Here is a 115,343-nt window from a genome sequence, read left to right on the forward strand (position 1 = left end):
CGAGGCGAGCGCGTCCCGGTCCTCGCGCGTCTCGATCCGCGAAAACCGCGGGGCGAGCGGGCGCGCGCCGACCTTGCGGAGCGCCACACCGGCGGGCTCGAACAGCCGGACCGCCTCGGCTATCTGCGCGTCGATCCAGGCGTCGTCGCGCACCGGCTTCCCCGCCTCCTCCTCCGTCACCGCGATCGAGAGGGGAAACGCCGGGAGAGGCGGGGGCACGCGCCCCGCCGCGCGGGCCAGGCCCGGGGCGAACACGCCGGCGGAGAACAGGCCGGCTGCGGCGATCACGGCGCGGCGGGACATCATGGACAAGGCCCTATACCACCACCGGCCGACGATCGCGAATGCGCGGGTGAACCGCCGTCGGGGAGAAGGCATCGTAAGGTGGCGTCCGCAAGGTCAATCTTGCTGGTTCCCGCGCCTGTCGATCGAGGCCGCGCGACCGGACATGTCGGAGGAGCCCCGCCGTCGCCTGGCAAGGGTGGCACCGTGCTCGCGCGCCGAAAGGCCGTCGGCTGCCGTGAAAGCTATCGGCCGAGCGATCTCGGGTAACGGCAGGATGGCGCTCTCCCTCCGTCGAAAGGAACCTTGGGTTTGGCAGACAAGGACCCAGAAAGGAGAGCGCCGATCAAGAGAACCATCGGATTGGACGTGAATGCCAGCAGCATCGCCAGAGGCTCGCGCGGTACTGCACCCGCCCGGCCTTCGACGGCCACCGCCGTGAAGCCGTAGGCGTCGCCGAAGCGCGCGTGGGTGGGTGGCAACGAGCTGTGAACCGCCACGGATTGCGCTGTTGCGCACCGCTTCCTCGGTGCCTCAGGAGGGGCCGTGTGTCGAAGCCGAGCGTCTCCGCGAAGGTGCTCGCGGACATCGCCGCGGCCCTGGCGCCCCCGCGGAGCGGCACCGACGCGGAGGCGCCATGAGCGACGCGGCCGACTGCGTCCCGCCGCCACGCTCGGGAAATTGCCTGTCGCTCACGACGCGGCCCAGATCACGCGCACATCGCAGCGCTGCCGTGCGACCGATAGGCTCGTTGCAAGAGCTGTGCCCGCGGAGCTCGTGCCGACATCGCCAGAAGCGGCCCTCCCAGCAGTCGATCCAGATGTTTTACCGGTATGCCCTGTGGCACACTGAGCGCCTGCGAGGGCGAAAGGTGGGTGGTCGTGCTGCAATTCCGCTCCCGCCCTCGTTCGACTCCAAGGACGGGCGGATCCCGAGACGGCGGGACCGTCTGCCGCCCTTGACGGCACCGATTCGGTACGGAGCTATCATGGCCCCCATTGCGAAGATGAGCGACGTCGACAAGGTCGGCGTCGTATTCCGAGAAGCGGCGAAGCACCTACCGCGTACGGTCGGCAATGCGCTGCTCGACATCATCAGCCCCGCCAACCTTGCCATCACGGTCGCGCTGTTCGTCGCGTTCGCGGCTGGTCAAGCGCTCGGGTATGGTTGGATCGTCGACATCGTCGCGATCGGCGGAGGGCTGCTGCTCGCGGGCGCGTCCGCCCTCGATGGGGTGAAGTACCTCGTGGAGGCTGTGGCCAAAACTGCCTCCGCAAAGAGCCAGCTCGATCTCCAGGACGCCGGGAAGGCGCTCGCCCAGGCGGTGCTCGCGCTCGGCGTAGGCACGCTGATCGCGTTGCTCACCAAGAAAGCGGTCGTCAAGACGAGGATGGCGGGTACCGCGACCGTCATGGCCAGGGGTCGCTATCCCACCTACAGCGAGCTCCGTGGAACCGTCCGGACGTCGGAGCTCAAGGGTGAATTTGAAGCTCACCACCTCTGGGAAAAGCAGTTTGCTGCCCTCATCGGTGTGGCCGAGGAGGACATCATCGCCGCCCCGGTGCTGCGCCGGTACCACAGAGCGGTCAACGGGATCGTCAAGACCCGAGGGCAGCCTCTCGGTATCCCGTACGGTGTCATCGACTCCAACATCGACGTGATGATCACCAACTACATTGAGCAGCGCCTCAGGGTGTCACGCGCCAGCGCCACCATCCAGCAGGTGTGGGTGGCCCATCGTGAGGTCTATTTGCGCCTGGGCCAGGGCAGCTGGGCGGACGCGATCTACGACCTGTACGTAAAGCCGCGCGGGATCCCATACTGGGGTGGCGCAAGGTGAAGTCCGAGCGCAAACGTGCCCGTCCTGCACTTCCAGTGCTGGCTGCAAAAACGCCTCGACCGAACGGAACAGTACCGTGATGCTCGGCCATGGCACGCCGCTGGAGGACGAGTGAGCCGGGTTCTCACCTGGGAGCGACGTTTCTCCGCCACGTGCGGCGGGTTCGACGTCATCGCGCGGTGCGCATCGCCGCGGATGGCGGTCCACGTCACACCGGCCTCGCGGAGGTCGTGGAACGTGATCGGCTTCCGCGTCGCGTCGTCCGCGAAGAACTCGGGCCGGGAGCGCCCGCGAACGCCAGGCAGCGGCGCAGCCTCGCTGCCAAGGACTGGCTGCACACCATCCGGCCCGGGCCGCTCGCTCCGTGCGAGGGAGACCCGCGCGAAACTCGTGACCGTGAGCACGTTCCAGATAGGCTCTCGTTCGCTCGCGTGGTACTCGGCTGGAGCAGGGTCCTGCGCGATGCGAACAGCGGCGCGCTCCGGAGGTCATCGATGTTGAACACAGCGCTTGGAAGGTTCCGTCTCGTCGCCGTGGGCGAGGGAGCGTCGTTTCTCCTCATCGGAGGCGCGATGCCGCTCCAGTACTTCACAGGCTTTCCGGCAGCCGTCCGCGTGGTCGGTATGGCGCACCATCGAGGCTAGCGGGAGCATCGATGGCACTCCCCTCGACGCGAATGGACTTCCGCATCGACCTCTCGCACGTCGATCGCGGCCGCGAGGCGAGCGAGCGGGTGATCGTCGCCCGCCACCCGTCGGAGAGCGCCGAGCACGTCATGCTGCGGGTGCTCGCGTATTGCCTCTTTCACGAGGAGGGCCTCGCCTTCGGCCCAGGGCTCTGCGACGCCGAGGGGGCGGACCTCTGGACGCGCGATCCCGCGGGCCGCGTCCTCACCTGGATCGAGTGCGGCGCGGCGCCGTTCGAGAAGCTCAAGAGAGTCGTGCAGCACAACCCGGGCGTGGCCGTTCACGCGCTCTTTTCGGACGCGCGCCGGCGCGACGAGCTCGTGTCCGGCGCGCGCGAGGCCGCCTCGCGCGCGAGCAAGGTCACCGGCGCGATCTCGCTCTCCACCGTCGACCACCGCCTCGTCGCCGCGCTCGCGGAGAACACGGGTTTGCGGCGCAAATGGGCGGTCACGATCGTGGGCGATCACCTCTACATCGAGGCCGACGGCAGCACGCTCGACGGCGAGGTCGTCCGCTCGCGGCTCGAAGCGCCGTGATGGCGTCGAGGGGGTGCTCCCCCGTCGCCACGCCGATCGGCGCGATCGCCCTGGCGATCGCGGCGTGACCGAGGATGTCAGTCCGGCCCGGCCGGGGAGATCGACGATGAGCTCCTCGACGCGGCCGCGCGCGCCGGGAAACGCGAGCTCCGTGCGCGCCGGCGGTCACATTCCGGGGGGCTGCCTTGTCCTGGGAGCGGACCCCACCCGGAGAGGACATGAAGAGACTGCTCAGAATCGATGCGAGCGCCCGTACGCAAGGGTCGATCTCGCGGAGCGTGGCGGACTATTTCCAGGTACGCTGGACAGAATCGAATCCGGGCGGCCGCGTCATCGTCCGCGACCTCGCCCGGTATCCGGTGCCGCACCTCGACGCCGCGACCATCGCTGCGTTTCTCGCGCCCCCGCCGCCTTCCGGGGGACCGCCGCCCGAGGGCCTCGTGCTGTCCGACGCCTTGATCGATGAGCTGAGCTCGGCCGATCACCTGCTGATCAGCAGCCCGCTGTACAACCTCACGCTGCCATCGACCCTCAAGGCCTACTTCGATCACGTCATCCGCAATCACCGGACGTTCGCACAGGTAGAAGGACGCTACGTGGGGCTCCTCACCGGCAAGTCGGCGTCCGTCGTGACGGCGCGCGGCGGCGTCGCCTCGCCCGCCGCCGAGGACGAGCTTCAGACCCGCACGCTGCGGGCGATACTGGCCTTCATCGGCGTCACGAAGGTCGACCTGATCTCGCTGGATGGGATGAGCGGAGACGAGGCCTCTCGGTCGCGTCGCATCGCGCGCGCGCGGGCCGAGATCGACCATCTCTTCGCCTCTCCTGGAGAGCCGGTGTGTCTCGGGCCGTTCACCGAGGAAGATCGCCGGGAGATCGGCGGGCTGCGGGCCGCGCAGGCCGCTGCCATCCAGCGGGGCGACGCGGAGGCCTACGCGGCGCTTTGCACCGACGACATCCAGCTCCTGATCCCGGGGCACGAGGTCGTCTCCGGCCTCGAGCGGTTCCTCGCGTGCGAAGCGGAGCTCTTCCGGAGCGCGAGCTTCGCGTCGTTCAGGAAGACGCCGGAGCGGATCGAGCGGAGCGGCGACCTGGCCGTCGAGGTGGGCCGGCAAGAGGTGGCCATGCGGCGCGGCGGGACCGCGGGCGTCTTCGCCGCGCGGCAGAAGTACACGCATGTCTTCCGGCGGACGGCGCAGGGCTGGCGCTTCGCCGTGCTGATGTCCAACGCCATCGAGTAACCGGCATGGATCACCGAACACGTCTCTTCGAGAGCCACCGCCCCCTCCTCGAGGGGCTCGCTTACCGGATGCTCGGCACGCGCGCCGACGCCCTCGACATCGTGCAGGAGACGTTCTTGAAGTGGAGCCAGACGGACATCGACCAGATCCGCGACGCGCGCGCGTGGCTCGTCACGGTGTGCAGCCGCATCGCGCTGAACACGCTGCAATCGGCGCGTTCCCGGAGAGAGACGTACGTGGGCACCTGGCTGCCGGAGCCGTTGATGGAGGAGTCGCGGAGCCCTGACGAGGAGCCGCAGATCGACGAGACCGTCTCGGTGGCGTTGATGCACGCCCTCGAGCGGCTGACGCCGAACGAGCGCGCCGCGTTCCTGCTGCACGACGTGTTCGGCTACAGCTTCGACGAGATCTCCGCGCTGCTCGGCAAAGAGAGCGCGGCGTGCCGGAAGCTCGCCTCCCGTGCCCGCGCGCGGGTCCGCGACGCGCGGCCGAAGTTCGCGGCGTCGTCCACCGAGCACCAGCGCCTCCTGACCGCGTTCCTGAATGCCGCCCGCGCAGGCCGGATCGACGAGCTCCGCAGCCTGCTCGCGGAGGGCGTGGAGCTCCACGCGGACGGGGGCGGCAAGGCCGAGACGGTGACCCATGTGCTCCGCGGCGCGGACGCGGTGAGCACCTTCTTCGCCCGCGTCTGGAGCGCCTCGGCGCATCCCGATGGCCGCTACCGCTTCGTGGTGCGGTGGTTCAACGGTTCCCCGGGGCTCCTGGTCCACGACGGCGATCGGCTGATCGCCGCCGTGAGCGTGATCATCGACGAGGGCGTGATTCGAGGGGTCTATGCCCACCGCAACCCGGAGAAGCTCGCAGCCTTCCTCGCTGAGGCTGGCTGAGCGGCGTGGGCCCGGCGAGGGAAAGCACAACAGCCAACCGGGGGCGCACCATGAGCCCCGAGAAGCGCATCGCCGACCCCGACGAGATCGCGCGGTTCGTCACGTACCTGGCCCGGCCCGAGTCGACCTACATCAACGGCGTGAGCCTGACGATCGACGGCGCCTTCTCGGCGTGAGCTGCCAGCGCTGCTCGCAGAGACCCGCCTCGCTTGCTCGGTGAGCCGAAGCCACGCTACGACCGGCTCAGGAACACATCGCATGCGGGGGATCGCCGGAACGTGGACGCAGGTGCCCGAGGTCATGGATTCGAACAGGGCTATTCCGGCCACGGCCCGCGGGCGAGCCCCGCGCGCGCGCTCGCTCGGCGCCGCCGCCCGCGCGCGCGCACTGCTCGTCCCCGTGTGCGCTGCGCTCGCGGCCCTGTTCGTGGCCTGCGGCGGCGGCCAGACGCAGGGGGAGGCGTTCGATCCGCGCTGGAAGGACGACGGCGGCGCGGGCATCAGGGCTTTCCAGCAGCGGTTCGCGGGCAGGCGCATCCCCCTCGGCGCCGACGTGGCGGTCGGCGTCGTCGCCGGCGCGGGGGCGCCCGAGCTCGTCGGGGTGCCGCTCGACGGCGGCCCGGCGTGGACCTTCGCGCACCCGCTCGACGCGCGCCCGGCCGTCGCGGGGAGCGTCGTCGTCGGGCTCGGCCGGGGCGAGCTGTTCGCCCTCGACGCGCGCACCGGGACGCTGCTCTGGACGCGCCGCGCCGGCGGCAGGCTCCGCGGCGCGGGCGACGACGGCGAGACCACCGTGGTGTCCCTCGTGTCGACCACCGGCACCAGGAGCGTCGTGCTCGCGGTGAGCCGTGAGGGGCTCGTGCTGCGCCAGATCGAGGACTCCGCCGCCATCGGCGTGCCCGCGGTCGTGGGGCGCTACGCGTTCCTGCCTTGGCAGGGGCGTTACGTCACGGTGTTCGACCTGCAGACCGGCGGCGAGGTGGCGCGGGCGCTGCTCCGCACCGAGGTGAGCCACGCCTTCCTGCTCGGCGGGGTGGTCTTCTTCGGCGGCGAGGCGGCGACGCGGTTCGACGCCTCGATCGGGCTCGGCGCGGCCGGGCGCGCGTCGACCGCGCGGCTGCCGGCGCGCGAGCTGCCCGGCGCGCCGGTCTGGATGACCGCCGGGACCGAGGTGCTCGCGCCGGCCGCCTCGACCGAGGACAGGGCGCGGCTCTACGCCCGCCCCCGGCCGGCCGGCCCGCCGGGCATCGAGGGGGAGCGCTACGTGGCGACGTACTACCGGGCCGCGGTGGGCCTCGACGCGCGCTCCGGCGCGCTCGCCTGGGCGCACGCCGGCGAGGCCGACTTCCTCGGCGGCGCCGCCTACGCGGGCGGCTTCGCGCTGTGCGACGGGCGCGGCGGGATCACGTTCCTCGAAGCGCAACGCGGGGCCGTGGCGGGGCGCGCGTCGCTCGGCCGGCCGATCCAGGCGTGTGTGGTGCAGGCCGACGGGCTCACCGCCGCTGTGGCCTCCGCGAAGCCCCTGGAGGCCGCGGCGGCGGTCGGCGCGAGCCCCGTGGAGGCGGCGCCGGCCGCCGCACGCCGCCCCGTTGCGACCGACCCTCGGTGAAGCCGCCCTCGGGGACGCGGTGGCGGCCCGGGCCCTTCACGAAGCGAAAGGGAGGCTGCTCGGGCTGCCGGTGGTACCGGAGGGTGAGCAAGCATGGGCCTCTTGCCATCTCATGAGATTGCGCGGCCAGCAGCACCTCACGGCGGCCGACCTCCGCTGCCCTGTCTCCTGCCCCGAGCTCGATCTCCCAGCGGAACTCCCGCGGCGTGTGCGGTTGAGCGGCCACGGATGGCGGGTGTGGGAGCCAGCAGGATCGACCTTGCGGACGCCACGTTCCTCCCATCATGCCCTGGCCCTCCGCGCGTGTGCCACCCGCTGCCATTCGCTGTGCCATTCGCATGTGCCATGCGCGCCGACAAGCTCGCAATTTCGAGCACATGCCGGTTGGAACGATGCGTGCAAACAGCGCTCCGAGCGCAGGCAAGTCACGACCAGATTCACAGCGGCTGGAGCACTCGATGCGTCAGGACCTCGTCGGACCTGGGCGCTGCTGTTTCCAGTGGCGGCGCTCGTGTTGGGTGGCTGCGGAAAGACAGGGAGAGTCTCGCACCTGGGAGACCGATCACGTTGAAACCCAGAGACATTTTACAGGGAGGCGGGGAGGAAGAAAAATGAACTTCTTTTTCTTGCCGTCTCTCGCTCCCCGCCTCCCCGTCTCCCTGTAAAATTGCTGCTTTTCTCGTGGAATCAACCCGTCTATCGCACTGGCGCGATGACGATTTCTTCCGGATCTGGCCGCGGGTGAGCCTGCGAGCTCTGGCGACAAGGCTGCAAGGGGGAATGGTCGAGTCGGCAGGACGGGGCTTGCGAGCGCACCCTTCTCGACTCGTTGGATCGAACGAGCCAGAAGGGCTCGTCACCCATTGGAGAGGGTGTCGAAAGCCTGCTGGGAGAGTTGGAATGCGACACGGAGGGTGTCGAAAGCCTGCTGAGAGAGTTGAAGTTTGGCCCGGAGGATGTCAATAGCGTCTCAGCAGGATTGAAGCTCGGTCCGAGGCGTCAGGCGACTGCCGCGCTGAATGATTCATGTGGCGCTGCATCGCCCGCGCATCTGCGCGGCTCGTCGTCGCCGCAGGTGCGCCTGCACGGCGGCAGTGATCTGCCGCGGATCCCGCGCCGTTGCAGCGCCGGCGACCGGACTCGTGAGCGGCGGTCATTTCATCCATCGCGACAACGCAAACATGTATAAGAACAGGAGTAGATCGATGAAGCTGGCAGTTGACACGACTGGTTGTCAGAGAAGCTCCGCGCGCCTCGGCGGGCGACGTCCGCAGGAAGGAAGGGGTGGGCGCTCGCTCGCCCTCCTCGGGGGACTCGCGGCGTCGTTCCTGGCGGGGTGCGTCAGCGGCGATCCCGAAGCCGGGTGGGCCGACGAAGACGTGGAAGGCGTGGAGGAGCTGGGGGCGACGGATCAGGCCCTCGTCAACAGCCGGCGCATGGGGGTCAACACGGACGTGGTCTGGATTGGCAACTGCAGCGGCGCGATCTTCTCGAGAGACGCGATCATCACGGCGGCCCACTGCTTTGGGCTGCAACCCGGCGCGGTGGTCCAGCAGAACGTGCAAGTGAAGTTTCAGTCGACCACCGACGGTGCATGGAGCTGCGTCGTGGGGACGCCCGCGAACGATTGTACGGCCTCCGCGACGGTTCGTATCCACCCGGACTGGGACTCCAGCAATTGGGTGCGCGATCATGATGTGGCCACGATCCGCTTCAGCAAGAGCTTCACCACGGGTGTCACCGGCCCGGCTTGGATGGAGGCGCCGAGTAATTTTTCAACGATGAACGGCTACATCTATGGATACGGCGCGACCGTGCAAGGAGGCCCAGCAGGCAGGCTCCTGATGTCCTACCTCCAGAGGGGGCATATCGTCTCCGGCGATGGCTTCCATTTCAGCGGCGAGACGATAGGGCTCGACGGGGACCGAGGCTCTGGCGCGTGTCCGGGGGACTCCGGCGGCCCCATCGTCTCTGACGCGAGCATGTCGGAGTACGGGGTGCCGCGTCACCAGTACGCCCTGGTCAGCTGGGGCGACTGCGCCGGGGTCACCGCCGGGCCGCGTGTGGCGCCGAACGCGGCGTTCATCAAGGGGGCGGTACCCAGCAGCCGCTGTCGGACCCAGAGCTTCCCCATCGTACAGACCGGCGGCCTGACCCTGTCCAAGAACGTGTTCGATTGCTTCTGAACCCGTGGACTGTCCCATGAGGTCCTCCGCATCGCAGCGGAGCACGTCGAGCCGCCCAGCGGCGAAGCTTCGGCCGCGTCCAGGCTCAGGCGCCGCCACGGCCGGCCGCTCCTCTGGTCCGCCTTTGATCCGCAGTCCTTGCCAAGGCGCGATGCTCGACGCGCAGGTCGAGCGCGATCTGGACCGCCTGCCCCCCGACGCATAGGGTTCGCCTGTGGTTGATGAGGGACCGAGGATGGCTCCCTTCGACATCCCGGCCGACTTGATCCACCGTCGGAGGTGCACGTAGTCTCGACCGCACCCCTCGGGTGCAGTACCTCGCGGCGAGCTGGAAGCGCTCTCTACCAGCGACAGCAAAGAGTCGAATCGCCATGTCCGACGAGATTGACGCGGTGCGCTATGCAGGAAAATGGCGTCTACACTTCGAAAAAAAGGCGGATCACAACAAGGCCGAGGCGTTGATCTGCTTCACCGCCGTTGTTGCATGCACGTTGGTGGCGCCGGTCTTCGTCATGCTCGGCGAGGGGTTCTGGCTGAGCAAGCTGGCGCCGTCGCTGCTCTCGCTGCTGGCGGCGGGGATGACGACATGGCTCCAGCTGAGGAAGCCTCAGCAGCTTTGGGCGCTGTACCGCACGTGTCAGCGGCGTATCGAAGATCTGCAGGCGGCGCATTCGTTCGGATTCGCAGGCTTCGAGAGGGCGGCCGACCGCGATCGCCTGCTCGCCAAGCGGGTCGCCGAGATCGTGATGTTCTCGCATGAGCAATGGGTCCCCTTGGTGCCAAGCCCGGAGAACATCGGTGCGCTCACGGAGTCGAGGCTTCGAAGAGCTCCGGACGCAGAGGATGGCAATGCGTAGATAGATCGTGGCGGTCGCGCCACCTCGTCGCGCCCGACGAGGTCCGGCTTCGAGCCGAGCCGGGGCTTGCGCCGAGGAGCTCCTGCGCTGGCTCTCCTCCGCGCGCCCTGTCTATTGCGGTGCCTCTCGCTCCGGCTGCACCATGCCTTGCGTGGCGAAGGCGCGGCACGACACGGCGGAGGCGCGGGACGAGGGTCGGGGAGGCGCGGACGCAGGCGCGGAGGTCGACGTCGGGCCGATCGACGTGCTCGTGGTCGTGGCGCTCCAGGACGAGCTCGAGGGGGTGCTCGCGCAGGGCGATGGCGGCGCCGCGGGGTGGCGCGAGCTGCGGGACCTCGGCGGCTTTCGTTACTACCGGCGCGCCTTTCCGAGCGCCCATGGCGGGTCGCTCGCGGTGGCCGCGGCGTGGATCGGCGAGGCGGGCCAGCGCACGGCGGCGATCCGGGGACAGCAGCTCGTCTCCGAGCTCGATCCTGCGTGCCTCGCGATGTGCGGCATCTGCGCGGGCGACCCCCGCAAGGTGGCGCTCGGCGACGTGATCGTGGCCGACCGGCTCTACAGCTTCGACGAGGGCAAACGCGTCGCGCCGCCGGGCAAGGAGGCGGAGCTCCTCCACGACCTGCGCACCTTCGATCTCGCGGCCACGTGGAAGATGGACGCCGCCTTCCTCGCGCGCGAGCTCGACCTCGCGGCGCTCTCCCGCGAGCGCCCGCCCTCCCGGGAGGCCCAGCAGCGGTGGCTGCTCGACGCGCTCCACGCGCACGAGGCGGAGGGCGGGCCCTCGCCGGTCTCGCACCCCGACCGGAGGCGCGCCTGTCCTGGGTGGACCGCGCGGCTCAAGGAGGCCGTGAAGGACGGGGTCGCCGCGATGAAGGGCGGCGCGCTGCGCCTCACCGAGGCAGGGCGGGAGAAGGCGCTGGAGGAGCGGCTGCTCCACCCGGACGGTCCGCCGGCCGATCCGCCGCTCTGCGTGCACGTAGGCGCCGTCGCCACGCTCACGGCGGTGGTGCAGGATCCGGGCGTCTGGGGCGACCTCCAGCGCGTGGTGCGGGGCACGCTGGGCCTGGAGATGGAGGGCGCGGCGATCGGCGACCTCGCGGGCCGCTGCCAGAAGCGGTCGATCTTCGTGAAGGCGGTGAGCGATCACGCCGACCTCGCCAAGGACGACGGCTTCCGCGCGTTCGCGTGCCGCGCCTCGGCGGCGGTGCTGGTCGCGTTCCTGCAGAAGCACCTCGAGCCGGCGCCGCGGCCGGAGCGCGAGCTGCCGGGGCGGCGCGGGCCGGCCGGAGAGGTGGATTGCACCTCGGGGGACGGCGAGCGCGGCGAGCGCGCGTTCGAGGAGCGGCACGACGGCTTCCTCCAGCGCATCGAGCGCGTGGCGCTGCTGCGCACGCCCGGCGCGACCGTCACGAGGCACCGGACGCAGCCGCCGTTCGCGGGCGTGCTCGAGGTGGCGGCGCGGGACGGATCGCTCGTCGATCTGCGGGTGATCGGCGCGCTCGATCAGTCGATCACGGCGGAGCTCGTCGCGCGCTACGTGACCGAGGTGGAGCGCCCGTTCCGGGAGCAGGATCCGCTGCTCCGATCGACGCTGATCCACGCGGGCCCGCAGGCGCCGCCGGCGCTGATCGAGCGCGCATGGCGCCGCGGCGTCGTGCTCAAGAGCTTCTCGGAGTACCAGGGGCTCATCGACTTCGGCCGGTACCTCGTGCGGCAGACGGACCGGCTCGAGGCGGACCCGATCTACCCGCCGTGGCTCTACGTCGAGCAGCCGGCCGTGGTGAGCCTCGGCGACCGCGAGAAGAGCGCCACGGAGAGCGCGCTCGCGTCGCTGTGGGAGCTGCTCGACGCGCCCCGCCGGCGCTTCGTGCTGGTGCTCGGCGACTTCGGCGCGGGCAAGACGTTCCTCTTGCACGAGCTCGCGCGGAGGATGGTGAGGGAGGGGCACCCGCTCGTGCCGGTGCTCATCGAGATGAGCCGGCTCGAGAAGCAGCGCTCGCTGAACGTGCTCGTGGCGCAGCACTTCGCGCTCGCGGACGAGCCGATCGACCCGCGCGCCTTCGGCTACATGCTGGCCGAGGGGCGGATCGCGCTGCTCTTCGACGGCTTCGACGAGCTCGCCCTGCGCCTGACGTACGACCGGGCGCTCGAGCACTTCGAGACCGTGATGCAGGCGGCCGAGGGGATCGCGAAGGTCGTGGTGACCAGCCGGACGCAGCACTTCCTCGATGACCGGCAGATCGAGCAGGAGCTCGCCCGGCGGGCGGAGCAGGTGCAGGGCTACCGGCTCGTGCAGCTGGAGGGGTTCGGGGAGCCGCAGATCCGGCGGTTCCTGGGCAACCTGATCCCTGAGCCCGCGGAGGCCGAGGCCCGGTACCGGCTGCTCCACGAGGTCAGCGATCTGCTCGGGCTCTCGGAGAACCCGCGCATGCTCGGGTTCATCGCGAAGATCGAGGAGAGAAAGCTCCTCGAAGCCAAGGAGGGGACGGGCGAGATCACCACGGCCAAGCTGTACGAGCTGCTCGTGGAGCAGTGGCTCGACCACGAGCACCGGCGCGCCAACCCGCGGGGAGCGCCGCGCGGCATCTCGCGCGAGGCGCTCCGGGGCGCGATGACCGAGCTCGCGCGGCTGCTGTGGGACCGGCGGGCGCGCGCGGTCGGGATCGCCGAGCTGCCGGAGAGCCTCGTGAAGGGCGTGCAGCCGAAGGACGGGCCGCCGCTGGAGCGGGCGATAATCGAGTTCCTGATCGGCTCGGGATCGCTGCTCGTGCGGGACGCGGAGGGGGCCTTCTCGTTCGTCCACCGCTCGGTCCTGGAGTGGCTCGTGGCCGAGGCGGCGGCGCGGGAGGTGAAGGACACAGGGGACAGCGCGGCGCTCGCGGCCGACGAGATGAGCGAGCTGATGGTGGACTTCTTCGTGTCGCTCGCGGGGCGCGAGCAGGCGGCGGCGTGGGCGGCGCGGGTGCTGCACGGGGCGGCCAAGGGGCACGCGAAGGACAACGGGCTGCGGATCGTGCGCTTGCTGGAGAAGAGCGAGCAGGGGGCGGCGGTCGTCGGGGAGGACGAGATCGAGGTGGTCGAGGGCGTGAACCTGGCCGGCCAGGACCTGAGCGGGCAGAACCTCAACCGCGCGGATCTTCGAAGCGCCAATCTGGCGAGAGCCAACCTCACGAACGCCGCGCTGGTCGAGGCCAGGCTGGCCGGCGCCTCGCTCCTCTCGGCGCGGCTTGGGCGGGCGGATCTGCGCAACGCTTCGCTGATGGGCGCCGATCTCCGGGGCGCGGACCTGTCGTTTGCTCGCCTCGTGGACGCGGATTTGACCGGCGCCGATCTCGCCGGGGCGACGCTGCGGGGCGCCAAGCTGGTCGGCGCCCGAGGGGTGGCCGTCGCGTCGCTCGTGGCGGAAGGGGCGGCGCCACCTCGGCCTTCCGGGGCCGACCTGATGTGGATACCGGCGTCATCGTGCAATGCGGTGGCCTGGAATCCCTCGGGAGATCTCCTCGCGACGGGCCATGGCGACGGCTCGGTCCGGCTCTGGGATGTGGTCTCCGGGCGAGCCATTCGGGGGATAGCTGGACACCTCGGTCCGGTGAACAGCGTGGCGTTCAGCCCTGATGGCCGGACGCTGGCCTCAGGGTCGGATGACTCGAGCGTGATGTTGTGGAAGGTCGAGAGCGGGCGAGTCCTCCGCGTCTTCGATGGCCATGGCGTCGGGGTGAGGAGCGTCGTGTTCAGCCCTGACGGCCGGACGCTGGCCTCGGGGGCGGGGCGCGCAATGCGCCTGTGGAAGGTCGAGAGCGGGCACGTCCTCCGCGTCTTCGAGGGTCATGGCAACTGGGTGAACAGCGTCGTGTTCAGCCCTGATGGCCGGACGCTTGCTTCGGCGTCGGATGACATGACCGTGAGGCTGTGGGAGGTCGAGAGCGGGCGAGCCCTGCGTGTCTTCGAGGGCCATGGCCTGATGGTGACGAGCGTGGCGTTCAGGCCTGATGGCCGGACGCTCGCTTCGGGGTCGCGTGACATGACCGTGAGGTTGTGGGAGGTCGAGAGCGGGCAGGTCCTCCGCGTCATCGAGGGCCATGGCGCCCGGGTGAACAGCGTTGTATTCAGTCCTGACGGCCTAACGCTGGCCTCGGGGTCGAATGATACATCCGTGAGGTTGTGGGAGGTCGACAGCGGGCAGGTCCTCCGCGTCTTCGAGAGCCACGGCCATGACGTGATGAGCGTGGCGTTCAGCCCTGATGGCCGAACGCTGGCGCTGGAGCCGAATGACACGACCGTGAGGTTGTGGGAGGTCGAGAGCGGTCGAGTCCTTCGCACCTTGGGCGGTCATGGCAAGGCGGTGACGAGTGTGGCGTTCAGCCCCGGCGGCCGGACGCTGGCCTCGGGGTCGCATGACACGAACGTGAGGTTGTGGGAGGTCGAGAGCGGGCGAGTCCTCCGCGTCTTCGAGAGCCACAGCCATCACGTGATGAGCGTGGCGTTCAGCCCTGACGGCCGGACGCTGGCCTCGGGGTCGCATGACACGACCGTGAGGTTGTGGGAGGTCGAGAGCGGGCGAGCCCTCAGCACCCTGGGCGGTCATCTCAAGGCGGTGACGAGCGTTGTATTCAGCCCTGATGGCCGGATGCTGGCCTCGGGGTCGAATGACACGACCGTGAGGCTGTGGGAGGTCGAGAGCGGGCGAGCCCTCCGCGTCTTCGAGGGCCATGGCAAGGCGGCGACGAGCGTGGTGTTCAGCCCTGACGGCCGGACGCTGGCCTCGGGGTCGAATGACACGACCACGAAATTGTGGGAGGTCGAGAGCGGTCGAGTCCTCCGCACCTTCGGGGGTCATGGCAAGGTGGTGACGAGCGTGGTGTTCAGCCCCGATGGCCGGACGCTGGCCTCGGGGTCGAATGACACGACCGTGAGGTTGTGGGAGGTCGAGAGCGGGCGAGCCCTCCTTGTCTTCGAGGACCATGGCAAGGGGGCGACGAGCGTGGCGTTCAGCCCTGACGGCCGAACGTTGGCCTCGGGTTCGTACGATACGATGGTGAGGTTGTGGGAGGCCGGAAGCGGTCGATTCCTCGGCGCTCTCAGGGGCCACACGGCCCCTGTGGTGAGCGTCTCCTTCAGCCCCGACGGCACGCTCCTCGCTTCTGCCTCGAGCGACGGCACCCTCCGCCTCTGGCGGGTCGCCACCGGCCGATGTCTCGCGATCCTCCTGCCCTGCGCCGAGGGATGGGCCGCCTTCACCCCCGACGGTCGTTACAGGTTCGGCGGCGACATCGCTGGCTCCTTCTGGCACGTAATCGGCCTCTGCCGCTTCGAGCCCGGGGAGCTCGAACCCTACCTGCCGAGCCCCCTCCGCCTCCCCGACGGCGAGCCCCTCATCGCGCTCCCGCCCGCCGGAACGCCGCCCGGGAGCGGCATGGCATAGGCGCACCCCCGGTAACCGCCGAGCGGCGGCGTAGGAGTCGACCGAGCCTCGAGAATCGCCGGTGTCCGCCGTGCGGGGACCGCGAGCGGTGCTATGGTGCGCCGCACCCCGCGGGCCCCGGCATGCTCCGAGCGTGACGGCGCCTCTCGGGGCGCTTCATGTCTTACGCAGGGAGATCCGATTCATGCGACAGTCCTATATTACTCTTGCAAAAGTGGTGTGTGCCGCGGGGGCGGCCCTCGCCGCATCGGCCTGTGGAGGCGACGAGGGCGCTTATTCCGATCGGGCTCCCGACATCGAGCGCTCCGACATGGGAGCGCTGCTGGAGGACGCCGTCGACTCCCCGCCGTCCGGCGCGGGCTCGTCGGGTGACGAAGGATCCCCCGGAGGCAGCGCGAGCGGGACCTGCCAGCTGCCCGACGGTCCGCGCTCGTTCGATGAGCTCAAGGGCCCGCCCGGGAGCCTGGCGGCCGATTGCGTTCCCACGTGGACCGAGGAGCAGCTGAGCTCCGGGTTCGCCGCGATCCGCGACAGCCGGCTGCTCGCCATGCCGGAGCAACCCGAGTTTCAGCGGCGGATCCCCTGGCTCGCGGCCGACAACGGCTGCGAGGAGCGGGCCGAGGCAGCGGTCTACTTCTTCCACCAATGGGACTATCCGACGCCCTACTTCGCCAGGGTCAAGGCGAAGCCGCGCAAGCGGCTGGTCTTCCAGACGGCCAACGAGCCGTCCGGAAGCGTCACGTGGTCCGGCCACGTCGCGCCCGTCGTCCGGGTCGGTGGACAGCTCATGATCCTGGACGTCGCCATCGAGCCGTCGCGGCCCCTCCCGATCGCGGAGTGGCTCTCTCGGTTCAGCGTCGCCGACGACATCGACGTCGCGTTGTGCCGCGACCACGCCCTGGGGGAGGGGTGCTTCGACGCTGTGCCCGTGGAGCCGCCGCCGCCCAACCTGAACCCCTATGGCAGCATGTACACGCGGCTCCTGACCGAATGGCGAGTTCAGGAGATCCTCGGGCGCGATCCGTACCGGGTCCTCGGCGACTGCCCGCCGTGGGGCCCCTGCGCCGAGCCGGAGCCCACGCCCGATCCGGACCTCCCACCGACCGTCCGGCGCTTTGCGTCGGACCAGTTCGACAGCTCCGTCTGGTATCCCATCTACATCATCGGGGACAACTTCGTCGAAGGCTGGACGACCGTGCGCATCACCGGAAACGGCATCGACGAGCTCGCGCCCATCGACGCCTGCAACATCCGCAGGATCCTGATCACCCAGGAGTATCCGCCCGGCGACTATCAGGTGACGGTGTCGAACGGAGAGCTCGCGAGTCAGCCGATGTTCCTTCGCATTCAATGACTCGGATGGCCAGGCGCGTGTCGTCGGGGCGTTGATCGTCATCGCGCCAGAGGATCCTCCTCGGCCCTGGCCGCGTGCGGGGTGCCGCGGGGCGGCGCGGCCTCAGAGCTCGCCGACCTGGCTGTGCTCGTAGAAATCGACCAGCGCCTGCCCGCCGCGGCCGAGGCCCGCCTGGGCATTGATGTAGGGCACCGCGTCTCGGATCGCCTTCATGGTCAGCTCGATGTTCTTCTGCGTCCCGACCACGAGGGCGGTGTGGTGCTCCACCGCCCGCTCGGGCTGCGTCAAATAGCGAAAGAGCTCCTGGATGCGCGGGATCTGGATGCGGCCGCGCGTGCCGAAGGTGTCGACGCCTTCCTCGCTGACCCGGCCCACCCCGCCGTAGAGGAACACGCTGCCTTCGCGCGCGTTGGTGCAAGGCCTCAGAAAGGCGCAGGTGCCCGCCTTGAGCTCGCCGTCGACCGCGCCCCAGGTGTTCTCCGCGCCGATGTCGGCCTGGGTGGCCAGGATCTCCTGGCGGGTGATGCGGGCGCCGGGGCGCATCACGCTCTTGGCCCAGACGCCGCAGTGGAAGAGATCCACCTCCTCGCGCTCGTCATCGTACATGTTGTTCCAGTCGCCGAGCAGCGGCACGAGCCCGGAAGCACACTGCAGCATGTACATCCCCATCCAGCCCGCGATGTCGGTCTCGCAGGCGGCGGGGATGAGCTTGTCCGAGAGCATGCTCATGCAGGTGCAGGGCATCACGCCCACCTCTCCGCCGATCTGGTACTTCTGCATCTCCGTCCAGCAGCGCACCGCGATGCCGTCGAGATCATTCTCTTTCACGAAGCGATCGAAGACGACGCCCATCCGGGCGATCGCCTCCAGCGAGGCGCGCGGAACGTCAGCCGCCGCCATGTAGCCGGAGACGGCTTCCAGCTGAGCGGACAGCTCGCGCGGCGAGACCTGACGCATCTGTCGATCGAGCGCGATGAGCTCCAGGCCGACCGTGCTCAGGCCCATGTGCCCCAGGAGCTCGGTGGAGACGTTGGTGACCGTCTGGAATGCGTCGGGCCCCGAGCCCACCAGCCCGAGGCGCACGCCGCGGCCCCGGCGACGGAACTTCGATGCCAGGACGCAGCTCGCGTAGAAGGCGTGGAGATCGTCCGCGAAGGCGGCCGAGCTCACGGCCTCGCAATGCCTGGACGTGAGGGTGTACGGGTAGCCGATGTGGCGGAGCGCGTTGGCGGCCGAAAAGCGCCCGCACGCCCCGTCCCGCCGGCCCTTCTGTCCCATGCGTCCCAGGCCGCGCACGTCAGGCTCGGTGTGCAGCAGCACCGGCACGTCGAGGTCGGCCAGCCGCAGAAAGTCCCGGATCCCGTTTTCGTCGGAGAAGTTGTACATCGAGCAGATGACGCCGATGGCCCCGCCGCCGTCGGGAGCGCGGCGGTACTGCTGGGCGACGCCCGCGGCCGCGCGCGCGTCGGCGTAGGTCTCGACGTTGCCGAGATCGACGTAGCGCACGCGCTGTCCGAGCACATGGCCCACGGCGGATTGGGTGGCTTTCGCTCCCTCCTCCGCGAACGCCGTCGGGAAGAAGCCCCGGTTGCCCATGAAGCCCAAGATCACCGGTTCACTCTGTGCCATTGCTGTCTCCTGGAGCAGGCGGGCTTGAGCCAGAATGGCCTTGCCGCTCCAGCCCGTCGGTGAACGTCAAGGTCGTCGTCGCATCGGCGCCCACGTACGCCTCACCCGGGCGGAGCTCGAACGAGACCCCCGTCAGCGCTTTGACACCGCTGAACGATTGTTCGATCTGGTGGATTCGTAGAAGGACGCTGCCATGGCCCCCTCGCGCGCGAGGGACCGCAAACACCGGCCGCGTATTCCGCTTCAATACTATGCATGTCCGTGCTAGCGTCAACAGCTAATCCGAATTAGCTAAACGGAGCGCGCGCTTGAACGATCCCCCCGACCCCGACCCGCCGCACGTGCCCGGCCAGCGTCCGGTCCGTATGAAGGACATCGCCGAACAGCTGGGGTTGTCCCAGACGACGGTGTCTCACGTCCTGACGGGCAAGCACGCGAAGTTTCGCATCAGCGCCGCCACGGTGGAGCGGGTCTGGACGCTGGCCCAGAAGCTGGGTTACCGGACCAACGCCATGGCCCAGGCGTTCCGGGAGCAAAAATCGTACGCGATCTCGCTCGCCGTCGAGGACCTGGCGAACCCGTTCTGGGCCGGGATAGCCGTCGGCGCCGAGCGCGAGGCCGAGCTCCACGGCTACGCCCTCGTGGTGAGCCACCTGGCCGGCAATGCGGGGCGCCAGCGTCGCGCGCTGCAGCTCGTGCACGAGTCCCGGGTGGATGGGCTCATCGTGTCCCCGGTTTCCGGAGGGGATTGCGATCTCATCGAGGCGCACAAGCAGGGACTTCCCTTCGTGCAGATCGACCGGGCGGTCCCGGACCTCGACGTGGCGTGCGTGCGCACCGATCACGCCGCCGGTTCGGTGCTGGCGCTCCGCCACCTGCTGAGGCACAAGGGGCGGTCGCTCGTCTACATCGGCGGCCCGCTCGACATCCCGACCTACCGAGTTCGTCTCGACGGGTTCCAGGCGGAGTTGACGCGGAGCGGCGCCACGGCGGCGGCCATCGAGGAGTTGAAGGAGGCCACCCCGGAAGCGGCCGAGACGCGCATGGTCGAGCTTCTCCAGCGGCTGCGTCGACCGCTGGCCGTCTATGCGGCAAATTTCTGGAGCACTGTCGGGACCCTGCGGGCCATACGCGCCGCCGGCCTCTCCGTGCCCGACGAGGTCGACGTCGTCGGATTCGACGACATCCTGATGGCCGATCTCCTGCGCTATCCCGTCGCGACCGTCGATCAGGACGTCGGCGCGATAGGACGCGAAGCGGTCCGGCTGCTCCTTGAAATGCTGACGGGCGCCAAGGTCGCGCGAGAGGTCCTGCTCCCCCCTCGCCTCACCGCGCGAACCTCGGACGTGCCGCGCGGCGAGAGGCGAGCTCGCGCGCGGAGAGCCGTATGAGATTTCGCTGCGCGTGGTCCCTCGGCGACATCCTCCCTGACGTAGAGGGGGAATCCCGGAGGCGACCAAGGAACATCCCTGCCAGGAAGACGCCCATTGGCCACTCGAGGGCGAGGCACCAAAGCGGCACGAAGCGTGCTCCGATGGGGACGATGCCCCTCTCCTCGCCTCTTCGAAGTCTCCGGAAACACTCTGGGATCGCGCTGGTCATCGGCCTCGGCCGAGGAAATCGCGACGCTGGACGCGTGTCAGAGTGTGCCAATGTCGGCGTTGGTCAGATCCCGATGTCGCGAGTACGCCGCTTCATCTCTCTCGCGTTGCCCTTCGTTCTCCTCGCGTGCGGGACGGCGGGCAGGCCGGCGGCGGATGCGGAGAGCGCGTCGAGCGGAGATGCGTCGACCGGGGGCGCGGGCGCTGGTGGAACGGCGTCCGGTGGAGCAGGTGGCGGTGCTGGTGCGGGTGGCGCAGCGAGCGGCGGCGCGACCGGGAGCGGCGGAGCGGAGCCCGACCCCGATGGGGCCGGCGAGGAGTTTCTTCTGAGCTTCCCGCGGCGCAACTTCTTTGGCCTCGGTCAACCGCTCGCGGCGACCCAAAACGGCTCGGTCATCACGGTCGGAGCTCGAGCTCCCGCGGAGCTCCTCCCGGGTTCGATCGACGAGCCCTTTGTTGCGGAGTACTCGGCGACCGGAGAAGTTCTCCACGCGCTCGCGCTGCCCGGAGCCGCTGAGCCGGAGTTGATGGCGATCGACGCGGAAGGCTCGATCTTCCTCGTCGGCCAGCTCTACATGGACATGACCTTCGGCGAGTTCACCCTCACGACCGTCGAGGAAGGGTTTTATCTGGTCAAGGTGAACCCCGACTTCTCGATCGCCCTCGCGGCCGGAGTCACTCTCGAAGGCAGCTCTCCTCTGAGCGCGATGGCGGTCGACGCGGACGGCGACGTCGTCGTTGGCCTCGGCGTGTACAACGACGACGCATCCGTACAAAAACCTCAGATCATGAAGTTTTCTGGGTCGACCCTCGAAGAGATCTGGAGCACGACGTTCGAGCACGACATCAGCCAGGGATACACGATCGCCCTCACGTTCGATGGTGGCGGTGAGATCCTCGCCGGCGGCGCGTTTACCGGAGTGCTCACCATCGGAGAGACAGAGCTCGAAAAGGCGGGAGGGCAGGACGATCCAGCTGTCTACAACGGCTGGCTCGCCTGGCTCGACCCGGAGAGCGGCGATCCTCTGCGCGCGCTCCGCTTTGGCGGGGCGAGCTTCGACTATGTGAAAGACCTGAAGTCGACCGCCTCTGGACACCTCCGCCTCCTCGCCTCACACACGTCGACGTCGACCTTCCTCGATCATACGGACACCTTCGACGAGGAAAGATCGGAGTCGGTCCTCTATGATTTCGAGGGCGGCGAGACGGTGCATTGGGCGAGCCGGCTCGGCGGACCAGACTATCTCGGCAACGCGCTGGCCCTCGGCGGCGATGGTCGAAGCTACGTGGCCGGTCGCTTCGGCTGGCTCGGCACGGAAGAAGATGCAAAAGGAGGGCACCTCACGCGCTTCGCGGCAGACGGGACGAAGGGCGAGAGCGTCGATTTCGCGACCGGTAACCCGAACGGCCTGACGCAAGTCGCCGTCGATACGAAAGGCGGCGTTTGGGTCAGCGGGGCCTGGCAAACGGCCTTCGAATTTGCGGGGAAGAGCTACGCTCCGCCGGCCGATGGCGGACAGTTCATCCTCCGGAAGAAGGGATTCTAGAACACCAATGACGTTGATCGAGCGAGGAATGAGCCGCCAAGGCGCCAAGCACAAACACAATCTTGGCGTCCTTGGCGCGCTTGGCGGTTCAGATTCCTGCTCTTTTCTGGGGTTTCAACGCGTTTGTCGCTCGTGCGCCAGGCCAAGCCTGGGTGAGGAGGATGCGATGAGCTGAAACCTCGCGAAGAAACCCAGCGGGTGAGAGTCCCGCCCGGCAAGGTTGGCCCAGCAGCCGGAAGTGAGTCTTGCGTGGTGCCGGGCGACCGGCGTCGCGAAGCGTAGACAGCGAGCGTGCGGGCCGTGGGATAGAGCCTCGAAAGAACGGAGGTCGTGGGGCCGACGTCGTGAGCGTAGCGGAAGGCAACATCGTCGCGTCAAGAGCGAGCCTGGGTAGCCCCCGCTCGCTCTGGCGGGATCCCTGACCGACGCCGCTAGCGAGGCTTCGTGTCCTTGTCCTCCGGGTCGACCGCGATGCGGAACCCCGGGTCTTCCGGCGTGGGCCCGGCGGGCCGCGTCTCGGGCCCCTCGGCCTCCCCGCGGTGCTCGGAGCGCTCGTCCCGCGGGGGCGCCTGCGCCGGGCCCTTGCTCAGCTCGGCGCCGATCCGGCCGACCACGTTCGTCGCGGCCCGGACGAGCTCGCGCCCGGCGTCGTCGATCGCCCTGCCGACGTTCGTGCTGTCGAGGTCCTTGCGCAGGTCCACGGCCGTCTTGCGCGCCGCGCGCCAGAGCAGGCTCAGCCCCTGCTTGAGATCCTCCCTGGGGTCGTCTCGATCGGGGTCCGAGCTCATCGCGCCTCCTTGGCTTCGGTTTCGCCGAGGAGGCTTATGTTCCCGCCGCGCCTGCGCCGCAAGCGGCGCGCAGACCTCAGGCGGCCGTCTTCGGCTTGCTCGTGGGATCGACGTCCGGCGGGCGCCTCGGCTTGCTCCGAGGCTCGGCCTCGCCGGGCGCCTTCCCCGGCGCCTGCGCGGCGGCCGCGGCGCGCTTCCCGGCGGACGGCGCGCCGTCCTGCCCCGGGGCCGCCGGCGCGCCGCCTGCGCCGCCCGTCACGGCCGGCCTGCGCTGCGGCGCGGGCGCCCCCGCCGCGGGCTTCGCCGCCGCGGCCCTGGCCGCCGCGGCCGTCGCCGCGGGCCGCGCCGTCGCGGGCGCCGCGTGCCTCGCCGCGGCGGGCGCCTCTGCCGCGTGCCTCGCCGTGGCCGCCGCCTCCACGGCCTGCTTCGCCGCGCCGGCCGCCTCCGCCGCCTGCTTCGCCGGAGCGCCCGCCTCCGCCGCGGGCGGATGCGCGCTGTTCGACCGCACCGCCGGCGACCACGCGGTGGAGCGGTTGCGGCCCGACCGCTTCGACACGTAGAGCGACTCGTCCGCGGCCTTGAAGAGCTCCTCCCACGTGCTGCCCGCCTCGGGGTAGGTGGCGATCCCGATCGAGCAGGTCACCTGGCACTGCACCGGCCCGCTGCTCCCGGCCGCGTGGAACGTCGTCCGGCCGAGCTCCTCGCGCACGCGCTCCGCGAGCAGCATCGCGCCGCGCGCGTCCGTCTCCTCGCAGATCACGACGAACTCCTCCCCGCCGAAGCGCGCGACCGCGTCGGTCGTCCGCTTCGCGCGCCGGAGGACGTCGCCGAGCCCCTTGATGATCACGTCGCCCACGTCGTGGCCGTACGTGTCGTTCACCTTCTTGAAGTGGTCGATGTCCGTGACGAGCACCGAGAGCCGCCGCGAGAACCGCCGCGCCGCGGTGATCTTCTGGTCCGCCACCTCGAGCATCGCGCGCTTGTTGAGCAGCCCGGTGAGCCCGTCCATCGTCGCGAGCTCCTCGAGGCGCCGCACCATGCGCGCGTTCGAGAGCGACACGGCCATGTGGCTGGCGAGGACCTCGAGCGTGCTGCGCACCGAGTCGGTGAAGGCCGCGCGCCGCCGCGAGCCGAGCACCAGCGTGCCGAGCGGCCGGTCGTGCACGACGAGCGGGAGCACGATGATCGACGGCATCGACGGCGGCGTGACGCGGCGGGTGAAGACGACCTGCCGCTTCTCGTCGTACTCGCCGCGGTACGGCAGCGGGTGCCGGTTCTGCAGCACCATCGAGACGAGCCCCGCGTTGTGGCGGAAGCGCTGCCCGGTGAGCTCGGCGACCCCGTCGCCGCTGACGGCGCGGATCTCGTGGACCTTCTGCGCCTCGTCGTACAGCGTGACGGCCGCGAAATCGACGGACGTGATCTCGCGGGCGCTCGTGACGCCGGCCTCGATGACGCCGGCCTCGGTCGTGGCGGCGCCGAGCCCCTCGGCGGCGCGGTAGAGCTTGCCCTGCTCGATCTTCGCGCGCTCGAGCTGGACGAAGACGCGCTCGTTCTGGATGGCCCGCACGGCGTAGCGGCACGCCTCGTCGATGAGCTCGAGCTCGCGCGGCGAGAACGGCCGGTCCTCGACGCGATCGACGACGAGCACGCCGCGGAGCTGGCCGTGCTCGAACACCGGCAGCGCGCACACGGCGCGCACCGGGGAGGGGCCGACGTAGTAGGGCAGCTTGTAGCCGGGCTTGAGGCCCCCGAGGACGACCGGCGCGCGCTGGGTGATCGCCGCGCCGAAGACGCCGTCGCCGGAGAGGAACGGGCCCTCGGAGAGGTTCGGGGCGTCGCTCGCGAGCTCGCTGATGCGCAGGTGTGTGCCGGCGTCGTTCTGCCAGAGGAGCACGGCCGTGTAGAGGTCGAGCGACTCGCGCAGCAGGCGCAGGGCGAAGAGCACCGACTGGTGGATCTCCTCGACGCCGGAGCGGGCGAGCCGCTCGTCGTCGCCCTTCTGGGACGCGCCCGCGCCGCGCGCCTGGGCCGGGGCCGAGAGCAGGCGGTAGCTGCGCGCGTCGTCGCGGAGCCGCTCGATCTCGGCCTGGAGGCGGGTGTGGGAGGCCTTCCTGACGCGGCCGAGCTCCGCGCGGAGAATGGTGGCGTTCAGCAGCGAGAAGACGGCCATGAAGCCGATGTGCGGCGCGGCCGCGCGCGCGACGTCGAGGAGGCTCGGCGCGCCGCTCCCGCCGCTCGCGGCCGCGGCCGAGCGGACGGCGATCTCGAGGGCGGCGGCGGCGATCGCGACGAGGAGCGACGCCCCGGGGCGGGCGAACGCGCTCACGAGGGCGATGACGACGTAGAGGGCGGCTTGGGCGTCGCCGTCGAGCGAGCCGTCGAGGCGGAGGACGGCGGCGAACGTAGCGACGAGGAGCAGGGCGCCCACCTCGAGGTCGAGCAGGGCGCTCGCCTCGATGGCGGCGGCGCGCCGCCGCGCCCGCTGGACGAGCGCCACGAGCAGCACGAGCAGCGCGGTCGCGGCCGCGAGCGGCGGGAGCGGCGCGGCCGCGTCGAGGACCACGAGCGCCCCGAGGGCCAGCGCGCAGGCGAGCGGCGCCGCGTTGCGCGCGATACGGCGGGCGGTGAGCACGGCGAGCACCAGGTTGGCCATCGGCTCGGATGCCGGTACCAGAGGTCGATCCCCCGGGCCCAGTTCTCTGCCGGCGGAGGGAAGAGGCCGGCTGGTGGGGGAGAAGGGGGGAGCGTGGAGGTAGGGGTGTGTGACCTGGAGTCATGGAGGGGGGAAAGTTGAGGGGCCTGGCTCGGATACGTTGAGGCGGGGCAACGATGCTTGTCGCCACCTGCGCGGCTCGACGATCGCCGGCGGGCACCGTGAACGACCTTGCGGGCGCAACGGAGCTACTCCACGGGACCATGGACGGCTCATGCGATCCACCACCTCCGGGAAAAGCGGCGCTATATCAACTGCTTGTCCACGAATCAAAGGCTCCGCCTTCACTCCACGGCCACAGACTGCGGCGCGACCCTCGCTGCGATCTTTCGCGCGTGTTAGCATCGCCCGCATGGTGAGGGTGCTATCCGTCGCTCATCTGGAGCGCTGCATATGGGGTCTATTGTGCTTGCGGAAAATGGGAGCTGCTTGAGTCCGGGCCGTAAGAGGTGGAGGGGTTGTGGTTTACTATCCAGATTTGAGTCCATGCAATTACTTTGGCCGCTGGCAAGAGGTCCTGCGGGCGGTCGGGTGGCATGAGTCAGGGCATTCGTTTGCAACAGGGCCTGTGTCAAAGGAGGTTTTTGGGGCGCTGATGCGTCTTCTCTCCAACCCATGGCAGCCTGTTGCCTTGGCGGGGCATCAGCCATGCTCCTACTGCCGCTTCACTGGAGGGGCAGCCTCGCTTCGGTTTGAAGACGTGGAGGTCTCTGTCGGGGCGAATAATCTGTTTGTTCCTGCGCGTGATGAGGCTGTGGTGTACGTCGCTCCGAGCTTGATCGCGCACTACATTGATGCTCACGACTATTGTCCGCCCGCGGTCTTCCAGGAGGCTGTTCTTGATTGTCCCGAGATGAGGTCTTTTGCGTATTTGAAGAAGATAAAGGAAAAGGGTTTGTCGGTCACGCGGCCAGCAGGTTGATATGTCGGAGCGCAGCCGCGAGGATGGGGCCACGCCTGCGCAGGGAGATGGCGGGACACGTGGCGTCGAGCGTGTGGTTTGGAGCTCGAAGTTGAAGCGCTGAAGCGGCCGGTGCTGGCTCGACCAGGCCCAGCCGGGGCCGGGCTTCGAGAAGTTCGAGTCCGACATCACCGGAACGTCTCGTTGAAAAGAGAGAACACGCATGGGTATGGAGCCGAAGTTCGATTTTTACGAGGTCGTATCCATTCTCCCCTGCGACGCGATCCCGGGGCGGCTGTGGGGCACGTGCGGGGTCGTCGTGGGGCGATCCGGCGGCGATGGCGTTGAATGGGAGTACGCCATCCAGGCCTTTGCCGACGAGAACTGCTGCTGGCAGCTGGAGGAGCGGTGCCTGCGGACGGAGGGACGGAAGATGTCCAGAGATGACCTGTACACGGGCGAGGTGATGGGCGTGCGCGTCGATCCAGCGACCGGGAGGGGGTCGCCCCGGACATGAGCGACGTCGGGCCACCTCGCTGACCACATCCGCTGCCTCGGTGCGGCGCGCTCGCCCCGCGCTTCCTGGACAGCCACGCTGTATCCACCATGTCTGCGCGCTCCAGAGGGATCGTCGCGGGGGACGGCCGGGATGCGGACGCAAGTGCCCGAACTTGTTGCCCAGCCTCGGCTGTGTTCAGCGCTCCTCCGTCTCCTCTCTGCCCCGGCGACGCCGGCGCCGCCGGCGCCGAGGCAGAGCAGCGGACGTGGGACGGTGCCCAGTCACCCGCCGTCGTAGGGCCCCAGAAACACCGGCCCCGGCGCGAGCAGCTGAGTGCCGTTCATCAACCAGACCGCCGCCTGGTTCGTTCCTGTGGCATACCAGAGCACGTCCGCCATGCCGTCGAAATTGCTGTCAGCGGCGGGGCATGCTTTCCAGCCGCGGCCGGGCGGCCCCGGGATCACCGGTCCTGCCGAGATTACCAGGGTGCTGCCCTCCATCAGCCAGACGGCCATGAGGTTCTGCTCCGTGTCGTTCCAGAGCACGTCCGCCATGCCGTCGGCGTTGTAGTCCCGCGCGGTGACGACGTGAAAGCCGCCGCCGAGCCCGGGGATGACCGGCCCCGGCGCGAGCAGCTGAACGCCGTCCATCAGCCAGACGGCTATCAGGCTCTGCTCCGTGTTCTCCCAGAGCACGTCTGCCATGCCATCGCGGTCGAAGTCCCTCGCGCCGCGCGCCACCCAGCCCTGGCCGAGCGGCCCCGGGATGATCGGCCCCGGCGCGAGCAGCTGCGGTCCATCCATCATCCATGTCGTCAGCAGGTTCTGATCTTTGTTGTTCCAGATCACATCCCCCATGCCGTCGCGGTTCAGATCGGACACCCCGACCACCTTCCAGCCCTGGCCGAGCGGCCCCGGGATGATCGGCCCCGGCGAGAGCAGCTGGCTCCCTTCCATCAGCCATATGGCCACCAGGTTCTGGTCGATGTTGCGCCAGAGCACATCCGCCATGCCGTCGGAGTTGACGTCGCCCGCGTTGACCGCCTCCCAGCCCTGGCCGATCGGCCCCGGGATCACCGGCCCCGGCGCGACCAGCTGGGTCCCCTCCATCAGCCAGATCGCCGCCAGGCTCTTCTCGGGATGCTCCCAGAGCACATCCACCATCTCGTCGCGGCTGAAGTCATTCATACGAACGGCCTTCCACCCGTACCCGCTCGCCCGCTGCGTCGCGCGCCCCAGGGACGACGCCGCCGGCTCGGCGGACCAGCGGTCGTGGTCCGGCTCGATGCCCGGCGTGCAGGCCGGCATGGGGTGAATCGCAGCGATCGTGCACAGCGCAGCCCCTGTAGCCGCAGACCTCCTCACACTCGCCTCGCTTGCGGCTCGGGCGCGGGCGCAGGCGCCGGCACGGGAGATCCGATCCGGTCCGCGACCCTGAGCACGCCGAGCACGTGCGCGGGCCGATAGCAAGCGCAAGGCCATCGAGGCCATGGTGTGCGCGCGATCTCGGCGTGGTCACCACATGGTGCCTCACCAGGCCACTCCCCGCTTCTCGCATCGAGGATGGCTCTACCGGGGACGTACACCCGGGAGGATCCTGCCCACGTGCTTGCCTGTCGCGGAGAGCGTCAGTTGAGGCCAGCGGCGACGCTGGCGAGGCCGACCGTGAGATGGACGGCGGTGACGCCGACGAGGGTGCGGTGGCGCGCGTAGAAGAGGCCGAAGAGGACGCTCGCGGCGAAGGTGATGACCGCGAAGGCCAGCGAGACATACAGGTGGAACACGCCGAAGAGCACCGAGGTGACGACGATGGGCGCGAGGCGCCCGGCGTCGGGCAGGAGCCGCTCGAGAGAGGTCTGGATCACGCCGCGCGCGATGAACTCCTGGAGCAGGCAGTGCGGCCCATAACTCGCGAGGAAGATCGCGAACTCGAGCTGCGAATACCCCGCGACCGAGCCCCAGTCGAGCCACGGCTCGCCCCGCAGTGCCGGCCCCGCGCGGAGCGCGAGGCACGCGGCGAAGGCCATGGCGCCGATGACGAGCGCTTCGCGGAGGCTATGCCGCGCGCCCGAGAGCGTCACGCCGAGCCGCGCGAGCGGCAGCGGCTGCCGCCGGACGAACCACCCGATCGGCGCGAGGAGCAGCAGCAAGAAACCCCACGAATAGCCCATCTGGAGCAGCGGCGGCAGATCGGGGCGGATGAGATCCCGGACGAGCTGCGCGACGCCGAAGAGGGCGATGACGACGAAGAAGAACGCCGCGAGCTCCCGGCGCAGCTCCAGGGCGTCCCGACCGCCGCGGCGGAGGAGCTCGATCTCGAGCCGGAGCAGGTCGTGATCGGCGTCGCTCGCCGCAGCCAGCCCAGCGCGCTCGGTCGAGCGGTCGCGCCGGCCGGTCGACGGGCGCGCCTCGCGGGCGGAGGAGCCGGCGAGGAAAGGAACATGGTGCGGGTCGATCACGTCGGAGGAGGATTCGAGCAAGCTCATAAGACTATCCCATTGAACCAGCCATGATGTCACGTCTCCGGGCGAGCGATCAAGCGCGTAGGAGGTCCGCCGTTCTCGCGAGTTTTCGCGAGCCTTGCGCCTCGCGAGCTTTGCGAGCTTTGCCATGCGCGCGCATGCCGCTATCAGAGAGGTCGTTCCTCCGAGCCCGGCGCGCTGCCACGGACGAGCGGGCGCCGAGCTGGGCGAGGACGGTACGACTGGGGGCAGACCACACCGTGCGGCTCGGGATCCGGCTTCAGCTCTTGTTCGCGCTCGGCGCGCTGCTCCTCCTGGCGTTCGTGCCGCTCTTCTTCGCCGTGGCGAGCCTCACGCGGGCCACCATGAGCGGCGCGCGCGCGTCGAGCGCCCGCGCGATCGGCCGCGCCATCGCCGGGCACGTGGCCGCGGCGCGGACGACCCGCTCCGCCCCGGAGCTCTCGCTCCTGCTCGAGGCGCAGCTCGGCCCGGACGGGGCGTCGGCGATCGGCGTCTACGACGCGGCCGGGGCGCTCTCGGGCCGCGCCGGCGAGCCGGAGGTCGTGGCGGCGCTGCCCGCCTCGGTGGAGGCCGGCACGGAGGTGCTGAAGACGGTGCGGACGGCGCGCGGCGACGCGCTCCTGGTGGTCGTCCCGGAGCCCGCGCGCGAGGCAGCGTCTCTCGCGGAGCCGGCGCCCGCGGCGTCGGCGGGCTCCGTGGCCGTGCTGGTGCCGACCGACCCGTCGACGGTCGCCGCCGCGCCGCTCGTGCGGATCGTGGCGCTCTACACGGGCATCGTGGCGCTGGCGCTGCTCGTGTTCGCGTACATCTCCATGACCCACCTCGTGGTGCGGCCGATCGACGCCGTCTCGGAGGCCGCGCGCCGCGTGGCCGGCGGGGCGCGCGACCTGGAGGTGCCGCGGGCCGGCGCGCGGGAGCTCGCGGAGCTCGGCGCGAGCCTCGCGCTGATGACGGGCCGCCTCCGCGCCGACGAGGAGTCGCTGCGGGCGAAGATCGCCGAGATCGAGCGCTACGCGGCGGACCTGAAGAGCGCGCAGGAGCGGCTTGTCCGCTCGGAGCGGCTCGCCTCCGTGGGGCGCCTGGCGGCGGGGCTCGCGCACGAGATCGGCAACCCGCTCGCGGCGATCCTCGGCCTGCAGGATCTGCTGCTCGCCGGGGGCCTCACGCCGGCCGAGGAGCGCGATTTCGTCGAGCGGATGAAGCGGGAGACGGAGCGGATCCACAAGATCCTGCGCGATCTGCTCGACTTCGCCCGGCCCGCGGCGCGGGGCGCGGCCGAGGCCGGCGACGGTGGAGAGGCAGGGCACCTCCCCTCGGGGTCGGTCGCGGAGGCGATCGGCGACGTCGTCTCGCTCGTCACGCCGCAGAAGGCGTTCCGCGCGATCGAGCTCGAGCGGGACGTCGCGCCCGACGTGCCGGCCGTGCCGCTCGCGCACGGGCAGCTCGTGCAGGTGCTCCTGAACCTGCTCCTGAACGCGGCCGACGCGGTGCCGCGCGCCGGGGGGCGCGTGGCGGTGCGCGCGTCGCGGGGCGCGGGCGGGGGCGCGCGGATCGAGGTCGAGGACAACGGGCCGGGGATCGCGGAGGAGGTCCGAGAGACGCTGTTCGAGCCGTTCATCACGACCAAGGAGGTCGGCGAGGGGACGGGGCTCGGGCTCGCGGTGTGCCGGGGGCTCGTGGAGGCGGCCGGCGGGACGATCGGGGTCGAGCGAGGCGCGGAAGGCGGGGCGCGGTTCGTTGTGCTGCTGCCGGGCGCGGCCGACAGGCATGGGTGATGGGAGGGCCAACGCGCGATCCCACGCGCGATCCCACACGACCGGAGCGATCGGCAGTGGCCCTCGCTTCCCCCGTCTCGCGCCGAGCCCCCGCCCTGCCCGGGTCGGGAGCGCTCTACTCCTCGACGGCGCCCGGAACCCACCACGAGGCGACGGCGAGCTCTCCGTTGAAGGGCGGTAGCACGACGCGCTCGTCGTCCTGCGCGGTCGCCGTGAGCGCCGGCCTCCCACCGACCGTCTCGAAGACCTCGACCAGACGGCGCATCGGGTCCACGATCCAGCTCCAGCCGACGCCGGAGCGCGCGTAGAGCGGCAGCTTCACCGCCACGTCGTCGCGGGCGGTCCGCGGCGACAGGACCTCGCAGCACCAGTCGGGGAGGATCGCCAGCGGGTTCTCGTCCGGCAGCTCGGGCACCCGCTCGACCCGGAAGCCGCACAGGTCAGGCACGGCGAGCCGGCCGCCGGGGAAAGCGATCTCCGTCTCGGGCTCGATCCACCAGCCGACGCCGCCGACGTTCGCGTCGAACGGGACGAGGCCGTGCAGGCAGAGCCTGGCCGCGCGGCGGTGGCGCTTCCCGGGCCGCGACATCGTGCGGAGGACGCCGGGCTCCAGGATCTCGCCCGTCAGGTGCTCGGGCAGGGCGCGGATGCTCTGGTAGAGCTCCTCGAAGGTCGGGGGGGTCGTGGCGGGTTGACCCATGCCGACGAGCGTATCCGATCGCGCGCGGCGCGCGAGCGGCGATCGGGCCGCGTCAGTTCACGTCCCGCCCCGCGGACGGCCAGGGGCGCTCGCCACCGAGCTGATCGAGCTCCTTCCGGAGCTCGTCGGTCGGCGCGAGCACCTGCATCCGCTCGAGCACGCTGCGCAGCCGCGACGCGTCCGAGCGGCTCGAGTAGATCGACCGCAGGTTGTTCAGCAAGCGCACCAGGATCTGCCGCTTCTGCGCGGGCACGAGCAGCCGCGGCTCCGGATCGCGCGTGGCGCCCGTGGCGCGGGTGTGCAGGGCGCGCAGGTCGTCCCGGCCGAGCAGGCGGCCCTCGAACGGGTCGATGAGCAGCACGCCGCCGCGGACCGGCGTCCTCACGAGGAAATGGCCCGGGAACGAGACGCCCTGGGCCTCGAGGCCCGCGCGCCAGCACACCTCGAGGAGGACGACCGCCAGCGTGATGGGGATGCCCGTCCGGCGATCCAGGACCTCGTGCAGGTAGCTGTTCTTCGGGTCGTAGTAGTCCCCGGAGTTCCCGTGGAACCCGAGGTCGCCGTAGAACCAGCGGAGCAGCTGCTCGATGGGGCCGCTGCCCGGCGTCGCCTCCGCGGCGCGCAGGGGGCGATCGACCGCGCGCCGCGCCTCGCCGCCGAGGCGGTCGAGCACGCCGAGGTAGTGCGGGATGTCGAGGCCCGGGTACGCGGCGTCGTCGATGAGGAGCGCCGCCTCGGCGAGGTCGAGCTCATCCTCCGGTCTCCCGGCGATATGCGCAAACAGCGTCAGACTCACCGGCGCGGCCATCGGACCGAGCGTAGCGCCACCCGGCGGAGATGGTCTAGGGCCGCCCGCCGGAAGTCCGGCCATGGCGGGCCGGACTTCTGCGCCGCTCCTCGGCGGCCTCACGCGGGCGGCCCTGACTTTGTTTCCTCGGGGCTGCGCCCCGCCCCGGCGCCGGCTTCGCGTGGTTCCGTGATTCAGAAATTCCGCCAGGGACTGGAACGTCGCCGTCTGCGCCGATCGTGTATTCTGAGATCGGAGAGCACCATGATTTCCGCGCGTTCAGCAGGAACCTGCGTATGGATCGGCGTCGGGCTCGCGTCATGCTTCCTGGGCTGCAACGCCCTCTTCGGCATCGATGAGCCGACGCTCGACATGACAGGCTCGGCCGCCGGGACCGGAGGCGGCGGCGCGGCCGGGACCGGAGGCGGCGCGGCCGGGACCGGAGGCGGCGCGGCCGGGACCGGAGGCGGCGCAGCAGGGACCGGAGGCGGCGGCGCAGATTCGAACGGCCACGTGACCGCCACGGGCACCGGGGGCGGGCCGCCGGGAGGCCCGGGCCTCGACGAGACCTTCGGAGATGCCGGGATGGTGACGACGGATCTCGACGGCAAACCGGCCAAAGCCTTCTCGATCGTGACGCTCCAGCCTCTGCCCTCGGGCAACGTCGCCGTCACCGGGCATTATGAGTATCTCTTCCCGGAGCCATTCGACGACGCCGATGCCTTCGTCGCGATCCTCACCCCCGAAGGAGCGCTCGACCCCGCGTTCGCCCCGGCATTCGATGGCCAGGAAGGATTTCATAACGGGCGGGGTGTCCTCCCGATCGACCGCGGCACCAGCCATGATCGGATCCTCGGAGCCTACCTCGACGAGGACCACGAGAACATCATCGTGCGCCTCGGGCACAACGACAGAGAGACAGCAACCCCGATCACGCGGCTCTGGGTCGCGCATGTGGCGCCCTCCGGCTCGACGCTGATCCCGTCCGGGAACGGAGGGAGCGGCGACGTCTGGAGCTCGTTCATCTTTCCGAGCAGCGCCGGCAACCAGCTGCATCGCGTGTTGACCCCCACGCGAGACGCCGACGGGCTTTATTTCGGCGACGTCAGGCCCGGGTCGGAGCCCACGTTCGAGAACATCAGCATTCCCTTTTTTATCTACGAGTCGTTCGCTGCCACGGCGCGCGACGGGTTCGTTTATGTCGTCAGCTCCCATAGCGCCGACGTCATCCGCTTCATCGAGGGGGGCGATGGCGTATCCCGCGATACCGGCTTCGGAGCGGACAGCGGCTACGCCTCCGTTGACCTGGACGCGCTCGGGCTGGGAACAGCACAGAAGGCCTTCGCGATCGTCACCGATCCGCGGCGGAATGCCTATGTCGGGTTCGTCTCGACCAACCCCGAGTCACCGGCGTCGGCCATCGTGAAAATCAAGGCCGACGGCAGCGGACTGGACTCCTCCTTCGGCGCGTCGGGTGTGCTGAAGAGCGAGGCGTCGAGCAACGCCGCGTGGTCGTGCCTCCTCCTCGACCGGAGAGGCCGCCTCGTCGTCGCCGGCGACCAGGCCGCAGGGCCGGTCGCCCTCCGCTTCTCGGCGGACGGAGCGCACGACGGCACGCTCGCGCTCTCCCTCCCGTTCTCGCCGAAGCGCTGCGCGCTCGACGCCGCGGGGCGCCTGCTCCTGGCCGGTAGCGTCGTGGATTCGAGCGACCCCGCTGGCAGGCAGGTGCTCGCCCTGGCTCGGCTCCGCCTGGAGTGATCGCGCCGCCGGAGGGCTGGCGTCGCGGCGCGGCTTCGTGGAGAGGTTGCGCGGCGCGCCCGCGCTACGCCGCGCCGTCGTCCCGCGCGCCGTCGTCGAGCCACGCGTCGACGCGGACCCCGACCAGGTTGCGCTTCTCCATCGCCGCCAGGATGCGCGGGAGCGCCAGGGGCCCCGCGGGCGCGTGGTCGTCGCGCTCGGCCGCGTCGTGGAGCAGCACGATCGCCCCGTCGCGGAGCCCCGGGATGATCCGCGCCGCCACCCGCCCGGGGTCCGCCCCGGCGAGCCCGTCGAACCCCCGCGCCGACCAGCCGATGACGTCGAGGTCGAGCGCGTCCACCACGCGGGCGATGCGCGGGCTCGTGTGGCCGACCGGCGGCCTGAAGAGGGTGGGGCGGGCGCCGGTGATCCGCTCGATGACGTCGAGCCCCTGCCGGAGGTCCTGCTCGACCCGGCGCGCCGAGCGCAGCGAGAAGAGCCGGTCGTGCGCGTGGCTGTGCAGGGCGATGGCGTGGCCCCGCGCCGCGATCTCGCGGACGAGCTCGGGGTGGGCCTCGGCCTTGCGGCCGATGACGAAGAACGTCGCCTTCACGCCCGCCTCGTCGAGGAGCGCGAGGACCGCCGGCGTGTGCTCCGGGCTCGGCCCGTCGTCGAAGGTCAGCGCCACGCCCCGCGCGCCGGGCGGGCCGCGCTTCACGACGTCGACGAACATGCCGAGCCCGAGGAAGAAGACCCCGCACAGGACGAGCGCGAGGTAGCCGGCGATGGCCGCGCCCGCGACCGCGATGGGCACCGGCGCGACGAGCAGCGAGCGCGCGACCAGCGCGAGCGCGCCGAGCGACGCCGCGTAGAGGAGGGCCCGCGCGAACGGCACCGGCTACTTCTTCGCGCGCTTCTTCTCGGGCTCGACCTCGAGGTCGTCGTCGAGCTCGTCCGCCGCGGCGGAGGCGGCGATGCGCTTGTTGTTGCCCCCGGCCGCCGCCTTCACCGCCGGCTTCGCGCCCGGCTTCTCCTCGTCCGAGGGGTCGTTGTCGGCCTCGTAGAAGCCGCCGAGCAGCGCGGCGATCGCGGCGAGCGACGTGATCGCCAGGCCGCCGAACGTCCCGGTGCCCCCCGCGGCCTCGCCGAGCGACAGGTTCGCGCCCCCGAGCTCGCCGAGCGGCACCGGCACCGGCACCGTGAGCCACCTGCGCGCGGCGTACATCAGGCCAGCGCCGAGCAGCGCCCCGACGAAGGCCTTCATCCCCGCCTCGATCTTCGCGTCCTTCGCCCAGATGGGCTTGCCCGCGACCAGCCCCACGAGGACCCCGGCGAGCGCCGCGGCCAGGTAGGCGACGATCGCCATGGGCGCGGCGAAGCCGAGCTTCGCCAGCGCGAAGCCCAGCAGGCCCCCCACGATGAGCCCCTTCACAACCCCGAGGATCAGGCGACCCAGCATCGGATCCATCCTTGGCACGACGCGGGGCGCCGTTCAACATGGCGCAGCGCCATGGCGCCGTTGACCGTGGCGCCGCGTGGCAGCGTGGGGCCGCGTGGTCGTGTGTGGCCGCGTGGCCGTGTGTGGCCGCGTGGCCGTGTGTGGCCGCGCTTCCAGCGCTCCCCGCGCACGCGGTACAGTCGCGCCGTTCCGCGCCGCGGGGCACGGGGAGCGCGACCGCGCCGCGCTCCCCGTGGTAGACGGCCCCCCACCGCCCGGGTAGCCCGCTCCTCCTCGACAACGCGCTCGGCCCCGCCGCGCGCCGCGCCCCTCGCCGCACCCTGACCCGGGCTCCGACCGGCCGTGCTCTTCAATACCCTCCGTTACGCCGAGTTCTTCGCCGCCGTCTTCGTCGGATCGTGGGCGCTCGTGCGGTACGCCGGCGCCTGGCCGCGCCTCGTGTTCCTGCTGCTCGTGAGCTACGGGTTCTACGCGGCCTGGGACTGGCGCTACCTGCCGCTCATCTTCGCCTCGTCCACGGTCGACTTCCTGCTCGCCCGCGCGATCGCCCGCGAGGAGCGGCCCCGGGCGCGGCGCGCGATGCTCATCGCCACCGTGGCGCTGAACCTCGGGTTCCTGGGGTTCTTCAAGTACTGGAACTTCGCGCTCGAGAACGCCGCGGCGCTCCGCGCCTTGCTCACGGGCGAGCCGGCGAGCGTGGGCCACGCGTTCCGGGTGCTCCTGCCGCCGGTCGGCATCTCGTTCTTCACGTTCGAGTCGATGAGCTACGTCGTCGACGTGTACCGGCGCGAGCTCCCGCCCCACAAGAGCTACCTCCGCTACCTGCTCTTCGTCGCCTTCTTCCCGCACCTCGTCGCCGGGCCGATCGTCCGCCCGCGGGACCTGCTCCCGCAGTTCGAGCGCGCCCCGAGCCTCACCCTCGAGGAGGGCGGGGAGGGCCTGTTCCTCATCGCGATCGGCCTCGTGAAGAAGGTCGTCCTCTCCGACCAGCTCGCGCTCAACCTCGTCGATCGCGTGTTCGAGCGCCCGGAGAACTACTCGGCCCTGGAGGTCCTCGCGGGCGTCTACGGCTACGCCGCGCAGATCTACTGCGATTTCTCGGGCTACACCGACATCGCGATCGGCTCGGCGCTCCTGCTCGGCGTGCGGTTCCCGAAGAACTTCGACGCGCCGTACAAGGCGCACAACCTCGCCGATTTCTGGCGCCGCTGGCACATCTCGCTCTCCACCTGGCTCCGCGACTACCTGTACATCCCGCTCGGCGGCAACCGCGGCTCCGAGCTGGCGACGTACCGCAACCTGATGATCACGATGCTGCTCGGCGGCCTCTGGCACGGGGCATCGTGGAACTTCGTCTTCTGGGGCTTCCTCCACGGCCTCGGCCTCGCCGTGACGCGCGCCTTCCAGCGCGCCGTCCAGCGCCGGCGATCGGCCGGCGAGGGCGAGCGCGGCGGGGCGACCGCGAGCTCGCCCCTCTCCCGCGTCCCCCTCCGCGCGCTGTGCGTGCTGCTGACGTTCCACTACGTCTGCTTCGCGTGGATCTTCTTCCGCGTGCCGACGTTCTCGCAGGCCGTGCTCATCCTGCGGCAGATCGGCACGCTGACGACCTTCCACCCGAACCTCCCGCCCGTGCTCGTCGCGCTCCTCGGGGTCGCGCTCCTGTCCCATTACGTGCCGGAACGCCTCTACGAGCGCGCCCGCGGCGCCTTCATCGCGGCGCCTGCGCCGGTGCAGGGCGCGCTGCTGTTCCTCGTCGCGATCGGGCTCCACGAGGCGGCGAGCGCGGCCGCGGTGCCGTTCGTATACTTCCAGTTCTGAGAGCGGCGGTCACCCGCTTCGGATACGGGCCCATCTCGGCGTTTTCGGTGCTCAGCGCACTGGAGTGCGCTTCCGCGCCGAAAACGCCGATCTGGACCCGTCTCCTGTGCGGGTGACCGCCGCTCTGCGGCGCGTGTGCGGAGCGTGCGCGACGGGGCGGAGCGTGCGCGACGGGGCGGAGGGAGCGGGCGGGCCAGGCCGCGCGAGAGGCGGAGGGCGCCGGGATCGAGGGCGAGCGCGGTGGGCTCGCCGGCTCGCCGCGGTTTATTTCTCGGGATTTCGAGCCGAACGGTGCATTACGCTCCCGCCGTGCGCCCGCCCCCTCTCGCCACCCTCGCTCCCCTCTCCGCCTTTCTCGCCGGCGCGCTCTCGCTGGCGTGCAGCGTGTCCAACGTGCCAGCGAACGCGATGCCGATGGTCCGGGCGCGCGCCACCTCCGACCTCGACTGCGCCGACAAGGACGTCCGCATCGAGGAGCAGCTCGGCGGTCATTTCAAGGCCGTCGGCTGCGGTCGCAAGGCGTACTACCGGGCCGCCTGCGAGGCGCTCCGCTGCGTGGTGAGCGGCGAGGGCGAGGCGATGGTCCCGTGGCGAGATCGCCCGGATCCGGCCGAGGTCGATCGGCAGCGGGACCGGCTGCCGTTCGAGTAGGCCGGCGGACAGCGGCTTTTCTGGCCTTTTTCGGGCACGCGCGGCCGGGCCTGAGGTAGCCTGCGCCGTCCCGGGGATCTGCCGCGGGTTCGGCCATGGCCTACATCACCACCGAGAGCTGTACGTGACCGACACGGAGCAGGCCGACACCGACGCCCGGCCCGAGCCGGATCCGGGCTCGCCGCCGGACGCGCAGGCCGACGCCGAGCCGCAGCGCCCGCCGAAGATGCGCGGGAAGCGGCGCGACGAGAAGGCGGCGCCGCCCCCCGGCGACGCCGCGCCGGCGCGCCCTCGCGATCCCGAGATCGAGCGCCTCGAGGAGGCGTTCGAGCGCGGTGACTACGCGCTGGTCCGCGCTGAGGCGGGGCGGCTCGCGAAGGAGGCCGAGCGCGACGAGATCCGCCGCGCGGCGCGGGCGCTGCTGCGCCGGATCGACCCCGACCCGCTCGCCGTCGTCCTGCTCGTCGCGGCCATGGCGCTGCTCGCGTTCCTCGCGCTCTGGTACTGGTCCCACGGCCACGCGGCCCCGTGACGACCGTGACGACCGAGGAGGCAGCGCGGTGAACGCCGAGCTCGGACGTCCCTCAGGCCGCCTCCCCGCGCGGCGGCTCGCCGCGCTTGCGCTCGCGCTCGCGCTGATCGCCTGCGGGGGCGCCCCCGGCCCGGATCGGCCCGCGGCGTGGAACGCGGCGCCCGATGGGCAGCGGGGCGCCGCCTCGGGCACGCGGGCCGAGCGCTACTTCCCGCTCGTCGACGGGCACATCTACCACTACGCGACCCTGAGCGATGGCGGCGAGCAGGGCCTCCTCGTCGCGCGCGTGCACCGCGCGGACGCGCGCCGCGGCGAGCTCCGGTTCCCCTCGGGCGTGAAGCGCTTCGAGTTCACCGGCGAGGGCGTGATCCGCGGCGACACGGGCGTCTTCGTGCTCAAGGAGCCGATCGCGCCCGGGACCACCTGGACCGGCGAGCACGGCGGCCGCGCGCGGATCGCCGCGGTCGACGTGGCGATCGAGGTGCCCGCGGGGCGGTTCACGGGGTGCGTGCAGACCGTGGAGGAGCGCCTCGGCGACAGGCCCGCGCGCTACGTGTCGACGTTCTGCCCGGACGTCGGCGTGGTGGTGATCGAGGCCGCGGGCGGCGCGAGCCACGAGCGGGCCGAGCTCAAGAGCTACGCGCCGCCCGTCGACGTGGGACCCGACGGCGTGCGGCGCGCCCCGGCCGATCCGCCCCCCGGCGCCGCGAGCGCGCCCTGAGCGCGCAGCGCGCGCTCCGCGGTGGAGGCCGCCCGCGTGCGCCCCCCCACGCCGCGCGCGCTCGCCCGGCGGCGCATCCCGTTGCTTTTTGCGCAGGCGCGCAATCCGTGCGACCCGTGCCAGGCCCTTCCGTTTTCTGGGGGGCGGGAAGTAGACTCCCGGCGCCGCTCGTGGCGCGGGCGCACCGCTTGCTGCGAACACGCCGCGCGAACCCCGCGGCGCCTCTCGAATCACCAAGGACATGAATTACTGGGATTACATCCACGTCGAGGAGCTGCTCGCCCTCCAGGGTGGATTCGACGACGACGAGCAGAAGGTCGGCAACGACGAGGCCCTGTTCATCGTCGTCCATCAGATCTACGAGCTCTGGTTCAAGCTCATCCTCCGGGAGCTCACCTCGGCGCGCGAGCTCTTCCGCCAGAACCCCGTGCCCGATCAGAAGCTCGCCTCCGCGGCGCGCTCGTTCCGGCGGGTCGTCACCATCTTCGAGCAGGCGATCGAGCACTTCCGGGTCATGGAGACGCTCACGACCCGCGACTATCTCGATTTCCGCGATCGCCTCATCCCCGCGAGCGGCTTCCAGTCGGCGCAGCTGCGCGAGATCGAGCTCCTGCTGGGCCTCGACGACGCGCTCCGGATCCCGCTCGGCCGGGAGGGCAGCTACAAGGAGGCGCTCAAGACCGCGGACGGCGCGCCCTCGGCGGCCACGCGCCGGGTGGAGGCGAGGCTCGCGAGCGGGCCGAGCCTCAAGCACTTCCTGGACGAGTGGCTCTCGCGGACGCCGATCGACGGATCGAGCGAGCCGGAGGGCGTCGTGGGCTTCCTGCGCAGCTACACGCGCTCGATGCGCCAGGAGAACGAGCGCCGCGTCCAGATGGCGATCGACAAGGCGCTCACCCCGCCGGACGTCGAGCGGCTCCGCGCGCGCTACGAGGCGGAGAGCGCGGCCGCCGAGGCGTTCCTGCTCGCCGAGGACGATCCGGCGGCCGACGCGGCCACGCGCGAGAAGCGCCGGGCGGTCCGCGCGGCGATCGTCTTCATCGAGAGCTACCGCGAGCTGCCCCGGCTCGCGTGGCCGCGCGAGGTGCTCGACCGCATCCTGGAGATGGAGCAGGCCATGCTCATCTGGCGGCAGCGCCACGCGCGGATGGTCGAGCGGGTGATCGGCCGGCGCACCGGCACGGGCGGCTCCGCGGGCGTCGATTACCTCGACCAGACCGCGCTGCGCTACCGCGTCTTCGGCGATCTCTGGACGGTGCGCTCCCTTCTCTTGCGTAAGCCGAGCGTCCCTGAGATCGAGCACGCATCGGATTACGGATTCCGTGTCGAGGACTCTCCGTGAAATCACTTCGCGATCACTTCTTGCGTCTTGATGCCCGTTCGCTCGGGTTGTTTCGCATCACCTTCGGGCTGGTCCTTATCGCCGACCTCTTCGGGCGGTGGCGATGGGTGCGGGACTTCTACTCGAACGAGGGCGTCCTCCCGAACCACAACCACCTCTTCAACCTCCGGGGCAAACAGCAGGTCTTCAGCCTGTTCCACGCCATCTCGACGGAGGGAGAGGCCCACTTCGCCTTCTCGCTGGCGCTCGTCGTCTACGCCCTGTTCCTCATCGGCCACCGGACGCGCGTCTTCCATGTGCTCTCGCTGCTCGTGCTGGTGAGCCTGACGTCGAGGAACGTCCTGCTGGAGAACGCCGGCAACTACGCGGCGATCGCGATCCTCGCGCTCACGGCGTTTTTGCCGTGCGGGAGCCGCTTGTCGCTCGACAGCCTCCGCGCCTCGCTCGCGCTGCGGGACGAGAAGCGCGACACGGAGCTGAACGACAGGTCGAGGGCCTCGGAGGCCGAGATCGCGGCCGAGCGCCTGCCCGGGTGGTCGCCGACGTCGCTCGCCGCGCTGGCCGTGCTGCTGCAGCTCGCCCTCATCTACCTCTGTACGGCGCTCCAGCAGCGCGGCGAGGCGTGGCGCGACGGGACGGCGTTCTACTATGCGCTCCACGCCGAGCGCCTGGCGAGCGACGCGGGCGTCTGGCTCCGCGACGTCCTGCCGCTCGGCACGCTGCGCGGGCTCACGTTCGGCACGTGGGCCATGCAGCTCGCGATCCCGGCGCTGCTCTTCGTCCCGGCGCTCTTCCGCTGGACGCGCGGGGTCGCGGCCGCGCTGATGGTCCTGCACGGGCTGATCCTCGGGGTCTTCTTCGATCTCGGGCTGTTCGGCTGGGCGCTCGCCGCCGCGGCGCCGCTCGTGCTGCCCGGCGAGCTCTGGGACGCGTACGAGCGCTCCTGGAGCGAGGGGCGCGCGCGCACGCTCGTGTACGACGCCGATTGCGGCGTTTGCCTGCTGCTGGCGCGGCTGGTCAAGCGGCTCGATCTGCGCGAGCACCTGACGTTCCAGGGCAATGTGACGCTCGACGAGCTCTACGTCCGCAACCAGACGGGGGCCGAGGAGCGCGTGCCGATGCCGAAGGAGGTCACGCCGGAGCTCGTGGAGCGGACGGCGCTCGCGATCGACCGGAAGGGGCGCGTGTACACGCGGGGCGCCGCGGTGACCGAGGGGCTCCTGGCGTTGCCGCTCGGCTGGCTCGCCTGGCCGCTCAAGCTGCCGGGCATCTCGCACCTCCTGAACGCGCTCTACGACGTGGTCGCGGCCCGCAGGCACCGCATCAGCGAGCTCCTGGGGCGGCAGGCGTGCGGGGTCCCGCTGCCCGACGAGGGCGAGGCGGACGGCGGCGACGCGGGCCCTGCTCCGGACGTCCCTGCGCCGGCGGTGCGGACGGCGCGGCTCGCGCTGGGGTCGCTGCGGGAGGCGGCGGTGCTCGTGGTGCTCGCCGCGGTGCTGGCGCAGACGGCGAAGGAGAACCCGCTGCCCGGCGCGGCGGCCGTCCCGCAGGGGGCGGTGCTCGCGGGCGTGGCGTCGTGGCCGCGCATGCTGGCGAGGTGGAACGTGATGGCGCCCGAGCCGCCGCGGGACAACGCGCTGATGGTGATCGACGGCCAGACGCGCGCGTCGGAGCCGATCGATCCGCTGACCGGGGAGGAGCCGCGGCTCCAGCCCGCGGGGCATTCCGGGGCGCGGCTCGGCCAGCTCTGGTCCGATTACCTCGATCGCATCCGGCGGCCGGAGTGGTCCGATTACCAGCGGGCCTTCCGCGACTACCTCGCCAAGGGCGGGCCCCAGGCGTCCGGGAAGGGGCGCGAGGCGTCGCTGTCGGGCTTCGATGCGTACTGGGTCTCGGCGCCGATCCCCGCGCCGGGCGAGCCCGCGCCGAGCAGCTTCGAGCGGGACAAGCTGTTCTCGCACTCGCGGGGCGGCACGGGAAAGCTGGGCGAGCGGGGTCTACCCATCGCGCCGAGCGTCCTCCGGCACCACGGCAAGCCGAACTGAGGCGCTCGGATGGGTCGGCCTGACGAGGACCCGGGCGCCGCGGAACCCGACGCGGCGCTCGGAGGTGGCGCGGGCGCGCCGCGCGGTGAGGGCGAGCCGACAGGGGACGTTCCGCCCGGCGACGGCGAGCCGCCGGAGAGCGCGCCGCGCGGTGAGGGCGCGCCGACAGGGGACGTTCCGCCCGGCGACCGCGAGCCGCCGGAGAGCGTGCCGCGCGGTGAGGGCGCGCCGCCGGCGCCCGGGGGCGGGGCTCCGAGGCGTCCGGTCGAGGGGCGCCTCCGGCGCGCGGGGCGATGGATCAAGGAGCGTTACTGCACCATCGACGTGCGCACGCTCGGCCTGTTCAGGCTGGTGCTCGGCTTCCTCCTCTCGGCCGACTGCGTGCGCCACTGGGCCGAGGCGAGCTGGATCTACAGCAACGACGGGGTGCTCACCAACCACTATCACCTCTTCCACCCGAGCAGCGGATACAACTTCAGCCTGTATCACGCGTTCTCGTCGACGGGAGAGGTCCACGTCGCGTTCGCGCTCTCGCTCTTCTGCTTCCTCTGCTTCTTCGTCGGATGGAACACGCGGCTGTTCTCGATCCTGTCGTTCGTGCTCGTGGCGAGCAGGGACAACCGGATCGTGATGATCGAGAACGGCGGCTATGTCGTCGTGAACATCATCACCTGCTGGGCCATGTTCATGCCGACCGGCAGGCGCTTCTCCATCGACGCGCTGATCCGCTCGTTCCGCGAGCGGCGGGAGCGGACGGCCGCCGATCTCGCGGATCGGAGGCGCCCCGAGTGGGCCGAGCGGCCGTACGTCTCGGGGATCGTGCTCCTCGCGATCCTGAACCTGGCGACCATCTATTATTTCAACGTCGTCAACAAGTCGGGCCAGATCTGGCGTCGCGGCGAGACGGTGCACTACGTCTTGCACCTCGATCGCATGGTGACCGGGCTCGCCGTCCTCGCGCGGGAGCTCATCCCGTTCTGGGCGACGAAGGGGCTCACCTGGGGCGTGCTGGTGCTCGAGGCGCTGCTCATCACGTGGATCCTCTCGCCCTATGGCCGCCGCTTCACGCGGGCGCTCGCGATGGGGGGGATGTGGGCCCTGCACGGGACGTTCGGGGTGATGATGCGCCTCGGCCCGTTCTCGTGGTTCATGATCGCCTGGTCGTTCCTGCTGCCGACGGCGCAGCACTGGGACGCGCTCGCGCGCTGGTATCGCCGCCGCGCGGAGCCCCGGGTCGTCGTTTATGACGGCGATTCGCCGCTCGCGTTCGCGCTCATGCGGTTCTTTGTCCGGCTCGACGCGCTGGAGCTGCTCCGGTTCGAGGAGGCGCGCGCGGTCCCGGCGGGCGGCGCGGAGGCGGCCGGGGGAGGGGAGCCCCGGCCGGAGCTCTTCGAGGTGCGCGACGCGAGCGACCCGGCGGATGGACGGGTGTTCCGCGGTGCGGCGGCGCTGCGCGAGATCGTGCAGGCGCTCCCAGGAGGTCGCTTTGCCTGGCCGTTCGTCTGGGCGCTGGCCCTCGGCGCGCCGGGCGCGCTGCTCGGGGTCGTCTCGAGGCGGCGTGACGGGATCGCGCGGTATTTCGGGCTGGATCGGGCGCCGCGCGGGCGGGGGGCGGGCGGGGTGGAGAGCCCGTCGCCGCTCGCGGAGCGCTTCGCCCGCGGAAGGACGATCGCGCGGGAGGTGGTGATTGCGTACCTCGGCCTGTGCGCGGTGAGCCAGGCCATCAACGAGAACAAGAGCGTTCCGGCGTTCCTCAAGCACACTCAGCCGAAGTTCGTGCAGGCGACGATCGTGTATCCGCGCATCCTGCAGGGCTGGGGGATGTTCGCGCCGAACCCGATCACGGAGGACGGTTCGATCAGCGTGGACGCGATCACGGTCGACGGCCGGCATGTGGATCCGTTCACCGGGCTCCCGCCGGATCTGAACCTCTCCGACGCGCGGGGGCTGGGGCTCGGGCAGATCCGGCAGGACTATTTCAACCGGATCCGGCTCGATCGGAACAAGGCATTTCGCAAGCCGGGCCTCCAGGACTACCTGCTCAGGTATCATGAGCGGACCGGGCGGCCGGAGGACGAGATCGTGGCGTTCGATGTGTACTGGGTGCGAGATCAGTGCCCGAAGCCGGGGGAGCGCGCGCCGTACAAGAACGAGGCGATCCCGATCCTGTCGTACCGGAAGCCGGGGTATCGCCCGCGCCCGGGGCTGCCGGCGCTGCCGCCGCCGCTCAAGGAGGCGAGCGCGGAGAAGTAGGGGGGAGCGAGGGGAAGCCCCCCTCGGTGTTAACCAAGCTCGTTCCATCGCGCTCAGCGCACCAAGCCCGCCCCCAGCAGTCACCACGTCCACGTTCACGAGCACGTTGGTGACCGTTGGGGGGTGGAGGGGGGGCGGGCTTGGTGCGCTGAGCGCGACGGAACGAGCTGCGCGGTCCCGGCGGCCCTGCTGCGCGGCCTCGACGCCCTCCTGCGCGGCACCGGCAATCCTGCTGCGCAGCCACGGCGCCCTGCTGCGCAGTCACGGCGGCCCTGCTGCGCAGGCCCGGCGACCTTCCTGCGCGGCCTCGGCGCTCGCTTGCGCAGCTCCGGTGGCCCTGCTGCGCAGGCTCGGCGACCTTCCTGCGTGGCCTCGGCGCCCTCCTGCGCAGCCCGGGCGACCCTCCTGCGCACCCATTGGGGTGTCCTATCGTACGATCGGGTGACTCCTGCGCGGCCCTCGCGACCCTCCTGCGCACCCATTGGGGTGTCCTATCGTACGATCGCGTGGTTCCTGTGCTGCCCCAGCGCCCCTCTGCACGCCCGGTTGCTGCCCTGGGTCGTCATGGCTCGACGCCTGCGCATGGCCGTTGCCGCTGCTGCGCACCCTCGGTGTCCGCTTGCGCGGCGCCTCCGTCTCCTTGCGATCTTGCGACGAGAGCGTCGGTATCGTGCTCTCCTGTGACCCGAATCCTCGGCGCCGCCGATTTCCTCATTGAGCGACCGCGCCTCTGCTCGGAGGGGCGCTGACCTCGACAAGGAGACATCTCAACGCCATGGCACCGAAGGCACCCACCGCCGCTTCATCCAGGACCAAGAACGCCCAGAGCTCGCGCGCTTCGAGCGACGCTGGAGGCGCGCGCCGGCCGTCGGGCGGCGCGCCCGAGCTCACGCTGAGCGCCGAGCGAGAGGCCGAGCTGCTCCGAGAGGCCGAGTCGCTCGGCGATAATGCCTCCTTCTTTCCAGGCAAGCTCGCTCGGCGCGTCATCTGGTCGAGCCGCATTCAGCTCGCCGCCGAGCGCGACGCGGCGGATCTCGTGCGCACGCCGTTCGCCGAGGGCGAGCCCCCGCTCACGCGCGAGGAGATCGGCGGGCTTCGTGAGAAGATCGAGCTCCTGCGCGTCGTGCAATCGCGCTGGCAGGCGGCGCAGCAGCGCCAGGAGCGGGCCGCCGCGGCCTTCGTGAAGCCGGCCGCCGAGGCCGTCCAGATCAAGCAATCGCTGCTCCGCTTCTTCGATCTCCGCTTCAAGAAGAGCCCAGAAGGGCAAAAGCGGCTCATGGCGATCCGGGCGGGCAGCGGCGACGCGGATCTGGTCCAGGACGCCTCCGATCTCCTCTTGCTCTGCGCCGAGCACGCGGAGGCCGTCCACAAGGCGCCTCGCGGCGAGGGCGCCGCGGCGGACCGCCTCCGCGAGCTCTCGCCGGTGCTCGCGCGCATGCTCGCCGACAAGAAGCTCTCTCTCGAGGCGGTGCGCTCGCGCAAGCTCCGCGACGCCGCGTACACCCTCGTCGTGAACGCCGAGCGGAGGCTGCGCGCCGCCGCGGAGTACTGGTACGCGGGCACCGACAAGATGAAGGACTATGCGCCGTTCCCCGCCTCCCGCGGCGCCTACGGCGGAGGAGAAGAGGAGGGGGAGGAGGGCGGCGAGTCGGAGGAGGCCGAGCCGGCAGGCGGTGAGTCGGAGGAGGATGAGTCGGGAGACGGCGAGGCGGGCGATGACGGGGAATCGCCCTGAGCTCGGGGTTCACGGATCCCTGACGGACGACCCCGAGCCCGCCCGACCGGCGAGCGCTGGTCCCGGAGAGCTCCCGACAGCTGACTCACCTCTGGCGCCGTAGCTCTACTGCGGGAAGGCGGCCGGGGAAGCGAACCGCCAAGCCGCCAACGGCGCCAAGAGAACCGAGAATAGGGGGGGATGCCCGGACAGCCGCCTTTCCCCTCTCCCCTTGGCGTCCTTGGCGGCTTGGCGGTTTTTCTGCTGATCCGGGGCAACTTCCCGCAGTAGAGACAGTCGCCTCGCTCACCTGTCGGTGATCATCGCGTCCCGCGTCCGATCGATGAAGACCGCGGCCCCATGATCGCCAGCGTTCACCGTTCGCCGCCGGCACCCACGCCGATCTGGGCCACGCTCGCGTCCGTGGCTACCGCCACTGCCGCCGGCGCTCAAGGAGCGAGGGCGGAGAAGTCGGCTGGCGCCCGTCGGCCTGCCATCGTCTGCCAGGACAGAAGCAGCGCGCTTGTCCGCTCCAGGTGCGCGAGGCGCTCTCAGAAGTCGGTCGTGGCGAGGAGCTCCCTGGCGTCGCTGATCACGGCGGCACGGCGGATCCAGCGGTCCAGCTCGTCGAGGTCGGTGCTCGCGAGGACGCGTTCCCGCACCTCGGCGGGGACCTCCAGCCCGCGGGCCTCGAGGATGGCGAGCACGTCGTGCGCCTTGGCTTCGAGGATTCCCTCCTTCCGGCCTTCCTGCCGGCCCTTCGCCACGTAGCTGCGCGCGAACTCGCTCTGAAACTGGTAACCGCTCTTCATCATCGCCTCCAACTTCCGCCTCGCCGCTGCGTTCAGCGAGGATAGCACCAGATCCCCGTAGACGGCCCGGCGCTCCTCATCGAGCCCGGGTGCTGCCGCCAGAAAAGCCACGCCGATCGCCTCCGCCGCGTCGCTCTGTCCGTGCGCCATGGCCGAGAGCACGGCCACCTCGGGCGCCGCCTTCGCCTGCCCGGCGTCGGTGACGACCGGGACGCGCTGGGGCCCGAGCACCAGCGGCGTCAGCGTCCAGCCAGGGTGGCCGGTGTCGATCGGCCGCGCGCTCCAGCGCGCCATCGCCGCGTTGATCGTCACGACCAGCAGCCCGGTTGGGCAGCGGTGCCGGGCGCGCGTCTGGGTGACGTACACGGGCCAGACGTAGGGCTTGTCCGGGTCCACGCCGAGCTGGACCTCGACGACGATCGCCATCGCGGGCTGCTGCTGCTCGCCGACCAGCAGCACGACGACCACGTCCGCGCGGCGATCGGAGGGCACGATCTCGGTGAGGTCGGAGGACTCGACGCGCGCCTCCGTGAAGGTCGGAACCGGATGGCCGAGCGCGTCGTGCAGCATCTCGGCGGCGAGCGTCGGCCGGTTCTTGAACAGCTCGACCAGGGCTTCATGGGTCACTGAGGGCATGGAGTGGTCTCACGAGTGGTTGCAATCATGCTGGATTTGCGTGGCGCGCCAGGCTCATGCGGTCGATCCCGCAGGGGCCGAGCGGCACCCTCCCACTCATGAATTCCGGGCAGCTCCGTGAGGTCGTCACGCCGTGTGACCCATGGGTGCCCCGACGGTCATGGCACGGGGCTGAACGAGAGGGCCACCGGGTACACGAGCGGAATCAGGCCCTCGATGGTCGCCGACCCGGCTCCGAAGCCTCGGACGCGGTGTCCGGTGTGGCTCTTGCGTGGCTGGCCCTCCGATTCAGCTCCGGCCTGGACCCCCGGCGCCTTCACTCGGACGACATGGCGAGAGCGGTGTGTTCTCGTTCTGAAAAGCGAGACGAACCCGATCCTGTCGTACCGGAAGCCGGGGTATCGGCCGCGCCCGGGGCTGATGGCGTTGCCGCCGGTGCTCAGGGAAGCGAGCGCGGAGAAGTAGGGAGGGCAGGGGACACCCTGCATCGCCGCCCAGCGACAGGAGCAGCGCGCTCGTCTGCTCCTGAAGCCCGGGGCGTCGGTTCAGGAGCCCGTCGTGGCGAGGAGCTCCTGGGCGTCGCTGATCACGGCGGCACGGCGGATCCAGCGGTCCAGCTCGTCGAGGTCGGTGCTCGCGAGGACGCGTTCCCGCACCTCGGCGGGGACCTCCAGCCCGCGGGCCTCAAGGATGGCGAGCACGTCGTGCGCCTTGGCTTCGAGGATTCCCTCCTTCCGGCCTTCCTGCCGGCCCTTCGCCACGTAGCTGCGCGCGAACTCGCTCTGAAACTGGTAACCGCTCTTCATCATCGCCCCCAACTTCCGCCTCGCCGCTGCGTTCAGCGAGGATAGCACCAGGTCCCCGTGGACGGCTCGGCGCTCCTCATCGAGCCCGGGTGCTGCCGCCAGAAAAGCCACGCCGATCGCCTCCGCCGGGCGTGCTGCTCGCCACCGCCTGCACGCGCGCGCTTCCTGGCGCCCTCGGCGACGACATCCCGCGCGCGATCGGCGCGGTCGGCGCCGCCGCGCTGTGCGTGCGTTCTCCGCCGGCGGGCGCTTCGGCGCTGTGCGCACCGTCTCGCGCAGGCGACGCCGCACCCTCCTGCGCAGCGGGCGGGGTGGCAGGGACCGCCGCCGCCCCGTACCACGATTGCAGGTCGGGCGGCACCGGTGGCGGAGGCAGCGGTGAGCCCCCCGTCGGGGTCGCCTTCACAGCGACGTCGGTGTTTGAGGAAGGGCACCGGGTGGCGGTCATCGGCGCAGGGTCACGACCGCGATCGCCAGGGCCAGCCCGAGCGCGTGCGCGTGCGGATGCGGCGGCTCGGTGACGTCGGCCGCAGGGTACGGACCCGAGGTGATTGCCTCCACGCCGGGCCTGGGCGGTGTCATGCGTGTAGGCGCGACAAGACGATTCGCATCCTCACCTCGCACCACTCGCGGGGCATCCCGCGCTAACCACGCGCACATCATCCGATGACGATGACCGTCAAGTGTCAACGGATGGGAGCGTTGTCGACGTGGTCGATCCGCTCCCAGCGGCTGCCCTCGAGGCGCACGATGTCCTTCGAGCCGACGACCCAGAGCGCGCCGCCGACGCTGTCGACCGTGTGCGCGTCCTCGATCTCGGGCACGAGCCCGGTCGAGACTCGCCGGAGGCTGCCGCGCTCGTAGGTGAAGAGGCCGCGCGGATTGGCGCCGCTTGCCAGGTAGATCCGGCCGTCGTGCCTGGTGATCGACGTGAACATCTGGCGCCGGCCCGAGACCGCGACCGCGCGGAAACCTTCGCGCCGGTTGCCGCGGAGGAGCGTGCCTTCGCGCCCGCAGATCCAGATGCGCTTCTCGTCCTCGACGAAGATGCTCACCAGCGCCGCGGCCGTGACGGGCGGGAGAGCGGTGAACGTGGCGCCGTCCCAGACGAGGATCGTGCCGCGCGTCCCGGTGACGTAGATCTCGTCCTCGCGTGGACCGTCGACGCAGTAAAAGACCTTGTGCTCCGCGGCCGGCGAGCTCGGCGCGCGCAGGAGCGCCCGGGCCCGCTCCTCGGGATCTTGCAAGAGCGAGCGATCGAGGTGCTCCCAGCGGCCGGCGCCGAAGTCTCCGCCGACACGGCGATAGACCTGCCCCCCGTCGCCGCAGGCGTAGAGGTGGTCGCCGACGGGGCGGAGGCGCGCGAGGCGCCCCCAGCGCTCGGCGTCGGGCGAGGTGATGCCGGCGCCGGGGATCTTCTCGCGCGGGAACGGTGGCCGCACGAGCACGACGTCTCCCTCGGCGGAGAGAACGCAGAACGAGGTCGGCGCGCCGGGCGCGGGGGTGAAGCGGGCGATCGAGGTGACCGCGACCTGGAGGTCGTCGTAGAACCACTTCACCGGCCCCGCATCGCCGGCATCGTAACGGCAGAGCCGGGTGAACGGCGTGAAGGGCTCCTGGCCGTCTGGCACGCCGGCGACACAGAGGAAGTCCGCGGCAGCGGCCTTGGCGCGGGTGAAGGTGAGCGGCGTCGTCATGGTGATGTCTCCCTCGACCTCAGTAGCGGCCGCCCGGGCGCATGCCGGTGCTGAGCGCCTCGTACTGCGGGCTCCCGGCCACGGTCGGCATGAGGGTGGTGCGGCCGAGCTGCGCGCGGTCAACCCCGGCGAAGCCCGCCTGCACCGCGGCGCGGATCTGCGCCTCGCACTCCCGGCGGAGGTTGACGACCTGATTCTCCGAGAGGTCGATGATGCTGCCGATGGCGGTCGTCCCCGGCGGCGTGCCGTTCACGCCCAGCTGGGCGATGCTCGCGTCCACGCCGTGCGCCTCCCAGTGCTCGGAGCCGTCGTCGCCGGCGTTGCCCTGGAGGCAGATGGCGGGCCCGTCGCCGAATGACGGGAAGTTGGGGATGCGCTTCATCCCCGCCTCGCCCTCGGCCCTCGTGCCATAACGAAGGGTGTAGTCGGGCACGATGTGGTGCGCCTGGTAGCCGGGTTCGCACGTGCCGCGGATAGTCCTGTATGGGCCGACGTTGCAAGGCCGGTCTCGCTCGCGCGTCACGCGCACGTTGCCCGCTGCGGCGGCGAGCCGCGCATTTTCCTCCTGTCGCGCGCGCTGCGCCCGCAGGCGCTCGGCGTTCTGTCGGATCTTCTCGGCCGAGGGCCACGGCTGCCTCACGAGCTGCTCGAGCTGCTCGGGCGTCATCTGGCGGAAGTCGACGAGGGTGCCCGCCTTGAGCGAGAGCTGATTGTTGGTGCTATCTACCTGGTTCCAGTACCAGCCGCTCGATCCATACGCGGCACTCCGCTGGTCGGCGCTCATCTGGCCATAAAGGTGCTGATCGATGCTCCGGGCGAACATGCCTTCATTGCCGATGTAATACTGACCGGCCATCTCCCCGAGGCCTGCTCCCAGCGCACCGAGGCCGAGCAGCGCGTTGAGCCTGGCGGCCGCCCCCATGGGCCCCGCGGCGGGCACGCTCCCCGGCGTCGTGGCCGTGCCCGTGCCCGTGTAGGCCCCCGTCGTGTCGAGAAAGGCGACCTGGACCGGGCGGTCGCTGGCGCTCATCACCCGCGTGTCCCGCACGAAGATGAGCTTCCCCTCGGTGTTGCGGTCGTTCATCCACCAGGCGTCGTCGTGGCGGATCGCGTTTCTGCCCTCGATGCGCACGGTGGGCGAGTAGGTCTTGGGCTCGCAGACGCTGCCCACCGTGCCCGATTTGACCCCGAGCCCGCTGCCCGGCTCATCACCCTGGCACGTCGTCACCTTCGATCCCATGTTGTGCGACCGATCGCCGGTCTGTAGCACGGTGGTCGCGGTGTCCACGGCCGCCTGGTTCTGCCTTGCGTAGATCGAATAAGGGATGGGGACGAGCGCCGGGCCGACCGGCGTCTTGCAGACATCCGGGCAGGTCGAGACGATGATGCCTTCGCCTATGTCGCGGCTGCCCTCGCGCGGGATGCTCATGCGTCGCTCCCCGGGCTCACGAGCCCTCGCTCGTCACACCACGGCAGCGCCGCGGCCTCTTCGAGGCTCGCGGCAGCGAGATCGATACGATCGAAGCCCTGCGACATGGCCACCCAGGCGCGCCAGGTGAGCTGGACAGACCAAGGCGGCTCGCCGCGGACATCGATGTGCATGCCATCGAGGTGGAGGCGCACCGGGACGCGGCGCCCCCGCTCCCACTTGAACCAGGCCCAGAGCGAGTGACCGGGCAGCGTGAACGCGAGCGCGCCGCCCCCCGGCGTGAGGCCCTGGAGCTCGACGCGCTCGTCGCCGCGGAGATGGCCGGGCAAGACCAGGCCGGGGTGCGCGGTCTGGTAGAAGCGATAGTCGAAATCGGCGGGGAGCTGAGGGTGGCGAGTCGCCAGCCAGGCGTCGTCGTAGGTGCCGGCGAAGCGGCTGCGAAACTGCCACCAGGGTGGCACGGGCCCGAAGCCCTGCGGTTCTGGCCGCGCCGCCGGGTCGCCCACAGGCTCGGCCTCGCTGTCGATGGTGGGCGCGGGGTAGGCGCGATCGGCCGGCGTGTGGCGGCGATCGAGGACGCCCCGGCCGATGGGGTTGCGCGCGTCGACGTTGCCCTCGGGATCGCCGATGACGACGCCGCCGGCGGCCGATCGGTAGTCGATGGACGCGCGGGCCGCCGGCTCTCCCGTGGAAAGCCGAAACCCGCCGGCGTCCGGCTCGAACGCGCGCGGCGCATACGCCCTCAGGAAGCGCGTGTATTCCCCGACGCGCGCGCCCACCTGCCAGACGTGCGCGGCCACGCCCCCGGGGGCGTGGCCATCAGCGAGGAGGGTGACGTCGGCCGCGGGCTTGAAAGGGATGAGCAGGCCGACCCGGAGCATCGGTGTCGCATGCGGATCACCCTCGTACTCGTCGGCGAGGATCAAGGATTGATCGGGGGCGATCGACAGCCGGCCTTCGGGCGAGAGTAGAAGCGTGCCCCTTGCCGCGACGACGGCCATGGCTGCGCCGTCACGGTGCTTCTGCTCGAACCCTAGCGCGGCGAAGGGGGTCGCGTTGGCGGCCAACATGGCTAGCGGCGGTGGACGGCGACGCGGGTGCCGTCGATGAGGTGCGTCGCAGCAAAGGCGGTTCGATTCACGGCCAGCATGGCACTGCTCAGGTAGGATCGATGACGAACTCGATCTTGGTCCCTGCATGGACACCAAGAAGGACGACACCGGACGGGACGCCGCGGGATGTGGCTCGGCATGAAGCTCCGGGCTCCAGCCGCTTTCTGCGACCGCGTTCAGGGCTAGTTGAGATCGATCGGATCGCCGAAGACCTGGACATGCTCGCTCCCATCGACCAGGATCCTAACGCCCTTGAGCGTGATGTTGCCGTCCTTGTCCATCACGAACTTCGATTTACCGCACGTGATTTCGATCTTCTCCCCGACGTCGATGGTCTGATTCCGGCCAATCTGCACTACCTCGTCGACACCCACGGCGCGGGCGCGGATCATCCCCACCGCTTCGCGCAGGCTATTCAGCACGCTCTTCGTGGCGTTGTTGCCGACCGTGACGTCCTCGTTGTGGCCGATCCCCGTCGTCCGGTCGCGGCCGATCGTCGTCTCCTGATCGTTCTTGACCAGCTTGTGGAGGTCCTTCTCGGCTTGCATCCTGACGAGCTCGCTACCGGCCTTGTCCTCGAACATGATCTCGTTGTAGCCGTACGTGGACGGGCTCGAGTTGCTCTTCCAGCCGCTCTGCGTCTTGTTCATGGGCAGCGAGTAGGGCGTCTTCTGGAGGTTGGTGTACACGCGGCCGACGATGATGGGCCGGTCGGGATCGCCGCCGAGGAAGTCCACGATGACCTCCTGTCCGATGCGCGGCAGGTTGGTCCCGCCGAAGCCGGCGCCGCCCCAGGGCTGGCTGACGTGGATCCAGCACGACGAGTCGTTGTTCATCTTGCTCTCGCGGTCCCAGTGGAAGTGGGCGCGCACGCGGCCGAACTCGTCGACGTGGATCTCCTCGCCGGGCGGACCGACCACCGTGGCGCTCTCGACGCCCTGCGCGCGGGGCTTGCGCGTGCGCAGCGGCGGTCGGTAGGGCGCGTCGGCGCTCACGGCGACGCAGGAGTGCTCCCACTCGGCCGGTACCTCGCCGGAGAGCTGGGACTCGAGGACGAGCAGCTTCTTGTCGGGACCGAGCTCGCTCTTCGGGTGCTCGAGGAACGAGAGGACGGCGCCCGGTGCGGGATCGATGACGTTGGTCTTGAACACGATCTCCCGTGCCGAGGCGCGCTTCGCCTCCAGCCGACGCTGAGCGAGCGCCTCGCCCTCGGACTCGTCCGCGCGGTACTTGCCCTGATCGTCGGCTGTCGGCGAGCTCTCGCCCTTTTGACTTTCGAACAGGAACGCGCCAGGCACATAATGGAAGCGCTCCAGCTGATCTTCCACGGGGCCGGCGCCGGAGGCGGTGGCCAGGAGCTTGTAGTTCGCGGGCCTCCGGTGGTCGTGGTCGCGCACTGTGTACTTGCCGGGTCGCAGGCGGCGGCCGACGACGACCTTGGTGACGTGCTCGCGGTCGGCGTCGGTCGGGTGATCGCGGTAAGTGATGGGCACGCGGGCGACGTTCGCCTGGGGGCGGTCGTCGAGGACGAGCCGGCTCTCTCCGCCGTTGTCGAAGTAGAAGCTCACCCCGGCGTCCTCCAGCATGCGGCTGATGAAGGTGTAGTCGCTCTCGCCGTACTGGACGCGGTACTTGCGCTTCTTGTACTCGCCGGCAAGCCGCCGCGTGGGGGAGATGCCCCACTCGCCGAGGAGCTGCAGCACGATGTCGACCTCCGACTTGTGCTGGAACATGCGGTAGTTGCGGCGCTGGGTGGCGAGCCAGAGCCGCGGGACCAGGGTCAGCTCGTAGGTGGAGAGGTAGCGCTCCTCGACGGCCACCTGCTGGAGATGACTGCACAGTCCGGACCAGACGCGGGTCTGATTCGCGTGCGCGGTGAAGGTCATGGGCTGGCCGATGACGGCTTCGAAGTCGATATCCGGGTTGTCCGATACGGCGACGATCTGGACCTCGAAGAGCGAGGACATCCGCTCGGTGACCTGGAAGCGACGCACATCGAGCATGTCGCCCGACGCGATCTGCGCCTCGACTCGGTAGACCCCCGAGCTCAGTCCGGTTCCCTTGTTTCGGATGATCGGGTGCGTGTCGGCCATGGGCATTCCTAGCCCGGTCTACCCTGCGCTTGTAGAGCGGACAGCCGATGTTATCCGGCAGCCATCCCTGTCCGCAAGAGGGGCCCGCGCGCATCGTACGCTCAGGGCTCCGCCGGTGCGGCCGTTCAGACGGTCGAACGCCCACACATTGACGCCTCGTGTTGATGGTTGCAGTATCGCCGGCGGAGTGAAGGTCGTCTCCCTTTCGCAGCTCCCCGTTGGCCTGGTCGTGTGGCAACCTCATCCAGGCGCCTGGATGCAGACGTTCGTCTGTAAAAGCACGTTCAAGCTGTACCCCGGTGTGTGTGCCCTCGCGGCCGAGCAGGAGCCGCTCCACCTATCCGACCGCCACTGGCGCGACGACACGTGCTGGAGTCTCTATGCGGCCTCCGACTTCGTCCCCCACCGCGCCCGGGCGGACGTCGTCCTCGTTGGCCACGCCTTCTCGCCCAACGGCACGGCAGTCCGATCCCTCACTGCCCGCGTGATCGTGAATGACATCGACAAGGCCATCGAGGTCTACGGAGCTCGCAGCTTCACGCAGCACGGCGTCCTCGAGCAGAGCTCGCGCTTCACCAGGATGCCGCTGCTCTGGGAGTACGCGGGCGGCGGCCCCGGCACCTCCAACCCCGTCGGCATGCCCCCCCATGCTCGCGACATCCACGGGCGACGCAACCTCCCCAACCTCCAGCGTCCAGGCGTTGTCGTCATCGGGCCGGACGACGTCATCGAGCCCGTGGGATTTGGACCCGTTGCCTCCGGATGGCCCACCCGCCGGCAGAAGCTGGGGCGCTACGCGGCCACGTTCCCCGGCAACGACTGGCACCGCCAGCCCCTGCCCCCGGACCTCGACGTCAGCTACTTCAACGCCGCGCCGGTCGACCAGCAGACCACCGCGCTCAGCAGTGACGAGCGGCTCATCCTCGAGCATCTCCACCCCGAGCACCCGCACCTCGTCACGAGCCTCCCGGGGCTCCACCCCCGCGCCTACGTCGACCGCCCCGGCGAGCCCTTGCAGGGCGTCGCCATGTGGCCCGATCTGCTCTGGATCAACACCGACCGCTGCATCTGCACGGTGACCTGGCGCGGCCAGGTCCCGCTCCGAGAGCCGCAAGAGGCCGGGCAGATCCTGGTCGCGCTGGAGGAGCCTTATCAGACCCTCGTAAGTAACGACAGCGAGGGCGTGGCCAGCAGTTCTGGAGTGGGGCTCGCGAGCGGCCGGGCCGGCGGCGGCGCGATGAGCGAGATCGGGCTCCAAGCGCCCTACGACCAGGCGCACGATGGCGATAGCGCCGTGCACGACGAGGATGACCCTGAGGCCTGCACCCTGCCGTTGGACGTGAATCAGGATCTCGCCGTCTCCCGGCCGGCCCTACCGTTCCCCACAGTGCCCGCGGGCCAACCTGCTCCCCCGTCGAGCCCGGCGCAGCGCCTCGCAGTCCCCCCCTTCGTGCAGTCCGCGCCGCCGGCGGCCGTGGTACCCCCGTCGAGTCGGGCACAGCACCTCGAGGCCACGGCCGCTGCGTTCGTTCAGGCCGCGCCACGAGCAGCCGCGGTACCCACTCCGGCAGCCGCGGCGCAGCCGCCCGCCGATGCGCCCACTGCCACCAGCGCGGCTTCACTGGTCGCCGCGAAACCCGCGTTGCCATTCGTGCAGGGCGAGCGAGCTGAGCCTGCGCTACGTCACCAAGCAGAGTCTTCGCCGCGAGGGGTGGAGCCAGCAGAGGCTCCTGACGAGGTGCTGCGTCCGCCGCTTGTCGCGATCCCTCCAGCGCTGTCGCCTGCGCTGCACGCGCCGCCCGCGCCTGAGCGCGATGCGAGGTCTCCGCCCCTGACGGCAAAGGAGCCCGCCCCTCCTGCCATGCTCGGCCCACTGGCGAGGCCAGACATGGGGGCGATGGAGCCCTCGGCAGAGGAGGCGCCCGAGCCTGACACCCAGGCGAAAAAGCCTGGTCCGCTCCCCGCGCCGGAGGAGCCCGCACCGCCTCTCGCGGCCTACCCCATCGAGCGTTGCGCAGTCATTGCGGCCAAGCTCGCGCAGCGGCCGGCGGACTGCGACACCATCCTCAAAGCGGAGAAGCTCACGCCGAAGAATTGGCAGTCGCTGCACGAACAGTGGCTTGACGAGATCCAGGACGAGATCGCGCGCCGGAAGAAGAAGCTCCTGTCAGCGTACGACGCGGCCTACGTGGCGGCACTCGAGAAGGAGCGCGGGCCGATCACAGCGGGCGAGTACGCACAGCTTGTGATCTCGGCCGAGCAGGGGCAGGGCCAGGCGGCACTGGCCGAGCTGGGCCTGCCGGATGAGTCGATGATGCGGATCCGGCGGGTGTGGCTGGAGAGGATCGTGAAAGACAAGAAGGCGGCGGCAGCGGTGCGGGCTGCAATGCGGAAGGCGGACGAAGCTTGAAGGCGGGCGCGCTGAGCGAGGATCTCGCCGAACTGCCGCAGCTTCACCAGGCAGGTGTTCGGGTCCTCGGCGAAGTAGCGCTCCGCCTGCGTCCCGAGCACGACGAGGCGCGGGTCGTGGTGGGCGAGAAACGCGAAGTTGGGCGAGGCGGCAGGGGGCATGGGATCGAGCTCGCGCGTGGGTGGGGGGACCGTTCCATGGAACACCAGCCCAGGGTGCAGATGGAAGTGGAACGCCATCGTGCTGGGCGGTCTCGCGTAAGGAGCAGACGTTCAGGTGCGCGCGGTCGACGGGCACGTCGAGACGACGTCAAATCGTCGTGGAAACGCACGCAGCGGCGCGGGCGCGCGCCGTTGCCGGGCTGGCGATGCCATTGATAAGGTGGGCTATCTATGACGCGCTTGCGCTTGCGGTCGGTCCTGTTGCGGTGCTGCCTTCTCGGCGCGTTGATCAGCGCCACGGGCCCCTCGCGCGCGGCGCCGCCGCCAGGGGGCTCGCCGCCGGCGGCCGCGGCGCTGCGCCAGCAGGCGCGGATCGCCTTCTTCGGGCGGCGGTGGGCGGACGCCGAGGCGCGCTTCGAGGCCGCCCTGGCGGCGCCCGACGCCGCCGGGATGACCGAGGCGCAGCTGGCCGAGGTCCTCGGGTATCTCGGGCTCTCCGAGCTGGAGCAGGGCAAGCACCGGGAGGCCGCCGAGCACCTGGGGGAGAGCCTCGAACACGATGCCGCCCTGAAGGAGCCGCTCGTCCGCCGGTTCACGACCGCGTTCAACAAGGCGCTGGAGCACGTCGGAAGGATCTACGTGGCTGCCGCCCCGCCCGACGCCGAGGTCCTCCTGGACGACGAGCCGATCGGCACGGGAGCCACGGTCCTCGAGCTGTTCGTCGATCCAGGGAAACACACGCTCCGGGCCCGCCTGTCGGGATACGAGGAGCTCTCTCATCGGGTCGAGATCGCCGGCGGGGCGACGCTCGGCGCGACGCTGACGCTCTCGCGCGTGGCCCCGCCGCCCCCGCCCGCCCCCGAGCCAAGCGCGGCGAAGCGCGGACCGGTCGGACCGGCCGCGGCCCCGGCGCCCGGGCCCTGGGCGTCGTGGCCGGGAACACTGCGGATCGCGGGGATCGCCGTCACGACGGCCGCCATCTCCTCGGGGACCGTCTTCATGCTCCGGGCGAACGTCCTCGATGGAGACATCGATGAGCGCGGCGATGGCCTCTACCGCGATCCAGCATGGACCTCGGACGCGTGCCGCCAGGTGCCGCAGCCCTCCGCATGCTCCGAGCTCCACCGCTTGCGCGTCCAGCGCGACACGTCCCGCGCCCTCGGGGCCACCCTTGTCGCGACGGGGGTCGTCGTTGGCGCTGCGACCGTGGTGTCCTTCTTCGCGGGCTCCTCGTCCCCGCGAGCGAAGGCGGCGCCGGCCGCCGTCCATGTCTTGCCGGTGACGACGGCCCAGCAGATGGGCGTTGTGGCGCTCGGGGCGTGGTGAGCCCGCCGCCCGTGAAGGGGATCACCGTCGACGCGGCCTTCGCGGTGCCCCCCCGCGGAGGCCCGCGGCGCGTCACTTCGGCCTGATCTCCGTGAGGACGAGCAGGTACTCCGGCGGGTTGTTCGGCGACAGCTTGGCGTACGGGTTCTCCTTGGTGGGGAAGCCGGTGAAGCGCTTCGTGCTGTACTCGCCCCAGGACGGGTTCTTGAAGAGCGGGATCACCGGCGCGTTCTGCGCGTAGAGCATCTGCACCTCGTCCAGGATGCGCTTCTGCTCCGCTGACTCCGTCGCCGCCTCGAACTGCTGGAACAGCTTGTCGGCCTCCTTGTCGCCGTAGCGGTGCCAGTTGCGCGCGCTCGCCTCGCCGACGGGCTTCACGAGCTCCGCGGACATGAGATCTCGGTAGTAATGGTGGTTCGCCGGGTCCTTGGCGACATAGACCTTCTCGATCTCGGGGACGAACGGCCGCGCGAGGTCCTCCATGCCGTGCTCGGCATGGCATGGAACACTTTGCCGGTTGAGTCATGTGGGTGTCAACGCGCAGACGTGGCAGTCGCCGCGCGCGCCGTCGCGCCGTCCTGCGAGGGACGACGAGGCACGGCGGGGGACGACGAGGCACGGCGAGGGACGCCGAGGGCCGGAGGCCTGCTCGAGCGGGTCGCGGGCCCGCCGCGCGCCCGGACCAAAGCGGACCAAAGACAGGCAAGCAGGGGGCTCACCCGCGCGTGGTGCTCGCTTGTTCCGGACCTCCTCCTTCATGCTTCATGTCGCAGAGGAGGCGCTGTTAGCTAGAAAGTTAACCGTGTTGACAAACCATCGCTGAAAACGATAGAGGTCGGAGTGTTGTCCTGAACTTGAAATCGACTCACTTCCCCTCTGCCAAGGAGCTCCTCCCATGAGAACGAATCCGCTGATGAACAAGCCCTGGAGCGCTCGTCTCGGCTCGGCGCTGGCGCTGATCGTCGCTTCCCTGGCGCTGGGCTGCGTGAGCGAGATGGGCGATGAGGGCGAGGGGACCCTGGACGAGCCCGTCGGGGAGGCCAAGGCGGCGATCGGCTGGTCGGGGTACAGCTGGGGATGCGGCGGGAGCTGCCAGCTCAACCTGGGGACGGACGTCGACCGGACGTGCTTCCTCGCAGGCGTCTGGGGCAAGCTCGGGGCCAGCTCTCAGGCCTCGGTGCGCGTGCAGCGGTCCGGCGGCGACTGGATCCTCGACGTCGACGCCGCCACCGGCCAGAACCTGGGCGCCAACGCCGTGTGCGTCAACACGGCGGAGAACAGGACGGGTCAATACACCTGGACCTGGGGACCGGGGGAGGGCCTGCCGACGAGCATGGGATTCGGCACGTCGTCACGGCGGTGCTTCCTCACGCAGGTGATCAGCAACGGCGCGTTCAGGTACAACAACTGGATCACGGACTACGCGAGGGTGCGAAAGGATGCCTCGGGCGAATGGTTCCTCGAGGGCGTCAGCACCACGGGCGTGGACACCCCGGTGACGGCCACGGTGAAGGCCATCTGCGTGGACGTGCCGCAAAACTACGGTGCATGGCAGTGGATCGCCGGCAACAACCATCGCATCGATCTTCTGGCGAGCAATTCGGTCGGCGGGGTGGCGTGCGGCATGACAGGGCTGGGCGGGCCCTTCACGTCGAACAACTGGACCGATGGCGTCTGGCTCGAGTACAATCCAACGACGCTCGACTGGGAACAGCACACCGTCAACAACAAGACGGCCTGGTCTCAGTGCGTCCGGTGACCGGCACGGCGGCTTGACGGAGGTATGCCGTACAGGGCCCGGACCCGGCGCTCGGCGGCGCCGCCGGCTCCGTGTGTGCGGCCGCCTGCGGGGGCGAGCGTCCCCAGCGCCCCCGCGCCCCGTGCCTCCACGCCCACGCGGCGGCTCGGCGTCTTCACGGCACCTCTCGGACGCGCGCTGTGATGTAATGGGCCGTGTCCACCCCCTGGGCAGCGGCTGCCCTGGGGGATAACCCGCGGTGAGCCCTTGAGCGCCTCTCCTCCCAAAGCGACGATCGCCGTCCTCGAGCGGAACCGCGTCGTCGGCCAGCGCATCGCCCGCGCGATGTCCGCCGCCTCCGGCCTGCAGGACGTCCCCGTCGCCAGCGATCCCGCCGAGCTGCGCGCCCGGCTGTCCGAGCGACCCCTCCTGCTCGGCTGCGACGCCGCCGATCTCGACCTCGCGCTCGAGTGGGCGGCCGAGCGATACCCCAGCATGCACCTGCTCGTGTGGACCTCGGGCAGCACCGACGCGATCCTCCACGCCGCCCTGAAGGAGCCCCGCCTCTCCAGCATCGTCGGCTGGCCGAGCTTCGCCTCCATGCCGCGGCCCTGGGAGATCGCCCTCGCTGTCCGCCGCATCCTCAAGCCGCTCGCCCTGCCGCCTCGGCTCTCCGACCTGCTCTCCTGGGGCGCCACCATCGTGAAATGGCGCCCCCGCACGAGCGACGACCGCGACCGCACCGTCGCCGAGGTCGCGCACTGGGCCGAGCGCTCCGGCGCCCCCGCGCGGGTCGCCGAGCGGCTCGCCTCGCTCGCGCACGAGCTGCTCATGAACGCGATGTACGACGCGCCCGTCGACCGCCGCGGCCGCCCCCGCTACGCGCACGACAGGCGGCGCGACCTCGTGCTCGAGGAGAACGAGATCCCCACCCTGCGCCTCGGCACCGACGGCGCGTACCTCGCCCTCCAGGCCCACGATCCGTTCGGCGGCCTCCGGCGGCACCACGTCTTCGAGGGCATCACCCGCGGCCTGAGCGCCCGCGGCGCCGACTCGACGAGCGCCCCCGTGCTCGACACGTCGCGCGGCGGCGCCGGGCTCGGCATGCTCAAGATCTACGCGGCCGGCGCCGTGCTGGTCGTCGACGTCTCGCCCATGGCCTCGACCATGGTCACCTCCTTCTGGGACCTCGACGTCAACCCGCGCGAGTTCCGCTCGCTCCCGGCGTCCCTCCACTTCTTCGAGCGCTCCACGCCGGCGATCGAGACGCTGGAGCGGACCGGGTGGTGACGCACGCGCGCGGCGCGAGAGGACGGCGAGCCGGCCGAGGCGGGCGCCATGGCTGAGATCGATCCGCTCCTCGCGCGGCAGCTCAGGCGCCTCGGGCTCGAGGACCTCGACGCGCCGCCCGACAAGGAGACCTGGCACAAGGTGGTCGCGCGCATCAGCGAGCACTACCGCCACGTCGCCGACGATCGGAGCCTGCTCACCCGCTCGCTCGACCTCTCCACGAACGAGATGGGCGCGCTGCACCGGCAGCTCCTGGCCGAGCGGGACCGCCTGCGCAGCGTCGTCGTGGCCATCGGGGACGCGCTGACCATCTTCCACGACGCCGCGAGCTCGCAGGTCGAGCCGTCGCGGCCGATCGAGGTCGGCTCGACGATCTCCACGGCCAAGCGGCGCTTCGCGTCGAAGCTCGGCGAGCTCTTCTCCCTGAGCGGCGCGGCGCCCGGCGGCGCGACCCAGGCCGCGCCTGGCAGCGCGACCCAGGACGCCGCGGGCGCGAGCGGCTCGGACGAGGCGATCAACGAGGTCCGCGTGCAGCTGGTCGCGCTCGGGGACCGGCTGGTGCAGCTGCTCTACGACACGGCGGAGAAGGCCTCGCTGAAGAAGCAGCTCGAGGTCGCGCGCGCCGTCCAGCAGATGCTCGTGCCGAGCGAGGACGTCATCGAGCGGCCCTCCCTGCGGCTCGCCAGCCACTTCCAGCCCGCGGCGGAGTGCGGCGGCGACTGGTGGACGTTCCACGATCTGCCGGACGGCAGGCTGCTCACCGTCGTCGGCGACGTGACAGGGCACGGCATCTCGTCCGCGATCATCACGGGGGCGGCGAAGGCCGCCTGCGACGTCGTGCGCACGTTCGCGCGCGAGGCGATCGGCCCGGCGCAGCTGCTCCGGGTCATGAACTGCTCGATCTTCGAGGCGGGGCAGCAGAAGTTCCTGATGACGTGCGCGGCGTGCATCTTCGACCCCGCAGCCGGGTCGCTGACCCTCGCGAACGCCGGGCACCCGTTCCCCTACCTGGTCAGGAACAGCGCGATCCGGCAGCTCGCCGCGCAGGGCGAGCCGCTCGGTGCGGCGAGCTCGGCCGAGTACACGTCGAGCACCATCGCCCTGGAGGGCGGGGACGCGCTCCTCTGGTTCACCGACGGCGTGACCGAGTGCGAGAACGAGTCGAGCGAGCAGTTCAGCGAGAAGCGGCTGCGATCGCTCTTCCAGAGCGTGGCCGCCGGCCCGCCCGAGGAGGCGAGGGACGCGATCGTCGCGGCGGTGTCCAGGTTCCGCGGCGAGCGCGCCCTCGACGACGACGTGACGCTCGTCGTGGCGCGCGTGTCGTGAGGGCTTCGTAGAGGGCCAGGGGCGCACGAGCGAGCTCGACCGCCGCGTCATGGCGCCCGCCCCGTCACGACACGACGCCCGCCGCCCCCCGCGTGCTGTAGCCTGAGAGCGAGGAGATCCATGATCCTCGAGACCTTCCACTACGATCGGGACACCAAGAAGTGGTCCGTGCGGGTGCTGCCGGTGCTCGACAGCGAGCGGACGCTGGTGCTGGCGTTCGGGGCGCCGGAGCTCCTCGACGACCCCGGGGCGATCCGCGAGCTGCGGCGGGCGTACCCGCGGTCGCACGTGGTGGGGTGCTCGAGCGCGGGGGAGATCGCGGGCACGTCGGTGCGCGACGGGACGCTGACGGTGGCGGTGGCGCGGTTCGAGCGGACGACGCTGGCGACGGCGCAGGTGGAGGTGGCGAGCGCGTCGGGGTCGTTCGCCGCGGGGCAGGCGCTGGCGCGCAAGCTGGAGCGGCCGGGGCTGCGCGGGGTGCTCGTGCTGTCGGAGGGGCTCGGGGTGAACGGCAGCCAGCTGGTGCGCGGGCTGAACGCGGTGCTGCCGGAGTCGGTGGTGGTGACCGGGGGCCTGTCCGGGGACGGGACGCAGTTCAAGCGGACGTGGGTGTGCGCGGGGGACGTGGTGCGCAGCGGGCTCGTGGCGGCCGTGGGGCTGTACGGCGAGCACGTGGTGATCCAGCACGGGTCGAAGGGGGGCTGGGACAAGTTCGGGCCGGAGCGCGTGGTGACCCGCTCGGAGGGCAACGTGCTCTACGAGGTCGACGGACGCCCGGCGCTCTCGCTGTACAAGGAGTACCTCGGGGACAAGGCGGCGGAGCTGCCGGCGTCGGCGCTCCTGTTCCCGCTGGCGTTGCGCGCGACGGCGCAGGACGAGAAGGCGCTCGTGCGGACGGTGCTGGCGGTGGACCACGACGCGCAGTCGCTGACGTTCGCGGGGGACGTGCCGAGGGGGCACCTGGTGCAGCTGATGAAGGCGGACTTCGAGCGGCTGATCGGGGGCGCGGAGCAGGCGGCGAGGGCGGCGAGCGAGGCGGGGAGGGCGGGCGGGGACAGCGCGCTGGCGATCGCGATCAGCTGCGTGGGGCGCCGGATCGTGCTGGGCGACCGGACCGAGGAAGAGGTCGAGGCGGTGGCGGACGTGCTGCCGAAGGGCACGCAGGTGACGGGGTTCTACTCGTACGGGGAGATCTCGCCGTACGCGACCGGCCACTGCGACCTGCACAACCAGACCATGACCCTCACCGTCCTCTCCGAGGCGTCCACGCCGCTCGCCAGGAGCGAAGGCCCGCGGGAGCGAAGGCCGCGCGCCGCGAAGCGGGCGCCGGCCGTGGCGGCGCGCGTCGTCGCGCAGCCGGCCGGCGGGATGGCGGAGTTCGAGGAGCTCGAGATCGCGTCGGACTCGACCTTCACGTCCGAGGCCTCCTTCGACGCGCCGGCGTCGGCGTCGAGCGCGACGCCGGGGCCGTCGCCGCTGTCGCCGGGGCGCGAGGGCGAGGAGCCGCGGCCGACCATCCGGGTGCCGCCGAACGGCCGCAGGGCGTCGCGCCCGCACAGCGCCGAGCCCGCGTCGGGGCCGGTCTCGTCGGGGCACAGCCCCACCACCGTGGACCGGCCGCCGCCCGCCGCCTGGGCGCCCCGCGCCGCGCCGACGCGGAGCGTGCCGCCCGCCGGCGCCGCCGGCCGCCTCGACGGCCTCGCGTTCGATCGGCGCACGATCGGCGACGTGCTCGTCGTCCGGCTCGCCGGGCGCATGACCGAGGCGTTCAAGGGGGCGGCGCTCGCGCGGGAGCTCGAGGGCAAGGTCCTGCTCGACCTGGCCGGCGTCGAGCGGATCACGTCGTTCGGCGTCCGCGAGTGGCTCCAGATGATCCACGCGGCCCAGCCGCGCCTCCGCGCCCTCTACCTCGCGCGCTGCTCCGAGCCGGTCATCAACCAGCTCAGCATGATCCGGCGGTTCGCCGGCAACGGGCGGGTCGTCTCGTTCTATGCGCCGTACTGCTGCGAGTCGTGCGGCGCCCAGTTCGAGCGCCTCGTCGACTGCGCCCACGACGCGGCCTCGCTCGCCGAGGGCAAGCCGCCCGACGCGGTGTGCCCCCGCTGCGACGGCGCCGGCGCCTTCGACGACGACGCGGAGACGTATTTCGGGTTCGTCGCCCAGCACGGCGCCGGCGCGATCCCGCCGGAGGTGCGCGAGATCCTCCTCGAGCTCGAGAAGGCCGACGAGCCCGCCGTCGGCGACGTGGTGGAGAAGTCCGTCGAGGGGCGCGTCACGCGCCTCAAGGTGGGCAGCAAGCTGACCGCGACGATCCGCTGGAGCCGCATCATCGACGGCCTCGAGGGCCAGGTCGTCTTCGATCTGAGCAACGTCCCCGCGGTCACCGCCGACGGCGCGGCGCGCTTCGAGTCGGCGCTCCGCAAGCTCGACGGCGCCGTCGAGGCGATCCGCATCGAGGGCTGTCCCCGGCTGCTCGCCGAGCGCACGGCGGGCCCCTCGTGGCCCGAGCTCGCGCGGATCGAGTCCGCGGTCGTCGAGGGCCGCTGCGCGTCCTGCAGCGCGACCCGGACCGTGCTCGTCGAGGTCGATCGGCACGCCCCTCTGCTCCGCGGCGGCCAGGACCCGAGCGTCACCTGCAAGCGCTGCAACACGCCGCTCGCCTTCGACGGCTCCCGCTCGCTGCTCTACGTCCTCGGCGCCCACGCGACGCGCGCCCCCTCGGTCCCGCTGCCGCCCGCCCTGCCCGCGGCGAGCGCGCAGCAGCAGCCGGCCGCGGCGCCCGAGGCGCAGCAGCGCGGCGCGGGCGCCGCCGCGCCGCAGCAGCGCGGCGCGGGCGGCAACGCGCCGTTCCTCGCGCTGCTCGGCGGGGTGGCGCTCGCGGCCGCCGGCTTCGCGGCGTGGCGCGGCGGCGTCGGCCCCGCCGCGGCGCCAGCGGCCTCGGCGGCGCCCGCCGCTTCGGCAGCGCCCGCGGCCTCGGCGGCTCCGGCGGCCTCGCCGGCGCGCACGGGCGAGGCGCGCGCGCCGGGGCCGCCCGCGAGCGGCCCCGGCACGGCGGGCTGGTCGGTCATGGACGACCTCCCGCCCGCGTGGGTGGAGCGGCCGTTCGTCGTCGAGGGCGAGAGCGTGCTCGTCGTCGGCCGCGGCGGCCCCGCGGCCAGCGAGTCGGGCGCGCTCGCGGCGGCGCGCAGCGGCGCGATCGAGCGCCTCACCTCCGGCCTCGCCGCGGAGCTCGCGGGCTCACCCGCGGCCGAGCTCCTCGTCACGCAGCCGCCGGCCGACGCCGGGGCGGCGCAGCGCGCGGAGGTCGTCGAGCGCATCGCCGGGCGCTTCCTCGCGCAGGCCGGGGCGTTCGCGACGCCCGAGCGCGTGGACGCCGTCGTGCGGCGGGAAGGCGACGGCGTGCTCGCCTTCGCGCGGTACAGGCTGTCCCGGCAGAGCTTCGACGCGGCCGCGGCGCTCTACCGCCAGACCGCCACGTTCCAGGGGCTCACCGTGGCGCGCTTCTTCCCGCAGCTCGAGGCGCGGGTACGCACCTCCGGCGAGCTCGTCGTCGTCGCGGCGGAGCGCCCGCAGCGTGGCGCGGATCCAGGGGTCGTCGCGGGGGACATCGTGCTCTCGGTCAACGAGCGCCCCGTCCATTCGGTCGAGATCTTCGGGAAGGCCGCGGCGGACGCGTGGGCGCGCGCGCCGGCCGGTGGTACGATGACCCTCCAGATCGAGTCGCGCGGTGAGCGCCGCAGCGTGAGCTTCGCGAAATCCCAGGCCGAAGGCCCTCGATGAGCACCATGACCGCCCGCCGCGCTCCTGGAGAAGTGACGCCGCCGGCTCGCGCGATGGAGGCGGTCGAATGACCGACCGCCACGCCGCCGGCCCCATGAGCGCCGGCTCGCGCCACCCCACCACGCTCGGCAGGTACCGCCTGATCAAGAAGATCGGCATGGGCGGCATGGCCGAGATCTGGGTGGCCTCCGTCGCGGGCATCTCGGGCGTGAGGAAGATCTGCGTGGTCAAGCGCATCCTCCCGCACCTCGTCGACAGCCCCGAGTTCGTGCGGATGTTCCTCGACGAGGCGCGCATCGCCGCCACCCTCGACCACCCCAACCTCGTCCAGATGTACGACATCGAGGACGTCGACGGCGTGCCGGTCATCGCGATGGAGTACCTCCACGGCGAGGATCTCAGGACCGTCCGGAAGTCGCTCCGGTCGGCGAACCGGCGGATGCCGATCGAGCACGCGATCACCATCGCGGCGGGCGTCGCGGCGGGGCTCCACTACGCGCACGAGAAGGTCGGCTTCGACGGCAAGCCGCTCGACATCGTCCACCGCGACGTGTCCCCGCACAACGTCATCGTCACCTACGACGGGGCCGTGAAGATCCTCGACTTCGGGATCGCGAAGGCGGCGAACCGCGTCAACGAGACGCGCGACGGCGCGCTCAAGGGCAAGGTCCCGTACATGTCGCCCGAGCAGTGCACGAGCGAGCACCTCGATCGCCGGAGCGACATCTACTCGGTCGGCCTCCTGCTCTACGAGATGTCGACGGGGAGCCGGATGTTCCGGCGCGGCGCCACCGAGTTCGAGCTGATGCGGGCGATCGTCGAGGACCCGGTGATGCCGCCGAGCGAGGTCTGCTCCGACTACCCGCCAAGGCTGGAGCGCATCCTGCTCAAGTGCCTGGAGCGGGATCGGGAGAAGCGGTACGCGACCGCGAGGGATCTCCAGATCGACCTCGAGGCGTTCGCCCGGGAGGAGCGGCTCGCCACCTCGGCCCTCGCGCTGTCGTCGTTCATGTCGGAGCTGTTCGGCCAGCGCGTGGAGGCGTGGCGGGGCGCGCTCGCCTCGGGGGCGGACCTCGAATCGCACATCGTCAAGAAGGAGGAATCGATACAGAACGAGGACTCCTTCGCGGGCGCGCTCGACGCCGTGGGCGCGGAGCCGCAGGCCGCCGAGACCGGCCGCCCCGGCGCGGTCGCCACGAAGCTGTCCGCGCCGCTCTTCGCGGCGTCGCGGCCCGACGCCGCGGCGGATCTGGACACGCCGCCGCGCTCCAGGAGGCTCCCCGCGCTGTCGCTCGTGGACGCCGGCGCCGGCGTGGAGGGCGCGGAGCCCGAGGGGGCGCACGGGCACGGGCCGCGGGCCCTCACGGTGACCAAGCGGAGGCTGGGCAGCCTGCTGATCGTCTCGCTGTCGGGGCGGATGACCGAGGAGCTCCAGGGCCTCGCGGTCGCGCGCGGCATCTCCGGCCGCGTGCTCTTCGATCTGGGCGGGGTGCAGCGGGTCACGTCGTTCGGCGTGCGCGAGTGGATGGCGATGCTGGCCGAGGTGTCGCGGAGCGCGTCCGAGATCTACATCGGCCGCTGCACCGAGCCGATCGTGAACCAGATCAGCATGATCCGCCGCTTCTTCGGGGACGGGCGCGTCGTGTCGTTCTACGGCCCGTACCGGTGCGAGCGCTGCGGCGCCGCCTTCGATCGGCTGTTCGACTGCGACAGGGACGCGCACCTCGTCAGGACGCACGAGCCGCCCGCGAGCCCCTGCCCGCGCTGCGGCGCGGCGGCGGTGTTCGACGACGACGCCGAGAGCTACTTCGCGTTCGCGGCGGTCCACGCGGGGATCGATCTGCCGGAGGACGTGCGGGCCGCGCTCGACGAGCTCGCGCGGCTCGACGCGGGGACCCGCGAGGCGATCGAGAAGACGGTGGACGAGCGCGGGACGCGCCTCCTCGTGCGCTGCAAGCTCGACGCGCACGTGCGGTGGAAGCGCGCGCTCGACGGGATCGAGGGGGCGCTGGTGCTCGATCTCGCGGGCGCGGCGGGGGTGACGTCCGAGGGCGCGAGGGCGCTCGCGCTCTCGCTCCGCGCGCTGGGCGGCGAGGTGACGTCGATCCAGATCGAGGGCTGTCCCGTGGTGCTGCTCGAGCACCTCGCCTCCGAGAGCCCCCCGCTGCGAGCGGAGGTGGTCTCGGCGATCGTCGAGGGCACCTGCGAGCGGTGCAACGCGCCCCGGCAGACGCTGCTCGACGTGAAGGAGGCCGCGCACGCCGCCCGCGAGGACCGGGAGCCGTACGTGCCGTGCAAGCGGTGCAACGCGCCGCTCGCGTTCCCGTGGCTCCGGCCGGCGCTGAGGCGCCTCGGCGCCGCGCCGGAGCCGGCGCCCACGCTCGCCGGGGCGTCCGAGCCGGCGACGAAGCGCTCTGCCGCGGGGGCGCACGTGACGACGGCGGAGGCGGGCGCAGGGGCAGGGGCGCCCGCGGGCGCAGCGGCGCCGGCAGGGGCAGGCGCGGGCGCGGGGGCAGGCGCGGGCGCAGCGGCGCCGGCGGGGGCGTCTCCGCCGGCCGCGGCCGTCTCGGCGGCCGGTGGCTCCAGCTCGCGCGGGGTGCTCGCGGCGTTCGCAGCGGGAGCGCTGCTCGTCCTCGCCGTGGCCTTCGCCTACCAGGGCCGGGGACGCCCGCGCACCGCCGCCAGGGCGGACCCGCCGCCCGCGCCGAACTCGGGGTGGCGCGCGGCGCCGCCGGCCGAGGAGAGCGCTCCGTGGATGGACAGGCCGTTCACCGCCGAGGGCGACGCGATCTTCGTGGTCGGCGAGGGCTCCGGCGCCAGCCGAGAGGCGGCGCTCGCGGTCGCGCGCGCCGACGCGATCTCCCGGCTCGCGAGCAACGTCCTGCCGGCGCTCGCGGGGTCGCAGGCGTACGCCTTCATCCAGGCGCACGGCGGCGGCGCGCGCCGCGCCGGCTCGGCGGAGGCCGAGGCGAGCCGCTACCTGAAGCAGGTCGGCGCGTTCGCCACCCCGGAGCGCGTCGACGCGCGCTTCCAGGAGCGCGGCGGCGCGGTGGCGGCCGTCGCGCGCTACCGCATGCGCAAGGAGAGCTTCGACGCGGCCGTGCAGAGCTACCGGAGGACGGTCAGCGCGCTCGGGCTGACCGCGGCGCCCCTCTTCCCGCTGCTCGAAGGCGCGCTGAAGACGAGCGGAGACGCCGTCGTGGTCGCCGTGGAAGACCGCGGCCCCGCCGCGGCCGCGGGCGTCCGCGTCGGCGACGCCGTGGTCGCGATCAACGGCCGGCCGCTCGTCAGCTTTGAAGCGATGCGTCATGCGCTGCCGAGCGCGCAGGAGGGCGCCACCCTCGAGCTCACGCTCGAGTCGGGCGGCGCGCGGCGGACGATCGCGATCAAGAGGCCGACCGGGGCGCGGGAAGGGGGCTGAGCCAGGGCGGGCCGCGCCGCCGTGGTGCGCTCCCGCGAGCGGCGCGGGGCGCGGTGAGGGCGTCCGCGACATCGCGCCGCGCCGGCGCGCGAGCGCCGCGCCGGCCAGCGGAGGGGCAGAGGAGCGTCGCTTCCTCGGCATCGGCTGTCCGGCCGGCGATCGGCTGCGCTATGCTGGCTGCCGCGGCGCGGCGCTCTCGGTCGGAGGTTTCGAACATGCGCGGCCTGGAAGAGATCGAAGGGCTGGAGGCCGGAACCCTGATCGCCGGCAAGTACCGCGTGGACCGGCTGCTCGACAAGGGCGCGATGGGCGCCGTCGTCGCCGCGACCCACGTCGATCTCGACGAGCTCCGGGCGATCAAGGTGCTGCTGCCGGCGACCGCGGCCGATCCGGAGATGTGCGGGCGCTTCCTGCAGGAGGCGCGGATCGCGTCGCGGCTCAGGAGCGAGCACGCGGTCAAGGTGCACGACGTCGGGCGGCTCGAGAGCGGGCTGCCGTACATGGTGATGGAGTTCCTCGACGGCCGCGATCTCCGGGTCATCCGCAAGCAGCGGGGCCCGCTGCCGGTCGACGAGGCGACGCTCTACGTCATCCAGGCGTGCGACGCGCTCGCGGAGGCGCACGCGCTCGGGCTTGTGCACCGCGACGTGAAGCCGGCCAACCTCTTCCTGACGCACACGCGCGAGGGGACGCCGTGCATCAAGGTGCTCGACTTCGGCGTCTCCAAGGTGTCGCAGGCGGCGCTCCTCGGCGTCGCCGAGATGCGGACGAGCACGGGCCAGATGCTGGGGACGCCCCACTACATGCCCCCCGAGCAGATGCGCGGGCAGCGCGACGTCGACGCGCGCGCGGACATCTGGGCGGTCGGGTCGCTCCTCTACGTGCTGCTCACCGGCCGGTATCCCATGCACGCGCGCTCCGTCCAGACGGTCTCGCTCGTGCTCGGGGGCAAGTTCGTGCCGGAGCTGCCGTCGAAGGTCTGCCGCGGGCTCTCGCCGGACATCGATCCGATCATCATGCGGTGCCTCGAGCGGGATCGCGACAAGCGCTGGCCCGACCTGGCGGAGCTCACGCTGGCGCTCCGCCCGTTCGCGCCGCCCGCGGCGCAGCCGCTCGTCGACCGCATCCAGCGCATCCTGCGCGGGGGCCTGCGCGACTCGCTGTCCGGGGTGCGCCTCGGCATGGACGGCGTCGACGCGGGGGAGCGCGGCTCGATCCCCACCACCATGGGCTCCGGCCCATCCACCGGCGGCATGGCGATCGAGATTCGCCCGGAGCTGCCACCTCCCGTGTTCCCCGCGGCTCCTGAGGTGGCGGATCCGGTGGAGCGGAGCGAGGCCGTCACGGTCTCGGACCGCTCGCGCGCCCGGGAAGAGACCGGCCTGGTGGAGCGGAGCGAGGCGGCGACGGTCTCGGACCGGTCGCGCGCCCCTGCGGAGGCGGATCCGGTGGAGCGGAGCGAGGCCGTCACGGTCTCGGAGCGCCCGCGCGCCCGGGCGGAGGCCAGCCCTGCGGAGCGGAGCGAGGCGGCGACGGTCTCGGACCGGTCGCGTGCCCCTGCGGAGGCGGATCCGGTGGAGCGGAGCGAGGCCGCCGCGGTCCCGGGCCACGCGGGCGTCCGGGCGGAGGCCAGCCCTGCGGAGCCGAGCGAGGCGGCGACCGGCTCGGACCGGCCGCAGCCCCGGGTGGAAGCCGGCCGCGTCGGGCTCGGCGCGGCCGGCCCGGCTCCGGAGAGGGCGCGCGTCGAGGAGGACGCCGACGAGACGACGCTCGCGGACACGCTCCGGCGGCTGCGCTCGCCCGTCAGGGCGAGCTTCGTCCTGGCGGCGGTGGCGGCGGCGATCGTCGTCGCGCTGCTGGCCAGCGGAACGCGGCCCGAGGAGCGGCCGCCGGGCTCCAGCGCTTCCGGGCCCCTCGCGGGCGCCACGTTGGACGAGGCGCGCCGCGCCGGCGAGGAGCCCAAAGCCGAGCCCGCCGGTCAGGTCGTCCCGGCGGCCGCGGCGTCTTCCGCGCCCCGGCCGCGTTCGTCCGAGCCGGCGGCGGGCATCGAGCGCGAGGCGCTTCGAGAGCAGATCCGGCGCACGGAGCAGGAGCCCGGGCGCCCCACGGCTGCGCCGGGGCTCCCCGCGAGCGGGAGCCTCCCGAGCCCGGGCTCGCCCCCGGGGGGAAAGGGCGTGCCGGTCAGCGCTCCGCCCCGGTGACACCGGAGACGGAGACTCCCGCCCTGCGGGTGCTCGGGGAGAGGCCCTCTCGGGACAGGCGGTGAGGTGGAGTCGACGTGTCGTGAGCGCGGAGCGGCGGGCCGCGCCGCGCGCGCGTCACTTGCCCTGCGAGATGACGCCGCAGCCGATGCGGCCGCCGGCGTTGCCGGCGGGCTGGCCGCCGTCATCCGCCTTTTCGTGGACGATGATGGCGCGGCCGAGGAAGGTGTTCGGAGCGCCCTCCTTGAGATTCGCGCCCTTGGCGATGATCTCATGGGTGCCGGTCCCATCGGCCTTGACCTCGATATTGCCGAGATCGCCGAGGTGGCGAGCCGCGGCGTCGGGGAGGCCGTGCGGGTGGTTCTCGGGGTTGTAGTGCGCGCCCGCGCTCTTCGCGTCCGGCGCGCTGCAATCGCCGGTCTCGTGCACGTGGACGGCGATCTTGCCCTTGGGAGCGCCCGAGACCTGGACGGCGACCTTCACGCCGCCCTCGACCTCGGTGAAGGTCGCCGTGCCCTTGAGCTTCGACTTGCTCCGCGCCTCGATGGGCACGGAAACGCTCACCGGCGGCGCAGGCGGCGCAGCGGCCTCCGGCGCCGCGGCGCCCGCCGGCGGGCTGGCCTCGGGCGCAGCGGCCTCCGGCGCCGCGGGCGTCTCCGGCGCAGGCTGCGCGGGCTGAGCGGGGACGTCGGGGACCGCAGGGGCCGGCTCGGGCGCGCCGCCACAAGCGGTGGCGCCCAGGACGAACGAGGCAAGCAGCGAGAGACGATAGGCCTGTTTCATCACAGCGGAGACCTCCAGGTTCGTGAAGCGTTGGACCTCCGCCGTCTCGTAGAGCGGTCCTGGCGAGCGATCAATCGGCGAACCCGACATTCGTCAGGCGCGCCGGCGCGCGGCCTGCGCCCCTCGCGCCGGCCGGCGCCGCGGGCAGCGCGCGCCCGACCCCTGGAAAGGGATCGGCGAGGCGCGGAGTCCGCCGCCGCGCCTCGCCGAGCTCAGCGGCGCGCGCTCACTGCGCGGGCGGGCAGCCGATGGGCGCGGTGCCGATCACGACGTCATCGATCCACATCGAGCGGGCGGAGTCCGCCTGATAGGACTCCCAGCCGAGGGCGATGCTGTCGAACGCGGGCGCCTTCCACGTGTAGTTCGCCTCGTTGTTGGCGCAGCCCTGGCCCGTCCCGGACACCTTGAGATCGGCCAGCTCCGTGCCATTGAGCCAGAAGCGCATCTCGTTCTTCGGCCCGTCGAAGCTGAACTCGACGCAGGTCCACGCGCCGGTCGGGACCACGGTCGTCTCCTCCGCGTGGTGCCAGCAATCCGTCTGCGGGCCGGTCTTCGGATCGCTCCAGTACCCGGGCGTATCGTAGTTCGCCATGAGCTGGCTGCCGGCCGCGGTCGGGTGCTGCCCGCCGTAGCGATACTGTGCCGCGTAGGGCATTCCCTCGAAATCGCTGCCAGGAATGGTCCCTGAACCGTCGATGATGGTCCAGTGCACATCCCCCGTCGGCGCAGCCTCGAGGAAGAACATCATGCGACCATGGATGACGTTCGCCTCGGTGGGCAGGGCGTCGGTGCCCGTGAACTTGATCATGGCCGACTTGTAGTTGTTGTCTCCCGTGCTCGCGGGCGTGGTCACCTTGATGGACTTGGCGCCGCTGTAATGCTTCGTCGTGTCGACCGACACGGTGGAGCCCGCCATGGCCGTGTAGACCGTCCACGCGCCCAGCTTCTCGCCGTTCTCGCCCTGGCCCTCGTACGACTCGAAGTCGTCGCAGAGCAGCGCCGCACAGGCCGGGCCGCCGCCGTCTCCCCCGCCCTCGCCGGCGCCGCCGCCGCCGGTCGCGCCGCCGCTGGTGGTGGTGGCGCCGCCGCCCTCGCCGGCGCCGCCGCCGCCGGTTGCGCCGCCGCTGGTGGCGCCGCCGCCCGTGCCGGTGGTCGAGGACGACGACGTCGTCGTGCCACCATCGTCATCCGAGCACGCAACCGCGCCCGCCGCAAAGGTCGCGAGCAGGCCAAGCAAAGTAACGCTAATTCGAAGATTCATGTTCGTTTCCATCCTCCGCGGCGACTATTGCACGAGGTCATCGCGTGGTTCAAGAACGAACGTTTTCGGCAGATCGCACGATCCAGGCGCTCGAACTCGAATGGCCCGGCGGTGCGGGGCAACACGAAAATGCCCGGGAGCAGCCTTGAACAGCCAGCCTATCGGGCCGGGAGCGAGCGTGAGCGCTCAACCGCCGTTCGCCCCGCTCCCCTCCGCGCCCGAAAGCATCGCCTCCGGCGAGATCGCATAGAGCCTCTCTTCTCCCTGCTTTCCCCGGATCCGCACCAGCGCCGGCATCGCTTCTCCCGGGCTCCCGGCCGCGGTGAACGTCGCCTCATCCATCAGCAGGCCGCCGGCCTTCGCCTGCGCCTGAATCCGAAACGCGGTGTTCACACGATCGCCGATGATGGTGAACTCCCGCCTGCCGCTCGACCCGATGCTCGCCAGCAGGACGGGCCCTGTCGAGAGCCCGAGCCGCGTCGGGAAGGCGGGCCGGCCCCGCGAGCGCTGGTGTTCGTTGAAGGCCGCGATGCTCCGCTGGATCCGCTGCGCCGCCGCGAGCGCGTCGCTCGCGCCCCGGAAGAACGCGAGCATGCCGTCGCCAACGTACTTGTCGACCTCGCCCGCGTGGTCGTAGACGATCTGCGCCACCGTGGCCATGTAGAGGCTGAGATCCGCGATCAGCGGCCCGGGCTCCTCGCTCTCCGAGAGCCGCACGAACTCCTCGATGTCGCTGACCAGCACCGTCAGCACCTCGCGCGCCGGCGGGCTCGGCCGGTTCGACGACACGCTCTCCTCGATGCTCTCCCACGCCCGGTCGGACAGGTAACCGCGCAGCGCCGCCTGCATCTGGCGCACCTGCGCGTAGCGCTCCTCGAGCTCCCTCCGCTGCCGCTCGAGCTCCCGGCGCTGCCGGTGCAAGAGCAGCTGCGTCCCGACCCTGGCCAGCACCTCGCGCAGCTCGAACGGCTTCGTGACGTAATCGACGCCGCCCGCGTCGAACGCCATCACCTTGTCGCCGATGCCGGTCATCGCGCTCAGGAAGATGACCGGGATGTCCGCCGTCGCGGGATCCCCCTTGAGCCGGCGGCACACCTCGTAGCCGTCCATGTGGGGCATGCTCACGTCGAGCAGGATGAGGTCCGGAGGCGCCGCCGCGGCCGACATCAGCGCCATCGCGCCGCTGATCGCCGCCCGGACCTCGTAGCCCTGCGCCGTCAGCATCGAGGTCAGGAGCGACAGGTTCGCCGGCATGTCGTCCACGATCAGGATGCTCGGGGGCTCTTCCCTGGGGCGCTCCGGCCGCGCGCCCGGGGCCGCCCCGCGGGGGGCTGGCTTTGCGTCGGTGTCCGTCATGACGGCTCCTCCTCGTCGGCGCTCGATAGCGCCAAGATGCTGTCGAAGCGATATCCCCGCGCGAGCTCGGCCACGGCCCCCGCGAGGTCCGCGTCCTCCGGCCGGAACCGATCGAGCGTCGCCTGGACGGCCTTCGCGTCGAGCCGCGTCGCCGCCCGCCGGAGGTCCTTGCGGAGCGCGGCGGGCAGCCCGGCCGCCGCCCGGGCGAGGTCGACGGCCGGCGCCCCCTGGGCGGCGCCGGGCTCGGCGGCGCGCTCCTCGTACTCGAAGCGGGCCCCGAGGTGCTTCGTCAGGAGGCCGAGGATGTCCGCGTCGCGGAACGGCTTGCTCACGAAGTCGTCGCACCCCGCCTCCGCCGCGAGCGCCCGGTTCTGCTCGAACGCGCTCGCGGTCATCGCCACGACGACCGTCTCGTGCCCCCGCGCGCTCGCCTTGATGCGGCTCGCCGCCTCGTAGCCGTCGAGCAGCGGCATGCGGAGATCGAGCAGGACGAGGTGCGGCGCCCACGTCTCCCACTGCGCCACGGCGCCGAGCCCGTTGGTCGCGCTGCGCGCCTCGACGCCCACCGAGTCGAGCAGCTTGAGCAGGCAGTGGCGCACGTCCCACCGGTCGTCGACCACGAGCACGCGGTACCTCGGCTGGCCCGGCGAGAGCCCGACGGCCCGGAGCGCCGCCGGAGCGCGCGCCGCGCCGCCGGCGCGGGCGTCGGGCGCGTCGGCCAGCGACAGGCGCACGTCGAAGCGGAGCGTCGTCCCGCGGCCGATCTGGCTCTCCACCCGGATGTCGCCCCCCATCATCCGCACGATGCGCCGGCTGATGTGCAGGCCGAGGCCCGTGCCCTCGCGCGACTGCCGCCCGGTCGCGGTCTGCGCGAACGCCTCGAAGAGCTCCGCGAGCTCGGCCTTGGCCATGCCCCGGCCGGTGTCCGTCACCTCGAACGACACCCGCACCCGCCCCGCCGCCGCGCCGTCGTGCGCGCCTGTCGCGCGCCGCGCCGAGGCGCGCAGCGTGACCGACCCGCGCGGCGTGAACTTCAGCGCGTTGCCGAGCAGGTTGATCAGCACCTGCCGCAGCTTCCCCTCGTCGCCGTGGACGTGCCGCGGCACGTCCTGCGCTCGCTCGACCGTGAGCGTGAGGCCCCGCTTCTGGGCGTCGACAGCGAACATCTCCGAGAGCCCCGAGAGCGTGTCGTGGAGGTCGAACTCGGCGTCGACGAGCGTCATGCGGCCGGCCTCGATCTTCGCCATCTCGAGGATGTCGTTGACGAGGCCGAGCAGGTGCTCGCCGCTCTTGCAGATGACCGCGAGGTTCTCGCGGTGCCGGTCGGCGAGCGAGGGGTCGCGCTCCACGAGCTGCGCGAAGCCGAGGATCGAGTTGAGCGGGGTCCTGAGCTCGTGGCTCATGTTGGCGAGGAAGGCGCTCTTCGACCGGCTCGCGGTCACGGCCTCGTCCCTCGCCCTGCGCGCCTCCTCCTCGGCCCGCCGCGCCTCGGCGAGCTCCTCGACAAGGCGCAGCTCCGCGGCGCGGCTCACCGCGAGCTCCTGCGCCTTCCGCTCGAGCTCGAGCTCGCGGGCGTGGAGCCGCCGGCGGAGCGCCCAGAGGGCGACCAGAAGGAGCGTCCCGACGACCACGGAGGCGGAGATCCCGACGAGCTGCATTCGATGTGCCCCACCCGCCTCCTGCGCGGCGGGAAAGACCGGAGCGCCGATCCCGCCGGAAGGCACCGATCAGGTTACAGGAGTTCGGGGCAGCCCGTGGGGGCCCGATCGGCCGCGCCGCGCGGCTTTGGGCGGCGGAGCGGCGCGCTCGTCAGGCAGACCACGGAATCGACGGAGCCGCGCCGCGGCAGCGCGACGCGGCGGTCGGTTCTCCCCGGCGCGTTCACGCGCTGCTTCCCAGCGCGGGTTCACGCGCTAGGGCGCGCCGCCGTCCGGCTTCGCTCGTCGCGGGGGTGTGACAACCTCATCGGTCGGCGGTGGGCCGGCGTCTCCGCGCGGCGGTGGGCCGGCGTCTCCGCGCGGCGGCGGGCCGGCGTCTCCGCGCGGCGGTGGGCCGGCGTCTCCGCGCGGCGGCGCGTCGCTGTCTGCCTGGGCGGGCGGCAGCCTGGGCGCGGGCGCGGGCTGGCGGAGGCCGCGCAGCGAGGCGAGCCGATCGACGAGGACGCCGGCCTCCTCGGCCGACAGCTTGACGCGCGCGTGGAGCGCCTTGCCCTCGGCCGCGATCGCGATGCGCTCGAGCACGGCGCCGAAGCCGACGAGCCGCGTCGCGAAGTCCGCCGCGCGCGCGTCTCGCGCCGCGCGCAGCTCCGCGCCGAGCGCGGCGCAGGGGGCCTCCGCGTCGCAGAGGACGGCGGCGTGGACGGCGATCTCCGGGCCGAGCGCGACGCTGGCGCCGCCGGAGAGCAGGGACGCCGCGGGCGATCGGCTGGAGCCGCTCAGCGCGAGCTCGCGCCCGATCTCGGCGCGCTGCTCGGGCGTGAGCACCACCGTGACGCGCGCCGCCCCCTCGCCCACGGCGCGGGCGATGTCGTCGTGCGCGGCGCTCGCGCCGACGTTCCCGCCGCGGCCTTCGGCGGCGTCGATCATGGCGCGCAGGTACGCGCCCCCGCCGAGCAGGATCGGCCCCCCGGGGCGCACGGCGATCTCGCCGTGGCCCTCGGCGCTCGAGTCCCGCACCGCGCGGAAGCTGCCGATCCCGGAGACGACCGGCCGCCCGCCGCGGGCCTCGATGACCTTGGAGGCGCACGCGAGCAGCGCCTCGTCCTGCACGGCGCCGGCCGCGACCAGCCCGAAGTCGCCGCCCTCGCCCGCCGCCGGGATGGCGATCGCGACCTCGGTCAACGCGGCCACCGGGTCGAAGCCGCACACGTCGCGCACCTTGCCGAGCCCGGGGATCTCGCGCTCCTCGCGCAGGAACGAGGCGAACGCGGGAGAGGCGCGCAGGGCCGGGAGATCGAGCGTCGCGACGAGCATCGCGCCGGCGGGCACGGCGTCGAGCGCGCGCGGCGCGGCGGCGGGGGGGCTCTCCCGCCGGCGGCCGAGGAGCCAGGCGACGCCGCCGCCGAGCAGGACCCCGACGAGCAGGAGGACGAGGCCGTCTCTGGTCCGCGGCTGCACGCGCGACCCGTTAGCACACGGCCGCGGCGGACGCCCCGGCGGGCGCGCCCCGCGCGCCCCGGCGGGGCGGAGGACGGCGCTGCGCCCGGGCGCGCCCGTGCGCGGCGGCTACACGCCCTTGCGCGGCGGCTACACGCCCTTGCGCGGCGGCTACACGCCCTTGCGCGGCGGCGACCAGCGCGTCCCGCGGACGAGATCGAACACGGGCACGGTCACGTTGAAATTCCAGCGCTTCATGAGCCGGGGATCATGGTGCCTGCGGTGGTGCTCGCGGAGCCGCGCGAGCCCCGGGATCCGGTACACCGGGCCGTCCGGCGGCAGGTGATACGCGAGGTGCAGCCACTCGTAGCCGACGAAGAACGCCATCGCCGTCGCGAGGCCGAGCAGCGCCGCGTCCGGCGAGAACAGCGCGCCCGCCGCCGCGGCGAGCGGCAGCAGCAGGGCGAGGACCAGGAGCGCCGAGGCCGGCGGCGTCAGCACCAGCCAGAGCTCGCGGGCGCTCCGCAGCGCCATGTCGTCGGCGGTGAAGGCGAGGTGGTGCTCGCGCTCGTGCCGCTCGCACAGCGCGCCGAGCAGCGGCGCCCGCCGGTGCAGCACCGACCTGTGCGCCCACCACTCGAAGGCGAAGCCGAGCAGCAGCGTCGCCGGCACCGCGACGAGCTCGACGGCATCGACGGCGTCGAGGAGGCGCACCGCCGCCGCGAGCACGATCGCGCCGAGCAGCGTGGGCGCCGCGAGGTGGAGCGCCGGGCGGTACCCGCGCGGGATCCGCGCCGCGATCTCCGCGCGCCGCCGCGACCGCGGCGAGGCCGGCTCGTTCACGAGCATCGGAAACTATGAATTCCAAAAAAACAGAACGCAAGCGCGGGCGAGGCCGCCGGCGAGGGGGCGCGCTCAGCTTTCCTGGCGCTCTTCCTTGTGTCCCGCGTGTTCCGCGTGCTCCGCCCGTTCCGCGCCGTCCCCGGGCGCGCCGCCGTCCGTCGCGGGCGCGTCCCGCTCGAACAGCCCGCCGATCGCCTCGCCGATGCGGCCGATCTTCGCGGCGAGCAGCACGACGATGAGCAGGAAGGCCGTCAGGGCGATCTCGTTGTGGGAAGCGCCGAGCACCATGCACCGACGTTTACCACGCGGCGCACACAGCGGGGGCGACGCGCGGCGACGCCGACCTCGCGCTCGCGTCGCGGAGGTGATGTCGGCCGGGCGCCCCCAGCGCGGCAGGGGTGGAGACCTCGCCGCTCCGGCGGGGCGGTCGTGGAGGGAGCTGCGCTGCGCGGCGGGAACGCGAGCGGGCCGCGATCGCGTTTGACAGCCCGCCGACGACCGTCGAGAGTCCAGTCGATGCGGGCCCCTGGGCGCTGCTCCGCCGGGCCGCCGCCACGAGATGACCGCCGTGTCCGAGCCCCGCGACGACTACGAAGCAGTGCAGGCGCGCCCGCGCGAAGGCGCCATCCTGCTGGCCGACGCGTCCGCGGACGGGGAGGCGATCGGCGCGGCGCTGCGGGGCCGGGGCTTCGAGGTGATCGCGGCGCCGATCGCCGAGCTCGACGCGCGCCTCGCGAGCGACGCGCCGCGCGTCGTGATCGTCGACATCGACGAGCCCGGCGCGATCGAGGCGCTCGAGCGCCTCTACCTGCGGCCGGGCGGCGTCGCCGCGTCCGTGCTCCTCGTGGGGGATCCGGTCCGCTCGGCGGAGCTCGATCCCCAGCTGTTCGGGCAGGTGTTCGAGCGCCCGGTCGATACCGCCGAGCTCGCCGCGCACGTGAGCGCTGTCGCCGAGCCCGGGCGGTTCCGCGGGGAGCACGCCGTCGAGGCGCGCCTCGCGGCCGGCCTGCCGGGGCCGCTCGACAACGACGTCCCGTCGAACCCCGACTTCTCGAGCGATCTCGACCCGCTCGACGTCGGCTCGGTGCTGCCGCCCCCGGAGGAGGACGGCGACGAGGTCGGCCCGCGGCTCCTGCCGGCGCGGATCAGCCCGGAGCTCGAGGAGATCCTCGTCGCCGCCGAGCAGCGGGTCACGGCGAAGGCGCACCCGTCGAGCATCCCGGCGGCCGAGGAGGAGGTCGACCTGATGCTGTCGCCGGAGCTGCTCTCCGCCCTCGACGAGCCCCTGGATCCGGAGGAGGACGAGCCGCGGACGGGCGCGAGCGCGGCCGTCGCCCCGGTGCCGACCGGGTCGCCTTCGCAGCCGAGGACGAGCGAAGGCCCGTACGGCGTCGCGCCCGCTCCGCAGCCGGCGGCCACCCGCGCCGAGCACACAGGGCCCGGCGACTCCCTCGTCGAGCTCGCGGAGCCGGGCGACGAGCACGAGGACGACCGCGACGCCGAGCCCGCGTTCGACGGGGCGCACGCGACGAAGCGCGCCGGCCCCGAGCTCGCGGCGCTCTCGCTCGACAGGGAGGCGCACCCGCACGGCAGGGAGGATCGCGATCTCGGCGGTCCCGCGCGCCGGAGCGGCGGCCGCGACGCCGCGCCGCCGACCCCGCGCGACGCGGGCCGGCCCCACGCCTTCGCGTCGCCGCCGCCGCGCCCCGAGCCCGCGTGGGATCGGTCGCCCTCGCCCGTGCCGCGAGAGGAGCCCGCGTGGGACCGCGCCGGCCCTGCGCGCGGCGGCGACGACGTCGACTGGGCGCGCGCTCCGTCGGGCCGCGTCGAGCCGAGCCTGCGCCAGCGCATCACCGAGCCGCCGCCCCGGTCGCGCGAGGCCCGCGACGCCCGCGCGCCTGGCTTTCCGCCGCCGCCGTCGCCTGGCGTCGCGTTCGTGTCGCCTCCCTCGGTCGAGGTGAGGACCGCGCTGTTGTCGCCGGTCGGGAGGGCCGAGCCCGAGCCGCCGCCCGTGCCGTCCCCGGCCCGCTCCGCCCCGGCGGGGCGCGCCGCGGCGCCTCCTGGCGGGCCCGTCCCGGCGAGCGCGGGCGCCGGCTCGCTCGGGCGCGGCCTCCTGGCGCCGAGCCCGCCTGCCGCGCCGAGCGCGGCCGCGTTCGGCCGGGGGCCCCTGCCAGCTCCGCCGTCCATGGCCATCTCCGGCGCGGCCCTGCGCGGGCCCGCGCCGCCTCCGCTGCCGCTCGTGCCGCCCGCGCCCGCCACGGTCACCGCGGCCGGGCTCGGCCGCGCCATGGCGCTCGAGCCGATCGACGAGGCGCCGAGCTCCGGCGGGGTGTCCTCGGCCACGGTGCTCGGCCCGGGCGACGCGCCGCGCGCGCTGGCCCGCGCGGTGGGCAGCCGCTCCTCCGGCGCCCTCGCGATCACGACCGAGGAGGGCGCGCGGCGCATCGTCCTGCACGAGGGCGATCTCGTCACCGCCGGCTCGAGCATCCCCGAGGAGACGCTGCTCGCCTTCCTGGTCGGGCGCGGCGACCTCGAGCGCGAGGTCGCCGCGCGGCTCGCGGGCAAGCTCCCCGCCTCGGGCCGGCACGCCGGCGCGGCGCTCATCGCGCACGGCCACCTCGGCCAGGACGACCTCTGGCCGGTGCTGCGCGCGCACGCCGAGTGGGTCATCGGCCACGTCGTGCTCGTCGAGGCCGGCACGTGCGACCTCGAGCCCGAGCCGCCGGGCCGCCTCAAGGCGGAGCCGAACGTCTTCGGCGGCGCCACCGGCGCCGAGGTCTTCGTCGAGACGATCCGCCGCGTGATCGCCCCCGAGGTCGCCCTGCGCCGCCTCGGCGGCCCGGGGGCGCGCCTGGACGACGGCGTCCGGCGCAACCTGCTCGGCGAGTGCGCGCTGCGGCGCGAGGAGGAGGAGCTCGTGCGCACCGCGCGCGGGCGCAGCGTCGGCGAGCTCGTGAGCGCGGCGGAGCCCGAGAACGCGAGCGTGCTCTACGCGCTCGTCTGCCTGGAGGTGCTCGACGTCCTCATCCCGCCGTCGATCACCGAGGCGCCGCCCCCGCCGGTGGAGGATCCGCTCGACGAGGAGGCGATCCGGCAGCGCGTCCGGGCGCGGCTCGCGCTGGTGGAGGACGGGGACTATTTCTCGATCCTCGGCATCCCGCGCGACGCGACGAACTACGAGATCCGCCGCGCGTACCTCGCGCTGAGGAAGGCCTTCGAGCCGTCCACCCTGCTCACCGCCGCGACCGTGGACCTGCTCGACGACGTGCGGCTCGTCATCGAGGTGCTCGACGAGGCCTACGAGATCCTGCGCGAGCCGCACCGGCGCGAGCGGTACCGGCGGGCGATCGAGGCGGGGCCGCCGTAGCGGGGAGCGGGGCAGCGCGCGCTCCGCAGGGCGCGCGGCGGGCACGGTTGATGAAGGCACGGCGCGGCTGTGCAATGCTCGCCCTCTCCCGGAGCGGCGGCGCCGCGCGCGGGCGAGCCGACGCGCTCGGGTCGATCGGCCGCGGCGGCGCTGATCGCCGCCCTCGCGCTCGCCCCGGGGTGCGTCCGCGAGGCGGCGAAGGAGGCGACCCACGGCACGCTCGAGGCGCTCGAGCGCGGCGCGCAGGACGGGGCCGGGCCCGCCGGAGGATCGGCCAAGGGCGCGCGCGAGCGCGAGAGGCCGCTCGTGGGGTCCATCGTCCACGACGCGGTCCGGGCCGGCGCGGCGGAGATCGGGCGGCAGGCCGAGGGTCTGGAGCCGGTCATCGCGCAGACGAGCGAGGCGGTCAGCAGCGCCGTTGTCGAGGGCGCCCTCCAGCACGACCGGGCGCTCGTCACCCTCGTCGAGCAGGGCACGGGCGCCGCGGCGAGGGCTGCGGCGCGCGAGGGGACGGCAGAGCTCATGGAGCAGCTCGCCGGGTGCCCCGCCGGCGACCCGGGCTGCTCGAGCGCCGCGATCGAGCGCGCGAGCCGCGCCGCCGCCACGGGCTTCGCGGACGGCCTGGGGAGGGCGATCCAGCCCTGGATCATCGGCCTCGCGTTCGGCGGGGGCTTCCTGCTCGCCGCGCTGCTCGCCGTCGCCGTCGCGGTCTTCGGGCGGCGGCACGAGCGCTCCGCCGCGCACTGAGCCGAGAGGTCCGCGCCTTGCAGGCGCCCGCACCGCAGGAGGCACCATGTCCAAGGCGAGCGAGTTCATCGAAGCCCTGCGTCGGATCGAGGAGAGCGGCGACATCGAGCCCATGGCGCGGCTGTTCGCGCCCGACGCCGAGCTCAGCAACCCGGCGATCTCGAGGCCGCTCCACGGCCCCGACGGCGCCCGCAACTTCTGGCGCAGCTACCGCCACGCGTTCGGCGAGGTGCGGTCCGAGTTCCGGTGCGTCGCCGAGTCGGACAATGCCTCGCTCCTCGAGTGGACGAGCCGCGGGACGCTGCCCAGCGGCGCCGAGTTCTCGTACGAGGGCGTGAGCGTCATCGAGCACCCGGCCGGCGCGATCGCGCGGTTCAAGGCGTACTTCGATCCGAGGTGCCTCGGGCTCCCGCTGAGGCACGCGGCGTAGCGCCGCGCTTCAGCTGGAGCACGCGGCGTAGCGCCGCGCTTCAGCTGGAGCACGCGGCGTAGCGCCGCGTGCCGGCCCGCGCGATCGCGTCCACGACGACCTCGCCCTGCTCGACGCCCACGAGCGCCGCCGACCCTTCCTCGAGCTGGCCGCGCAGGATGAGCTCCGCGAGCGGCGCCTCGACGAGGCGCGCGATCGTGCGCTTCATCGGCCGCGCGCCGAGCTCCGGGTCGAACCCCCCGGCGTCGAGCAGCGCGTCGATCGCCTCGGGCTCGACCTCGAGCTCCACGCCGCGCGCCTCGAGCTCGCGCTCCAGGCCGCCGAGCAGCCGCCGCGTGATCTCGGCGACGTCCGCCCGCGTGAGCGGCGCGAAGCAAAGGACCTCGTCGATGCGGTTGTAGAGCTCGGGCGGCAGCGCCGCGCGGGCCGCGGCGAGCATCGTCTCCCCGAGGCGCTCGGGCGACACGGCCGCGGAGGCGCGGGCGAAGCCCACGGAGCGCTCGGACCGGAGCGCGCCGGCCTCCGCCGCGCCGAGGTTCGAGGTCATCACGAGGACCGTGTTCGTGAAGTCCACCCGCCGGCCTCGGCCGTCGGTCAGGCGGCCCTCGTCGAAGACCTGGAGGAACGCCTCGAGCACGTCGCGGTGCGCCTTCTCGATCTCGTCGAGCAGCACCACCTGGTACGGCCTCCGCCGCACCGCCTCGGTGAGCTGGCCGCCCGCCTCGTGGCCGACGTAGCCGGGCGGCGCGCCGACGAGGCGCGCGACCGCGTGCGACTCCGCGTACTCGGAGAAGTCGAGCCGCGTCATCGCGTCGGGCGAGTGGAACAGCGCCTCGGCGATGGCCTTCGCCGTCTCCGTCTTGCCCACGCCGGTCGGCCCCAGCAGAAGGAACGACCCGATCGGGCGGCGCGCGCGCAGGCCGGCCGCGTTCCGGCGGAGCACCCGCGCGATGCGCGAAAGCGCCTCGGCGTGGCCGACGACCTTGTCGGCGAGCAGCGCCTCCAGCGAGAGCATCCGCTCGCGATCGGTCTCGAGCAGCCGCTCGACCGGCAGGTCGGCGAGCTCGGAGACCACCTCGGCGACCTCGGCGGGGCCCACCTGCCGCGCGGGCTGCGCGGGTTGCGCAGGTTGACGGAGCGCCGCGCGCGACGCGCGCGACGCCGACGACGCGCGCCGCCGCGTGCGCGCGCCCGCGAGGTCGAGGATCGAGAGCGCCTTGTCGGGCAGCGCGCGCCCGGGCAGGTAGCGCACGGACCAGGCGACGGCCGAGGCCAGCGCCTCGTCGGTGAACGCGAGCCCGTGGTGCGCGCCGAGCCCCACCGCGACGCTCTGGAGCAGCAGGAACGCCTCGTCCTCCTCGGGCTCGTCGATCTCGACGATCGTGAAGCGCCGCGCGAGCGCCGGGTCGACCTCGATGCTCTTCCTGTACTCCTCGGGCGTGGCGGTGCCGATCATCGTGAGCTCGCCGCGGGCGAGCGCGAGCTTGATCTCGGCCATCGCCTCGTCGAGCGCGCCGCTGCCGAAGAGCTCCGACAGGCCGTCGATGAACAGGATGACCCGCCCGCCCGCCTCGCGGACCTCGGACCGGAGCGCGGACAGGCGCTCGCTCAGCGCGCCGCGCGCGCCGGTGCCGGCGAGGAGCTCCGAGGGCACGAGCTCGACAACGACGCGCGGCTCCCGCTCGTCGAACGCGAGCCGGTGCGCCACGCCGCGCGCGACGGAGGTCTTGCCGACGCCCGCCGGGCCGAGGAGGCAGGGGTTGTTCGCGTGGCGCTTGGCCAGGACGTCGAGCGCCTGCTCGATCTCGTGCTCGCGGCCGACGATCGGCTCGAGCTCCCCCTGCACCGCCGCGAGCGAGAGGTTGTGCCCGAGCGAGGCGAGGGCCGGGAAGCGCGCGCGGTCGAGGGTGAAGCGCGCCGCGAGGGCGGCGCTCGCGGCGGCGCTCGTGGCGGTCGGCGGCGCGAGCGGCGGGAGCGGCCGCCCCGGCGCGGGCGCGGCGGGGGAGGCGGCGGAAGCGGGGGCAGGGGAGGCCGAGGACGCCGGGGAGGGGGTGGGCGTGAGGGCGATCGGCTCGGCGGCGGCCAGCGCGTCGGCCGGGGCCGCGGCGGGGCGGGGGCGCCCCGGCGGGAACAGCGGCGTCGGCGGAAACAGCGGCACCGTGACGCCCGGGCCGGCGCCCTTGGCGGGCCGCGACTCCGGCGCGCCGGCGCCCCTGGCGGGCCGCGGCTCCGGGACGGCGACGCCGGCGCCCCTGGCGGGCCGCGGCTCCGGGATGGCGACGCCGGCGCCCCTGGCGGGCCGCAGCTCCTGGGACGTGCGCGGCGCGCGCGGCGTGCGCGCCGGATCGGCGGCCTCGCCGCGGGCGCGGCGCGCCGTGGTCGCCGCGGCCGGTGCGGCCGGCGTCTCCGGCGCGCCGCCGTCCTGGAGCAGCCGCGCGGGCGTCCGCCGCGCCTGCACCACGCCGAGCGCGATCTGGAGCGCCGCGGTCCGCAGCCGCCCGAGGTCGACCCCCGACTGGGTGAGCGCGCGGTGCGCGGCCGAGCTGCGGTCGGACAGGAGCGCGAGCAGCAGGTGGAGCGCCGCGGGCTCCTTCGCGGTCGCTCGCTTCGCGACGTCGCGCGCGCCCCCCATCGCCCGGCCGATCGGATCGGGGCCCTCGTCGTCGACCGAGCGGGTCGCCTTGAGCAGGGCCTCGTCGTCGAGCCGCCGATCGCGGAGCAGATCCGCGGCGGGGCCTCCGCTCAGGGCGATGGCCGCGAGGAGGTGCACGCTCGACAGGCGCTCCTTGCGCTGGGCGGCGAGGTCCTGCGCGAGCTTGCGCAGCGTGACGAGCTCGGCGTGGGAGCGAGGGCTGGTCATCCTTGCAGAGGTCTCCGGGCTCGGGGTTCGCACGCCGGGCGAAGGCGGGCCAAGTTTCGGAGGCCGGCGGCCGCGCGCCGCGTCACTGAGGGATCACCTCCTCGGTCTTGCAGACGGGCGGGGCGGCGGAGGACCCCTCGGCGCACCCGAGGCGCACCGCGCGCAGCTGCGAGGCGGACGAGCTCGACGGCCGCTCCGCCCACGCGATCAAGAGCCCGCGACCGCGCTGCGCGAGCATCGACAGGCTGCCTTCGACCTTCCCTCCCGGGAACAGGGTGGTCATCGAGATCAACCTGCCATCCGCGTCGAGGCGGCGGAGCACGATCCGGTCCTGGCCGCGCGTGTTCGTCTCGACGACCGCGACCACCAGGTCTCCGTCCACCTGCTCGGCGGCCAGCGATTCCGCGACGGGCGTGGAGCACGAGGGGACGGTGATGGGGGGCAGCGCGACCTCCCCCGCAGGGGTCATGCGCGCGACGCGCAGCGCGCTCGGCGCGTCCTCGAGCGGCGCGAGGGTCCAGGCGAGCCACGCGCCGTCCGGGCGGGGGGCCATGCGGAGGCGCGCGACCGGCGCGGCCTCGTGGATCGCCTCCTTCGAGGTCATCGCGCCGCCGTTAAGGCCGATGCCGATGCCGTCTGTGGAGTACCGCCCCAGGTAAATGGTCGTCGCCGCTCCGACGCCCGGGTACTTCACGTCGCACGGATTCCACCCGAACTTCCACTCGGCGGGCGCGCCTACCGCGGCGCCGATGAGCCAGTAGTGCAGCACCCATCCCGTATCCTCTTCATCCACTCGCGTCCACCGTGCCGCGTCGACGGCGATGGGCGTTGTTGCGCACCCGAGGTGCATCCCGAACATCGAGTGGCCCACCCCTTCCGACACGGTGCCGCCCACCATGGAGTACCGCGGGCCGGGCTCGTGGACCTCGGTGATCGCGAGCTGTTCCGCCCCTGAGGAACGAAACGACACGATGCGTTCACCGTAGTACGTGCCGATGTGCTGCGACCATGAAGAGAAGGGCTCGCTGCCCTCGCTCCAGGCGCGCGCGGTCCTGAAAAAGCCGCCTGGCGGCAGGGGATCCGGGAAGGGGGTCGTGTAGCGCTCTCGGTAAACGACCACGGACTCGAAGTTGTCATCGTCGTCGAGCGGATAGAGCTGTGCCACCGCGAAGGCCTCGCCCGGGATGGTCTGGTGTCTTGCGTCCAGCGCCAGCGCCGGCTCGCTGAAGGCGGGCGGCTGCGCTGACCAGGGATCCAGGGTGACGCGCTGGACGACCCGGCCCCCCGCCGGTGTCGCGGACGAGGCATAGAGATAGACCGGCGCGTCCTTGGCCCCGAGGACCCACTGAGGATCGAGCAGGTCCGTGCCCGGCTGCGCGAGGCTCAGCACGGGCCCCGCGGGCGCGAGGGCGCTGCAGGCGGCTGCCGTGCCGGAGGCCGCGGGCGGTTCCTCCACCGAGAGCGCGCCGGACGGCTCGTCTGGAACCGCCGAGCACGCCGTGAGCGCAGGGAGAGCGAGGAGCGCCAGCCATGTCCCACATCGCATCCGGTACCTCCGAGGTGATGGTCGAGGCTGTGTGGCCGCACCTCGTCGCCGCCATCACCCGTTCTTCGGGACCGGGAGGGTCGCTCTGGCCCCCCGGCCGGGCGGCGTCCGGGGCGCAGGGCCGCTTCACCCCGTACTCCGGCCGCTCCGCCGCGCGCGATCGCGCTGTGGTCAGAGCCCCGCGGCGAGGAACCGGGCGAGGAAGCCGCGGGTGCCGGCGTCTCCGAGCGAGTTGCACACCGGCGAGGCGGCGCCGATCGGGCAGTCGACGTCGCGGTCGTAGGACCAGTAGTGGACGCCGCCGAGGCCCTGGGACCTGGCGAAGGCGGCGGTCTCGTCGACGTCGGTGAGCGTGTAGAGCTCGCCGCGGACGTCATTGCCGCCGATCATCGGGGTGAGCTCGATGTTGGCGTAGGGCACGCCGAAGTGATCGTGCAGGTTGTACGCGGCCTGGATCGCCGACTGGCCCATGTCGCACTTGCCGCCGGAGACGACGCACACGCCGGGACCGGGCGAGCCGTAGTTCATGGTCATCAGGTTGACGGTGACGTAGCTGGGCCAGGTCGCCGCGCTGCCGTCGAAGCCGAAGACGTCGGCGATCGCGGCCATGGCGGTGTCGCCGAGGACGTTGAGGCTCGAGCCGATGTTGCTGCCGAGGGAGCGCGCCGTCGACGCGCCCTCGTTGTTGGCGAGGGTCGCCAGGGTCAGGCTGAAGCGCAGGTTCGGGTACGCGGCGTGCGCGGTCTCGAGGCGCTGCACCAGCGCCGCGATCACCCGTGGTGACTGGCCGGCTTCGATGTCGAGGTCGACGCCGACCAGGTGCGGTCCGGCCCAGCGATCGAGGAAGGCCGCAAAGCCCGCGTCGGAGCCGCAGGTGAACGAGCCCGCCGCGCCGCCGGTCGACAGGATGTAGCCGACGCCGGCGGCCTCGAGCACCGGGACGTTGGCGGCGGCCATCGCCGCGCCGGGCACGTCGCCCCAGCGCTCGTTGCCGCACTCGCCGGTGGCGAAGGCCAGGCTGACGACGTTGCCGCCGGCGGCGCTGAGGTCGTCGGCGAACACGGTCTGGGTCCCCGACACCTTCGTGGAGATCACGCTGGTGTCCCAGTTCATGTGGACGCCGGTGTCCTTGTAGGGGCCGAACAGGAGCGCGCCGTTCCCGTTGCCGGCGTCGCCGCCGCCGTTGCCGTTGCCGCCATCGCCGCCGCCGCCGTTGCCGGTGTCGTCGCCGCCGCCGCACGCGGAGGCGAAGCTCGCCGCGGTGAGCAGGGAGAGGAGGAGGGTGCAGCTCTTCATCGGGTCCTCGTGAAGGGGCTTCGGGGTCGATCCCGGGCTTGCACGAGGATAGAGCGCTGCTCGCGAGCGCGGCACGTCGTGGCCGACCGGCAGGTGGTGAACTTCAGAGCGGAGCCTACCGGGAGCCACCCGGGTGAGTTGAAACTCTGCTTGGAAGCTGTCGAGAGGCTCCGGGGAGATGTCGAGCTCTGGCCGGACGTTGGCGGGAGCCACCCGGGTGAGTTGAAACTCTGCTTGGAAGCTGTCGGGAGGCTCCGGGGAGAGCTCGAGCTCTGGCCGGACGTTGGCGGGAGCCACCCGGGTGAGTTGAAACTCTGCTTGGAAGCTGTCGGGAGGCTCCGGGGAGAGCTCGAGCTCTGGACGGAGGCTGCCGGGGGTGACGGTCAACGTTGACCCACAACGGTCAAGATTGCCTGTAGCGCACGATGACCTGACCGCAGTCGACCGAGCCCCCCACCGAGAGCCTCGCCGGCGTCTCTTTCTCGTGCCGACGGATCTCCGGACGTGCAGGGGCGCCTGCCGGACGGAGAGACGAGGAAAACGACGGGCTCGGGTCGATTTTCGTGACCCGATCGGGGTCGAGCTCCCGATTTATCTCCTCGACGGGACGGAAGGACGCCGGGCGACGGAGCCCCTTCGCGCGGCGCGCTCGGTCCCGCCGGCACGGGTCCATCGTTCGCTCGCGCTGCTTGCGTGGCGACGGCCCGGGTCGAACGCAACCGACAGACTCCCTTTTCGAGGAGACTTCAGGAGGAGAGATATGCCTGCCGTGATCAAGTCGAAGAAGCGCTCTGCGGCCGCCATGCCAGCTGGAGAGCCGACGTATCCCTCGCCCATCTACTCTCCTGCGATCGGCAAGAAGGCGCTCGAGGCGCTCGCCCCGGCGCTCGACCGCCTCGCCGAGGCCGACCTCGTGACCGTGAGGCTGGACGTCGAGGCGGCCACGTATGCGGCCCTCGGCGTCGCCGGATTCGTGTCCTCGCCCGACGTTCGTGCGCGCTTCGCGCTGTTGCCCCGGGAGGAGTTCGACATGACGTACCTCCACGAGCTCGAGCTCGTGTGCTTCGCCACGCTCCATGCGCTGGCCGAGGCCCGCGCCGCCGGCGCGCTCACGACGACGGACGCGCGGCTCCCCATCGAAATCGTCAGCGAGGCGACGGAGATCGAGGGGCGCATGCAGGCGCTATGCGAGTACCACCTCTCGGACGACCCGGCGATCAGGCCGGAGCTCGATCGTCTGCGGCCCGGCACCGGGCACCGCGACCTCGCGAACGACCTGCTCGGATACGCCCGGATCTACGAGCTTCGCGCCGACGTGGTGAAGGACGACCGGAAGCTCTACCGGGCCGCGGACGCGGCGCGCGCGCGGGAACTGGCCGGGGTGATGGTCCAGCGGCGCTCGACGGCGATGACGCCCAAGGCGCGAAAGGCCTACGGCCGGTACGTGCGGGTCTGGACGCTGCTCTGCCGGCGCTACGACGAGGTGCGGGCGGCGGCGCTGTGGCTGTGGCGGAGGAGCGCGCGCGTGCAGGAGCGGTTCCCCTCGCTGTTCGCCGCGGGCCGGCCGAACTCGGGCCGACCGAGGAAGGAGAGTGAGTCGGACAGGCGTCGGGAGAGCGACGGTGGCGGGAGCGGGCGCGTGGCAGGCGGGGAAGAGGCGGTGGAGACGCCCTCCCCGGAGGGCGTGGAGGGAAGCCCTTCGTGAGCCGGGGGCCACCAGCCGCCTCGAGCCCACGCGAGGAAAGAGCGGCGACGGGGCTGGTGCATGCTGGCACGGCGCTGGGTCGTGGGGCCATGCCGGCTCCAGGCGTCGCCTCTGCTGCTTCTGCTCGAACTTCGGTGGCAGCCTCAAATTAAGTCTGCATTATCATCCGATTGTGTCGGCCATCGTCGTCGACGAGACACGCTGGCCAGCGTTCGGCGCTGAGCCGCAACCACCCGCCCCACAGCTCCCGCCCCTCTGCCACCACCGCCGAGGCGTCGATCCTCCGCGCGGCCGAACCCATGGAGCCATACGGCGCAGCCGCCGGCGAGCGCGAGGTCCAGCGGGACGACGCCCGAGTGGAACCGCTGGTTCGGCCCGAGCGCAAGCGGAGAACGGAACCCAGGCAATACCTTTCACTACCACGACGGCTACTGTTGTCCCAAGACCGCGCAGTTGACTGGCATCTCGCCGAGCGCGTAGCCTTACAGGCTTCCTAGCTAGAGCGACAAACGGGTTGAAACCGCCAGAAGAGAGCAGAATTCGAACCGCCAAGGCGCCAAGGACGCCAAGAGAATCACAAAAATCTTGGCGTCTTATGGCGCCTTGGCGGTTCACTTCTCGCTCGCTCAACGTGATCGGTGCCCTAGCTAGCGTGCTGCCGGTCAGCGTTTCGGCGGTAAATGGTCTCCCCTCCACAGTCGCGAGCGCCGCCATGTGGACGTAGAGCACCCGGTCGTAGCGCCGATCGTCGAGTGGCGTCGTCGTCCCTGGAACTGCTATCCCGAGGAGTTGCTCAAAGCGCGCGACTGCATCCTGGAAAATCTCGGTGCGCATGGGCTCGCCGTGGACGGACGGTGAGCGCTTCGTCTGCGCGTTCTTGGGCCTCCTTGTCGTGAGGAGGCGCTTCACCTCCCGCACCTTGCCGGAGGCCTCCGAGGCGCTTCGGCACGCAACCACGATCTGGTGGGGCCATACGTCAGTGGATGCCACATGGGCCTGCAACGAGTGGATCGAGACTTGCCGTAATCGCGGGGGCTGCGGGTCTTTCAGGCTGAATTTCTAAGCCACCCGGATGCTCCCGGAACCGCGCCCCCGCCGCAGGCTGAGAGATCACCTCGCGGCGGCGTCTGCGGCGAGCGCCGGCGGGTGGTGGTCAAGTTTGAACATGAGGGCGGGAAGGTGGGAAGAAAGCTCGATGTTCCTCCCGCCTTCATTTGGACTCTCTCTGGGCAAAGTTAACCACTACCCGCCGGCGAGCCGTTCAATCTATCTATGGGAACACCGCCTCGACCTCGGCCAACTCGGGGTAGGTGAACGTGACCGTCGCTTCAATCGGCGTCGATCCGTCGTACGCGTATGCCTTGAGCGTGTAGCTGCCCGGCGCGGCGTCTACGGGCCGCGCGCACATCGCGGGGCACAGCTCGCCCGCCTGAGCCGCGGGGCACCCCGCCTCCATGGCGTCGACGCTCTCGAAGATGACGCCGTTCCAGGTGAACGTCAGCTCGCCTCGAGGCGGGAGCGGCTTATAGCCAGCTTCGAGGCAATCTGCGGGGCAGATCGGGGTCCCGTCGTCGCACAGCGGCCTCGCCAGGTTCCTCGGGGCCTCGGCGCCGCTCGATGAGGTCACGATCCACGTCGAGATGCACTGGGTGTCGCCGACCAGGAGCTCGGTCGCCCCTGTGTTTCGGAAGCGGATCGTCACGGGCGTGGCCGTCCCCGAAACGCCGGGCTCGCACGCGCTCGATCCGCCTCCGCCCGCGCCTCCAGCACCGCCTTGCCCGCCCGCGGCGCCGACACCGCCTTGCCCGCCCGCGCCTCCAGCGCCGCCTTGCCCGCCCGCGGCGCCGACACCGCCTTGCCCGCCCGCGCCTCCAGCGTTGCTGCTCGTTTGCCCCTCGTCGCCGCACGCGGCGAGGCCGAGGACGCTCGCGGCGATGCAACCCATCGCCAGCGTGCGCATCTGTGCAAGTCCATTCATGGGCCTGAGACACTCCAATTCCCTGCGCATGATCGTTCGCCTCCTCGCTATGCACTTCGGCTTGCCACCAGACATGCCACTGGGACGGTCATTCAAGCAAACCAGCGCTGGTCGACGCGGCTTGGTCGGAGGACGCGGATTCTCGTGTGGCGGGCGCGGGCGCGGTTCGGCCGCGGGCCGCGCGACGTGGATCAAGGGCCGACGTCCACGGCCTCGAGGCCGTAGCCCCAGGAGCAGAGCGCGCGCTCGCCGGAGAGCGTCACGTGGTACACATACCCCGGGAGCTCGCTCTTCTTTTCGAACGAGAGCGCGGTGAGGTCGGTCGCGTCGAGGACGGAGAGCGTGGGCCAGTAGTTGTCGACGACGAGGAGGCGCGCTCCGTCCGCGAGGAGCAGCGGGCCATAGCTGGGGTCGAAGCCCGCGAGCTCTTGCGTCGCGGTGTTCAAGCTGCCCTCCTGCAGCCCGCCGGCCACGAGGATCGAGGACCTTCCGTCGTGGCCGGCGTCCTCCACCGACAGGAAGGCGCGGTTTTCACCAGCGAGCGCCTTCATGACCACCGCGGTGTCGTCCACTGGACTCTCGTCCAGGAGTTGCGCGCTCGTGTCGCCGAGATCGAGGAGCTTGAGCGTCCTCCGCGTGCCCCTGCACACGCCCGGACCGGCGTCATCGCCGGCGGCCGCCGGCGTGAACGCCGCGTTCGATGCGAAGGCGCGAGCACACGCCTCCCTCCCCACCACCGGGGTCTCGACGGTCTCGTAATCCGTCGTGAGCAGCCTGCTCGACGCGCCATCGAACGCGAGCAGCGAGCCGGGCACGTTGACCGGCGCCCGCACCACCGGCGAGGATGGGTCCGCGACGTCGATGCGATCGAGATAGAAGCGCGCCCTGGAGGGGTCGTCGGGCAGCGGCGTCCAGCGCGAGACGAGCACCGTGGTGCCGTCGAGCTGAAGGCCCGTGTGGCCGGCGCCGTCCGGGAGCGCCACCGAGCTGTGCCGCGGGTTCAGCGGGTCGGAGAGGTCGAGCAGATCGAGCCACGCCTCGTGAGGGGGCCGGTCCTCCTCGAAAGCGTAGTAGCCGTCATCGCTGACGCCACGGATCACGAGGGTGCTGCCGGCCTGAACCACGGAGTCGCCCGCGGACACGAGGGCGCCGGAGGGATTCGCGTACAGCGCGCCGGGGCTGAAGGGCAGATCGCGCTGGGCGACCACGCGCGGCGCGGCGGGGTCCCCGACATCGACGATCGCGAGGCGCGTGAACGCGGCATTCCCTGTCTGCGCGAGCACGTAGACGTGCTGTCCGTGCGCGAAGATGCGGGCATTGCCGAGGTAGCGCTGGCAGCCGGGGGCATCCGTGTACAGCGCCGCGCCGTCGAGCCTGGCGATCGGCTCGGCGAGGCCCGGGCTCGCGGCCGGCGCGATCTCGAGCGAGGCGCCGCCGATGCGGACCACGATGTCGTCGACAGCGACCGTGCTGTCGGCGAGCGTCGCGAGCGCGAACTCGGCGACCTTGGCCGGGGCGCCGCGATCTTCGATGCCGAAGGCCTCGACACCCACGTCGGAGACGGCGACGAGCCGCTCCCCGCTGGCCGAGCCATCACCCGCCGGATCGCCGCCGCGGGGACCCGTCGGATTGCCGGAGATGAAGCCGGTCTGGTTGGAGTTGCCAGCACCACGCTCGCAACCGGCGAGTCCGATCGATGCCGCGGTCGCAGCGAGGACGATCCACCGGGCGCAGGCGCTGAACAGGATGGACATGGTCACCTCTCCTTGACAGCAAGACGCGGGACGCAGCGCCTGTGCAAAGCGCAGCGATCTCGTCGCGCTGGCACAATCAGCAAGCGGTAGGCCAGGCGCATTCGCGAGGCTTCCGCGTGATTTCGGTGATGTGAGCGCGTCATGTGCCACGGTGCACGCGGGATTCCCTCCGCAGCAATGGCCCATGTCGGCACAGCTCCAGATCCTTTCCTGCGAACCGCCCTCTGATGTGCCGGCGCTCCGCACGGGGCGCAGACACTCCATGATACCGGACAGGTGGGTAACTCGGCGGGGGGCGAGCCGGTGCGGCTGGCGCTGCTCGACGCGAACGGGCCGGCGGGCACCTTCACGAACGAGGAGGGACCGCTGCCCTGGGGAGCGAGGTGGCTCGGCGCCGGTTCACACGCCAAATTCATGGCGTCTCGCCAGGACCTCCGCAGGTTCCTGAACAGGGTCTCCCGAGATCCTGGATGCTCCCTGCTGGGGCAGTTTCTTGACGGCCATGAATGGCTGTAGTGCCGCGGATGCTTCAATGCCGGAGCGCGCTGCTCACGCATTGCGCACATTCCCCTGGCCAGCCCACATTTCAGGGATGATTCGTGCGCTGTGATCAGCAGCCTGCCACGTGCCGCGCCGGTCGGACCCGGCCCGTCCCCTGCATCGTCATGGGCGCACCATCGTGCCCGTGGGTGCAACGTCACGCAATGACGCGCCCACGGGCGCGACCGGAAAGGAAGGAGCCGACAAATGAAGCATGTGAGAATTCTTGGCCTCATCGCCGTCAGCGCAGGCGTGTGCGGGATCTCCGCGCTTGCTTCTGCGGCGAATACCGTGCCGATCGACAACCTGAACCTCATCGAGGAGACATCAACGCCACCGTCGCTCGACAGCGAGCGCAACGTCTACCGGCCGGCTGTCGGCTACTACCGGCCCGCTGCTGGCTACTACCGGCCCGCTGCTGGCTATTACCGGCCCGCTGCTGGCTATTACCGGCCCGCTGCTGGCTACTACCGGCCCGCTGCTGGCTATTACCGGCCGGCAGCCGGCTACTACCGGCCTTATCGGCGCTAAGACAGGAGTAAAATTTACCGTGACGGGCACGGCGCTGGGCGCGATCATCACGGAATACCGGGTTCGCTGTGCCGGGCGCGGAGTCGACCACCACGGGCGATTGCGCTGAGACATCGCACGTCGAGCGTCGCCGTCCGACCGCGGCCTGCGCTGCGGCCCGATGGCGACGCATTGGAAACGTGGGTGGCGAAAGCGGGTGGCACGCCGCGCGCACGACGGATCCATGGGGGTGAGCTCCATGGAGGAGACAGGAAACATAGAAAAGCGCGTGCTCTTCGTGCTTCCCGCCGCTGCGATCCACCTCGGGCTGGTGCTCGTGCTGGGGGTGCTGCATGTGCGCTTGCCGTACGACGGCTGGGTGGATCGTGCGGTGGGCTATTATGGCGCGCTTTCCGGGGCCAGCAGCGCATATTCCTTCTTCGCTCCGACCGTCGGGCCCCTGCTCTGGGCCACCTTCGAGGTCAGGGATCGCGCGGGAACGCTGGCGACCGAGGCGCTTGAGACAGGAGTGAGCCGCGAAGCGGACCTCCGCGTCAAGAATATCGTCGGTATGTTCTGGGATGAGCAGGACCCGGCCGTAAGGCGCTCCCTGGTTGCGTCGTGGGCCGCGAAGGTGTTCGCCAAGCACCCAGAGGCGGACAGCGTTGTCGTCCGACTCGAGACCTACGACCTGCCCTCGATGGCGGAATACCGCGCGGGAAAGCAGCCGCGGTGGAATGTCGAATACAAGGCCAAGTTCAACCTGAAGGCGCGGCTCGCTGCCGGCGAGATCAACAAAGAGGCGACGCCATGAGGCAGCCGATCTATACCCTGCTCCTGCCCAACGCCAGCGGGGCAGCTGCGCGCCTGTGGGGCTCGGTGCGGCGATTCGCGCTCGCGCCCGCGTCGGCGCGGCCCCTGGCGGCGCTCCGGATAGGGCTCGCGTCGGTGCTCTTGACGCAGGCGGCGCTGATCGCGCCCATCGTTGACGAGCTGTACGGGCGCTCGGGCATCGTCCAGGGACAGCTCCTCGACGGGTCTGGCGCGAGCGGCTTCCCCCGGATCGGCCACGTCGTGAACGCATTCTCGCGCTTCGGGGTCGGCGAGAGCTCCGTGATCGCCGGCGTGGGTGTGCTCTACGTGCTGTCGCTGGCTGGCCTCCTGCTCGGCTGGAGGACGAGGTTCTCCGCGGCGTGCGCCTGGCTCTTGCATTTCATGCTGATGATGACCGCGGAGAGGACGAACTACGGGGCGGATCAGTTCGCGAACATCTTCCTGTTCTACCTCGTCTTCATGCCTTCTGGAGCTGCGCTGTCGCTCGATCGTGCCTCTGGGCGAGCGCCGCCCGAGCCGAGCGCGACGGCGCGCCTCGCGTTGCGGGTGGTGCAGCTGCACCTTTGCTTCGTCTACCTCTCGAGCGGCGTGGAGAAGGCATTGGGCGCAGCGTGGTGGGACGGCGACGCGATATGGCGATCGCTCATGCTGCCCGAGTACCGGCGGTTCGATTTTTCATGGCTCGCTCACCACGCCTGGATCGCCGTGGCCGCGGGGTGGCTCGTGCTGCTCGTGGAGATCGGGTACCCGTTCTTCATCTGGCCACGTCGGACCCGGCGGCTCTGGGTGGCAGCCACGGTCGGATTGCATGTCGGGATCGCGGTCTTCATGAGGCTCGATGTCTTCGGCGCCATCATGTCGGTGTTCACCCTTGCCGCGTTTGGCGTGAAGGCGGACCCTCGACAGGCGCGAGCGCCGTCCGCTGCGGCACGCTGTGCTCGGCGCGGCGACGCTTGACCTCGAGCTGGCCTGTTCTGGCGCAGGAGGCCCGTCAGCGCCCGGAGCCAGCTTGCGCGCCAGAGAGCCCGAAAGGCGCCTCAGCGCGCCGCCAGCATCCAGGCCGGCGCCCACCAGTAGTGATGGAGCAGCCGGCGGTCGACGCGCGCGAAGCCGGCCTCGTGCAGCAGCGCCGCCCAGTCGTCGATGGGGTGCTCGAACGTGGTGCGGGTGGCGCCGCGGTCCACATAACCGAAGAGCACCGGCATCAGGAAGCCCTGCGCGACCGTGTCGAGATCGGCGCCGGCGTACTCGGCCAGCCCTGCACGGTAGCGCGCGAGCACGTGCCGCGCGGTGTCCGGCAAGAGCGGCTCGTCCATGCGCGGCGCGTCGAACTCGGCGACGAGCAGGAGATCGCAATGCGCGCGCGCCCAGCGGAGAAGCGCTGGCCTCTCGGGCGGGGCGATCGCGTGCAGGCAGAAGGTCGCCTGCGCCACCGCCCAGCGCCGCGGCGCCATGCCGGGGTCGGCGGCGAGATCCTGGAGTCGCCCGGCGAAGGCCTCGAAGTCGACCCCTCGCGCGGAGAGCGCTGCGGCGCAACGCTCGAGCAGCGGCGCCGCCGGCTCCACCACGGTGACCCGCCGCACGGCCGGCGTCAGCGCGGGCAGGAGCGCCAGTCCATCACCGGCGCCGATATCGAGCAGATCGAACGGCGCCTCGGGGTATTGGCCGGCGAGCGCCGCGCTTGTCTCCCGGTAGAGCGGCACATTGCCGCCGCCGCGGATGAAGGCGGCGAACCCCTCCGCGGACACGTAGACATTGCGCTTCCCCTCCCGGGCGACCCGCGCGAGGTGCGCCGCGGCCGCCTGGAACAGGGGGTCTGCCGGCGAGGCCGCCGCGGCGCGGGCGGCGAAGGTCGCGGCGTCCGCGTAGCGCTCGTCGGAGAACGCCAGCATCGCGAGGTAGCAAAGGCCTTCCGGCGACGGCGCCGCGACGGCGGCCGCCGCCGCGTCGAGCCCGGCGGCGCGATGACGATCCCAGATCCTGTCCAGCATGATTCTGTCCCTTTCTCCCACGGGTTCCCGACGCTGAAGCTCGCCTGCGGACACGCTACCTGGCGGGCGGGCCTCTGCTCGCATCCGGCTCATGCCCTGCCGGCCGAAGCCGCGATCGCTGCTGAGGATCCGCCGAGCGCCCGCGCGCCCGCGCGCGTCGCGGCGAGCTCAGGAACTGGAGATGCTCTTCGAGCGCGCCCCACACGGCGGCGATGCGCGGCACCTGGCGCAGGCCGCGTGGCGTGACGAGCCAGAGCTCGAGCACTGGACCTCTGGGCAGGCCCAGATCGAGCTCCACCAGGTCGTCGTCCAGATCGAGCGCGCTGGACGGCAAGACCGCGGCGCCGAGCCCCGCGCGCACGGCCTCGATCTGGGCGATGTAGCTGCTCACGACGAGCTTCGGCGCCTTTTTTACATGCCGCTTCTGGTAGTCGTCCTCGACGGTCGGGGTGCGGCCCAGATCGACGCCGACCCAGTCGAGCTCGTCGCGGCCCTTCTTCGAGAGCCTGCGGTGGACGATAGGCGCCGTGGGCAGGGTGACGATCCGCGCGGCCACCAGATCACCGCTCTTCGGCCGGAAGAAGCGCACGGCGATCTCGGCCTCACGGTGGCCCAGATCGGCCACCTCGTAGCTCGTCAGCAGGTGGAGGGAGACGCGCGGGTGCCTCTCGGCAAGTGCCGGGAGCACGCGCGGGATGACGCTGTGTACGGCGATCGACTCCGTGAGCGCCAGTCGGACCAAGCCCTCGGCCTCTCTCTCGTGGCCGCTGGCCTCGCGCACGAACTGGTCGGCGCCGGCCTCCATCGACTCGACGTGGCGGCGGAGCTGCTCGCCGAGCGGGGTGAGCATCGAGCCTCCCGGCAGCCGATCGAAGACCGCCACCCGGAGCGTCCGTTCGAAGGTCGCCATGCGCCGGCTCACCGTCGATTGCTCGATGCCGAGCCTGCGGCCGGCGGCCGAGAAGCTGCCGGCGCGCGCTACCTCCAGGAAGAGGCGCAGATCGGCCCAATCCAGGTCGGCGAGCGGCCTGCCTGCGGGCGGGAGCGCGGGAGAGCGTGCCATGCACCCACGCATGGCACGCCTGCGTGGAACCGTCTACCCAGACGCTGCTGCATGGTCAAGATCGACGCATGCACCTCGTCATCCTAGGTCACCCAGCCCCCGACAGCCTGAGCGACGCGCTCGCGCGGGCCTACGCCAGCGGCCTCGAGAGAGGCGGAGCCCGCGTCGAGCTTTTGGCCCTGCGCTCGCTCGCCTTCGATCCGCACCTGCGCGCTGGCTTCAGCGGTCAGCAGGAGCTCGAGCCCGATCTCCGCCGGGCGCAGGCCACCATCGAGCGCGCGAGCCACGTGGCCTGGTTCTTCCCAACCTGGTGGGCAGCGCCACCCGCGCTGGTCAAGGGCTTCATCGATCGCACCTTCTTGCCAGGATGGTCGTTCGCCTACCGAAAGCGGAGCGCGCTGCCCGAAGGGCTGCTCGCCGGCCGCAGCGCGCGCGTCGTGACCACGATGGATAGCCCGGGCTGGTGGTACCGATTCTGGCACTGGCGCTCCGTCCATACGTCGTTCATCAACGCGACATTGCGCTTCGTCGGCTTCGGGCCCGTCCGCGAGACCACCTTCTTCGATCAGAAGACGCGGACCCCCGAGCAACGAGCGGCCTGGCTCCGGGAGATGGAGCGCATCGGCGAGCGGGATGCGCGGCAGTTCCCCGCCAGATCCTCCCGCACGCTGGCTGTTGCGTGAAGGCGGCATCCTGCGATGCGCGCAGGATGGGTCGAGATTGCGTGCTCGGTGAGCCGGGGCGCTGAGCCGGATTTGCGCGCCGCGACGCCGGATCGAGAGCCGGCATGCGCGCCTCCCGGGAAGCGCGAAGTCCCGACTCAGATGATCAGCAGGATATCGAGCTCGCTCTCCTTTCCCGGCGCGCCCCCCGCGGGCACGTGAGGCGCGTTGAGCGGCGCCAGCCGGAGCGCGCCCCACGGCCGCGGGCCCGAGCTCTCCGGCGGAGGCCCGCCGGCGTCGGCCGCGCCGCGGGCGGCCTCGCCGTGCGCGCGCTGCGCGCAGCCGGCGATCGCGGCGCGCACCGCCCGGAGGACGCGCTCCGTGTCGAGCCCCCCGGGCTCCTGAGCCGCCCTGGCAAGGCTCTCGTCGATGCAGGCGGCGCACGGGGCGGAGGTGGCCGCGAGCCGCACCACCAGCGTCGCCTCGAGGCGGCCGAGCTCTACCATGTTGAATGGCACCGTGAGCGCCGCGCCGCGGCCCCGGCCGACATCGACGCTGACGAGGAGGGTATCGCCGTCACGTATCACCATGGTTTCCCGGGGAGGGCGGCCACTTACGCGCTCTGACGCAGACTCACGAAGACTTGTGTTGACAAGGATCCACAGGCGATCGGAGCTCGCCTGTCCGCTCTTCTCCGCAGCGTCGCTGGTGCGGCCTTCTGCCATTCTCACGCCCTCCGAGGAGGCGAACCTACAGCCGTTGGAGGCGGACGGCGATGGCCCTTCCGGACAGACAATGTCCGGACGGGCGCGTCCGCCGAGGACGCCGCCGCGCCCGTCGCGCGCGGCGGACACGGAGTTCCTCGCTGCGTCCGTTGCGCCGTCTCGCGCGAGGCGGTAAGCACAGCCGGCGAGCGGAGGGCGGAGCGTGGATGAGCCGGAGCGGCGCGACGAGGACCCGGACCAGGGCGCGGGCGAAGCCGGGAGCGAGCGCGCGTCGCTCGGCATCCTGTTCCTCGCCGCGGCGTTCGCGCTCGCGCTCCTGCTGACCGTCGTGGCGCTCCTCGCGTTCGCGGCGATGAGCCCGCGGTCGCCATCGCCGGTCGAGGTCGGTGCCCTGGTCGACGCGCCGGTCGACGCGCAGGTCGACGTTGTGGGCGCGGTCGACCTGAGCGGCTAGCCGCAGGTCTTCTGGACCACGCCGAGCAGCGCGCTGAAGTCGACCGGCTTCTTCAGGTAGGCCGTGCCCTCGGGCGGGCCGTCGTGGCCGGAGACGATGGTCACCGGGATCGCCGCGAGGGCGTGCACCTGCTTCAGCGCGGCGAGCATCTCCTCGCCGGTCATGATCGGCATCATGAGATCGAGCAGGATGAGCCCGGGCGGCGGGTCCGCCTGGTGCAGGAGATCGAGCGCCTCCCTGCCGTTGCTGGCGCAGTAGACATCGTAGCCCGACGACTCGAGCATCTCGCGGAGCATCTCGCGGAGCTCGGCGTCGTCGTCGACCAGGAGGATGGGGGCGCGCGGGTTCGGCGGAATCGGCGTCACGCGCGGCCCGTCGAGCCCGTCGGTTGGCAAGGGTTCACTCATCGCTGTTACCTCTTCCAGACTGCGCAAGCATGCAGGAGCGATAGCAGGCGAGCACCGCGCACGCATTGCATGCCTTCAGCATCGTCGGATCTTCTCCGGACATGGTTCCGGGCTACGCGGGGGCGGCGCCGCTCCGCGCCGAGCAGCGGGCGAGGGGCGTGGCGGGAGCACGGGCACCGCGAGCGAAGCCATGCGAAGCGCCGAGGGTTACGGGAGTTGCGCCGCGGGTCAAGCCTCTCCGCTCTCGCCCCGCTCGCGCTCGGTCGTTCCCGGCCGGAACCCGAGCGCGCGCGCCTGGGCAGGGCGGGTGTGGCGGCGGCGCCAGACCACGGCGTCGAGCATGTAATGGGTCGCCTGCGGCAGCGCGAGCAGCGGCACGAGCAGCGCTCGCGCGCGCGGGCCGAGGAGCGGCTCGGCCACGTCGCCGCCGAAGAGCTCCGGCCGGTCGTGCCAGACGAGCCGGTCCCAGAGCATCTCCTCGACGAACGCGAGCGCCAGCGCGACGCCGAGGAAGGCGAGGAGCCCGGCGGCGAGGACCCGCGCGAGCAGCGAGCGCGGCGCCTCGCGGGCCCGCTCCCGGGCGTACGCGAAGACGAGCGCCATGTACGGGACCCCGTGGACGATCACGTTGGTGACCGTGAACTGGAAGTCGCTGTCGGTCGCGACGATGCCGACGTACCACGTCGCCGCGGTCGTCCCGACGACGACGTGCTTGCCGAGGTTGAGCGGCGCGCGGTCGACGCAGGCCCGCTGGATCGCGCGGGCGACGTACGCGGCGGCGAGCGCGGCGTACACCGCGCCGAGCGGGCCCACCGCGGCCGCGAGCCAGGGCGCGCTCACGAAATCGCCGTCCACGAACCACTGGAACGCGCGGGGCGGGTGTGCGTGCCAGTAAAGGAGCGGCCACCCCGTCGCCGCGTAGACGAGCGCGTCGTCGAGGAGGCGATCGACGCGCGAGCGCTCGCCCGCGAGCGCGCGGTAGATCGCGACCCACCCGACCTGCTGGCGGACGAAGTGGATCACGGCCACGTAGGCGAGCGCGCGCCAGAAGGTGAGCTCGGAGGCGAGGTGGAGCGCGACGCCTGCGGCGTAACAGGCGAGCGGCACGCCGGCGTAGAGCGCGGGGTGGCGGCGGAGCTCCTCCGGGTCGAGGTACGTGCGGAAGAGCGTCGTGTGCACGTGCGCCACGTCGACGCCGACCACGAAGAGCAGGAAGCCCCAGGCCGGGAGCGCGCCCCCGGTCGAGAGCGCGGCGAGGGCGAGGGCGACCGCCGCGGAGCCGCCGAACACCGCGAGGTCGACGCGGCGGCTCCACATGAAGCCGCCGCGGGCCGCGCCGCTGGGCCCGGCCGGCAGCGCGCCGAGGAGGTCGGGCCCGGCCGAGGCCAACGCCGAGACCCGCGCGTCAGCCGTGGATGGCCGCGGAGATGATCCAGGCGAGGCCCAGGATCACCGAGCCGATCACGATCGCGAGCGCCGTGTTCTGGTCGTCCTCGATCTCCTTGCGGATGGAGAAGGGCGTGAGCTTCGTGATCAGCACGAACGCCAGCCCGAAGACGAGCAACCCGAGGGCGACGAAGACGAGCGTTCCGATCACGGCTTTGATCAAATTTTCAACGTCGGGCATCGGCGGTTCTCTCTGGGCGTGGGGCGGCGCGGGGCGGCGCGCGGCGCGCGCTCGTGACGTCGTGAGCTGGGGGCGTGAGCCTACGCGAGTCGGCCGGCAGGGTGAAGCGCGGTCGCTGCGCCTCCTCGACGCGCGCGCCCGGGCGGCGACGTGCTATCGCCCTGCGGTGTCCACGATCGTGAGCCGAACCCTGCCCCGCCGCGCCCTCACGGCCGCGCTCGCGGCGCTCGGCCTGCTCTGCGCAGGCGCGCCCCACCTCGCCGCGGCAGCGCCTCCGTCCGGCAAGGCGGCGGGCTTACCGGCCAGCAAGGCGGCGGGCGTGCCGGCCGGCAAGGCGGCGCGCGGCGGTGGCGCGCCGATCGGGAAGGCGGCGCACACGGCGGGGGCGCCGAGGAGCGCGGCGGCGGCTGCGGCGGAAGCGCCGCTCGATCTCGCGCTGCCCGTCGAGCGGGTCACGCTGAAGAACGGGATGCGCGTGGTGCTGAGCCCCGATGAGAGCTCGCCCACGGTCGCGGTGGCCGTGACGTACGACGCGGGCTCGCGCGACGAGCCGAGCGGCAGGAGCGGCGTGGCGCGCCTCGTGATGGACTCGATGGCCCGGAGCAGCCGCAGCCTGCCGGCGGGCGAGCCCCAGCGCCTCGTGGCCGGGCGCGGCGGCGAGCTCCACGCAGAGGCGGACGTCGATCGCACCACCTTCACGGCGGCGCTGCCCGCGAACGAGCTCGCGCTGGCGCTGTGGATCGAGGCCGATCGCATGAGGGCGCCCGCGCCGAGCGCAGAGGGCTTCGAGGCGCAGCGCAGGGGCGCGCTCGAGCGCCGCGGCGCGGTCCTCGGCGCCGCCCATGGCCAGGGCGCGATCCGGCTCCGCGAGCTCGTCTTCCAGGGGTACTGGCCCCACGAGCACCCGGCGCTCGGCGCGGCGGACGATCTCGCGGGCGCCGAGCTCTCGTGGGCCCGCGACTTCCACGCGGCCCACTACGGCCCGAACAGGGCGGTGCTGGCGATCGCCGGCGGCTTCGACGCGGGCGCGGCGATGGCGCTCGTGCACGAGTACTTCGACGGCATCCCCGCCGTCTCCGCCGCGCCCTTCAAGGACGTGCCTTTCCCCGAGCAGACGAGCCAGCGCACCGGCGTCGTGAGGGACAGCGCGGCCCGCGCGCCGTCGATCCTCTACGGGTGGGCCGTGCCGCCGCGCGAGCACCCGGATCACCACGCGCTCGCAGTCGCGGCCTCCCTGCTCGGGCGCGGCGAGAGCTCGCGGCTGGAAGCTCTCCTCGTCGGGAACAAGGCGGTCGCGCGGTCGGTGCGGGTCGCGATCGACGGCCACCGCGGGCCCAATCTCTTCTCCATCGACGTGCGGCTCGCCGAGGACGCCCGGGTCGGCGACGTCGAGAAGCTGATCGAGGGCGAGATCCGGGCGCTCGCGACGGCGGGACCCTCGCAGGCCGAGCTGACGAGGGCGCGCCGGCTGCTCCAGTCGGCGTTCGTGGCGGGCCTCGCGGACGCGAGCGCGCGGGCGCGGGCGCTCGGCGAGCACGAGCTCCTCTTCGGGGACGCCGCCCACCTGAACGGGGAGCTCGCGCGCTACTTCGCGGTGACCCGGGAGGACGTGCAGCGCGTCGCGCGCGACCACCTCGGCCCGACGCGCCGGACGATCGTAGAGACGTATCCCCCTGGGCTGCCGGGAGCCTCCTCGCCGCCGCGCGCGTCGGCCGGCGCGCCGCGGCCGAAAGGCGGGGCGCGCGCCGCGGCGCCGGAGCAGGACGCTGAGGTGGCGGCGCCGGGCAAGGGCGCAGAGAAAGCGGCGCCTGGCAAGGGCGCGGGCAAGGCCGGGCCGAACAAGAGAGCGGACAAGGCCGCGCCGGGCAAGGGCGCGGGCAAGGCCGCGCCGGGCAAGGCCGCGCCGGGCAAGGGCGCGGGCAAGGCCGCGCCGGGCGAGCGCCCGGCGAAGGCGCACGGCGGGGCGAGCCGGCCCGCGCCGGATCCGGCGCCGGCGAAGCCGGCGAAACCCACGAAGAAGTGACGCGAACAGCCGAGCGACGGAGAACGCGTGACGCGATGAACGAGCGAAGCGAGCGACGCGACCTGCGCGGGCGACGAATAGCGCGCCCCTGGCTCTCCTGGACCGCGGCGCTCGCGGCCGCCGTGGCGTGCGGCTGCGCTGCTGGGCGGGCGCCGCAGCCGCCCGCGCAGGCGGGCGCGCCGGCGGCGTCTGCGCCGGCGACGTCTGCGCCAGCGGCGCCGCCGGCCGAGGTCGCTCGCGGGGAGCAGCCGCCGCCGTCCGGCCCCGCGAAGCCCGCGCGCATGCCCGCCATCGCCTGGGCCGAGCTCCCGAGCGGCCTCCGCGTCGCCACGGCGGTGACCCGCGCGCTGCCGCTCGTGGAGGTCCGCGTGGTCATCCGCGGCGGCTCCGCGGCCGACGGCGAGCGCACGGGGCTCGCCGCGATCACGGGCGAGCTCCTCCTGCGCGGGGGCGCGGGCGGCCTCCCCGGCCGCGAGCTGCTCGCGCGCGTCGAGTCGCTCGGCGCCTCCCTGCGGGTGGACACCGGCCTCGACGCGACCGTGATCGGGCTGCGCGCGCCCAGCGATCGCCTCGCGGAGGCGGCCCTGCTGCTCGGGCACGTCGTGCAGCGGCCGCGCCTCGACGCCGCGGAGCTCGCCAAGCTGAAGGCCCAGGCCGCCGAGGCGGCGAGGGAGCGCGCGCGCTCGGACGCCCGCTGGGGAGCGCTGATGGTCCTCTTCCGCGACCTCTACGCGCTCCCGACCGAGCTGCACCCCTACGCCTCGTTCGGCGCGACCGCGGCGGAGCTCCCGCAGATCACCGCCGCCGACTGCCGCGCGTTCCACGCGGCGTGGTACGTCCCGAAGAACACCGTGGTGGTGGTGGCGGGCGACACGACGCCCGAGGCCGCGCGCGCGGCGGTGGAGAAGGCCTTCACCGACCGCCGCGGCGCCGAGCCGCCGGCGCTCTCGTTCACCGAGCCGGTGCCTCCGGCGTCGCTCAAGATCACGATCGTCGATCGCCCGAAGAGCGCGGAGAGCGAGCTCTTCCTCGGCGTGCTCGGCCCCGAGCGCGGCGCCTCGGAGTGGCCCGCGCTCGCGGTCGCGGGCGAGGTCCTCGGCGGCCCCTCCGGGCGCCTCTCGCAGGAGCTGCTCGAGCCGCGCGGGCCGGCGCGCGACGTGTCCGCGGCGCCGCTCGACGTCGCGCACGGGCCCGTCCCGCTCCTGGCCCACGTCCGCGTCCCTGCGGCGCGCACGGGCCTCGCCGCGCAGGCGATGCTCGAGCACGCGGAGCAGCTCGCGGCCGCGGCGCCCTCGCAGGACGAGGTCGACGCCGCGGCGCGGCGGCTCGCGGCCGGCCTCGGCCTCGGCCTCGGGACGGCCACCGGGCTCGCGGACGAGATCGCCGTCATGCAGGCGCTCGATCTGCCGGACGACCACCACGAGAGCTACCGCAAGGAGCTCCGGGACATCACGCCGGCCTTCGCCGGCAAGGTCGCGCACGACAGCGTGCGACCGGCGCACGCCGCGATCGTCGTGGTGGGCGACGCCCAGGCGATCGGCCCGATGCTGAGCCGCCTCGGGGACGTCAAGGTGCTCGACCCGACCCGCGCCTTCGAGCGGAAGCGCACGATCCCGCGGGACGCGAGCGCCTCGCCCGCCCCGGCGCCCGGCGCTGGCCGCGCGGCGCCGGCAGAGGAGCCGCGGTGACGGCCGCCGGGCGCCGCGCCCCGCGCGCGACGGCGCGCGGTCCAGCGCCCGCGACGCGCGCCTTCGCGCTCGCGGCGGGGCTCGCGGCCGTGTCTTCCCCGGGCGCCGTGGGGGCGCAGCCGAAGCCTGCGCCGGCGGCCGCAGCGCCGCAGGCGTCGACGCCGGCGGCGTCGGCACCCGCGCAGCTCGACGGCGCGACGTACGACTACGAGCACCCGTCTGCGCCGGCGAGCGGCGCCGCCGAGCAGGGCGCAGCGCGGGCCGAGGATGCCGCGCCCCCGGTGCCGCCGGAGCGGCGCTGGCGCGGTCGCGCCTTCGTGCACCGCCTGGCGGCCGCCGATCCCGCGCGGCCGCTGCCGATCCTCGTGTTCCTGCACGGCACCAACGAGGCGCGGATCGAGCACCGCTGGATGGGGGGCGGCCGGGAGGGCGACGTGCGCCGGATCGCGGCGCAGCTCATGGAGGCGGGCCAGATCCCGCCGATGCTGGTCGCCGCGCCGAGCGCCGTGCTCCCGGCGGCGGTCGCCGTCGCGCGGACGAGCTGGCCTGCCTTCGATCTGGACGTGTTCCTCGACGCCACGGCCGCGCGGCTGCGCGGCGTCGCGACCCTCGACCGAGCGCGCGTCGTCGTCGCGGGCCACTCCGGCGGCGGCTGCAACAAGGCGGGCGGCATCGCCGCCGCCTTGAGCGCGTCCACCCCCGTGCACGCGGCGCTCGTGATCGACACGTGCATGGACGCCGACATCGCGCTCCCCCTCGCGCGCTCGCGCCCGACCACGCACGTCGTCGTGTCGTGGCAGACGATGACCTGGGCCAAGCGCCCCATCGCCGACTTCCGCCGCGCCTTCCAGCGCGGCGTCGAGGCGCACCCTGCGGCGCCCGGCGTCCTCCGCGAGCTCGAGCCGCTCGTCCCGACGGATCCGATGCCCCACGACGCCATGGTGCCTCTGGTGCTGCGGCGCTGGCTGCCGCCGCTCCTCTCGCCGGACGCCGCGCCGAGCGTGCCCTGCGTCTCGCCGTGACCGTCCCGGGACGCGCCGCCTCCTTTCCCTCACGGCCGGACGAACCGGCTGGCGAACGCACGAGAGATCACGTTCTGACCGGGGCGATGGCGCCGTAAGGCGCTGATCCACCACCCTTGTGCACCTCATGGTGGATCCGGAGACTCCCGAGCGAGGCGCTTCCGTCGTTCCTGATTCCTGCCTCTCCCGCCCGTGGTACCGTGGCTGATATGCCCCGGTCTCGGCGTCCAGGAGCGTTGTCGCATCAGCGCGTCAACGAGCTTGGGCACGGCGACGGCACGGAGGGTACCGCTCGTGTGGCAAGCATCGGCTTCCGGTGGACGATCCGACGCCAATCTCCCGATGGCGGACAGCGCGCGCGCCATTGCGGCGCGCTCTGACCGCTCCGGCGACGCCGCTCCCGCTTCTTCTGCGGTCGGGCGGGGCGACGTAGCCCAGGACCCGCGGCGCAACCAGCTCGTCGCCGGGCGGTACAAGCTCTCGCGGCTGGTCGGACGCGGCGCCATGGGCGAGGTGTGGCTCGCGCACGACAGGGCGCTGCGGATCGACGTCGCGCTCAAGCTCCTCACGGTCCAGCGCGAGAGCCAGGCCGACACCGCGCTGGAGCGCTTCCGGTTCGAGGCCCAGGTCGCGGCGCAGCTGGCGCAGAAGACGGACCACGTCGTCGCCGTGCACGACGTCGGCAACGATCCTGCCGTGGGTCCGTACCTCGTCATGGGCTACGTTCGAGGTCGGTCCCTGAGGCAGCTCATGCAGGAGCGGGGGCCGATATCCCCGGCGGAGCTCGCCCCGCTCCTCGGCCAGATCGGAGAGGCCCTCTCCGTCGCGCACGGCCTCGGCATCGTGCACCGCGACATCAAGCCGACGAACGTGCTGCTCGAGGAGGAGCGAAATGGTGACGTGCGCGCCAAGGTCGCGGACTTCGGCATCGCCAAGTGGATCCGAAAGGAGCTACCGGCCGACTTCCCCCGTCGAACCATCGGCGGCGTGGTGCTGGGCACGCCGGCGTACCTGAGCCCCGAGCACGCATGCGACGGGGACACCAACCCGCACTCGGACATGTGGGCGCTCGCGGTCGTCTCGTACGAGGCGCTCACGGGTCGGCTGCCCTTCCCTGGCCACACCATGAGCGACGTGCTCGCCTCGATCCTGGCCAGCGCGCAGTCGCCGCGGTCGGCGCTGTACCCGGAGGCGCTGCCAGCGCTCTCGGCCTGGTTCGCGCGTGCGTTCGCCCTGAACCCGGCGGAGCGGTTCCCCTCGATCGAGGCCATGGTCGCCGCCTACAAGGCCGCCGTCGGCCCGTCGGGTGCGCCGGCGCGAGCCGAGCGAGCCGAGCCCGCGCGCCGGGGCAAGCTGGGCCTCGCGGCCGGCGTCGTCGTGGCGCTTGGCGTCGTGCTGTCGACCGGCGCGCTGTGGGCGCAAGCCCAGTTCCCCGCCGCGCTGCGGGCGTCGAGCGTCGACGCGCGCGCCGCGTCCATCCTTCGCGCCGCGCAGGCGCGCATCGAAGCCCAGGCGAGCCCACGCCCAGCAGCGAGATCGGGTGACGCCGCGGGGGTGGGGGCCGCCGTCCCCGCGCCCGAGGAGGCCGCCGTCCCCGCGGCCGCGCCGCGCCCCCTCTCCGCGCAGGCCGCGCGCCCGGCGCCGCAAAGCGCTCGCATCCCCCGCGGTAACCGCGCGACCGGCGCGCGAAGCGTGCCCGCCGAACGCGAGCTGCTCAGGACGCGTCACTGAGCGGTTGTTGCCAACGAGCGCGTACGTAAAACGAGCCCGCTCGCGGCGCGATGAGGTGTGGCGTGGCGGACGGCTCCGGCAGGGTCGCGGGCCTCGGAGATGGAGATCCCCATCCACCTGGAGGAGCGGCAAGGCGCTCGAGCCTGCGACCGTGATGCTGAGGGCGGCGCCCGGCCCCTGGCTGTAGCTGCCGGCGATGGCCAGATTCAGGAGATCGTCACGGCGCGCGGGCTCCCTGGGCCGCCGCTCTCGTCGCTTCTGCCTTCAGCTTCCTCAGGTGTCCGTGCAGGGTCTCGGAGTCGAGGCCATGTAGCGTCAACCGGAAGCCGGCCTCGAGCGTCGAGCTGGGCACCATGGGATGATGGTTGTGCACAAGGGCGACAGGCAGCGGGTCGTTCAGGATCTTGCCGACGTAGAGCGCGATGATCTCGTCCAGCTGCAGCGAATTGCTCGCCCGCCAGAAATGGTGGTCCGACAGGAACAGCGCATAGAGCGGCGTGTAGATCTCGATGGCGGTCTGCAGGTCGACGACGTTCAGCCAGGTGTTCGGGAGGTCGCCGATGCTCGCGTCGTCGTCTGTGATGGCAGAGAAGTCGATCTCTTTCCGGGGCTCGATCTCACGCCCCTCTGCGCGAAGCTTCTCGTTCAGCTCGATGATGAAGTTGTAGAAGATCAGATCGTGGACCGTGAACGTGTTGTCCAAGAGGTCCTCCAGCCTCCTGGTCCTCAGCGGCGTCGTCGTCTCGAGTTCGATGCCCGGGACGTTGTCCTCGATGAACTTCAAGATCTCCGTGCCGATGGTGAAGTGGCGCAGGATGAGGTAATTGGCCTCCGGGGCGACGAAGAGCCTCAGGCCCCAGTAAATGGACCGGTGCAACAACCACGGAGATTGCCAGCTCGCCGGGACGAGAATCTTCATGAGCTTGATGCCGGAGATCGACAGGCGGGCGAACGGCCTGATGATCGGCATCACGACCCTGCGCGTGGTGCTGCGCTGGCTCTTCAGGAAGGCGGCTTTGGCCCTCTCGTCGATCGGCAAGGACCGGTCCAGGTACAAGGCCAGCCACGGATCGGGATCCCCGGGGTCGTGCTTCATTCTCCTGAAAAAGCCCTGAAAGTCCATGTCAGTAGCTCCCGATCTCCTCGAGCTGGAGGCGGTAGAGTCGCGCGGTGACCCGGGCGGTCTTGAGGATCCTCGGCGCCATCCGCGGGAGGTTCAAGATACCACAGCGGAGCGCCTCTTCCAGCTCGCCCAGGTGATCTTCGTCGGCCTTCGCGTGATAGAGATAGAAGCTTACCGCCTGCGCCTCCAGGCGAAGGGCGGACTGCACATGCTCGGCCCACTGGGCCGCGACCCGCTTGCCGAGGCCTTCGATGATGTACATGGCGCCGAGGAGATCGAAGGGGTTCGGCTGATCGGCTCGATGGAAGATCCAGGCAGACAGGGCCTCGCTGCCGATGTTCAGCTCGTGCCGCGCGAGCCCGGCCGGGTCGCCGCCGCTCTTCAGGTAGTCTTCCTCCAGCATCAGGTAATCGCGATGCTCCGCGGCCGCGTGGCGGATGAAGCGCGAGCGCAGCTCGGCGAACTCGTGGCCGATGTTGGACGCGGCGCGCGCGATCCAGAGCGCCCCGTTCATGACCTGCGCCCGGTGGTTCAGCAGGAGCTCGTGGTAATCGGCCAGGCGAATGCGACGCTCGATCACGCGCCGCACGATCGGGATGTGATGCACCTGGGACTCGAAATCCAGCCAGATGGACGACAGCCCGCGCAGGACGGCCTGCGGTGAATCTTCGTCTCGAGGCGATGTACGTTCCGGAAGCATGCTGAACCTCCCTGGTGATGACGGCGGGTCAGACGACCGTGAGCAGCATGAAGGCGATGACGCAGCGGCCGCTCTCCGGGATGAAGCCGAGGACCTGCTGGCCCGGCTGCAGATCCCGCTCCTCGATCAGCTGGTGCAGCATGAGGAGAATGGATGCGGCCCCCGTGTTCCCCTGGGAATAGAGGTTCGTGAACCAGCGAGCCTCGGGCACCATCGCCCCGGTCTTCGCGAGCAGCTTGACCATCTCTCCGCGGAGAGAGTGGGACGAGTAGTGCGCGAGGAAGTGGTCGATGGCTCCGGGCCTCAGGCGTCGCCGATCCACGAGCTCAAGGTAGTGCTTCGCCCACACGGGGAACATGCGGTAAAGCAGATCGAAGTCCTGCTTGAGGACGACGGCGCCCTGCTGCGCCGCGAGCGCAGGGCTGTCGTAGTGACTCCAGGGCTTCCTCTCACCCGCCCGGTTCCTGGAGGTGCCCGCGTACATGCAGGGGTCGAAGCGGTCGGCGTAGGAGCAGAGATCGATCCATTCCACCCTCAGGGAGCGGCGCCCCTCGTTCGGCCTGGTCTCCAGGAGCCAGGCGCCGGCCCCGTCGGAGAGGGTCCAGCGGAGAAACTCGGTCTCCATCAAGGCGGAGGAGTCCTCGCCTTCCTGCTCCCGACCGGCATAGAAGCCAGGTCGGAAGAAGCGACTGGAGAACTCGGCGGCGCAGGCCACGCCGCAGTCGTGCTCGCCCGCCTTCAGCTGGAGGTAAACGGACTTGAACGCCATCATGCTGCTGGCACAGACGCTCTGAAAGCTCGCGATCTCCATGGGTCGCAGGCCGAGCTCGCCGTGGACCGCGCTGGCAAAACCGGGGACAAGGAGGTCGCCCTGGGTGGTGGCCGCCGCCAGGAAGGAGAGCCTCTCCGCGGCGATCTCGCTGCGCGAAAGCGCGTCCCGGATCGCACGAGCCGCCATGTCTGCGCTGCTGTGAAGGTGCACGCCGTCCTGCGTCAACGCATAATGACGTGTCTTGATGCCGTTCTGCCGCAGGACGAAGCGCCCGAGCCTGGAGCGCCTGTCGTTGATCTCGCCGATGTACTGCTCCATCTCCTCGTTCGGGACCGGCTTGCCAGGCAAGAAAGCGCCAGTGCTGGTGATGTAGACGGAACGATCCATGATCCTTCTCCGTGGCAGACATGGGCTTGGAGCTCGTCACGGCGGCCATCAACACTACCTCAATCGCCCTCGCCGGGCCGAGGCGTAACCATGTCCCGTCCTCGGGCTCTCGCTAGCGCCCGTCTTGGTCGGAACCTGCGCGATCGTGCTCTGGGCCGTCGAAGAGGCGAACCGCGCCGAGCTCGAGGGCATCCGCGCACATCGTGCACGGCGTGCCTGTCGATGAGCTGCAGAGCTCGGCGCCGCCGCCCAGGTTCATCCGCATCCTACGGCCGGCCGGCGCCAGCCATGCAGTCCGACTTGGCTGCCGTCGTCGTAGCCAGACACGAGCTTCGTGCGCGGTGGCGCCCTGCTTGCATCAAGACGGCAGCGTCAGGTGCAGCCATGGCGCAAGAAGCCCCCAAGCCGGCCGAGAAGAGACGGCCAAAACACGTACGCAGCCCACTGAAAGACGTTGCGCCGAGCCGCCCCAGGGGACTGCCTGCGCAGGATGATCGAGAGCAAGCGCCGAGGGCCGAGAAGGACCGCTCGCCCGCGCCGCCTGGCGAGCGGTCGACCCAGGCGCCCCACGGAGCGCCTCGGCGTGAGCACGAACCGCGCGGCGGGCGCGAGGGGCAACACCGAGGCAGCGCCGAGCAGGCTCACGATCATCGTGAGCTCGCTCAGCAGCTTCGCGTCGATAGCCTCCGCTGCTCGACGATGGCCGGCTCCGGGCACCCGACCTCCAGCCTGTCGGCGGCCGATCTCATCGCGGTGCTCCTCCGCGGCTACCTCCGCTGGGACCTGAGCCATCCGGAGAACCCCAACAACGATCACCTGATCTTCTCGAAGGGCCACGCCTCCCCGCTGCTCTACGCGATGCTCAAGGCGGCGGGCGTCATCTCCGACGCGGAGCTCCTGTCGTACCGGCGTTTCGGGAGCCCGCTGCAAGGGCACCCGGTGCCGACGCTCCCCTGGGTCGACGTGGCGACCGGCTCCCTGGGTCAGGGGCTCCCCATGGGCGTCGGGATCGCGCTCTCCGGGAAGTACCTCGAGAAGGCTCCCTACCGTGTCTGGGTGTTGCTCGGCGACAGCGAGATGTCCGAGGGATCCATCTGGGAGGCGTTCGACCACGCGCGCCACACGAAGCTCGGCAACCTCATTGCCATCCTCGACATGAACCGCCTCGGGCAACGCGGACAGACGCCCCTCGGCTGGGACTCCGCGGCCTACGCGGCGCGCGCCCGCGC

The 115,343-nt window shown here is 71.8% G+C and carries 82 protein-coding genes and 3 pseudogenes (2 of these 85 running past the window's edge); 47 read left to right on the forward strand and 38 right to left on the reverse strand.

Annotated features, from left to right (window positions below):
* Positions 1–306: the start of a hypothetical protein gene (locus WMF34_RS42940; RefSeq protein ID WP_437991439.1), read on the reverse strand. The gene continues 324 nt to the left of window position 1, outside the view; the window shows 306 of its 630 coding nt (coding positions 1–306); its start codon is at positions 304–306; its stop codon lies off the left edge, out of view.
* 964 nt (positions 307–1,270) lie between these two features.
* Between WMF34_RS42940 and WMF34_RS42945 the strand changes: the two genes are divergently transcribed.
* From WMF34_RS42945 to WMF34_RS42995, 11 genes are all read left to right on the forward strand, one after another.
* On the forward strand, positions 1,271–2,122 hold the full coding sequence (locus tag WMF34_RS42945) for a hypothetical protein (protein ID WP_437991440.1): 852 nt from the start codon (positions 1,271–1,273) through the stop codon (positions 2,120–2,122).
* Between the two features lie 494 nt (positions 2,123–2,616).
* Positions 2,617–2,766 (forward strand): DUF3817 domain-containing protein, encoded by a 150-nt coding sequence (locus WMF34_RS42950; RefSeq protein ID WP_338055642.1) that lies wholly within the window; start codon positions 2,617–2,619, stop codon positions 2,764–2,766.
* Between the two features lie 11 nt (positions 2,767–2,777).
* Entirely contained in the window at positions 2,778–3,344 is a 567-nt protein-coding gene (locus tag WMF34_RS42955; protein ID WP_012240994.1) for a YaeQ family protein, read from the forward strand.
* Positions 3,345–3,562: 218 nt separating this feature from the next.
* Positions 3,563–4,585 (forward strand): NAD(P)H-dependent oxidoreductase, encoded by a 1,023-nt coding sequence (locus tag WMF34_RS42960; protein ID WP_437991441.1) that lies wholly within the window; start codon positions 3,563–3,565, stop codon positions 4,583–4,585.
* Between the two features lie 5 nt (positions 4,586–4,590).
* Positions 4,591–5,472, forward strand: a complete 882-nt coding sequence (sigJ, locus tag WMF34_RS42965) for an RNA polymerase sigma factor SigJ (RefSeq protein WP_437991442.1) — start codon at positions 4,591–4,593, stop codon at positions 5,470–5,472.
* A 5-nt stretch (positions 5,473–5,477) separates the two neighbouring features.
* Positions 5,478–5,648, forward strand: a complete 171-nt coding sequence (locus WMF34_RS42970; protein ID WP_437991443.1) for an SDR family oxidoreductase — start codon at positions 5,478–5,480, stop codon at positions 5,646–5,648.
* Positions 5,649–5,772: 124 nt separating this feature from the next.
* Positions 5,773–7,080 carry an outer membrane protein assembly factor BamB family protein gene (locus tag WMF34_RS42975; RefSeq protein WP_437991444.1) on the forward strand — a complete coding sequence of 436 codons (1,308 nt, stop codon included), beginning with the start codon at positions 5,773–5,775 and terminating at the stop codon, positions 7,078–7,080.
* 1,205 nt (positions 7,081–8,285) lie between these two features.
* Positions 8,286–9,266, forward strand: a complete 981-nt coding sequence (locus tag WMF34_RS42980) for a trypsin-like serine protease (protein ID WP_437991445.1) — start codon at positions 8,286–8,288, stop codon at positions 9,264–9,266.
* Positions 9,267–9,637: 371 nt separating this feature from the next.
* Positions 9,638–10,123: an SLATT domain-containing protein gene (locus WMF34_RS42985; RefSeq protein ID WP_012240999.1), complete on the forward strand. Its 486-nt coding sequence runs from the start codon at positions 9,638–9,640 to the stop codon at positions 10,121–10,123.
* Between the two features lie 151 nt (positions 10,124–10,274).
* Positions 10,275–15,545: a pentapeptide repeat-containing protein gene (locus WMF34_RS42990; protein WP_437991446.1), complete on the forward strand. Its 5,271-nt coding sequence runs from the start codon at positions 10,275–10,277 to the stop codon at positions 15,543–15,545.
* Positions 15,546–15,855: 310 nt separating this feature from the next.
* Positions 15,856–16,899, forward strand: coding sequence for a protein-glutamine glutaminase family protein (locus WMF34_RS42995; RefSeq protein WP_437991447.1), 1,044 nt, complete (start codon positions 15,856–15,858; stop codon positions 16,897–16,899).
* 102 nt (positions 16,900–17,001) lie between these two features.
* Here the strand turns inward: WMF34_RS42995 and WMF34_RS43000 are convergent, their stop codons facing one another.
* Entirely contained in the window at positions 17,002–18,528 is a 1,527-nt protein-coding gene (locus tag WMF34_RS43000; protein WP_012241002.1) for an L-fucose/L-arabinose isomerase family protein, read from the reverse strand.
* Between the two features lie 308 nt (positions 18,529–18,836).
* Between WMF34_RS43000 and WMF34_RS43005 the strand changes: the two genes are divergently transcribed.
* On the forward strand, positions 18,837–19,919 hold the full coding sequence (locus WMF34_RS43005; RefSeq protein WP_437991448.1) for a LacI family DNA-binding transcriptional regulator: 1,083 nt from the start codon (positions 18,837–18,839) through the stop codon (positions 19,917–19,919).
* A 737-nt stretch (positions 19,920–20,656) separates the two neighbouring features.
* Complete coding sequence (locus WMF34_RS43010) at positions 20,657–21,676, forward strand: hypothetical protein (protein ID WP_437991449.1); 1,020 nt, start codon at positions 20,657–20,659, stop codon at positions 21,674–21,676.
* Positions 21,677–22,107: 431 nt separating this feature from the next.
* Here WMF34_RS43010 and WMF34_RS43015 read toward each other — a convergent pair whose 3' ends face one another.
* Positions 22,108–22,464 (reverse strand): hypothetical protein, encoded by a 357-nt coding sequence (locus WMF34_RS43015; protein ID WP_437991450.1) that lies wholly within the window; start codon positions 22,462–22,464, stop codon positions 22,108–22,110.
* 76 nt (positions 22,465–22,540) lie between these two features.
* Positions 22,541–25,120, reverse strand: a complete 2,580-nt coding sequence (locus WMF34_RS43020; RefSeq protein WP_437991451.1) for a diguanylate cyclase — start codon at positions 25,118–25,120, stop codon at positions 22,541–22,543.
* Between the two features lie 1,184 nt (positions 25,121–26,304).
* Here WMF34_RS43020 and imm31 point away from each other — a divergent pair.
* Positions 26,305–26,598 carry an Imm31 family immunity protein gene (imm31, locus tag WMF34_RS43025; protein ID WP_437991452.1) on the forward strand — a complete coding sequence of 98 codons (294 nt, stop codon included), beginning with the start codon at positions 26,305–26,307 and terminating at the stop codon, positions 26,596–26,598.
* 263 nt (positions 26,599–26,861) lie between these two features.
* On the opposite strand, the gene WMF34_RS43030 is transcribed toward imm31, so the two are convergent.
* Positions 26,862–27,887: an FG-GAP repeat domain-containing protein gene (locus tag WMF34_RS43030; protein ID WP_044967167.1), complete on the reverse strand. Its 1,026-nt coding sequence runs from the start codon at positions 27,885–27,887 to the stop codon at positions 26,862–26,864.
* 320 nt (positions 27,888–28,207) lie between these two features.
* On the reverse strand, positions 28,208–29,065 hold the full coding sequence (locus WMF34_RS43035) for a CPBP family intramembrane glutamic endopeptidase (RefSeq protein WP_437991453.1): 858 nt from the start codon (positions 29,063–29,065) through the stop codon (positions 28,208–28,210).
* 236 nt (positions 29,066–29,301) lie between these two features.
* On the opposite strand from WMF34_RS43035, the gene WMF34_RS43040 reads away from it, so the two are divergent.
* Positions 29,302–30,837: an ATP-binding protein gene (locus WMF34_RS43040; protein WP_437991454.1), complete on the forward strand. Its 1,536-nt coding sequence runs from the start codon at positions 29,302–29,304 to the stop codon at positions 30,835–30,837.
* A gap of 115 nt (positions 30,838–30,952) precedes the next feature.
* Here WMF34_RS43040 and WMF34_RS43045 read toward each other — a convergent pair whose 3' ends face one another.
* Positions 30,953–31,537 carry a Uma2 family endonuclease gene (locus tag WMF34_RS43045; protein ID WP_012241012.1) on the reverse strand — a complete coding sequence of 195 codons (585 nt, stop codon included), beginning with the start codon at positions 31,535–31,537 and terminating at the stop codon, positions 30,953–30,955.
* Positions 31,538–31,589: 52 nt separating this feature from the next.
* Entirely contained in the window at positions 31,590–32,345 is a 756-nt protein-coding gene (locus WMF34_RS43050; protein WP_044967169.1) for a SirB1 family protein, read from the reverse strand.
* Between the two features lie 243 nt (positions 32,346–32,588).
* Between WMF34_RS43050 and WMF34_RS43055 the strand changes: the two genes are divergently transcribed.
* Positions 32,589–34,082 carry a hypothetical protein gene (locus WMF34_RS43055; protein WP_437991455.1) on the forward strand — a complete coding sequence of 498 codons (1,494 nt, stop codon included), beginning with the start codon at positions 32,589–32,591 and terminating at the stop codon, positions 34,080–34,082.
* A 64-nt stretch (positions 34,083–34,146) separates the two neighbouring features.
* On the opposite strand, the gene WMF34_RS43060 is transcribed toward WMF34_RS43055, so the two are convergent.
* Positions 34,147–34,956, reverse strand: coding sequence for a polysaccharide deacetylase family protein (locus tag WMF34_RS43060; protein WP_012241015.1), 810 nt, complete (start codon positions 34,954–34,956; stop codon positions 34,147–34,149).
* A 3-nt stretch (positions 34,957–34,959) separates the two neighbouring features.
* Positions 34,960–35,520, reverse strand: coding sequence for a hypothetical protein (locus WMF34_RS43065; protein ID WP_012241016.1), 561 nt, complete (start codon positions 35,518–35,520; stop codon positions 34,960–34,962).
* Between the two features lie 342 nt (positions 35,521–35,862).
* Here WMF34_RS43065 and WMF34_RS43070 point away from each other — a divergent pair, with 342 nt between their 5' ends.
* From WMF34_RS43070 to WMF34_RS43105, 8 genes are all read left to right on the forward strand, one after another.
* Complete coding sequence (locus tag WMF34_RS43070) at positions 35,863–37,338, forward strand: MBOAT family O-acyltransferase (protein ID WP_012241017.1); 1,476 nt, start codon at positions 35,863–35,865, stop codon at positions 37,336–37,338.
* Between the two features lie 309 nt (positions 37,339–37,647).
* Positions 37,648–37,989: a hypothetical protein gene (locus WMF34_RS43075; protein WP_157907306.1), complete on the forward strand. Its 342-nt coding sequence runs from the start codon at positions 37,648–37,650 to the stop codon at positions 37,987–37,989.
* A gap of 124 nt (positions 37,990–38,113) precedes the next feature.
* Positions 38,114–38,521 carry a hypothetical protein gene (locus WMF34_RS43080; protein ID WP_437991456.1) on the forward strand — a complete coding sequence of 136 codons (408 nt, stop codon included), beginning with the start codon at positions 38,114–38,116 and terminating at the stop codon, positions 38,519–38,521.
* Between the two features lie 28 nt (positions 38,522–38,549).
* Positions 38,550–39,242 (forward strand): hypothetical protein, encoded by a 693-nt coding sequence (locus tag WMF34_RS43085; protein ID WP_437991457.1) that lies wholly within the window; start codon positions 38,550–38,552, stop codon positions 39,240–39,242.
* 241 nt (positions 39,243–39,483) lie between these two features.
* Positions 39,484–40,584, forward strand: coding sequence for a tryptophan 2,3-dioxygenase family protein (locus WMF34_RS43090; protein ID WP_044967171.1), 1,101 nt, complete (start codon positions 39,484–39,486; stop codon positions 40,582–40,584).
* Positions 40,581–42,629, forward strand: a complete 2,049-nt coding sequence (locus tag WMF34_RS43095; protein ID WP_012241022.1) for a DCC1-like thiol-disulfide oxidoreductase family protein — start codon at positions 40,581–40,583, stop codon at positions 42,627–42,629. Before WMF34_RS43090 ends, WMF34_RS43095 begins: the two co-directional genes overlap by 4 nt.
* Positions 42,630–42,638: 9 nt before the next feature.
* Positions 42,639–44,882 carry a hypothetical protein gene (locus tag WMF34_RS43100; protein ID WP_437991458.1) on the forward strand — a complete coding sequence of 748 codons (2,244 nt, stop codon included), beginning with the start codon at positions 42,639–42,641 and terminating at the stop codon, positions 44,880–44,882.
* 775 nt (positions 44,883–45,657) lie between these two features.
* Entirely contained in the window at positions 45,658–46,617 is a 960-nt protein-coding gene (locus WMF34_RS43105) for a hypothetical protein (protein ID WP_012241024.1), read from the forward strand.
* 530 nt (positions 46,618–47,147) lie between these two features.
* Here WMF34_RS43105 and WMF34_RS43110 read toward each other — a convergent pair.
* The 6 genes and pseudogenes from WMF34_RS43110 to WMF34_RS43135 form a co-directional block, all read right to left on the reverse strand.
* A complete protein-coding gene (locus WMF34_RS43110) occupies positions 47,148–48,044 on the reverse strand; it encodes a hypothetical protein (protein WP_012241025.1) in 897 nt (298 codons plus the stop codon).
* Positions 48,045–48,589: 545 nt separating this feature from the next.
* Positions 48,590–48,973 (reverse strand): annotated as a pseudogene (locus WMF34_RS43115) (hypothetical protein); the annotation flags it as partial.
* Between the two features lie 563 nt (positions 48,974–49,536).
* The gene (locus WMF34_RS43120) at positions 49,537–50,547 is read right to left on the reverse strand and encodes a hypothetical protein (protein WP_012241027.1); all 1,011 of its coding nucleotides are present in this window, start codon (positions 50,545–50,547) and stop codon (positions 49,537–49,539) included.
* A 19-nt stretch (positions 50,548–50,566) separates the two neighbouring features.
* A complete protein-coding gene (locus WMF34_RS43125; protein ID WP_437991459.1) occupies positions 50,567–51,976 on the reverse strand; it encodes a DUF4150 domain-containing protein in 1,410 nt (469 codons plus the stop codon).
* A complete protein-coding gene (locus tag WMF34_RS43130) occupies positions 51,973–53,046 on the reverse strand; it encodes a DUF2169 family type VI secretion system accessory protein (protein ID WP_049876543.1) in 1,074 nt (357 codons plus the stop codon). The genes WMF34_RS43125 and WMF34_RS43130 overlap by 4 nt, the downstream gene beginning before the upstream one ends.
* Before the next feature lie 224 nt (positions 53,047–53,270).
* Positions 53,271–55,181 (reverse strand): type VI secretion system Vgr family protein, encoded by a 1,911-nt coding sequence (locus WMF34_RS43135; RefSeq protein ID WP_012241030.1) that lies wholly within the window; start codon positions 55,179–55,181, stop codon positions 53,271–53,273.
* A gap of 256 nt (positions 55,182–55,437) precedes the next feature.
* Between WMF34_RS43135 and WMF34_RS43140 the strand changes: the two genes are divergently transcribed.
* Together WMF34_RS43140 and WMF34_RS43145 are read left to right on the forward strand one after the other, a co-directional pair.
* Positions 55,438–57,591: a DUF2169 domain-containing protein gene (locus WMF34_RS43140; RefSeq protein WP_437991460.1), complete on the forward strand. Its 2,154-nt coding sequence runs from the start codon at positions 55,438–55,440 to the stop codon at positions 57,589–57,591.
* 392 nt (positions 57,592–57,983) lie between these two features.
* A complete protein-coding gene (locus tag WMF34_RS43145; protein WP_437991461.1) occupies positions 57,984–59,078 on the forward strand; it encodes a PEGA domain-containing protein in 1,095 nt (364 codons plus the stop codon).
* A gap of 72 nt (positions 59,079–59,150) precedes the next feature.
* Here the strand turns inward: WMF34_RS43145 and WMF34_RS43150 are convergent.
* A pseudogene (locus WMF34_RS43150) lies at positions 59,151–59,486 on the reverse strand (ABC transporter substrate-binding protein); the annotation flags it as partial.
* 487 nt (positions 59,487–59,973) lie between these two features.
* On the opposite strand from WMF34_RS43150, the gene WMF34_RS43155 reads away from it, so the two are divergent.
* The 6 genes from WMF34_RS43155 (at position 59,974) to WMF34_RS43180 (ending at position 72,834) form a co-directional block, all read left to right on the forward strand.
* Entirely contained in the window at positions 59,974–60,837 is an 864-nt protein-coding gene (locus tag WMF34_RS43155) for a hypothetical protein (RefSeq protein WP_437991462.1), read from the forward strand.
* Between the two features lie 246 nt (positions 60,838–61,083).
* Positions 61,084–62,106 carry a hypothetical protein gene (locus WMF34_RS43160; protein ID WP_231864547.1) on the forward strand — a complete coding sequence of 341 codons (1,023 nt, stop codon included), beginning with the start codon at positions 61,084–61,086 and terminating at the stop codon, positions 62,104–62,106.
* A 48-nt stretch (positions 62,107–62,154) separates the two neighbouring features.
* Positions 62,155–63,432: a PP2C family protein-serine/threonine phosphatase gene (locus WMF34_RS43165; RefSeq protein WP_012241036.1), complete on the forward strand. Its 1,278-nt coding sequence runs from the start codon at positions 62,155–62,157 to the stop codon at positions 63,430–63,432.
* 120 nt (positions 63,433–63,552) lie between these two features.
* Positions 63,553–67,212 carry an FIST N-terminal domain-containing protein gene (locus WMF34_RS43170; protein ID WP_437991463.1) on the forward strand — a complete coding sequence of 1,220 codons (3,660 nt, stop codon included), beginning with the start codon at positions 63,553–63,555 and terminating at the stop codon, positions 67,210–67,212.
* Positions 67,213–67,279: 67 nt separating this feature from the next.
* Complete coding sequence (locus WMF34_RS43175; RefSeq protein WP_437991464.1) at positions 67,280–70,633, forward strand: protein kinase domain-containing protein; 3,354 nt, start codon at positions 67,280–67,282, stop codon at positions 70,631–70,633.
* 215 nt (positions 70,634–70,848) lie between these two features.
* On the forward strand, positions 70,849–72,834 hold the full coding sequence (locus tag WMF34_RS43180; protein ID WP_437991465.1) for a protein kinase domain-containing protein: 1,986 nt from the start codon (positions 70,849–70,851) through the stop codon (positions 72,832–72,834).
* Positions 72,835–72,951: 117 nt separating this feature from the next.
* Here WMF34_RS43180 and WMF34_RS43185 read toward each other — a convergent pair whose 3' ends face one another.
* The 7 genes from WMF34_RS43185 to WMF34_RS43215 form a co-directional block, all read right to left on the reverse strand.
* Positions 72,952–73,617, reverse strand: coding sequence for a superoxide dismutase family protein (locus WMF34_RS43185; RefSeq protein WP_012241040.1), 666 nt, complete (start codon positions 73,615–73,617; stop codon positions 72,952–72,954).
* Positions 73,618–73,843: 226 nt separating this feature from the next.
* Positions 73,844–74,878, reverse strand: coding sequence for a hypothetical protein (locus tag WMF34_RS43190; RefSeq protein WP_437991466.1), 1,035 nt, complete (start codon positions 74,876–74,878; stop codon positions 73,844–73,846).
* A gap of 186 nt (positions 74,879–75,064) precedes the next feature.
* Positions 75,065–76,234, reverse strand: coding sequence for a response regulator (locus WMF34_RS43195; protein WP_012241042.1), 1,170 nt, complete (start codon positions 76,232–76,234; stop codon positions 75,065–75,067).
* Positions 76,231–77,892 (reverse strand): ATP-binding protein, encoded by a 1,662-nt coding sequence (locus WMF34_RS43200; protein ID WP_437991467.1) that lies wholly within the window; start codon positions 77,890–77,892, stop codon positions 76,231–76,233. The genes WMF34_RS43195 and WMF34_RS43200 overlap by 4 nt, the downstream gene beginning before the upstream one ends.
* Positions 77,893–78,147: 255 nt before the next feature.
* Positions 78,148–79,350: a proline-rich domain-containing protein gene (locus WMF34_RS43205; protein ID WP_437991468.1), complete on the reverse strand. Its 1,203-nt coding sequence runs from the start codon at positions 79,348–79,350 to the stop codon at positions 78,148–78,150.
* Positions 79,351–79,500: 150 nt separating this feature from the next.
* The gene (locus tag WMF34_RS43210) at positions 79,501–80,178 is read right to left on the reverse strand and encodes a sterol desaturase family protein (RefSeq protein ID WP_012241045.1); all 678 of its coding nucleotides are present in this window, start codon (positions 80,176–80,178) and stop codon (positions 79,501–79,503) included.
* Positions 80,179–80,244: 66 nt separating this feature from the next.
* On the reverse strand, positions 80,245–80,460 hold the full coding sequence (locus WMF34_RS43215; RefSeq protein WP_437991469.1) for a hypothetical protein: 216 nt from the start codon (positions 80,458–80,460) through the stop codon (positions 80,245–80,247).
* Positions 80,461–80,740: 280 nt separating this feature from the next.
* On the opposite strand from WMF34_RS43215, the gene WMF34_RS43220 reads away from it, so the two are divergent.
* The 3 genes from WMF34_RS43220 to WMF34_RS43230 all read left to right on the forward strand — a co-directional run bounded on the left by WMF34_RS43220 (position 80,741) and on the right by WMF34_RS43230 (position 84,716).
* Positions 80,741–83,539 carry a DUF4388 domain-containing protein gene (locus tag WMF34_RS43220; RefSeq protein ID WP_437991470.1) on the forward strand — a complete coding sequence of 933 codons (2,799 nt, stop codon included), beginning with the start codon at positions 80,741–80,743 and terminating at the stop codon, positions 83,537–83,539.
* Between the two features lie 69 nt (positions 83,540–83,608).
* A complete protein-coding gene (locus WMF34_RS43225) occupies positions 83,609–84,286 on the forward strand; it encodes a hypothetical protein (protein WP_437991471.1) in 678 nt (225 codons plus the stop codon).
* Positions 84,287–84,332: 46 nt separating this feature from the next.
* Positions 84,333–84,716: a nuclear transport factor 2 family protein gene (locus tag WMF34_RS43230; protein WP_437991472.1), complete on the forward strand. Its 384-nt coding sequence runs from the start codon at positions 84,333–84,335 to the stop codon at positions 84,714–84,716.
* Between the two features lie 40 nt (positions 84,717–84,756).
* On the opposite strand, the gene WMF34_RS43235 is transcribed toward WMF34_RS43230, so the two are convergent.
* From WMF34_RS43235 to WMF34_RS43245, 3 genes are all read right to left on the reverse strand, one after another.
* The gene (locus WMF34_RS43235) at positions 84,757–87,576 is read right to left on the reverse strand and encodes an AAA family ATPase (protein WP_437991473.1); all 2,820 of its coding nucleotides are present in this window, start codon (positions 87,574–87,576) and stop codon (positions 84,757–84,759) included.
* Between the two features lie 82 nt (positions 87,577–87,658).
* Entirely contained in the window at positions 87,659–89,122 is a 1,464-nt protein-coding gene (locus WMF34_RS43240; protein WP_437991474.1) for a hypothetical protein, read from the reverse strand.
* 171 nt (positions 89,123–89,293) lie between these two features.
* The gene (locus WMF34_RS43245) at positions 89,294–90,418 is read right to left on the reverse strand and encodes a glycosyl hydrolase (protein ID WP_437991475.1); all 1,125 of its coding nucleotides are present in this window, start codon (positions 90,416–90,418) and stop codon (positions 89,294–89,296) included.
* Positions 90,419–91,178: 760 nt separating this feature from the next.
* Here WMF34_RS43245 and WMF34_RS43250 point away from each other — a divergent pair.
* Positions 91,179–92,123: a hypothetical protein gene (locus WMF34_RS43250; RefSeq protein WP_437991476.1), complete on the forward strand. Its 945-nt coding sequence runs from the start codon at positions 91,179–91,181 to the stop codon at positions 92,121–92,123.
* 1,270 nt (positions 92,124–93,393) lie between these two features.
* Here the strand turns inward: WMF34_RS43250 and WMF34_RS43255 are convergent.
* Both WMF34_RS43255 and WMF34_RS43260 read right to left on the reverse strand, forming a co-directional pair.
* A complete protein-coding gene (locus tag WMF34_RS43255) occupies positions 93,394–94,101 on the reverse strand; it encodes a hypothetical protein (RefSeq protein ID WP_437991477.1) in 708 nt (235 codons plus the stop codon).
* 191 nt (positions 94,102–94,292) lie between these two features.
* Positions 94,293–95,855, reverse strand: a complete 1,563-nt coding sequence (locus WMF34_RS43260; protein WP_437991478.1) for a hypothetical protein — start codon at positions 95,853–95,855, stop codon at positions 94,293–94,295.
* A 276-nt stretch (positions 95,856–96,131) separates the two neighbouring features.
* On the opposite strand from WMF34_RS43260, the gene WMF34_RS43265 reads away from it, so the two are divergent.
* The 4 genes from WMF34_RS43265 to WMF34_RS43280 all read left to right on the forward strand — a co-directional run bounded on the left by WMF34_RS43265 (position 96,132) and on the right by WMF34_RS43280 (position 98,696).
* Positions 96,132–96,371, forward strand: a complete 240-nt coding sequence (locus WMF34_RS43265) for a hypothetical protein (RefSeq protein WP_437991479.1) — start codon at positions 96,132–96,134, stop codon at positions 96,369–96,371.
* Positions 96,372–96,602: 231 nt separating this feature from the next.
* Complete coding sequence (locus tag WMF34_RS43270; protein WP_437991480.1) at positions 96,603–96,926, forward strand: hypothetical protein; 324 nt, start codon at positions 96,603–96,605, stop codon at positions 96,924–96,926.
* 238 nt (positions 96,927–97,164) lie between these two features.
* On the forward strand, positions 97,165–97,719 hold the full coding sequence (locus WMF34_RS43275) for a hypothetical protein (protein ID WP_437994705.1): 555 nt from the start codon (positions 97,165–97,167) through the stop codon (positions 97,717–97,719).
* Positions 97,716–98,696 (forward strand): HTTM domain-containing protein, encoded by a 981-nt coding sequence (locus tag WMF34_RS43280; RefSeq protein WP_437991481.1) that lies wholly within the window; start codon positions 97,716–97,718, stop codon positions 98,694–98,696. Before WMF34_RS43275 ends, WMF34_RS43280 begins: the two co-directional genes overlap by 4 nt.
* Positions 98,697–98,776: 80 nt before the next feature.
* Here WMF34_RS43280 and WMF34_RS43285 read toward each other — a convergent pair whose 3' ends face one another.
* Positions 98,777–99,730, reverse strand: a complete 954-nt coding sequence (locus tag WMF34_RS43285) for a class I SAM-dependent methyltransferase (RefSeq protein ID WP_437991482.1) — start codon at positions 99,728–99,730, stop codon at positions 98,777–98,779.
* Positions 99,731–99,785: 55 nt separating this feature from the next.
* Entirely contained in the window at positions 99,786–100,793 is a 1,008-nt protein-coding gene (locus tag WMF34_RS43290) for a LysR family transcriptional regulator (RefSeq protein WP_437991483.1), read from the reverse strand.
* 68 nt (positions 100,794–100,861) lie between these two features.
* Between WMF34_RS43290 and WMF34_RS43295 the strand changes: the two genes are divergently transcribed.
* Positions 100,862–101,476, forward strand: coding sequence for an NAD(P)H-dependent oxidoreductase (locus WMF34_RS43295; RefSeq protein WP_437991484.1), 615 nt, complete (start codon positions 100,862–100,864; stop codon positions 101,474–101,476).
* A gap of 137 nt (positions 101,477–101,613) precedes the next feature.
* Here the strand turns inward: WMF34_RS43295 and WMF34_RS43300 are convergent, their stop codons facing one another.
* Positions 101,614–102,045 carry a hypothetical protein gene (locus tag WMF34_RS43300; RefSeq protein ID WP_437991485.1) on the reverse strand — a complete coding sequence of 144 codons (432 nt, stop codon included), beginning with the start codon at positions 102,043–102,045 and terminating at the stop codon, positions 101,614–101,616.
* 337 nt (positions 102,046–102,382) lie between these two features.
* Between WMF34_RS43300 and WMF34_RS43305 the strand changes: the two genes are divergently transcribed.
* Positions 102,383–102,634: a hypothetical protein gene (locus WMF34_RS43305; RefSeq protein ID WP_437991486.1), complete on the forward strand. Its 252-nt coding sequence runs from the start codon at positions 102,383–102,385 to the stop codon at positions 102,632–102,634.
* Here WMF34_RS43305 and WMF34_RS43310 read toward each other — a convergent pair.
* The 3 genes from WMF34_RS43310 to WMF34_RS43320 form a co-directional block, all read right to left on the reverse strand.
* Positions 102,631–103,041, reverse strand: coding sequence for a response regulator (locus tag WMF34_RS43310; protein ID WP_437991487.1), 411 nt, complete (start codon positions 103,039–103,041; stop codon positions 102,631–102,633). The genes WMF34_RS43305 and WMF34_RS43310 overlap by 4 nt on opposite strands.
* 228 nt (positions 103,042–103,269) lie before the next feature.
* Positions 103,270–104,430 carry a hypothetical protein gene (locus WMF34_RS43315; RefSeq protein WP_437991488.1) on the reverse strand — a complete coding sequence of 387 codons (1,161 nt, stop codon included), beginning with the start codon at positions 104,428–104,430 and terminating at the stop codon, positions 103,270–103,272.
* Positions 104,431–104,446: 16 nt separating this feature from the next.
* A complete protein-coding gene (locus WMF34_RS43320; protein WP_231864548.1) occupies positions 104,447–104,638 on the reverse strand; it encodes a DUF350 domain-containing protein in 192 nt (63 codons plus the stop codon).
* Positions 104,639–104,846: 208 nt separating this feature from the next.
* Between WMF34_RS43320 and WMF34_RS43325 the strand changes: the two genes are divergently transcribed.
* The 4 genes from WMF34_RS43325 to WMF34_RS43340 all read left to right on the forward strand — a co-directional run bounded on the left by WMF34_RS43325 (position 104,847) and on the right by WMF34_RS43340 (position 111,132).
* A complete protein-coding gene (locus WMF34_RS43325) occupies positions 104,847–106,691 on the forward strand; it encodes a M16 family metallopeptidase (RefSeq protein ID WP_437991489.1) in 1,845 nt (614 codons plus the stop codon).
* A gap of 35 nt (positions 106,692–106,726) precedes the next feature.
* A complete protein-coding gene (locus tag WMF34_RS43330; RefSeq protein WP_437991490.1) occupies positions 106,727–108,379 on the forward strand; it encodes a M16 family metallopeptidase in 1,653 nt (550 codons plus the stop codon).
* On the forward strand, positions 108,376–109,401 hold the full coding sequence (locus tag WMF34_RS43335; protein WP_437991491.1) for a hypothetical protein: 1,026 nt from the start codon (positions 108,376–108,378) through the stop codon (positions 109,399–109,401). The genes WMF34_RS43330 and WMF34_RS43335 overlap by 4 nt, the downstream gene beginning before the upstream one ends.
* Positions 109,402–109,743: 342 nt before the next feature.
* On the forward strand, positions 109,744–111,132 hold the full coding sequence (locus WMF34_RS43340) for a protein kinase domain-containing protein (RefSeq protein ID WP_437991492.1): 1,389 nt from the start codon (positions 109,744–109,746) through the stop codon (positions 111,130–111,132).
* Between the two features lie 217 nt (positions 111,133–111,349).
* On the opposite strand, the gene WMF34_RS43345 is transcribed toward WMF34_RS43340, so the two are convergent.
* From WMF34_RS43345 to WMF34_RS43355, 3 genes are read right to left on the reverse strand one after another with little or no spacing between them, the layout of a single operon-like run.
* A complete protein-coding gene (locus tag WMF34_RS43345) occupies positions 111,350–112,228 on the reverse strand; it encodes a DUF6999 family protein (protein ID WP_437991493.1) in 879 nt (292 codons plus the stop codon).
* A gap of 28 nt (positions 112,229–112,256) precedes the next feature.
* Positions 112,257–112,955: an iron-containing redox enzyme family protein gene (locus tag WMF34_RS43350; protein ID WP_437796906.1), complete on the reverse strand. Its 699-nt coding sequence runs from the start codon at positions 112,953–112,955 to the stop codon at positions 112,257–112,259.
* Positions 112,956–112,983: 28 nt separating this feature from the next.
* A complete protein-coding gene (locus WMF34_RS43355; RefSeq protein ID WP_012241075.1) occupies positions 112,984–114,114 on the reverse strand; it encodes a beta-ketoacyl-ACP synthase III in 1,131 nt (376 codons plus the stop codon).
* A gap of 627 nt (positions 114,115–114,741) precedes the next feature.
* Here WMF34_RS43355 and WMF34_RS43360 point away from each other — a divergent pair.
* Positions 114,742–115,343: pseudogene (locus tag WMF34_RS43360) on the forward strand (transketolase); its annotated part runs 1,267 nt beyond the window's last position; the annotation flags it as partial.

The sequence above is a fragment of the Sorangium sp. So ce145 genome (genome assembly GCF_051525985.1).
In the GTDB taxonomy this organism is placed as follows: Bacteria; Myxococcota_A; Polyangia; order Polyangiales; family Polyangiaceae; genus Sorangium; species Sorangium cellulosum_B.

Excerpts from the sequence above, each read along its gene's own strand:
- WMF34_RS42945 (WP_437991440.1), top strand. The coding sequence starts at position 1,271 with ATGGCCCCCATTGCGAAGATGAGCGACGTCGACAAGGTCGGCGTCGTA.
- WMF34_RS42950 (WP_338055642.1), top strand. The coding sequence starts at position 2,617 with ATGTTGAACACAGCGCTTGGAAGGTTCCGTCTCGTCGCCGTGGGCGAG.
- WMF34_RS42955 (WP_012240994.1), top strand. The coding sequence starts at position 2,778 with ATGGCACTCCCCTCGACGCGAATGGACTTCCGCATCGACCTCTCGCAC.
- WMF34_RS42960 (WP_437991441.1), top strand. The coding sequence starts at position 3,563 with ATGAAGAGACTGCTCAGAATCGATGCGAGCGCCCGTACGCAAGGGTCG.
- sigJ (WP_437991442.1), top strand. The coding sequence starts at position 4,591 with ATGGATCACCGAACACGTCTCTTCGAGAGCCACCGCCCCCTCCTCGAG.
- WMF34_RS42975 (WP_437991444.1), top strand. The coding sequence starts at position 5,773 with ATGGATTCGAACAGGGCTATTCCGGCCACGGCCCGCGGGCGAGCCCCG.
- WMF34_RS42980 (WP_437991445.1), top strand. The coding sequence starts at position 8,286 with ATGAAGCTGGCAGTTGACACGACTGGTTGTCAGAGAAGCTCCGCGCGC.
- WMF34_RS42985 (WP_012240999.1), top strand. The coding sequence starts at position 9,638 with ATGTCCGACGAGATTGACGCGGTGCGCTATGCAGGAAAATGGCGTCTA.
- WMF34_RS42995 (WP_437991447.1), top strand. The coding sequence starts at position 15,856 with ATGGGAGCGCTGCTGGAGGACGCCGTCGACTCCCCGCCGTCCGGCGCG.
- WMF34_RS43000 (WP_012241002.1), bottom strand. The coding sequence starts at position 18,528 with ATGGCACAGAGTGAACCGGTGATCTTGGGCTTCATGGGCAACCGGGGC.
- WMF34_RS43010 (WP_437991449.1), top strand. The coding sequence starts at position 20,657 with ATGGCGATCGACGCGGAAGGCTCGATCTTCCTCGTCGGCCAGCTCTAC.
- WMF34_RS43015 (WP_437991450.1), bottom strand. The coding sequence starts at position 22,464 with ATGAGCTCGGACCCCGATCGAGACGACCCCAGGGAGGATCTCAAGCAG.
- WMF34_RS43020 (WP_437991451.1), bottom strand. The coding sequence starts at position 25,120 with ATGGCCAACCTGGTGCTCGCCGTGCTCACCGCCCGCCGTATCGCGCGC.
- imm31 (WP_437991452.1), top strand. The coding sequence starts at position 26,305 with ATGGGTATGGAGCCGAAGTTCGATTTTTACGAGGTCGTATCCATTCTC.
- WMF34_RS43030 (WP_044967167.1), bottom strand. The coding sequence starts at position 27,887 with ATGCCGGCCTGCACGCCGGGCATCGAGCCGGACCACGACCGCTGGTCC.
- WMF34_RS43035 (WP_437991453.1), bottom strand. The coding sequence starts at position 29,065 with ATGAGCTTGCTCGAATCCTCCTCCGACGTGATCGACCCGCACCATGTT.
- WMF34_RS43045 (WP_012241012.1), bottom strand. The coding sequence starts at position 31,537 with ATGGGTCAACCCGCCACGACCCCCCCGACCTTCGAGGAGCTCTACCAG.
- WMF34_RS43050 (WP_044967169.1), bottom strand. The coding sequence starts at position 32,345 with ATGGCCGCGCCGGTGAGTCTGACGCTGTTTGCGCATATCGCCGGGAGA.
- WMF34_RS43055 (WP_437991455.1), top strand. The coding sequence starts at position 32,589 with ATGATTTCCGCGCGTTCAGCAGGAACCTGCGTATGGATCGGCGTCGGG.
- WMF34_RS43065 (WP_012241016.1), bottom strand. The coding sequence starts at position 35,520 with ATGCTGGGTCGCCTGATCCTCGGGGTTGTGAAGGGGCTCATCGTGGGG.
- WMF34_RS43090 (WP_044967171.1), top strand. The coding sequence starts at position 39,484 with ATGAATTACTGGGATTACATCCACGTCGAGGAGCTGCTCGCCCTCCAG.
- WMF34_RS43100 (WP_437991458.1), top strand. The coding sequence starts at position 42,639 with ATGGGTCGGCCTGACGAGGACCCGGGCGCCGCGGAACCCGACGCGGCG.
- WMF34_RS43105 (WP_012241024.1), top strand. The coding sequence starts at position 45,658 with ATGGCACCGAAGGCACCCACCGCCGCTTCATCCAGGACCAAGAACGCC.
- WMF34_RS43110 (WP_012241025.1), bottom strand. The coding sequence starts at position 48,044 with ATGCCCTCAGTGACCCATGAAGCCCTGGTCGAGCTGTTCAAGAACCGG.
- WMF34_RS43120 (WP_012241027.1), bottom strand. The coding sequence starts at position 50,547 with ATGACGACGCCGCTCACCTTCACCCGCGCCAAGGCCGCTGCCGCGGAC.
- WMF34_RS43125 (WP_437991459.1), bottom strand. The coding sequence starts at position 51,976 with ATGAGCATCCCGCGCGAGGGCAGCCGCGACATAGGCGAAGGCATCATC.
- WMF34_RS43130 (WP_049876543.1), bottom strand. The coding sequence starts at position 53,046 with ATGTTGGCCGCCAACGCGACCCCCTTCGCCGCGCTAGGGTTCGAGCAG.
- WMF34_RS43135 (WP_012241030.1), bottom strand. The coding sequence starts at position 55,181 with ATGGCCGACACGCACCCGATCATCCGAAACAAGGGAACCGGACTGAGC.
- WMF34_RS43140 (WP_437991460.1), top strand. The coding sequence starts at position 55,438 with ATGCAGACGTTCGTCTGTAAAAGCACGTTCAAGCTGTACCCCGGTGTG.
- WMF34_RS43145 (WP_437991461.1), top strand. The coding sequence starts at position 57,984 with ATGACGCGCTTGCGCTTGCGGTCGGTCCTGTTGCGGTGCTGCCTTCTC.
- WMF34_RS43155 (WP_437991462.1), top strand. The coding sequence starts at position 59,974 with ATGAGAACGAATCCGCTGATGAACAAGCCCTGGAGCGCTCGTCTCGGC.
- WMF34_RS43165 (WP_012241036.1), top strand. The coding sequence starts at position 62,155 with ATGGCTGAGATCGATCCGCTCCTCGCGCGGCAGCTCAGGCGCCTCGGG.
- WMF34_RS43170 (WP_437991463.1), top strand. The coding sequence starts at position 63,553 with ATGATCCTCGAGACCTTCCACTACGATCGGGACACCAAGAAGTGGTCC.
- WMF34_RS43175 (WP_437991464.1), top strand. The coding sequence starts at position 67,280 with ATGACCGACCGCCACGCCGCCGGCCCCATGAGCGCCGGCTCGCGCCAC.
- WMF34_RS43180 (WP_437991465.1), top strand. The coding sequence starts at position 70,849 with ATGCGCGGCCTGGAAGAGATCGAAGGGCTGGAGGCCGGAACCCTGATC.
- WMF34_RS43185 (WP_012241040.1), bottom strand. The coding sequence starts at position 73,617 with ATGAAACAGGCCTATCGTCTCTCGCTGCTTGCCTCGTTCGTCCTGGGC.
- WMF34_RS43190 (WP_437991466.1), bottom strand. The coding sequence starts at position 74,878 with ATGAATCTTCGAATTAGCGTTACTTTGCTTGGCCTGCTCGCGACCTTT.
- WMF34_RS43195 (WP_012241042.1), bottom strand. The coding sequence starts at position 76,234 with ATGACGGACACCGACGCAAAGCCAGCCCCCCGCGGGGCGGCCCCGGGC.
- WMF34_RS43200 (WP_437991467.1), bottom strand. The coding sequence starts at position 77,892 with ATGCAGCTCGTCGGGATCTCCGCCTCCGTGGTCGTCGGGACGCTCCTT.
- WMF34_RS43210 (WP_012241045.1), bottom strand. The coding sequence starts at position 80,178 with ATGCTCGTGAACGAGCCGGCCTCGCCGCGGTCGCGGCGGCGCGCGGAG.
- WMF34_RS43215 (WP_437991469.1), bottom strand. The coding sequence starts at position 80,460 with ATGGTGCTCGGCGCTTCCCACAACGAGATCGCCCTGACGGCCTTCCTG.
- WMF34_RS43230 (WP_437991472.1), top strand. The coding sequence starts at position 84,333 with ATGTCCAAGGCGAGCGAGTTCATCGAAGCCCTGCGTCGGATCGAGGAG.
- WMF34_RS43235 (WP_437991473.1), bottom strand. The coding sequence starts at position 87,576 with ATGACCAGCCCTCGCTCCCACGCCGAGCTCGTCACGCTGCGCAAGCTC.
- WMF34_RS43240 (WP_437991474.1), bottom strand. The coding sequence starts at position 89,122 with ATGCGATGTGGGACATGGCTGGCGCTCCTCGCTCTCCCTGCGCTCACG.
- WMF34_RS43245 (WP_437991475.1), bottom strand. The coding sequence starts at position 90,418 with ATGAAGAGCTGCACCCTCCTCCTCTCCCTGCTCACCGCGGCGAGCTTC.
- WMF34_RS43250 (WP_437991476.1), top strand. The coding sequence starts at position 91,179 with ATGCCTGCCGTGATCAAGTCGAAGAAGCGCTCTGCGGCCGCCATGCCA.
- WMF34_RS43255 (WP_437991477.1), bottom strand. The coding sequence starts at position 94,101 with ATGAATGGACTTGCACAGATGCGCACGCTGGCGATGGGTTGCATCGCC.
- WMF34_RS43260 (WP_437991478.1), bottom strand. The coding sequence starts at position 95,855 with ATGTCCATCCTGTTCAGCGCCTGCGCCCGGTGGATCGTCCTCGCTGCG.
- WMF34_RS43270 (WP_437991480.1), top strand. The coding sequence starts at position 96,603 with ATGAAGCATGTGAGAATTCTTGGCCTCATCGCCGTCAGCGCAGGCGTG.
- WMF34_RS43275 (WP_437994705.1), top strand. The coding sequence starts at position 97,165 with ATGGAGGAGACAGGAAACATAGAAAAGCGCGTGCTCTTCGTGCTTCCC.
- WMF34_RS43280 (WP_437991481.1), top strand. The coding sequence starts at position 97,716 with ATGAGGCAGCCGATCTATACCCTGCTCCTGCCCAACGCCAGCGGGGCA.
- WMF34_RS43285 (WP_437991482.1), bottom strand. The coding sequence starts at position 99,730 with ATGCTGGACAGGATCTGGGATCGTCATCGCGCCGCCGGGCTCGACGCG.
- WMF34_RS43290 (WP_437991483.1), bottom strand. The coding sequence starts at position 100,793 with ATGGCACGCTCTCCCGCGCTCCCGCCCGCAGGCAGGCCGCTCGCCGAC.
- WMF34_RS43295 (WP_437991484.1), top strand. The coding sequence starts at position 100,862 with ATGCACCTCGTCATCCTAGGTCACCCAGCCCCCGACAGCCTGAGCGAC.
- WMF34_RS43300 (WP_437991485.1), bottom strand. The coding sequence starts at position 102,045 with ATGGTGATACGTGACGGCGATACCCTCCTCGTCAGCGTCGATGTCGGC.
- WMF34_RS43310 (WP_437991487.1), bottom strand. The coding sequence starts at position 103,041 with ATGAGTGAACCCTTGCCAACCGACGGGCTCGACGGGCCGCGCGTGACG.
- WMF34_RS43330 (WP_437991490.1), top strand. The coding sequence starts at position 106,727 with ATGAACGAGCGAAGCGAGCGACGCGACCTGCGCGGGCGACGAATAGCG.
- WMF34_RS43340 (WP_437991492.1), top strand. The coding sequence starts at position 109,744 with ATGGCGGACAGCGCGCGCGCCATTGCGGCGCGCTCTGACCGCTCCGGC.
- WMF34_RS43345 (WP_437991493.1), bottom strand. The coding sequence starts at position 112,228 with ATGAAGCACGACCCCGGGGATCCCGATCCGTGGCTGGCCTTGTACCTG.
- WMF34_RS43350 (WP_437796906.1), bottom strand. The coding sequence starts at position 112,955 with ATGCTTCCGGAACGTACATCGCCTCGAGACGAAGATTCACCGCAGGCC.
- WMF34_RS43355 (WP_012241075.1), bottom strand. The coding sequence starts at position 114,114 with ATGGATCGTTCCGTCTACATCACCAGCACTGGCGCTTTCTTGCCTGGC.